Here is a 109,999-nt window from a genome sequence, read left to right as displayed (position 1 = left end):
TCGGTCGCGCTCCGTGCGCTCGACCGGGACGTCGAGGTCAATGCGTTCACGTACTCCCCGGCCACACCCACCGGTGGGGTGACCGGTCCGATCGTTGCGGCACCGTCGGACGAGTCGCCGGGCTGTGAAGCGTCCGACTACGACGGACTGCCGGTCACCGGCGCGGTCGTCCTGGTTCCGCGCGGTGTCTGCTCGTTCGCGCAGAAGGGGCAGATCGCGGCCGAGCGCGGTGCTGTCGCCGTCGTCGTCTCGAACAACGAGGACGGCCCGCTCGACGCCGGCACCCTGGGGTCGAAGGAGGACGCGCGCATCCCGTCGGTCGGTGTGAGCCGCGAGGACGGCGAGGCTCTGGCCGCGGCCCCCGGCCCTGCGGTGATCACCGTCGCGGCGGAAACCGAGACCACGAAGAGTCGCAACATCGTCGCGCAGACGACGACGGGGTCCACCGACGACGTCGTCATGGCGGGTGCACACCTGGATTCGGTGCCCGAGGGGCCGGGGATCAACGACAACGGCACCGGGACCGCGGCGGTTCTCGAGACGGCGTTGCAGATGGGCGGGGCGCCCGACGTCACCAACGCCGTGCGCTTCGGGTTCTGGGGCGCGGAGGAGTTGGGCCTCGTCGGGTCCACGAAGTACGTCGAGTCCCTGTCGGACGAGGACAGGAACGCGATCGCGCTCTACCTGAACTTCGACATGGTCGGGTCGAACAATGCCGGTTACCTCGTATACGACGGCGACGACTCCGACAAGACCGGGGAGCCTGCCGGCCCCGACGGATCCGACGCCATCGAGCGGGTCTTCGAGGAGACCTTGGCACCGGAAGATGCCGACGGAACCGACTTCGACGGCCGCTCGGACTACGGGCCGTTCATCGAGGTGGGCATCCCGTCGGGTGGTGTGTTCAGCGGTGCGGACGAGAACAAGACGGCGGAGCAGGCGCAGAAGTGGGGCGGGGAGGCCGATGCCCAGTTCGACCCGAACTATCACACCGCGCAGGACACGTTGGAGAACGTCGACCGCGACGCTCTGGAGATCAATGCGAAGGCCGTGGCGTACGGAATCGGCACCTACGCCGAGTCCGTGACCGGCGCGAACGGGGTTCCGGTGGGTGCGGATCGGGTCGCCGCCCGCCAACCCGAGTGACATTTACTGTCACCCCGAGTAACGACAAGATAAGGTTGCCGGGTGAATCGTGATGTCGGTGCCGCCCTCCGCAAGGTAGCCGACACCGCCCGCACCGTGAACAGAACTCCGCGTGTGGTGGAGATGGTCAGGCGTGTCCGCGGCGCTCTCCCCGGCGATCCGTCGTTCGGCGATCCGCTGTCGACGGCGGGGCCGGGAGCCGCACGCATGGTCGCGAGAGTGACCGATCGGCTGCAGAGCGACACCCCCGGCGCCTCCAAGGAGATGTCGCTCGGCGCACTCCAGGTGTGGCAGGCGCTGCTCGAGCGCACCGGCCGCGGCCGCGGCGAACGCGAGGTGACCATCGTCTTCACCGATCTGGTCGGCTTCTCCACCTGGTCGCTGGGCGCCGGCGACGCGACGACGTTGGTGCTGCTCAAGCAGGTCGCGCGGGCGGTCGAGCGGCCGATGCTGGACCGCGGTGGGCACATCGTCAAACGGCTCGGCGACGGTCTGATGGCCGTGTTCCCCAGTGCGGACAACGCCGTGCGAGCCGTGTTCGAGGCGCAGGCGGCGCTCGCGCGGGTCGACGTGAACGGTTACACCCCGCGGATGCGCGTCGGGATACACACGGGCTGTCCTCGCGCCGTCGGGTCCGACTGGCTGGGAGTCGACGTCACGGTCGCCGCGCGCGTCATGCAGACGGGCGCCGACGGCAACGTCATGATCTCGAATACCGCGATGGATCTGGTGTCGCCGCAGGTGCTCGACGCGGCGCAGTTGTCGGTGAAGCCCTATCGGCGCGGGTTGTTCTCGCCGAAGCTGACCGGGGTGCCGGAGGATCTACGCATCGTGAGACTGGTGCAGACGCCAGAGCGGTGACACCGGTCCGTGGCCGCCGCCGAGGTCGTAGGCCGCCTCCAGGGACTTCGTGACCCACTCCTTGGCGAAGGCGAACGCGTCGGGAACCGACCATCCGTGTGCCAACGCGCACGCCAGTGCGGCCGCCAGGGTGTCGCCGCCGCCGTGATCGTTTCCCGTGTCGATGCGGGGATTGGTGAACTCGAGCATCCGATCACCGTCGTAGAGCAGATCCGTGCTGTCCGACGACGACCGGAGGTGACCGCCCTTCACCACGGCCCACTGTGCTCCGAGTGCGTGCAGCGCCTCGGCTGCGGACCGTGCGGTCCGCTCGTCGACGACCTCGATGCCGGTGAGGAGCCGCACTTCGTCGAGGTTGGGCGTGACCACGGTGGCCAGAGGAATGAGCTTGCTGCGCAACGCATCCAGCGCGTCAGCGTGCAGCAGGGAGTCGCCGTGCATGGACGCCGACACCGGGTCGACCACCAGGGGTACCGCGCCGCCCCGGCCGATGCCGACCTCCCGGCACACATCCGTCACCGCGTCGATGATCCGCGTCGAGGCGAGCATGCCCGTCTTTGCCGCGCCGATCCCGATGTCGGACACCACCGTTCGGACCTGGGCGGCGACGACCTCGGGCGGGATCTCGTGAAAACCGCTGACACCGACCGTGTTCTGCACCGTGACGGCCGCGACGGCCACGCATGCGTGCAGTCCGCACAGGGCGATCGTGCGGGAATCGGCCTGGATTCCGGCGCCGCCACCGGAGTCGGTTCCGGCGATCGTGAGCACGCGGAGCGGAGTGGAGCCGGACGGTGCGAGCGGGAGCAATGTCACACGCGGAACTGTACTCGAGCCCGTTCGCAGTGACTTCGCCACATATTTGCCTGCTCCACCGGCGAAGAACGCCGACCTGTGGAATAGTGGCCTACGTCACACACCCACGTGACGCGCACGCTCGCGGCAACGAGGCTGCACGTGTATCGCCCCGTTCCACGTGTTCGCACAGAACCATGGTCGCCAGGAGAATGAATGATGCTGTCGGATGCGCCCGTCACCGATGTCACGGACAACCCCCATCAGAACCGTTTCGAGCTCAGGCTCAACGGCGACCTCGTCGGCATCGTGGGATATTTCCCGGTCGACTCCGTGGGGCGCGGGGCGCGCCGTCAACCGGTGGTCAGCTTCATGCACGCGGTGATCACCGAGGACTTCGGTCATCGAGGACTTGCGGCCATCATGGTGCGCAACTCGCTCGACGCCGCCCGCAGCTACGGCTGGAAGGTCAAGCCGGTGTGCACCTACGTCCAGCGGTTCGTCGCCGAGAATCCCGAATATCGGGACATGGTGACCTCCGACTGATCTCGACACGGTGTCGATACGGTCGCGATCACGTATCAGCTACCACTCCAGTCCCATGAGTCACAGAATCAGTGATGAACTGTTGTCATGCACAACAGTCTCGTGTCCGACGATCCGGGCCGCTCGCGGTTCGAACTGACGGTGGACGACGAACTCGTGGGCATCCTGGCCTACGAGGTCGCACCCGGAACCACCACCGTCGTGCTGCAGCACACGGTCGTCAGAGAAGAGTTCGGTGACCACGGCTGGGCTGCAGTGCTGGTCCGTGGTGCGCTCGACATCTTGCGCATCGGCAATCTGACGGTGTGGCCCGTCTGTACCTATGTCCGACGGTTCATCGGTGCCAACATCGAGTATCTCGACCTGGTCGCCGATCAGGATCCGGCGTCGCTCAGCTCCACGACGACCGGTGCGTGATCGCTCGCACCCTTCCCCTTGCGTTCCTGGCGGTCGATCGACGCATCCGTGACCAGGGCCGCGAGTGCGGGCGATCCCAGCACGAAGTCGATCCGCAGGCCTTCCTTGCGCGGGAATCGTAGCTGCGTGTAGTCCCAGTACGTGTACACCCCGGGACCCGGCGTGAACGGGCGGACCACGTCGGCGAACCCCGCGTCGACCACCGCCTGGAACGCTGCACGTTCGTCCGGTGAGGTGTGAGTGCGCCCCTCGAACAGCGCGGGGTCCCACACGTCGTCGTCGGTGGGCGCGACGTTCCAATCCCCGACCAGCGCGATGCGGGCATCGGGGTCGGCGGCCAGCCACGACCGGGCGTCGTCACGCAAGGTGGCGAGCCAGTCCAGCTTGTAGCGGTAGTGCGGATCGTCGAGCGACCGACCGTTGGGAACGTAGAGGCTCCACATCCGCACGCCCCCGCATGTCGCACCGATCGCACGTGCTTCGTCGGCCGGCGAAACCTCCGGGTCCTTGCTGAAGCCGGGCTGATTCTCGAAGCCGACCTGCACATCGTCCAAGCCCACACGGGAGGCGATGGCGACACCGTTCCACTGACTCGTCCCGACATGGGCGACCTGGTACCCGATGTCGGTGAAGCGCTGGTAGGGGAACTGCTCGTCCTTGCACTTCGTCTCCTGGATCGCCAGGACGTCGACATCCGAACGCCCCAGCCAGTCGACGATGCGATCTGCTCGGGATCGGACGGAGTTCACGTTCCACGTAGCGATGCGCACGGTGAGCGAGACTAACTCGAGGACGGACCCGGCTCCGCGTAGCGGTAGCGATGGTGCTCACCGAAGCCGAGACCGTCGTAGAGCCGCAGAGCAGCCGCGTTCGATTCCTCCACCTGGACGTACCCGTGGGTCGCGCCGTTCTCCGCACCCCACGCGCACGCCTCGGCGCAGATCCGCTGCGCCCATCCCTGCCGGCGTCGGTCGGGGTGCGTCGTCACGGCGGTGATGCCCGCCCAGCGCCTGCCGTCGGGAGCCGACGTGACGGCGACGCGGGCAGTCGCAGCATCGTCGAGCCGCAGGAACGCGGCGACCCCGTCGACCACCGAGGTCAGCAGCGGGACGCCGGCCGGAGCGTCGTAACGCGGGTGATGGGCGAGCCAGCGATCATCGGGTGTCGTCGTCGCGACGGCGTCCCTCGGGGCACGCGCGTCCGTCAGAGGGCGGGTCAGCACCACGGCTGCGTCCGTGAGCGTCCACCCGGACGGTGGCCGGAAGACTCTGTCCGGCAACGACAGTCGAGGAGTCAGGCCCCGATCTCGATACCACCGCTCGATGTCGGGAAGGGAGGCCTCGGACGCGTCGGGACGCACCGGGACGGCGGAGTTCCCACGGAGAGTGAGGCCGTCGGCCGCGCGCAGCAACCATCCGTCGAGCCAGTCCTGCTCGACGCCGGGCCACGCATGGGCGGCGGCACTCTCGAGATTCCGGATCTCCGAATTCCGGATGGGACGGGCAGCGAGTGCCTTGACGACGACGACGCGATCGCGCGGGATCGTCACCGCCTCGCCCGACTCCGGCTGCACGACCAGGCTCTCGCCCGCGGCGTCGAGTCGGCCGATGACGTCGGTGAGCGGCGGCGTCGAGCCCTCCGGCAGCCGGTAGCGCACCACTACCCGGGTGCCCGGTGCCGGATCGGCCACGTCAGTCGTCGTCGTCGTGACCGAACGGATCGGCCACGGTTCCCGGAATCCAGCTCAGCCCGGGGACGCCCCACCCCTGCTTCTTGATGGCCTTCTTGGCCGCGCGAGCATTGCGGCCGACGAGGACGTCGACGTACAGGAAGCCGTCGAGGTGGCCCACCTCGTGCTGCAACATCCGGGCGAAGAAACCGTGGCCCTCGATGTCGACGGGTTCGCCCTTGGCGTCGGTGCCCGTGACCCGGGCCCACTCGGCGCGGCCGGTCGGATGCTGCTCGCCGGGAACGGACAGGCAGCCCTCGTCGTCGTCGTCCGGGTCCGGCATCGTCTCGGGGATCGCGGACGTCTCGAGGACCGGGTTGATCACCTCGCCGCGGCGACGCGTCACCGTGCCGTCCTCTGCGTGATCGGGGCAGTCGTAGATGAACAGTCGCAGCGACTCTCCGACCTGGTTGGCAGCCAGGCCGACACCCTTGGCCGCTTCGAGCGTGTCGTACATGTCGGCGATCAACGTCTCGAGTTCCGCGGGCGACGCCGTGACGGGCTGGGTCGGGGTGTGCAGCACCGGGTCGCCGACGATGCGGATGGGGAGAATTGCCATGGTCGGTAAGGATACTGCCCACTCCCGGGCACACTTTCGTCCACTGTCGTCGGTGTCGACGCGCCGGAAGTGTCGGCGCGTCCGGGGCGTCCGTCCGTGGTTAGATTGGCGACGAACGACACGGATGTGATTCACCGCCGTGCGCGGACCTTTCGGGGTCCGGGGGAACGCGCGCGAGAACACGGCGTAGCCCGAGTATCACGCCTGCCCGCAGTACACGGCAGGTCGGGCGACACAGACGACAGGAGCGAGATGGACAGCGCTGCAGCGCGAAGTCACGGACGATCCGGCACAGGAGCCGAGGGTTCCGGAACCGACGATCCGAGTGACGGACTCTCCCGTCGGGAACACGACATTCTGTCCTTCGAGCGCCAGTGGTGGAAGTACGCCGGCGCCAAGGAAGAAGCGATCAAGGAACTGTTCGACATGTCGGCTACGCGCTACTACCAGGTGCTCAATGCACTGGTGGACAAGCCCGAGGCGCTCGCCGCGGACCCCATGTTGGTCAAGCGCCTGCGACGACTGCGGGCGAGCCGTCAGAAGGCACGTGCCGCCAGGCGCCTCGGATTCGAGATCTGACTCCGGTCGATAGGCTCGACAGCGTGAGTAACCAGACCCCGGGCAGTCCGGATCCCGACAGTCGGACACCGGAGAACTCAGGTCCGCCGCTGCGGGCGCTCGCGATGGTTCTGCTGTCCCTCGCGATCGTGTTCCTGGGGCTCGGTGCGTTCTCGCTGACCGACTCCGGTGACGAGACGGCTCCCGCGGAGGCCGCCGCGACCAGCGCCACCACCAGTTCCGCGGTCGCCGCGCCAGCAGCGACCCCTGCACCGGCGACCACCACGGCGACGCCCACCACCAGTGCCGCAGCCGCGTCCGACAGCGTCCGCGTTCTCAACAACAGCAACGTCAGCGGACTCGCGGCGGAGACCGCGCAGACACTCGAATCGGCCGGCTTCACCGTCGGGGAGACCGGCAACTACAGCAGCGGAACCATCTCGGCGTCGACGGTCTACTACGACAGTGCGGTGTCCGGACAGCAGGCCGAGGCCGAGCGGATCGGGACGGTTCTGGGTTACGAGGTGCAGCCGCGCTTCGAGGGCATCGAATCCTCCGCGCCCGGCATCATCGTCATCGTCACGCAGTAGCTCCCCGACCGACGGACCTGCCGACACCGTTGACTAGAGTCGATTCCACACACGTCCCACCTGTCAAGGAGACCTCCACCATGGCCAGCTCGAAGCGCAGCCGAGTCGCCCGTCGCCACCTCGTGGTGGCTCCTCTCGCCGCCGTCGCCGTGTTCGGCCTGGTGGCCTGCAGCAACGGCGAGGAGGCCAGCGACGTCGCCGGCACCACCCCGCCCGTGTTCACCAGCTCCGCCGCCCCGGAGGGCATGGAAAGCCACGGCGGCGAGTCGCACAGCGAAGAGGGCAGTGCGTCGGGCGCGAGCGCCGAGGGCGGCGAGGTCGCCATGACGGGCGATCTGCGCGACCCCGAGGGTGCCACCGTCGGAACGGTGTCCTTCTCCGAGGTCGACGGCCACCTGTCCGTCACCGTCGAGGCAGAGGGCCTGACCCCCGGCTTCCACGGCCTCCACATGCATCAGAACCCGGTGTGCGAGCCGAACTCGGTGGCACCCACCGGCGGCGAGCCCGGCAACTTCCTGTCCGCGGGCGGCCACCTCCAGGTGAACGGCAACACCGGACACCCGGCCAGCGGCGACCTGACGTCGCTGCAGGTCCGTGAGGACGGCACCGCCGACCTCACCACCACCACGGACTCGGTCACCCTGGACGACCTGAGCGGCGGCGTCGCCGTCATCGTGCACGCCGGCGCCGACAACTTCGCCAATATCCCCAACCGCTACACGCTCCCCGACGGTGCCGCAGTGCCCGACGCCACCACGCTCAGCACCGGTGACGCAGGCGGCCGCGTTGCCTGCGCCGTCGTCGAGTCCGAGTAGAGCAGGACCGTCGCTCTGACATCGCCCCGCGACACCCGGGTTCCGTTCGCCGGGTCGGAGCGTCCGACCATCGGCGTCGAGTGGGAGATCGCGCTCGTCGACAGGACGACACGCGACCTCTCCAACACCGCTTCCGAAGTCATGGAGGGGGTGGTCGAGCTCGCCGGTGGTGCGACACCGAGGGTGACCAAGGAACTGCTGCGCAACACCGTCGAACTGGTCACCGACATCTGCGACACCGTCGGCGAAGCGATGGACGATCTGGGCGAATCGCTCGATCTCGTTCGGCGAGCGGCAGATCCGTTGGGCGTCGACCTGTTCTGTGCCGGCACGCACCCGTTCGCGGAGTGGTCGTCGCAGCAACTCACCGCCGCGCCTCACTACGACGAGCTCATCGAGCGCACCCAGTGGTGGGGGCGTCAGATGCTGATCTGGGGAGTGCACGTCCACGTCGGACTGCGCTCTGCCGACCGTGTCTTCCCGATCCTCAACTCGATCCTCTTGCAGTACCCGCACCTGTTGGCTCTGTCGGCGTCGTCGCCCATGTGGGCGGGCTCCGATACCGGGTATGCCAGCAACCGCGCCTTGATGTTCCAGCAGCTGCCGACGGCCGGACTGCCGTTCCAGTTCGAGGAATGGTCGCAGTTCGAGGGTTTCGTGCACGACCAGATGAAGACCGGCGTCATCTCTCAGCTCGGGGGCATGCACTGGGACATCCGGCCGGTACCTCGGCTGGGGACCATCGAGATCCGCGTGTGCGACGGCGTGTCCACCAAACGCGAACTCGGCGCTCTGGTCGCGCTCATCCACTGCCTGGTCGTCTACCTCGACGAGCGCCTCGACGCCGGCGAGACGCTGCACACCATCCCGCCCTGGCACGTGCAGGAGAACAAGTGGCGCGCAGCGCGATACGGCCTCGACGCCGAGATCGTGCTCGACGCGGACAGCAACGAGCGGTTGATGACCGAGGACCTGAACGACCTGCTCGAGAAGCTCACCCCGATCGCCGTGCGACTCGGATGCTCCGACGAGCTGGCGAGCGTCGCGGACATCCCGCGCAAGGGAGCGTCGTATCAACGCCAGCGTGAGGTGGCCCGGACGTCGGGCGGCGACCTGGTGGCCGTCGTCGACTCTCTGATCGCCGAACTGGCCTGACGTTCAGTCGTTGCGCTCGTCCTCGCGGAGGTCGTCGATCATGAACAGGTCGTCGCGGCTGCTCTGCTCCCGGTAGGCGACCTGGCCGACGGTGTGCGCGATGATCGGCGCGGTGAGCACGGTGAAGACGCCCACCAGGAAGATCATCCAGATGTCGACGTTCCCTCGCAGGCTGATGAACGCCCCGATGAGGATCAGGATCAGCCCCACCACTTGAGGTTTCGTGGCAGCGTGCATGCGAGAAAGAGTGTCGGGGAAGCGCACGACACCGATGGCTGCTGTCAGCGCGAGGACCGATCCGAGGATTATGAACGTGCCGCTGACGATGTCCAGAACGAGTCTCACGAGTTCTCCCGCCGATCGCGTGAGCCGCTTTCACGCGGCGGATGGGGAGTGCGGGCTGCGGCCGCCGCGGCGGCGCGACGTGTCTCGGGGGTGTCGGCGACGCGGAACCGGGCGACGCTGACCGACCCGACGAATCCCACGACCGACAGCGCGACGATCGACGGCACCAGGGTGGTGTCGCGGCTGTACACCGCCCACACCATCACCCCGCACACCGTCAGCGCGATGAGCGTATCCACCGCGACGAGGCGGTCCAGCGAATTGGGGCCCGCCAGGAGGCGATACGCGGTGATGACCGCGGCAGCCAGCAGCATGATGCCGGACGCCACGAGTACGACGGTCATGATCGTTCGTCCTTGTCGTCGGGGCTCGAGGTCGTGCCGTGTTCCGAGTAGTCCGTCGAGATGTCCTCGACGGTCTCGGCCACCGAATCGACGTCGGTGTCGGCCGTGGAGGTGGTCTCGACAGCGGGGTGCCATTCCGGGTCGCGCTCGAAGGCGGAGATGAACGCGGTCTCGTAGGCCCGCACGATGGTGCGGAACTGGTCCACGGCATCGGGTTTCGCGACGTCCAGCACGTGGATGTAGAGGACGCGGTCCTCGCGGTCGATGTCGAGGACCATCGTGCCGGGCACCATGTTGAGCGCGTCCACCATGAACGTCAGCACCAGATCCGACTTGATCTGCACCGGATACCGCAGAACGGCGTTGACCGGAGGCGGACCGGGTCGAACCGCAGCCCACGCGACCTGCACGCTGGAGACCGCGGCGTAATAGACCAGGACCCCGATCAGCTTGACCATGGACAACGGGTGCACGCGGCCCTCGACGGGAACACGAGGCAGGGCCAGAACGGTCATGACGAAGATGCCGACCGCGATGCCGCCCAGGATGTTCGCGGGAGAGACGTTGCCCCACAGCAACACCCACACACCGGTGAGCCAGGCCAGCAACGCTGCCTTGAGCGCGATGTCGCGACTCATCATGGTCATCGCTCGCCCTCCCGGCCGTCCGCGTACGTGACCGGATCGTCCACGGTGCCGAGCACCGCGGAGATGTAGACGTTCCGATCCCGCAGATCGTCCGCCGCTCGATCACTGATGCCGATGAACGGTCCGGCGAACACCGTGAGGGACAGGCCGACCGCGACCAGGCCCACCGTCGGGATCAGCATGCCGATCGGCATCCTGCCCGGATCCGTCCGACTGCCGAAGTCCACGTCGTTCGCGTTGTCCAACAGCGCGTTCGGGGAGTCGTCGGACATGTCGCCGTCGGGCGCGTCGGCGCGTGCACGCCAGAACGCCTTGGTCCACACACGTGCCACGACGTAGAGCGTCAGCAGGCTGGTGACGGTTCCGCCGGCCACGAGGATCCACGCCAGTGACGTCGCCTTCTCCGCGCCGGCTTGAAGCAGGGCGACCTTGCCGATGAAGCCCGAGAACGGGGGGATACCGCCCAGGTTCAACGCCGGGACGAGGAAGAGGATCGCCAGCAGCGGACTGGCCGCCGCGAGTCCGCCGAGCCGCCGGAGCGACGACGAGCCGGCCTGACGCTCGATGAGTCCGACGACGAGGAACAGCGTGGTCTGCACCAAGATGTGGTGCGCGACGTAGTAGACCGACCCCGACAGTCCCGCCTTCGTCGACAACGCGACGCCGAAGATCATGTAGCCGATGTGCGAGACCAGCGTGAACGACAGCAGTCGTTTGATCTCGCTCTGCGCTATGGCACCGAAGATGCCGATCACCATGGTCAGCAGACCGGCGACCAGCAGCACGTTGTCCATCGCGCCGTCCGGGAACAGCAACGTGTGCGTCCGGATGATGGCGTAGACGCCGACCTTGGTGAGCAACCCGGCGAAGACCGCGGTGACGGGGGCCGGAGCCGTCGGATAGGAGTCGGGAAGCCATGCGGACAGCGGGAACACCGCGGCCTTGATGCCGAAGGCGATGAGCAGGATCGAGAAGATGGCCAATCGCGTGCCGTGCGGGATGTCGTCGAACCGCAGCGCGAGCTGAGCGAAGTTCAACGTTCCTGTCGCGGCGTACGTCGCGGCGATGCCCGCCAGGAAGATCATCGACGACACGACCGACACCATGACGTACGAGACGCCCGCGCGGACGCGCTCGGCGCTGGCACCGAGCGTCAACAACACGAACGATGCGACGAGCAGGACCTCGAACCCGACGTAGAGATTGAAGAGATCACCCGCGAGGAACGCGTTGCAGACACCGGCGGTCAGGGCGAGGTACGTCGGCAGGAAGATCGACACGGGCTGGTTGGCGTCGCCGTCGCGAATGCCCTGCCCGACGGCGTAGACGATGACCGCGAGTAGAACGATGGTCGAGACCACGAGCATCAGGGCCGACAGCCGGTCCACGACGAGGGTGATGCCCATCGGGGCTTCCCAGCCGCCGACCTGCAGTGCGGTGGTGCCGTCGCGATCGGCGAGGTAGAGCAGGACGCAGGAGATCGCGGTGACCGCGACGAGCGCGATGATCGTGACCGCCCGCTGAGCCCGAGGCTTGCGGCCCAGGACGAGGCACAGCGCCGCAGCGAGCAGTGGAATCAGGACGGGGAGCGGCGTCAGCGTCCCGATGATGTCGGGTGACAGTGTCATCGGCTGGTACCGCCGGTCTCCACGTCGTCGCGATCACGGAACTTGCCTTCGTGCAGGTCCTCGTAGCACTCGAGGTCCTCGCGGTTGGCCAGCTTGTCCAGGGGAATGGGATTTCCGTCCTTGTCGAAGGCGTCGCCGGCCTCGCCGGGTTCACCCGTGATCGGGTCGTCGGACTTGTCGCGGTCCGGTGCGTCCGCGAGGCTGCGACGGGTAAGGACCTTGGTGTCCTCCGGGTCGTTCTCGACGACGTCGGCGACGTTGATGGTGTACGAGCGGTAGGCCAGTGCCAGGACGAACGCCGCGATACCCATGGTGATGACGATCGCGGTGAGGATCAGGGCCTGCGCCAACGGATCGGCGTCGCCCTCGGCGACCTCCGAGACTCGGCCGACCACCGGCGGATTACCGGAACCGCCGCCCGAGGTGAGGATCAGCAGGTTCAGACCGTTGCCCATCAGCAGCACGCCGAGAAGCATGCGGATGATGCTGCGTTCGATCAGCAGGTAGACGCCCGCCGCGATGAGCGCGGCGACGAGGACGAGCATTCCGATGTTCGCGGTCACTGGCGACTCATTTCGATCTGTGCGTCCAGGCGAGCCCCGAGGCTGCGCAGGACGTCGAGGACGAGTCCGACGACGATGAGGTAGACGCCGAGGTCGAAGAACAGGGCGGTCACCATCTTGATGTCACCCAGGATGGGCAGCGTCAGCTCGAAGGTCGCCGACGAGAGCACCGGTGCACCCAGGAACAGGGACGCCGCGGCAGTGCCTCCGGCGAACAGCAGTCCGATGCCGAGAATCTTGCCGGCGTCGAACGGCAGCGTCTCGCCGAGTTCGTACCGACCACCGGCGAGGTACCGCAGGACGAGAGCCAGACCGGCGGTGAGCCCACCCGCGAAACCACCGCCGGGCGCGTTGTGTCCGGCGAAGAAGAAGTAGATGGACAGCATCATCACGGTCGGGAAGACGAGTCGGGTGGTGATCTCGAGGACCAGCACTCGATGCCTCGGGTCGATCAGATCGCTGCCGCTCAGCCACGTGATTTCCGACGCCACCTGCTGGCCGTCCATCGACGACGGGGCGTCGGACACGCGGGGGGCGCTGCCGAACCGGCGATTGCGGAACACCAGGCTGGCGACGCCGGTGGCGGCCACGAGCAGGACCGAGATCTCCCCGAGGGTGTCCCATGCGCGGATGTCGACGAGGATCACGTTGACGACATTGCTGCCGTTGCCCAGGTTGTAGGCGGCGTCCGGGAGCAGGTCCGCGATCGGCCGGGTGCTGCGCCCGTTCATCGCGTACGCGCCCACCACGGTGACGGTGATGCCGACGACGACGGCCAGCGCGGCGCGCAACTTCTTGCGTCCGAAGCTGCGGCCCTCGTCGATCTCGGCCGGCAGCTTGCGCAGCACCAGGACGAAGACGACCAGCGTCAGCGTCTCGACGAGAAATTGCGTGAGGGCCAGGTCGGGGGCGCCGTGGATGGCGAACAGCACCCCGCAGCCGTACCCGGTCACACCGACGAGCAGGACGGCCGCGAGGCGGTTCCGCATCACGACCGCACCGATCGCGGCGGCCACCATGATGGCGCCCACGATGAGTTGGATCGGGGAGTCCGCCAGCCGTCCCTGCACGCCGTCGCGGGTGTAGACCACGAGCGAGATCAGCGGGAACAGAGCGAGCGTCACCAGGATCGTGGCCTGCGTGCCGGGCAGCGAACCGCGCTGAGTGGTTCCGGTGAGGCGCAGCGACAGCAGATCCATCAGGTAGAGGACCCGGTCGTACACGCGGTCGGCATTGAGCGGAACCGCCGGGACCGTCCGCGCGATGGTCTTGTGCACCCGGTAGAGAAGGACGCCGGCGGCGATGACGACAGCGGTCAGGATCAGCGGGAGGTTGACGCCGTGCCACAGCGCCAGGTGGTAGTCCTTCGCGCCGTACGTCGGGAGAGTCTTGCTGTACGGGGCGATCAGCGTGTCCACAACAGGTGCTGCCAGTCCCGCTACGGCGCCCAGAACTGCGAGCAACACCGGCGGGAATAGGAAGAACGCTCCCGGGGCGTGCATTCCGGCGACAGCAGCACTGGGGCCTCGGAGCTTCTTCCGTCCGAACGCACCCCACACGAACCGCAGGCTGTAGGCCACGGTCAGGATCGACCCCACCACCATCGCGGCGAGGACGAGTGCCGAGGCGAGCGGGCCCATCGCATCGGAGTCCAGAGTCGACTCGAACGCGGTTTCCTTGCCGATGAATCCGAGGAACGGCGGGAGGCCCGCCATGCTGGCGGCAGCGACGACGGCCGTTGCGGCCAACACCGGGGCACGGTCGCCGAGGTGGGCGAGCTTACGGACGTCGCGGGTGCCGGTGGAGTGGTCGATGATGCCCACGACCATGAACAACGCGGCCTTGAAGAAGCCGTGTGCCAACACCATGGCGAGGCCCGCCAGCATCGCCGTGCGGGACCCGATGCCGACGATGGCGACGAGGAAGCCGAGCTGGCTGACCGTGCCGAACGCGAGGATCAATTTCAGGTCGTACGCGCGGAGCGCGCGGTAGCCGCCGATGATCATCGACCCCAATCCGAGGACGAGGATGGTGACCCGCCACGGTCCTGCGTCGGCGAAGCCCGGGGCGAGCCGGGCAACGAGGTAGATGCCGGCCTTGACCATCGCGGCGGCGTGCAGATAGCCACTGACGGGTGTGGGTGCGGCCATGGCGCCGGGGAGCCAGAAGTGCAACGGAACGATGGCCGACTTGCTCAATGCGCCGACCAGGACCAGGACCAGCGCCGTGCCGGCGAGCCACCCGCGAGGTGCGGCCTCGACGACGTCGGACAGGTTGTAGCTGCCCACCATCTCGCCCAGCACGATGATGCCGACGAGCATTGCGAGTCCACCCGCCGTGGTGACCAGCAGGGCCTGCGTCGCGGCGCGGCGACTCGAGGCGCGCTCGGCGTAATGGCCGACCAGAAGGAACGACAACACCGTCGTCAATTCCCAGAAGATGTAGAGCATCAGCATGTTGTCGCTGGTCACCAGACCGAACATCACGCCGGCGAACGCCACGAGCTCTGCGGCGAAGATGCCGAGGCGGGGCTCGTCGTCCTCGAAGTAGCGCGCGCAGTACAGCAGAATGAGGGCGCCGATACCGAGCACCAGAGTCGACATGACCGCGGCCAGCGAGTCGAATCGCAGGTCGATGTTCATCGACAGGCCGGGAACCCATTCGATCGACAACCGCTGCTCGGTGTTCCAGTTCGCGGCCACCCATCCCAGTGACGCGGCGGGCACCACGGCGAGGGGGAGGAAGGCATGACGACCCCAGAACCGGACGAGAACGGGCGCGACAAGCGCTGCTACCGCGTGGGCAACGAGGATGAAAAGCAAGTGGCACTCCGTCGGGGACGTCGGGGCGGCGGGGTGTCAGGACGTGAATCCTTCGGAGTCCATACTACGGGGGACGTGAACCGCAGTCGCGATCGTCATACCCGCCCCCGGTACGGGTATCGTCTGCTCGCTATGAACGGACCTCTCCGCACCGCTGCTCTGGCTCTCGTCCGTGACGGTCGGATGCTTCAGGCCAGATCGCACGGCAAGCGTGCGTTCTACATGGCCGGCGGCAAGATCGACCCCGGTGAGACGCCGATCGACGCGCTGCACCGCGAGGTCCGCGAAGAGCTCGGAGTCGACGTCGTCGGTTTTACGGTCGAACTTCTCGGGGTGTTCGAGTGCCCCGCCTTCGGAGACGCGCAGGGCCGGGAACTGCACATGAGTTGCTTCACCGCGGACCTGACCGGCGAGCCCGCCGCGACCAGCGAGATCGCCGAACTCCGCTGGTTCACCGTTGCGGAATACGCCGCGATGCCCGACGTGGCGCCGGGTTCGATGCTGGTCTTCCGCCACCTGCAGGCCCGGGGGCTCGTGAACTGAGCGTCACGCCGTGCCCGGCTCGGGTGAGTCCGGGCGGCGGGAGAGCCACACGATGCGCAGTGTGCACAGCACCCCGACCGCGAGCGCGAGGTAGGCCGAGGTGAGATCGGTGGTGCCCTTCGCGGCATCGGCTATTGCATCGAGGTTGCCGTAGCCGAGAATCGACAGGCTCCCTGTCTCTGCCTCCTCCGGCAGCTGCGATGCATCCATCGGAACCAAGGCCGCCAGGTCGGAGAAATCCACGGTCGGCACCGGCACTGCCGCCGCTAGCAGGATTGCAAGCCCCGGTAGCGACACTGCCAACGGTCGTACCGACGCATGCGGATCCGCCGTGACCGCGGTCAGTGCGATCGGGACCAGCGCGGCGACCACTCCGAGTGCGACGGCGGTGACCGCGTCGACATGGACGGCCGCTGCAATCATCGGGGCGGCGGTCAGGAGAGCTGCCGCTACCCACGAGGTGATCCGCCCGACGGGCAACCGCAAGGCGATCGCTGCCCCGACGACGAGGCCGACGACTCCGGCGGCGGTGAGAACTCGCGGGTCGATCGTCGTGCGCGCTCCGGCGTTCCACATCGCGATTGAGGACGCGGTGATCAGCACACCGATGATCACGGTTCGGGCGTCGGCTGCTTCCCATCGCGCGGCCACGCGGTCGATGACGAGCAGGGCGACGACCAGCACGGTGATCGCCTTCCACAGCTGGTACTCGGAGGTCCCGACGAACTCGACGCAGAGTCGGCACACGAGCGCGACGATGCCGGCGTAGACGACGAGTCGGGTGAGTTCGCTGCGGGACGGATCGGCACTGTCGTCGACACCCGGGCGGTACAGCGCGGCGGCCGCGACACAGAGCACGAATGCCGCGCCGAGCAGCCACCAGGCGGCTTCGCCGAACACACTGGAACTGTCGAGCCGGGACGCGACGAAGGAGTCGGACGTCGCGATCGTTCCGACCGAGGCCAGCAGCGTGCCGCCGAACAGTCCCGTCGCGAGCGCGACCCACCCCGCCCTGGAACGACGCGTCGCATGGAGCACCAGTCCGACCAGCAGTCCGGCCGCGCAGGACTTGAGGATGTGCAGTGCGGTGAAGACGGAGAGACTCGCGGCCTCGGGGAGCGCGACCTTGGTGAACGCGAGGACGACCAGCATGACGGCGGCGAGCACCCACGGCGTGATGCGAGCGGACAGACGCATCGCCGCGGCGAGCGCGACGGTGACCACGACCAGTAGTTGACCGACCGTGGTGGCGGTGGATTGAGTCGAGGACCATCCGATGAGGTCGTCGACCGTCGCGGCGAACGGCCACCTGTCGCTGCGGGGACCCGACCATGCGATCCCGGCGACAGCACCGGCCAGCGCGGAGGCGAGGAGTGCACTCGCAGTTCTCATGCGCGGCGCCGTCGGACGAGTTCGGCGCCCACGGCGCACAGAGCTAGGGAGATCATCGCCACCAGTGTCCCTGCCGTCGGGTCGGCGACGGTGATCGAGTCCGGCTGCAGGGTCAGCGGGGTGTACGCGGTCCACCCGAAATCTGCGGTGATCGGGGAGGACGGCATGTCGGAGAGCGCGAGCGGGACCAGCAGTCCCGCAGCTACCACGGTCGGCGCCGGGTGGTCGTCCGTGGCACTCGAGCATCCTCCGACGACCGCACCGGCAGTTGCAGCGACGGCGACGACAGCACCCCAGCTTCCCGTCCCGCCGAGGTGAACAGCGACGACAGCGGCAGCAGCGCACAGGATCGCGACGGGAACTCCGATCCCGGGGCGTGCCAGGACACCGGCGACGGCTCCGAGAGACGCCGACACCACGACCACCGCGGCGAGCCGGGGATCGAGAGCCTCGATACCGCGCGAGGCGGTGAGGAACGTGAGCGCCGCCGTCCGGAGCAGTAACCACAGCACGGTCCCCGCCAAGATCAGTGCACCCGCGGACGGCACCGCCACCGCCGCGGCGACCATCAACGCCGTGACCAGCACTGTCGACAGGATCCAGGAACTGGACGTGGCGACCGGGCCGGTGATCCCGGCGGCGCCGACAGCCGCTGACAGATTGCTGACGAACACGGGGACCAGTGCGGTGAGGGAGATGGCGAGCGCCACCGATGTCGACAGAGTCGAGGACGCGGACCGCTCCCGATGTTCCGCCAGAGCCACCGCGACGACGGCGACGGCCAGTGCGCCCAGCACAGCGCCGGCCGACGCGGTCGGGGGCATGGCGGACAGATAGTCGGCATAGCGTCGAGGGACGACCGAGGCGACGCTGCGTGCGAGGACGAATCCCACGACCACGCTCGTGCCGAGTACCGCGATCAGCGCACGACGCGGTGCGGCCAGCGTTGCCAGCGCGCCGAGCAGCAGTCCTGATCCGAGGCCGCCGACCAGCGATATCGGTGCGTCGTTCGGTCCGAGAACGGCGACGGCCAGGGCTCCGACACCGACAGCAGCGACCAGCGTCGCTGGAACCCTCCCGGCCCGACGGGACAGGAACAGCGCGGCGAGCACGGCGGCGGGGACCGCGGCGGGTGCCGAGTCGGTGCCGAGCAGGACATCGGGAGCGCACACCGCGTACACGGCGCCGAGACCGCCGACGACCAGAGCGACCGTCGTGGACACGGTCCGAAGGCGACCCATGCGAGGAAACCTAGCGGTCTCTGTCCGGGAACGGGAATCGACCGAGGCGGTCGGCGGTTGCCCCGGACATGACACTCGCAACGAAGGCCACGACACTCCTCGAACTGCACGTCCCCGGAAACCCGGTGATCCTGCCGACCGTCTGGGATGCCTGGTCCGCGAACCTCGCGGTGAGCGCCGGTTTCACTGCCCTGACCGTCGGCTCGCATCCGGTCTCCGACTCGATCGGCAAGCCCGACAACGAGGGCATCACCTTCGACGAACTTCTCACCCGCATCCGTCAGATCACCGCCGCGGTCGACGTGCCGATCTCCGTCGACATCGAGTCCGGCTACGGCGAGGACCCCAAGCGGCTTATCGAGGGCCTGATCGACGCCGGCGCCGTGGGCCTGAACATCGAGGACACCGTGCACAGCGAGGGTGGCCGTCTGCGTGAGGCGCAGGAACACGCCGACTTCGTCGGTGCACTGCGCGCGGCGTCGGACGCCACCGACGTCCACGTGGTCATCAATGCCCGCACCGACCTCTTCGTCAAGCAGATCGGTGACGAGAACGACCGTGTCGACCGTGCGATCGCTCGACTGAAGCTCGCCGCTGCAGCCGGTGCCGACGTGCTCTACCCGGTCGGCTTCCACTCGGACGATGATCAGAAGCGACTCACCGCGGAACTTCCGTTGCCGGTCAACGCTATCGGTCACCCCGTGAACAATTCGAAGTCCGCGCTCGCACAGCTGGGTGTCGGTCGTGTCAGTTTCGGCCCGATCTTCCAGATGGTCCTCGCCGAGCGTGCGAAGGACGTTCTCGCCGACTGGGCGTGACCTACTCGCGGGTGCTGTAGGCCTCGAGAGCAGCCACCTGCGCAGGATCCAGGGACGGTCTGACGGCGTCGCGCGCTGCCGCGACGTCGTCGGCCGTCACCACGGCCGTGTCGACGTCGCGCCGCATCGCCGTCAGTGCCGCTTCCCGCAGCAGCGCAGCACAATCCGCGGCCGAGTAGCCCTCGAGGTCCACCGCGAGAGCATCCAGGTCGACGTCGTCGGCCAACGGGACGGACTTGCCGGCCGTGGACAGGATGGCGCGTCGAGCCTCGGCGTCCGGCGGCGGTACGAACACCAACTTCTCCAGACGACCGGGTCGCAGGAGCGCGGGATCGATGAGCTCGGGCCGATTGGTGGCGCCCAGCACGACGACGTCCTGCAGCGGCTCCACACCGTCCATCTCGGTCAGCAGCGCCGCGACCACTCTGTCGCCGACGCCGGAGTCACCGGTCTGGCCGCGGCGCGGCGCCAGCGCGTCCACCTCGTCGAGGAAGATCAGGGACGGCGCGGAATCGCGTGCACGGCGGAACAACTCGCGCACAGCCTTCTCCGACGATCCGACCCACTTGTCCATCAGCTCGGCGCCCTTGACGGCGTGCACGCTGAGTTGACCCGAGCTGGCGAGCGCGCGTACGACGAAGGTCTTGCCGCATCCCGGTGGTCCGTAGAGCAACACCCCGCGAGGCGGATCGACGCCGAGTCGAGCGAACGAGTCGGGGTGCCGCAGCGGCCACAGCACGGCCTCCGTCAGTGCCCGCTTGGTCTCGACCATGTCCCCGACGTCGTCGAGCGTCACACTGCCGACCGCGAGTTCCTCGGTACCCGAACGTGACAGCGGACGGATGACCGCCAGCGCAGCGACCAGATCCTCCTGTGTGAGCACGGGCTCGGACGAGTCCCGGTGTGCGCGTAGAGCCGCACCGACCGCGGCCTCGCGGCAGAGCGACGCCAGGTCGGCCGCCACGAAACCCGGTGTGCGCAGCGCGATATCGTGTGCCGCGATCTTGCGGGTGGGTACGTCACGCAGCAGCATCTCGATCAGAGCGGTGCGTCCTGACGTTCCCGGAAGGGGAAGGGCGATCTCACGGTCGCACAGGTCCGGTGCGCGGAGGCGCGCGTCGACGGCATCGGGTCGAGACGTGGTGCACAGCAGGGCGGTTCCGGCGGTGCGTACGACGCGCCGCAGACGGTCGAGGATCAGCGTCGACACGGGATCGGCCGGTCGACCTTCGGCGGCGACAGGAAGCAGAGCGTCAACGTTGGTCACGAGAAGCACGGCGCCGTCGGCACTCCCGGCCAGACGGTCGGCCGCGTCCGACACGGCCGCCAGGCGCTCCTCTGCGGCGAGGGAACCGACCGACGGCCCGTCGATCTCGATGACGCGACGTGTCGACGCCACCGCGCGGACGAAAGTGGACTTCCCGACTCCGCCGGGCCCGGTCACCAGCACACCCAGCTGTGCCGAAGCGCCGAGAGACTGCAGGAGTTCCGGTCGGTCCAGTGCCAGTTCGAGCCACTCCGTGACCTTCGACGCCTGCTCCTGCACGCCGACAAGATCCTGGACGTCGACGACATCGTGCTCCGGAGCTGGCGCGGCCGGTGCGGGAACAGTTCGGGGGGCCGACCCGCGGGTGACGGAGGTGTTCGGCTGAATGCTCACCGCGCCCGCGGGGTCGGTCGAGGTGACCGTCAGCAGCTCGGTCGTCCACGCGACGCCGACCGTCTGCGACAGGGTCTTCGACACCGACGACGTGGACGTCCCGGGTCCGAGATCTCGCGGAAGAAGGGACACCGCGTCACCGGCGACGACGACCTTGCCCAGCAGTGCGCGTCGCAACGTGGCGTCGTCGAGCGCGGCAGTGCCGGCCGATCCCGTGACGGTGACCACCGAGGCACCCTGGACCGCGACAGGTGCGACGACCACCGAGGCGTTCTCGGTCAGTCCGGCGTTGGACAGCGTGACATCGTCGAGTAGTGCAGTGCCGGTGGGTGTTCCGGGCGGAGCCTGGGCGACGACGGTGGCCGTGCGGCGCGACCCGATCAGTTCTATCGCGTCCCACTCACGCAGGCCCAGCGCGGTGAGCACCTCCGCGTGGACGCGCACGACACCGCGTCGGGCATCGGCTGCGGACGTCGTGAGGCGGACGGTCAGGGAGAGATCGGGGGAGCTCACCGGACGAGCCTATCGACCGCACACCGTTACGCTGCGCTCATGTCACGCGCAGCCGTCGTCTTCCACGAACGCGACCACGATCTGGGAGTACGCAACGTCGGGTCGCTGGGCCCGGCCCTTCGGGAGCGAGGGTTCGAGACCACGACGTTCTCCTTCGAAGGAGACAGCCGCGACGCGCAGCGCCCGCCCGCGGAGGCGTTCGACGTCGTCGTCCTCATGGGGTCACCCGACGCCGCGTACGACGACTCGTTGCCTTGGCTGGCAGAGGAGGTCGAGTTCATCGACAGCGCGGTGGCGCATCGAGTTCCGGTCCTCGGTGTGTGTTTCGGCGGTCAGCTGCTCGCGCGGGTGCTCGGTGGGACGGTCACGCGCGCCGAGCAGTCGGAGCACGGGTTCGTCGACGTCGAATCCGACGATCGTGATCTGATTCCGTCCGGACCGTGGATGCAGTTCCACGACGACACGTTCTCCGTCCCGCCGAACGGTCTGTCGGTCGCTCGGACTGCCGCAGCACAGCAGGCGTTCGTCCACGGTCCGCACCTCGGCCTGCAGTTCCATCCCGAGATCACCGCCGACGTCTTCGAGTCGTGGGTGCAGGGATGGGACGCGCGCGGCGTCCGGGCCGAGGTGGAAGCGTCTGTCGACGTCGACGTCGACGCGATTCGCGCCGAAGTCACCGCACGCGAGGAGTCGTCACGGCAGGCCTGCGGCAGGCTGGTCGATGCGTTCCTCGACCGGGCCGCAGGGTTCCGCTAGCTCTCGTCCCTGGTTGGACCGCGCTGCTCGGGGGAGCGCAGCCGCAGCCGCGCCGACGACACACCCGCACGTGACGTGGTGCGTCGGCGCGCGATGCCGGTTCGTGTCGGGCGGCCACGGCGTGCCGCACGGCGGACGGCTCGACGCTCCGCGGGCTTGGCCTCCCATGTCTCGGGCCGTGCGGCCACCCATCGCCGCGAGCGGATCGAGAACGGGATGTGCGCGAGGTACAGGGCGATGAGGACGATGAGCAGCACGAACGGGAACGTGATCAGCGCGGCGCCGGCGAGACCGACCAGCACCAGCAGGATCGCGGCCATGCGCGGGGGAACCGAGACGGACTTCATCGCGAACGTCGGAATGCGGCTCACGGCGAGCAGCGCCGAGAAGACCGTCCACGTGGCGACGACGTAGTACGACGACCACCATCCGTCGCCGAACTGCTGTTCCACCGCCAGCGGCAGCAGCACGACGAGGGCGCCCGCCGGAGCGGGAACACCGACGAAGTACTCGCCGGCGAAGGCGGGCCGGGAATCGTCGTCGATCAGGGTGTTGAACCGGGCGAGTCGCAACACCATGCTGACCGCGTAGATCAGAGCGACGACCCATCCGCCACTGCTGCCCTCGAGCAGCGTCAGATACAGAACCAGTGCCGGGGCGACGCCGAACGAGATGGCGTCGGCAAGGGAGTCGAGCTCGGCGCCCATGCGGCTGGTGGCGTCGAGCATGCGGGCGATGCGACCGTCGAGAGCGTCGAACACCGCGGCCGCGCCGATCATGGCCAGAGTCAGACCGAGCCGGCCGTCCAGTGCGAATTTCACGGCGGACAGCCCGGCGCACATGGCCAGTACGGTCACCGCACTGGGAAGAAGCCGGACTGCGCCCTGTCTGCCACCGACGTCGTCGGTGTTCTCGCGGGCTGCGTTCACGGAAGCTCGGCCAGGACCGTCTCGGCTCCGATGGCGCGCTGGCCCACCAGGACCGTGGTCGTCGACCCCTCCGGGAAGTACGTGTCGACGCGCGAACCGAACCGGATGAGGCCGTACGTGTCGCCGATGGTGAGCGAGTCACCGACCGAGGTGTTGTTCACGATGCGTCGGGCCAGCAGGCCCGCGATCTGCACGACGGCCAGATCGTGTCCGCCGGTGGTGCGCAGGTGCATACTCGTGCGCTCGTTGACCTCGCTGGCGTCGGCCAGGTCGGCGGAGAGGAATTGACCGTTCTTGTGCACGACGGCCTCGACGGTGCCGGAGACGGGAACCCGCTGCACGTGGACGTCGAGAACCGACAGGAAGATGCTGACGCGGGGACGCGGAGCTGTCCCGAGGTTCAGTTCCGGTGGGGGAACGGCAGTGTCGACCAGGGCGACCTCACCGTCCGCGGGCGAGACCACGATGCCGGCGCGGTTCGGCGGAACGCGCGGGGGATGCCGGAAGAATCCCGCCATGGCACCGGCCGTGAGCAGCGACGCGGTGCGCACGCTGCGGTGACGGCGGCCGAGGGCGGCGAGCGCGAGAGGCACCGCGACGAACGGGGTTCCTGCCGGATGCAGCGGCGGAACACTCCTGCGAATCAGGTCGACGAGGTGTCCTGCTCCGGTCGGTTCGGGTGTACCAGCTGGGACAGGTCGGCGGGCCACAGGCTCCTCTAACGTCGGGTGGGGCGAGTAGGTACGCGCCCCGAAGGTGGTGACCGTACGGGTCGGGGCCCCTCACAGATTACGTGAGGGGCCCCGACTCGAGCGATGTGGTTGCTGTCAGACGCGTGAACCGCGACCTGTGACCGCCTTGACGATGAACAGCAGGATGCAGGCGCCGATGAGGCACGTGACGAAGCTGAAGATGATGCCGCCGCCCTGCACGTCGACACCGAAGGCGCGGAGGAGGAATCCACCGAGCAGGCCGCCGATGATGCCGACGACGATGTTCAGGATGATGCCCTGCTGGGCGTCCGTCTTCATGATCTTGCTGCCGATCCATCCGGCGAGTCCGCCGATGATGATCCAACCGATGATGCCCAGACCCAACATGATGGAACCTCTTTCGATTTAGCATGCTGCCCGAGGACCGGGCACGACTACTGACTGTGTCTACCCCGCGCTCACACTCAGCAAACGTTAAGACTTCACAGCAGCATCACGGTTCCGTGTCGGATCGATGTCGGCGGGTCTAACGAGGGGTGACCAGGAGAACCTGGTCGGTGTCGCCGTTGTCGGTGGTCACCAGGAGGGTCCCGTCGGGTTGCGCGGAGACCGTCCGGATCCGACCCTGCTCGCTGAGTGCCGGAATCGTGGTCTGCGAGATCACCGTGGATCCGTCGTCGCTGATGTCGAGCAGGAGAACTTCCTGACCCTTCTGCACTCCGACGGCGAGCATGCCGTTCCAGGCGCCCCAGGCATCTCCGTCGAGGAAGCTTGCCGACGCGGTCGCGATAGTGCTCGGACCCGAACTCCACACCGCATCGAGGGCGCCGGGGACGCGCTCGGGGTCCGTCATGGCGACCGATTCGTCGTATCCGGCGCTCCGGTCCGGGCGGTACCCGTAGTTCCCGCCGGCCACGAGGAGGTTCACCTCGTCGTCCCGTGAGGTGCCCTGCTCGACGGAGAAGATCTGGTCGGAACCCGGGCGTGCCGCCAATCCCTGAACGTTGCGGTGTCCGAGTGTGTAGACGGGGCTCGCCGGATCGGGGTTGCCGGGCGCGGGCGCCCCGGTCGCCGCGTCGATGTGCAGCACCTTGCCGCCGAGCGACGTCGGGTCCTGCGGCACGGTTCCCTGCGCGGAGTCGCCGGTGCCGACGAACAGCGTTCCGTCCGGCTGTGCCAGGACTCGGCACCCGCCGTGGCGACCGGAGGTGACGGGGAAGCCCGAGATGACGGTGCGTGTCCGGGTCAGCGACGACCAGTCGTCCGACACGGTCCACGCGACGACTCCGATGGTCGGCGAATCTCCGTCGATCCCCTGGCACGAGTAGAGAGTGCGGTCCTGCGTGAAGTCGGGAGACAGGGCGAGTCCCATCAGTCCCGTCTCGCTGCCGACGAACAGGTCGCCGAGATCCGCGGACACCGGCGTCGGTTCGCCGCCGGGCCGGATGGCCGTGAATCGCCCGGCTCGCTCGTCGAAGAGGACGGTCCCGTCGGGCGCTCGGACGACGTCCCACGGGTGGTCGAGACCGGACGCCACCGTGGTGACGTCGACGGTCGGCACGGCATCGGAGTCACCGGCCTCCGGAGCGGGCGCCTGCGAGGACGACGTGGTTGCCGACGGTGTACCCGCGGCCGGTGACGCGTCGGCCCCTTCGGCGGAGGAGCATGCAGTCGCGGTGAGGGCGGCGGAGAGGGCGAGGCCGGCGAGGACGAGTCGGGTCATACCTTCACGGTACGAGCGACCTCGGCGGCGGCCTTGATCTTCGTCAGTGTCTCGGTCATTCCCCGCAGCAGTTCCTTCTCGAAGTTCGCGGACCCACCGAGAGCCAGACGCACGGCGATGTTCGACACCGTGGACGTTCCGCCCGGCGCCTCCCTGCGTTCCGTCACGCGCGTTCCGGTCTCGGTCGGTTCGAGGAAGTACGACCAGACGGTGTGGTTCTCGGTGATGCGGAACGCCAGGAGGCGCTCCGGTTCGAGCCGGACGACCGTGGACGACGTCGGCCACGCGAGCAGTCCGCGACGATTCAGGTTCAGCGTCCGGGTGCCGACGCGAAGTGGTCCGAACACCTTCATCACGGCGCACTGCGGGCTCCACTCGCCCATGCGCTTCAGGTCCGACACCACTGCCCAGACCGCGCTGGGGGGAGCGTCGATATCGATCGTGGCGGACAGCGGTGTGGCCATGGAGGTTCTCCCGGTCGTGTGTGGTGGCGAGGTGCGCTCAGGGTAGTAGGACGTCCACCACGTGCACTGCGACATCGTCCGTGGTGAGTGTCGTCCCCAGAGTCGAATTCACCGCGTCGGCGGTCAGACGGGTGAGCGCGAGTGCCAACTCGGACACGTCCTCGCCGTAGGGCACGGCCACGTCCAGGGACGCTCCGGTGCACCGGCGGCCCTCGACGTCGAGGTCGATCGCCCGCATCGTGCACGGCAGGTCGGCGACCGCGCGGGACACGGCCAGCAACACCAGGTGGTCCGCGATCCGCAACGAATCGTCCGCAGCACCGTCGGGGAACACGGCGTCGAGTGCTCGCGTGCGGCGAGCCGTCTTGCGGAGGGCGGCAAGAATCGCGGTGCTCGCCTCGACCCACGAGGGAACGTCCTCGTCGCGAAGCTCCTGTGCCGCTCGGGTCAGGACGGGATCTGCCGGATCGTCGATCTCGTCTAACGCCATGCCGCCATCCTCTCGCTCAACGTTCTTCGTGCTCGGGTGACCTGGCCACGCACCGCCGACGGCGACATGGACAGAACCTCCCCGATCTCGACGTGGGACATTCCCTCCACTTCCCGGAGTAACCAGCACGAGCGCTGCACCTGCGGCAGGGTGGCGAGCGCCCGGCGCAACTCGGCCAGGAAACCGGTCTCGGTCGCCCGCACCTCGGGATCGTCGGACGCGTCGCTGACGGCGTCGTCGAACAACCATTCCTCGGCCGGGCGGGGAACTCGGCGCCGGGTGGCGTCGATCGCCTTGTGTGCGGTGATGCTGAACAGCCAGGTGCGGAGTGCGGAGTCCGACCGGTAGTTACCGAGGTTCTTCCACGCTGCGACGAACGCGTCCTGCACTACTTCCTCTGCAAGTCCTTCGTCGCGGAGCATGTTCCGGGCGTATCGGAACATTGCCGGGCCGTGAGCCGCGACGATCGCCTCGAACGCGACGCGGTCACCGATGACCGCGGCATCGACCAGCGCAGCGTCATTGTCCACGCGACGCATTCGATGCCCGAGGGTTGGAATGACTGTGCTGTGGCATACATCACAATAGCGCGCGTTTTCCGAGGCTCGCCCCGACCAACTCCTGTCGACAACGACATCGACTTCTCGATGACGCGCCACATCCGGCGCTCACTCGAATCCTTCGAAAGGACGACAGAAGATGACGACCGCCACCGGTTCCACCACCTCCACCGCGAACGGCACCCTGGACAAGACCGCCGACTCCTCCGGCGCGCTGGTCGCCTCGGACGGCCGCACCACCATCGCGGACGTCGTGGTCTCCAAGATCGCCGGCATCGCCACCCGCGAGGTCCAGGGCGTGCACGACGTGGGCGGCGGCGCCACCCGCGCCATCGGCGCACTGCGTGAGCGCATCCCGGGCGCCCGCGTCAACCACTCGCAGGGCGTGTCCGTGGAGGTCGGCGAGAGCCAGGCAGCCGTGGACATCGACATCGTGGCCGACTACGGAGTGTCGATCGCCGATCTCGCGACGGGCATCCGTCGCAACGTCATCGACGCGGTCGAGCGGATGACCGGACTGCAGGTGACCGAGGTCAACATCACGGTCCACGACGTCTACCTGTTCGAAGAGGAAGACACTCACGACGACGCAGCACCCGCGCGCGTTCGATGAGCCCCACGGCCCCGTCCGGTAGCGACCGCGCCGATCTCGTCGCGGACGCGGTGACGGCTGTGGCCGGTGTCGCGGCGCTACACGGCGGAATGTTCGGCGAGATCGGCACGTACCTCCCGGGGAGGCGCGTGGCGGGTGTCGCCATCCGTGACGACGCGACCGAGATCCACATCGCCGTGACTCCCGACGCTGTCGTTCGGGACACCGCGGACGCGGTGCGACGGGCCGTTCGCGCGGTCGTCGACGCCCCGGTTCACGTGGTCGTCGAGGACGTCGCAGCGCCGGAGAACGAGGCGGAGTCGAACGATCCCCCCGCGGGTACTCTGCGCCCGTGACCGACGAGCAGCTGCCGCACGCCGACCGCGCCTACCGCGAGGCCCGGCGTGCGGCAGCTCGTGCTCACCACCCCGACGCGGGCGGCGATGCGCAGGCGCTCATCGATGCGCTCCGCGCCGTCGACGCTCGTTACGCCCGGTCGTCGAGTGTCGGGTCGACCCGTGCCACGTCCTCCCCGATCGTCGGACTGTCTCGCAGAAGCCTCGTGACGAGGCGTCTGAAGGCAGTGCGCTCGATGCTCCCGAGTCGACGCACCTACATCGACCTGCCCCGCACCGACATCTCGTAAGTCACCCCACTCTCGATCGGAGCACCATGACTTCCTCCACCATCGGTCTTCTCGCCGGTCTGCTGCTGGCCGTTGCGGCCGCCGCCGGCGGTTTCACCGGATTCCTCGTCGCACTCGTCCTGGGCGCCATCGGGTTCGCCGTCGGCGCCTATCGCGACGGAAACTTCGACCCCGAAGCACTTCTCCGAGGTCGCGGCCGTGGCTGAGTCGTCCGACGTCCCCGCGCCGGCCGACGTTCCCGAGACCGTCGAGCTCGCCGACCCCGGCAGCCGGGGCACACTGACGGTGCTCGACCGTGCGGTCGAGCGCATCGCCGATGCGTCGCTGACGCGAACCAGCGGTGTGCTCACCGCCGGAGGTAGTTTCGGTCGCCGCCCGTCACGGGTGAAGGTGACCAAGCAGGACGACCACGTCCGGGCCGCCGTCGACGTGACCTCGCGGTGGCCGCTGTCCGCAGCGACCGTCGCCACCGACCTGCGTCGCGACATCGTCCGCGGCATGTCCGAGTCGGGCTTGACCACGGATTCCGTCGATGTCCACGTGGGTGATTTCGGCGAAACCGGGCCCGCATTCGCGGCCGGCGACGCGATCACGGTTCCGGCGCCGCGTCCCCTCGCGACCCCGGCAGCGACCCCGCTCGCGATCCTCCTCTCTCTTCTGCTGCTGGCGGGAGCTGCCGTCCTGATCCGCGACGGTCTGGTCGGGCTGTCGGTGCTGACCGGAAGCGCGTGGACCGCCGATGCGCTCGACGCGATCGACGGCCTCACCGTGCAGTCCTGGATGTTCCCGGTCGGCATCGCCCTCGCGGTGATCGGTGCGCTCCTGGTGCTCGCAGCGCTCAAGTGGCGCGCACGCCGGTACCGCCCCAGCGGCATCGCGGACGACGTGTGGGTGCACAAGTCGGACGTCGCGTCGCTCACCGAGAAGGACGCCGCACCCACCCCGACCACGGACAGCGAGGACGCACGATGAAGCGCTCGACCGTGGTCCTCGACAGGCTCGGGGTCCTGATCATCGGCCTCGCCGTCGCCGCTCTCGGAGTCGCCGCGGTGCTGTGGAAGCAGGACCGCCTCGGCATCGAGTCGATCGACGCGTCGTCGGTCGTCGACCTGCAGGATCAGCAGTGGTGGCCGTGGGCGCTCCTGGGCGCCGGTGTCCTGGTGGCCTTGTTGGTACTGCTGTCACTGGTGCGTCGGCTTCCGTCGTCGAGCGGCCGTGACCTCGCGCTCCCCGTGACGGACGACCCCGAGGGCACCGTGACGGTCGATCTGCGCGCCGTCACCAAGAAGGCGGCCGAGGCCGCGAGGGCCGTCGACGGCGTGAAGTCCGCACGATCGAGGTTCCGCCGTGAGCGCATCAGCGGTCGGCGGGTTCCGGTCATCACCGTGATCGCGCGAGCGGAGAAGGGTGCGGCGACGGCCACGGTGGCCCGTGACCTGGGTGACGTCCGCTCCGCAGTGGCATCGGTGGTCGGTGACGACGCCGTCGGCGTGCGGGTGCTCCTGTCCGGTTCGTGACAGACGACTCTTCGTGACAGACGACTAGAGGCTCAGTGCGGTGACCACCACGGCGAGCGCACCCGGAACGATCTGGACCAGGGCGCCGCGGAGAAGTCGACGGTCGGTGGCCAGCAGAACACTGCCCGCTCCGACCATCGACCCGGCCGCCAGGAAGATCAACGCCGCGCCGACGTGGCGGTCACCGGTCACCAGGACGAGGGCACCCACGGCGGCACCCACCGCGAGGAACAGGTTGTAGAAGCCCTGGTTGAAGGCCCATCGCTCGACGACCTTCGCTTCGGCGTCGTCACGGACACCGAAGACGGTGCGTCCACGCGAGCGGAACACGACCGACTCGAGCACGAAGATGTAGGCGTGGAGCAGGGCGGCGATTCCCGCGAGGACGGCGGCGGCGGCGATCATGCGGGTCAGTATGCGCTGTCGGTGCCGACGCGTGTCATGTCCGCGTCACTGTGTTCTGTCACCGACATTCGCGAGGTCCACTGCGAACGCCGTCCGACGCGTACGCTTCGGGCCACGACCAGGGCTGTACATCGTTTGTGACTTCCCAGTCGTTACACAGGATCGATCCGGCGTCGTGTCGACGCCCCTCGTGTCGGGGAGATACACATGCACGACGTCGTGACCAGCCACGCGGTCAACATCGGCCACACCGATCTGATCAGCGCCGTGTTCTGTGACGAGTTCGAGATCGGCGTCGATCACGATGCTCTCGAGCTCATCGGAGCCGGCGACATCACCCGCTGGATCTCGGACCTCCGTTCCACCGGCCTGTTCCTGCCGGGAGAGATCGCGGCCATCGAGTGTCGGTGGGCCACGGATCCCGCAGGACTCGTCGCCGCACTGCTCGGTGAGGTCGACGAGGTCGCACAGCGTCGGACGGCACACCTCGTCGCGCTGGACGACGACGTCGTCGTCCACGCTGCGGTCGGCTGAGTCGGCCGACGCGGTCAGCGATTCTTGGGCGGGCGGTTCGACTCCGCGCGTCGAGCAGCGTCCTTCTCCTTGACGCGGATCGCTTCACGCTGGACCTCGGCGAAGTTCTCGCGTTCCTTGGTCAACCACGCCGGCTCCGCTGCGATCAGGTCGTCGATCTGCGCCTGAGTCATCGAGTCGGACACATCGTGCCGTGACAACGCCGTGTTGGTGACGCCGAGTTTGCGTGCCACGACATCGCGCGGGAACGGCCCGGCGGTCCACAGCTGTGTCAGCCACTCCGGCGGATCTGCCCGCAGTGCGTCGAGGTCGCCGCGCGAGATGGGCTGCGCACGGAAGTCCTCGGGCGCGGCAGGGAGGTAGATGCCGAGCTTGGCGGCTGCCGTCAATGGCTTCATCGTCTGGGCATTCGCATCCTGGCTCACCGCGACATCCTAGCGTCCGCGGTGTGCGACTAGTCTGTGCAGGTGAACGATCCGACGGTCCTGCGCTGGTACATCACGGTCGCCGAGATCCTGGCCTTCGGTCGCGCCGCGAAGGCGCTGAACATCTCCCGGCAACGCCTGAGCGCCGCCGTTCTCGACCTGCAGGACGCCGTCGGCGAACCTCTCTTCGTTCCCGGTGACGGGCCCACCGAACTCACCGATGCGGGGCGCACTCTGTTGGAGCACGCGCGCGAAGTCGTCGCCGAGGACGACCGGGCGCGAGCCGAGGCCGCCGCAGCCGCTCCCACGCTGCCCACGCTCACGGTCGGGTTCGTTCCCGGAGTGACCGTCACCAAGTGGACTCGTATCTGGGCGGAGCGCTTTCCCCGGACGATCCTCGAGACGGTGGTCGTCGAGGAATCCGAGCAGATCACCGCGGTGCGCGAGGGTCGCGTCGACATGTGCTTCGTCCGCGACCCGGGTGACCGGGATGGCCTGCACTGCGTGCCGCTGTATTCGGAGGTGGCAGTGGTCGTGGTCCCCAAGGACCACCCCGCGACGGCCTACGAGTCGGTGACGACCGAAGACTTGAGCGGTGAGACCCTGCAGGAGCTGACGGATCGGTCGGAGCCCACGCTGGACGTCACCCTGGAGATGGTGGCGGCAGGTGTCGGTCCGGTGATCCTCCCGCACTCGCTCGCCCGTCTGCACAGCCGCAAGGATCTCCTCTACCGGCCGGTCAGCGACGCCGACCCCACCGCGATCATGCTGGCCTGGCCGATGGCCGGAGCTCGCGACGAGCCGACCGATTCGCTCGACCTGGCCCAGGAATTCCTCGGCGTCGTGCGCGGGCGAGCGGCACACAGCTCGCGGTCCGAGGTCGAGCGGTCGACCCCTGCCAAGAAGAAGGCGGCACCCGCGAAACGGACTCCGGCGAAGCGGACTCAGGCACCGCGTCGACGACGCTGACATACTTTCTGCAGCGGTGCGTTCGTCCGGAAACGTCTCGTCAGTCCCGAAAGGTGTGATCGTGCCCGATCAGGTTGCCCGAACGTCGGATTCACGGAGCAAGCCGGCAATTCTCACGGTGGACGACGATCCGGGTGTCTCCCGCGCGGTAGCCCGTGACCTCCGCCGCAAGTACGGCGAGAACTACCGCATCATCCGGGCGGAGTCCGGTGAATCGGCGCTCGAGGCATTGCGGGAGATCGCACTGCGCGGTGACCAGGTCGCCGTGCTGCTCGCGGACTATCGGATGCCGTCGATGAGCGGTCTCGAGTTCCTCGAACAGGCCATGGACGTGTTCCCCTTCGCGCGTCGCGTGCTGCTGACCGCCTACGCGGACACGGATGCCGCCATCGAGGCGATCAACGTCGTCGACCTCGACTACTACCTCCTCAAGCCGTGGGATCCGCCGGAGGAGAAGCTGTACCCGGTGGTCGACACCTTGCTCGAGTCGTGGCACGCCGCCGACATCCGGCCGATATTCGAAACCAAGGTCGTCGCAGGTCGCTGGGCGTCCCGTTCGTCCGAGATGCGAGAGTTCCTGGCTCGCAACCGACTTCCGTACCGGTGGTTCCTGGCGGACGAGCCCGAGGGTGCTCGACTCCTCGCCGCCGCCGGACACGACGACCGCACGCTTCCCGTGGTCGTGTGCGCCGACGGATCGTGCCTGGTAGACCCCACCGACACCGAGTTGGCCGACTACTTCGGACTGGGAACGACGCCGACGGAAGAGTTCTACGACCTCGTCGTCGTCGGTGGTGGACCCGCCGGACTCGGCGCCGCGGTCTACGGCGCCTCGGAGGGATTGAAGACGGTTCTGGTCGAGCGCACTGCGACGGGCGGGCAGGCGGGCCAGAGCTCACGCATCGAGAACTACCTGGGCTTTCCCGACGGTGTCTCCGGGGCGCAGTTGGCCGAACGTGCGCGTCGGCAGGCGGAGAAGTTCGGCGCCGAGCTGATCACCACGCGTGAGGTCGCCGGCCTCGAAGTGGACGGGCCGGCGCGCCTCGTCCGATTGACCGACGGCACCACCATCGCCGCCCACTCGATCATCCTGGCCACGGGAGTCTCGTACCGCCGGCACCCGGCGGCGGGTGTCGACGACTTCGCGGGTCGCGGCGTGTTCTACGGGTCCGCGGTGACCGAAGCGGTCGGGTGCACGGGACAGGACGTCTACATCGTCGGCGGTGCCAACTCGGCAGGGCAGGCCGCGATGTATCTGTCGAAGTGGGCGAAGTCCGTCACCATCGTCGTGCGCGCGGAGTCGCTGGAGGCGTCGATGTCGTACTACCTGGTGCAGCAGATCGAGAAGAACCCCGTCATCTCGGTCCGCTCCTGCACCGAGGTGACCGCCGCGGACGGGGACGGACACCTGGAACGGATCACGTTGCGCGACAGGGTCTCCGGCGCCGAGGAGACCGTCGACACCGGCTACCTCTTCCTCTTCATCGGGGCGGCGCCGCGGACCGAGTGGCTCGACGGTGTCGTGGTGCGCGACCGCCACGGCTTCGTCGTCTCGGGTCAGGACCTCACGGTCGACGGCACTCGACCGCCGGGGTGGTCGGTCGACCGCGCACCGCACCATCTCGAGACCAGCGTGCCCGGAATCTTCGCGGCCGGTGACGTCCGTGCGGATTCCGCCAAACGCGTCGCGTCGGCCGTCGGTGAAGGTGCGATGGCCGTCATGCTCGTCCACCGTTACCTCGCGCAACCCTGAACCTCGCGCACCCTGTGAGAGAGCTGGAAATCATGACCGAACTCGACTGCAGCACCGACGAACTGAAGACGCTCTTCCTCTTCGAGGCTCTCGACGAGCACCAGCTCGCGCAGCTGTGCGAGAACGGGCACGTGGAGATGATCGAGGCCGGTCCCGTGTTCGCCGAGGGTGACGACGCCACGTGCTTCTACGTCCTCCTGGACGGGGAACTGGTGCTGACCAAGATGTCGGGTGGCGAGAAGATCGAGGTCAACCGCACGTCGTCGCGCGGCGTCTACGCGGGCGCGTGGCAGGCGTACCTCGGGGACCGCGCTCCGCAGAAGTACATGTCGGGGATGGACGTGACGCGTCCGTCCCGGTTCTTCGTGCTCGACTCCGAGCGGTTCGGGGACCTGATGCGCGAGTGGTTCCCGATGGCCGTGCACATGCTCGAGGGACTCTTCTTCGGGCAGCAGAACAGCAAACAGGTCATCGACCAGCGGGAACGGCTGTTGGCTCTGGGGTCGTTGTCGGCCGGCCTGACGCACGAGCTGAACAACCCTGCTGCGGCGGCGGTCCGCGCGACGGCGGCACTGCGAGATCGGGTGTCGCACATGCGGCGCAAACTCGGGGTCATCGCCTCGGGTGTCTACGACACCGACTCGCTGACGGGCTTGATCCGTCTGCAGGACGAGGCCGCCGAGCTGGTCGGCAAGGCACCGGATCTGAGTCCGATGGAGGCCTCCGATCGCGAGGACGTGCTCGGTGAGTGGTTCGACGAGCACGGGATCACCGACGGCTGGGATCTGGCTCCCACCTTCGTCCAGGCAGGTATCGACTCGAACTGGCTCGAACGCGTCGCCGCGGACACCGGCAAGGACCTTCTCGAGAGCACGATCCGGTGGCTCAACTACACCATCGAGACCGAGCTGCTCATGAACGAGATCTCCGACTCGACGACGCGGGTGTCGACGCTGGTGAATGCGGCGAAGCAGTATTCGCAGATGGACCGTGCACCCTTCCAGCGCGCGGACCTGCGCGTCCTGCTCAAGAGCACGCTGGTGATGCTCGGACGCAAGATCGGCGACGACATCCGCGTCGTCAAGGATTTCGATCCCGCGCTGCCTCCGGTGGCGGCGTACGCGGCCGAACTGAACCAGGTATGGACCAACCTGATCGACAACGCCGTCCAGGCGATGGGCGGCCGCGGAACGCTCACGCTGAGAACCGCGCGGGAAGGCGAGACGGCCCTCGTCGAAATTTGCGACACGGGCCCCGGGGTGCCCGAGGAGATCCGCTCACGCATCTTCGAACCGTTCTTCACCACCAAACCGGTGGGCGAGGGCACCGGCCTGGGGCTCGACATCTCCTGGCGGATCGTGGTGAAGAAGCACGGCGGCGACCTACGGTTGCTGTCGGAACCGGGGGACACCCGGTTCCAGGTCAGGATTCCGATCGACGGGCCGACCGGCGCGCCGATGCCGACAGCGGAAGAGGAGATCTGATGACTGCAGGAATCGACCCGACGGCGGCGCCGAGCGGACCCGGATGCGCGGACTGCGAGGCCACCGGAGGGTGGTGGGTGCATCTGCGCCGGTGCGCACAGTGCGGTCACGTCGGATGCTGTGACTCGTCACCGTCGCAGCATGCGAGCGCCCACGCCGCCGGCTCCGGACACCCCATCGTGCAGTCGTACGAACCCGGCGAGACCTGGTTCTGGGACTACGTGACGGAGGAAGGTTTCGACGGACCCGAACTGGCTGCGCCGCAGCATCATCCGCTGGACCAGACCGTTCCCGGTCCTGCGTCGCGGGTGCCGTGGGACTGGCAGAACCGCGTCCGCTGACGCGCTGTCGAATCGTTACCTCGTTACTCACCGGTAGGTCATTCGGCGCGGTAAGGTCTGCGGTGCATTGCACGATGCATTCTCTCGCACAGCCTCAGGAGCCGTCCGTGTCGTTTCACTCCACCCAGTCCTTCTTCTCCTCCATCACACGTTCGGATCGAAGTCGCTCTCGTGCAACGCGATTCAGCGCAGCCGTCGCCGTCGGCGCCACCGTCGCCGCCGGCGCGATCCTCGGCACCGGTGTCGCCACGGCCGCCCCGGTCTCCTGCGTCTCGCCGCCGTCGGCCAACGACATCCAGGTGAACGGGACGGCCAGCTGCGGAGCGAAGGCCACCGGCGCCGGTGTCGCCACCTCGTCCGCGGCCGACAGCGGCACCGCGGTCAGCGTCGCCGACGGTGGCCGGTCCACCTCGAACGCGACAGGCTTCGGCACGGCGCTCAGTGCCGTTCTGGGAGCGGGCACCTCGTACTCGTACTCGATCGGCGGCGGTATCTCGCAGTCGTTCGCCACCGACGGCGGCACCTCCATCGCCATCGCCGGCTACGGCGGCGGCGCCACCGCGAGCACGGTCACCGGGGTGGACTGCGCCGGACTGAACTCCTTCGCTCTCGACCTCTCCACCGGACGGTCCTGCATCGCCGGTTCGTAGCCGAGTGAACGACACCGTCCTCGCCGTCGTCTGCGCGCTCGGCGCAGCGCTCTGCATCGCGGTGGGGACGGTGGTGCGTCAACGGTCGGCCTCGGCGGTTCCCGACGACGCCGTCGGGAGGCTGGGACCGATCACCGCGCTGGTGCGCGAACCACTGTGGTGGTTCGGCACCGTCGTGGGCATCGGGGGATACGCCCTCCAGGCCGCGGCACTCGGTCTCGGCTCTCTGCTGTTGGTGCAACCACTGCTGGTGACGTCGCTCCTGTTCGCTCTTCCTCTCGGCGCACGCTTCTCGGGGCGTGCCGTCGGGGCGAAGGACTGGGCGTGGGCATCGATTCTGACCGCCGCGATCGCGGTGCTCGTCGTGGTCGGCGACCCCCGGCCCGGCGTCGAACGCGCCGAGACGCGCCACTGGATCATCGTGCTGTGCATCGGGCTTCCGTTCGTCGCCGCCTGCGTGGTCGCATCCAGAACGGGGTCACGCTCGCGGCGGGCGCTGTTGCTCGGCCTCGCGGGCGGCGCGCTGTTCGGAGTCGCCGCCGTGCTGACCAAGGCCGTCGTCCATCTCGCCGGGCGAGGCATCGTTCCGCTGATGACGTCGGTCGAGCTCTACGCGCTGATCGGCGTGGCCGTCGTCGCCATCTCCCTGCAGCAGTCGGCATTCCAGGTCGGCGCATTGCAGGCATCGCTGCCGGCCACCACGGTGATGGAACCGATGGTCGCATCGCTGCTGGGCTTCGTCGTCCTCGGCGAATACCTCGACGCGGACCCCGAGGTGACGGCGCTCCTGGTCGCAGCACTGGTCCTGGTGCTGGTGGCGGCCGTCGCGCTCGCCCGGTCGGCGGGAGCGTCCGAGGACGTCGATTCCGCCCATCCTGCCCCGAACCCGGAGCGCCACTAGGCTCGTCGCATGAGTCCGATCGGTGGGGTGCTGTTCGACATCGACGGTGTACTCATGTCCAGCTGGCAGCCCATCTCCGGCGCGGCGGAGACCGTGAAGATCCTGCGGGACCACGACGTCGCGTGCGCCTTCCTGACCAACACGACGTCGAAGACGCGCGAGCAGATCGCCGACGCTCTCGGCGGCTCCGGGATCGAGGTCCACGCCGACGAGATCGTCACCGCCGCAACCCTGACGGCGGACCACCTGCGCACCACGTACCCGGGTGCTCGCTGCGTGCTCCTCAACAGCGGGGTCATCGCCGACGACCTGCCTGGAGTGGAATGGGTCGACACCGATCCCGACGTCGTCGTGCTCGGCGGTGCGGGCGAACAGTTCACGCACGACGCCCTGAGCCGCGTCTACGACTGGATGTGCCAGGGCGTGCCCGTCGTCGCGATGCATCGCAGTCTGATGTGGACCAACGAGAAGGGCCTGCGCATCGACACGGGAATGTATCTGACGGGAATGGAGTCGGCGTCGGGGCGCAAGGCCACCGCCGTCGGCAAGCCTGCACCGCTCGGATTCCAGACCTCGGCCGAGCGGATGGGTGTCGACCCGGATCTGGTCGTCATGGTGGGCGACGATCTGGACAACGACGTTCTCGCGGCCCAGGTCGTGGGAATGCGCGGAGTTCTGGTGCGCACGGGCAAGTTCCGTCAGGAGCGACTCGACCGGCACGCCCGCGACCAGTACGCGATGCAGCCCGCCTTTGTCGTCGACTCGGTCGCGGACCTGCCGGCCGTGCTGGACATCGGGGCGTCGTGATCTTGCCCCCGGGGTCCGAGTTCGCGGGTCACCGCATCGAGAGGATCCTGGGGCGCGGCGGCATGAGCGAGGTGTACCTCGTGCACCGGGAGGGCTCCACCGAGCTCGAGACTCTGAAGATCCTGGACGCTGCGGCATCGCAGTCCGAGGTTATCCGGCGCAAGTTCGTCGCCGAGGCGGAACTCGGCGTGCGACTGCGTCATCGGAACATCGTCGCGGTGCACGCCCACGGCGACTGCGACGGCCGACTGTGGATGTCGATGCACTATGTCGACGGATACAGCGCCGCACGGCTGGTGGCGCGCGGCCAGATACCGATGGATGTGCTGCGGGCCGCCCGCATCGTCGACGAGGTGTCGCACGCGCTCGATCATGCGCACGGCGTCGGCGTCGTGCATCGGGACGTCAAGCCCGCGAACATCCTCATCTCGACGGTGGTCGATCCGGGCGAACTCGAACAGGTCCTGTTGTCGGACTGGGGTATCGCGCGCATGGTCGACGAGAGGATGCCGCTGGTGTCCGACGACGGAACCGTCCTCGCGTCCATCGGGTACGCGGCGCCGGAGCTTCTCCGCGGCGAGACGCTAACGGCGCGGACCGACATCTACGCCCTGGGTGCGACGCTCGTCGAACTGTTGACGGGACGCACACCCTTCCCGCTGCCCACACAGTTCGCCGTCATGAATGCGCACCTCACCCGCACACCACCGGACATCAGTACCCGTCGCGCCGATCTTCCGAGGGCAGTCGACGCTGTCGTCCACCGTGCGATGGCCAAGGACCCGGCCGACCGTTTCGGCTCGTGCCACGACATGAGTGTGGCGGTGGCCCGTGCCCTCGAGGGATACGTGCCACCGCCACCGCCGCTACGGCCCTGGTATCGGCGTCGATAGTTACTCGGGTGCTTCGGGATCCACCGGACGGTTCGCGACGACGGGGTACTTGCCCGTGTATCCCATGCGCTCCTCCGCGACGGCCAGCACCCTCTTGCGCACCAGGAACCATCCGCCGATCAGCAGCGGCACGATGACCACGAGCGTGGCGACGGTCCACGTGCCGATGGGCGCGTCGAGTGCCATCAGCACCAGCACCGCGGCGAGGAACACCAGCGTCGCGTAGCTCGTGTACGGGGCTCCGAAGAGTCGGAACGACGGCCGGTCGAGAATGCCCTTCTTGCTCCAGCGGTAGAGCTGCAGTTGGCACAGCACGATCGTCGCCCACGAGGCGATGATGCCGAGCGCCGACATGTTCAGCACGATCTCGAACGCCTCGCCCGGCTTGAACGCGTTCAGCGCGACGCCGAAGAGTGTCAGAGCCCCGGTGAGGAGGATGCCGCCGAACGGAACGCCGTTCTTGCTCATCTTGGCCGTGAAGGACGGTGCGCTGCCGTTCATGGCCATCGACCGCAGGATCCGGCCCGTGGAGTACAGGCCGGCGTTGAGGCTGGACAGCGCCGCGGTGACCACGACGATGTTCATGATGGTGCCGGCACCCTCGATGCCGATGCGGGAGAAGAAAGTGACGAAGGGGCTCTCGCCCGACTTGTACGTCGTGTACGGCAGCAGCAATGCCAACAGGACGAGCGAACCCACATAGAACAGTGCGATGCGGACGATGACGGAGTTGATCGCTCGCGGCATCACCTTCGCCGGGTTCTCCGTCTCGCCGGCGGCGGTACCTACCAGCTCGACGGCGGCGTACGCGAAGACGACACCCGAGGTCACGATCACCAGCGGCCAGGCGCCGGTGGGGAACAGCCCGCCACTACTGGAGATGACGCCGAACCCGGTGGATTGTCCGTCGACCTCGAAGCGGCCCGCGAGGAACACGGTGCCGACGACGAGGAAGGTGACCAGTGCGGCCACCTTGATCATCGCGGCCCAGAACTCCATCTCGCCGAACCACTTCACCGAGACCAGGTTGACCGCGAGCACGATGGCCAGGGCGATCAGCGCGATGGTCCACTGAGGAATGCCCTTGAACGCTCCCCAGTAGTGCATGTAGGTGGCGACGGCGGTGACGTCCACGATCGCCGTCATGGCCCAGTTCAGGAAGTACATCCAGCCCGCGGCGAAGGCTGCTTTCTCTCCGTAGAACTCCCGGGCGTAGGAGACGAAGGATCCGGAGGACGGGCGGTGCAGGACCAGCTCGCCGAGTGCCCGGAGGATGAAGAAGACGAAGACGCCGCAGACGGCGTAGACGATGAAGAGGCCGGGGCCTGCGGATTCGAGTCGGCCGCCCGCTCCGAGGAACAGGCCGGTGCCGATGGCGCCGCCGATCGCGATCATCTGCAGCTGGCGCGGTTTCAGACCCTTGTCGTAGCCCTCCTCCTCGTGGGCCATCGCGGAATTGTCATAGGTGGTGTCGACTGCATCGGACACGGTGATGTCCTTTCGTCCGCGCGGGTAGGCGTGTTCGGTTTGTCCGATTCGGTTCTGCCACCGAGGAACTCGGCGCTCGTGCGATCTTTCTCCTCCGGTGTTCCGTCGTCGTTCCCGCGCGTGAACACCGTGTGAATCCCTGCTCCTTGCACTCGACCACCCCGAGTGCTAGAAATCTGTTTGGCACTCGCGTACTGTGAGTGCCAGGTCGACGAGGTGAGATCGGGAATCATCGACACCCCTGATCGTCCGTCGCGGGCACCGACTCGGCCGGATGTGGAAATGGAGCGACCCACCCGTGGTCGCTCGCGTGTCACCCCCAATCCGGAGGATCACTTCGCAATGGCCAAGATCATCGCGTTCGACGAAGAGGCACGCCGTGGCCTCGAGCGAGGCCTCAATGCCCTCGCCGACGCAGTCAAGGTGACGTTGGGCCCCAAGGGTCGCAACGTCGTACTCGAAAAGAAGTGGGGCGCCCCCACGATCACCAACGACGGTGTTTCCATCGCCAAGGAGATCGAGCTGGACGACCCCTACGAGAAGATCGGCGCAGAGCTGGTCAAAGAGGTTGCCAAGAAGACCGACGACGTTGCCGGTGACGGAACCACCACCGCGACCGTCCTCGCTCAGGCACTCGTCCGCGAAGGCCTGCGCAACGTCGCAGCCGGTGCGAACCCGCTCGGCCTCAAGCGCGGCATCGAAGCAGCGGTCGCCGCTGTCACCGAGTCCCTGCTCGCGTCCGCCAAGGAGATCGACACCAAGGAGCAGATCGCTGCTACCGCTGGTATCTCCGCAGGCGACGCGTCCATCGGCGAGCTCATCGCCGAGGCCATGGACAAGGTCGGCAAGGAAGGCGTCATCACGGTCGAGGAGTCCAACACCTTCGGCCTGCAGCTCGAGCTCACCGAAGGCATGCGCTTCGACAAGGGCTACATCTCCGGCTACTTCGTCACCGATGCAGAGCGCCAGGAGGCCGTCCTCGAAGACGCGTACATCCTGCTCGTGAGCTCCAAGGTGTCGACGGTCAAGGATCTGCTTCCCCTGCTGGAGAAGGTCATCCAGTCCGGCAAGCCGTTGCTGATCATCGCCGAGGACGTCGAGGGCGAAGCTCTCTCCACCCTCGTGGTCAACAAGATCCGTGGCACCTTCAAGTCCGTCGCCGTCAAGGCACCGGGCTTCGGTGACCGCCGCAAGGCACAGCTCGCCGACATCGCCATCCTCACCGGTGGAGAGGTCATCAGCGAAGAGGTCGGCCTCTCCCTGGAGACCGCCGGACTCGAGCTGCTCGGCACCGCACGCAAGGTCGTCATCACCAAGGACGAGACCACCATCATCGAAGGTGCCGGCGACGCCGACGCCATCGCCGGTCGTGTCTCGCAGATCCGCGCCGAGATCGAGAACTCCGACTCGGACTACGACCGCGAGAAGCTGCAGGAGCGCCTGGCCAAGCTGGCCGGTGGCGTTGCAGTCATCAAGGCCGGAGCTGCGACCGAGGTCGAGCTCAAGGAGCGCAAGCACCGCATCGAAGATGCCGTGCGCAACGCCAAGGCTGCTGTCGAAGAGGGCATCGTCGCCGGTGGTGGCGTGGCTCTGCTGCAGTCCGCTCCCGCACTCGAGAACCTCAACCTCACGGGTGACGAGGCAACCGGCGTGAACATCGTTCGCGTCGCCCTCGAAGCACCGCTGAAGCAGATCGCGTTCAACGCCGGCCTCGAGCCCGGCGTCGTCGCGGAGAAGGTCCGCAACCTCCCGCTGGGACACGGCCTCAACGCCGCGACCAACGAGTACGAGGACCTGCTCGCTGCCGGCATCAACGACCCGGTCAAGGTCACCCGCTCGGCACTGCAGAACGCAGCGTCGATCGCGGCTCTGTTCCTCACCACCGAGGCCGTCGTCGCCGACAAGCCCGAGAAGGCCGGAGCGCCTGCAGGCGATCCGACCGGTGGCATGGGCGGCATGGACTTCTGAGTCCAGCTCTGTCGTAGAAGCCCGGCCCACCTTCTGGTGGGCCGGGCTTTTCCGTGTTCGGATGTAGGCCATGAGAATGCTGTTCATCCACGGTGCCGGCGGCGAGGACGACGATCTGCCGCTGGCCGAGGGGCTCGGCTCCCTGCTCGGTGCGGCCGTCGACATGCCGCGCATCCCGGACGACGACATGTCCGTCGATGCGTGGGCGGCGTACGTGCGCCGCGGGCTCGATGCCGGACCCGACATCGTCGTCGCCCACTCCTTCGGCGCCACCGTCCTGCTGCACGTGCTCGCCTCGGTCCCGTTTCCCGCCGCCACGCTGCTGGCAATGCCCGACTGGACTACGTCCGGCTGGGACGTTCCTCAGTACGAATACTCCGCGCCGCTCGGGGTGTCTCTGTCGCTGCACCACTGCCGCGACGACGAGGTGGTCCCCTTCTCACACCTCGCCCTCGCCTCCGCGGCGCTCCCCGATGCTCGGGTGGTCGAGCACGAGCACGGTGGGCACCAGTTCGAGGGGGTGCTCGGGGAGGTGGCGGCCTCGGTGCACAGTGCCTGAGTGTCCACAACTCGACCCCATCGACGGGATCCCGTCGATGGGGTCGACTTCGGGTACCTCAGGCACGGGCTTTGCGTCGGCGTCGCACCACGGTGATGATCTGCTCCACCACCTCGTCGGTCTGTGCCTTCACGGTGGCTGCGGAATAGCGCAGCACCAGCCAACCTCCCAAGACCAGGTCGTTCTGGCGGACTCGGTCCCTGGTGAACGTATGCGGGTCGATGTGGAACTCGCGACCGTCGATCTCGACGATCACTCGTCCGCGTCGGTCGACCAGATCCCCGTAGTAGGGGCCCACCTCACCGTTGATCTCCAAGGGGAAGTTCCGCCGAGCGAGCGCCCTCGCCACCAGGCGTTCCGGTTCGGACAGCGTGCGGGGGCAACAGCGGCGAAGCTGTTCTCGTACGGCCGGAACGCCGTGCATACCGCGGGCTGCGTCGCAGGCCAGTGCGACTGCACGCCAGCGCACACGCTGCGTGAGTGCGTGGTCGACGAAGCGTTCCAGATCCGCCTCGCTCAGAGTCGTCGCGACGTCGACGAAGCACTGCTCCTTCGTCACGAGGGGAAGCAGGTCCTGGTAGACGACTGTGGTCAGGTGGCGGCGGTGCACCGTCACCCGCGGCGGGCTCCGGTACGAGGCTGTCAGCGGCACCGTGGCATGCACCGTCAGAGGTTGGGCGTCGAGCAGTCCCCACATCCACGCAGCGGTGTCGTGGCTGAACACCGCGGCGGGTTTCCAGAGCAGGACGGCCCGGCACACGTCCTCGTAGCTCGGTGGCACCGTCGAATAGATGGCGGGCAGCACCCTGTGCAGTGAGCCCGATGCGACGCGTCGCGCGATGGCACTCCTGCCGATCCCGTTGCGCAGCAACTCGGCTCGGCTCAGAACGGTCACCCGCACAGTGTGGACGCGCTCGTCCTGGTGGCGCCAGGGGTCGACGGTCGCCCTGTGGATAACCGTGCCTCAGCGTCCACAACTCGATCGAATCGACGGGATCCCGTTGCATCACGTGAGTTGTGGACGATCAGGCACGCAATCAGCGGCCGGGTACGTAATGCCTGGGGTTGTTCCGATGGCCGAGGGGCGGCAGGTTGCGGGCGGGGGTCTCCGCGAGCGGCGAGTTCGCGGGCTGCCGACCGGCAGCGATGTCGACGCCGGCTCGGGCGCGGGGATGCATACGCCGGCGCGCCGGGACCATGCGGAAGGCGAGGTTCACCAGTGTGCCGACACGGCGAAGCCACCGCTCGTCCCTGTCGGTCCAGTTGTAGCCCAGGAGATCTCGGACCGCCGGGTCGTAGAGGCCGACAGTCATCCGGACCGCGGACTTCTCGATGCCGGGGAGCAGCAGCCCCCACAACCGCCTGGGCAGCCAGGGGAGGAAGGGTGGCCGGGGGAGGGCGGACATGTCGAGCACCGAGCGTGCGGCGGCGGTGTCCTCGAGCACCTCGCGGCACATGTGGTCCCAGTAGCGCTGGAAGTCGGGCCAGGTCTCGGGAACCGGGCGCATGCTCATGCCGTACAGGGAGTACCACTGCCGGTGTTCGACGAACAGTTGCTCACGCTCGGCCTCGGTGATGCCACCCATGAAGTAGTCGGCGGTGAGCATCGTGCCGACGAAGAACGTGGCGTGCGCCCAGTAGAAGACGTCGGGATCGAGGGCGTGGTACGGCTTCCCGTGGGCGTCGAGACCGCTGATGTCCTTGTGATAGTTACGGATTCGAGCGCCGGTGTCCGCGGCACGGTCGCCGTCGAAGACCACGCCGCCGATCGGGTACAGCGACCGCATCACGCGCTGCCATCGCTCGGACTCGAAGGTCGAGTGCTCGGTCACGGCAGCGCCGAGGGCCGGGTGCATGTTCTGCATGGAGCCGGCCCAGGGCCCCTGCAGCATGCCGCGCCAGTCCCCGAAGTATCGCCAGGTAAGTGACTCCTGCCCCAACGGCTGACTACGCATGTTGTCACCGTAGGGTCCTGGGTGGACGGTCGTCAACAGTGAGGTGTCGCAACGTGACCACGCTCGAGGCCCGACGGGAGCAGCGGCGCGCAACCCTGCTGGCGGTCGGGGTGGAACTTCTCGGCTCGGTCGGTCGGCCCGCGGTCACCGTGCGCTCGGTGTGTTCGCGCGCCTCGCTCACCGAACGCTACTTCTACGAGAACTTCACCGATCGGGACACGTTCGTGCGCACCGTCTATCGCGAGGTCGCCGAGGGTGCGCGCGAGGCACTGGTCACGGCCGTGGGTCAGGCCCGTCGCCCGGACGAGCGCGCCCGCCGCGCCGTCACGGCGTTCGTCGAGTTGATGATCGACGAACCGGCTCGTGGCCGAGTGCTTCTGACAGCGCCGTTCGTGGATCCTGCATTGAGCACGCTGGGCATGACGACGATGCCCGTCTTCGTGTCGGTGGTGGGCGAGCAGCTCGAGTCCGACGAGGTTGACCGGCAGTTGACGGCGACCGGCGTCGTGGGGGCGCTCACGGCTCTGTTCACGATGTACCTCGACGGCGGAATCGAGGTCGATCGACAGCGGTTCGTCGACCATTGCATCGATGTCGTCACCTCGGCCGGCCGCGGTGGTCGACGGGCATGATGGACCCATGGCACCAGTGATCAGCACCGTCAGGGCCGGGGTTCTCGACGTCGCCTACGAGCGCCACGGCGATCCGGCGGGGCGGACTGTCGTACTGCTGCACGGCTTCCCGTACGACCCCCGCTGCTTCGACGATGTCGCGCGCATCCTGGCGAAGCAGGGGTTCGATGTGGTCGTTCCGTATCTGCGCGGCTTCGGCCCGACACGCTTTGCCGACGCAGAGGCGATGCGGTCGGGAGAACAGGCGGCACTCGGCCACGACCTGCGTGACCTGATCGCGGCGCTGGACCTCGACCGGCCACTCGTCGCCGGGTACGACTGGGGCGGCCGGGCCGCGTGTGTCGTCGCAGCCGTCTGGCCGGAGTCGGTGTCGGGTCTTCTCAGCGTGTCCGGGTACCTGGTGCAGGACCGCGCGGCGGCTGCGACGACGCCGGCGCCACCGCATCTGGAGAAGAGGTACTGGTACCAGTACTACCTCCATTCCGAGCGAGGTCGCGCCGGTCTGGCGGCGTACCGCGCGGAGATCGCACAGACACTGTGGACCGACTGGTCGCCGACGTGGAGGTTCGGTGACTCCGAGTTCGCCGCCACGGCGCCGTCGTTCGACAACCCGGATTTCGTGGACGTAGCCGTTCATTCGTACCGCCACCGGTACGACCTGGCACCGGGTGACGCGGCGTACGCCGAGACCGAACAGCTGTTGGCGACGCAACCGCGAATCACGGTGCCCACCATCGTGATCGATCCGACGGAGGACACCGTGGCGGCGCTGTACGGAGTATCCGACCACTCGGCGCACTTCACCGATCTGATCGACGTCCGCGCCGTCGACGCCGGGCACAATCCGCCCCAGGAACTCCCGGGACAATTCGCCGACGCCGTCCGGACGCTGGCGGAGAACTAGTCGACTGCGAGCTCTCCCAGCTCGTTCCAGTCCGTACCGTCCACTTCCTGGCTGATGATCTTCGGGGTCTCCTGCAGGTACGGCGGGAGGTCCTTCTGCGCCTGCTTGAAATGGTCCGACTGGACGTGGGCCGCGCCGGCATCGGGATCGCGGAATGCCTCGACCAGGACGTACTCGGTGGGGTCGTCGAGCGTGCGCGACCAGAAGTACCAGAGGCATCCCTCTTCCGCCTGACACGCCTCGGTGAAGGCGCGCGAGATCTGCGGCCAGTCGTCGGCGTGCTCGGGCTTTACTCTGAACTTGGCGGTGATGAAGATCAACGGGGCTCCTTCGAACGAGCGGACAGGTCGACTCCCTGTGTACCCCCTCGGCCCGCACTAGTATCGCGAGCATGGCAGCCACGTCACCGGCGATCGAGCTCGATGTCCGCGGACGCACGGTGCGGGTGTCCAACCCCGACCGCGTGTACTTCCCCGCGAGCGGCGCGACGAAGCGGGATCTGGTCGAGTACTACCTGTCCGTCGGGGACGGCATCGTGCGCGCACTTCGCGAGCGGCCGTGCATGATGCACCGCTTCCCGGACGGCCTGGCGGGGGAGAAGGTGCATCAGAAGCGCCTGCCCAAGGGTGCTCCGGACTGGATGGAGACCGTGAAGGTCACCTTCCCGCGCTACAACCGCACCGCGGACGAACTCTGCGTCACGGAACTGGCGCACGTGATCTGGGCCGTGCAGATGTCGACGGTGGAGTTCCATCCATGGAACAGTCGCCGCGCCGACGTGGAGAGTCCGGACGAGTGGCGGATCGATCTGGATCCGATGCCCGACTGCTCGTTCGACCGTGTCCGACGTGTCGCGTGTGTGGTTCACGAGGTGCTGGACGAACTGGGCGCTGTCGGATGGCCGAAGACGTCGGGTGGCAACGGGTTACACGTCTATGTCCGTATCGCCCCGGATCACGGGTTCAAGGATGTGCGCAGGGCTGCACTGGCGTTCGCCCGCGAGGTCGAGAGGCGCGCACCCGAGGACGTGACTACGACGTGGTGGCGTAAGGATCGCGATCCTTCGAAGCTGTTCGTCGACTACAACCAGAACGCGCGGGATCACACCATCGCCAGCGCGTATTCGGTGCGCGGGAATCAGGATGCGACCGTGTCGACTCCGATCACGTGGGACGAGATCGCGGACGTCGAGCCCGGTGACCTGACGATGTACACGGTGCCCGCGCGGTATGCCGACCTGGGCGATCTGCACGCCGGAATGGACGATGCGGCGTACTCGATCGAGCCGCTGATCGAATGGGCCGAGCGGGACGAGCGGGAAGGACTGTCCGAGCCCGAGGAACAGGCGTGATCCTTCCCTGACGCCTGTGGGATGTCACTGCTGTTCACGCCATCGTCAGTGTAGACCAAACGAATGATTCGGGGTCATAAACCGGCACTGGGTCGGTTTGTGTGGCAGAATACGTGCAAATCGTACAAAGCAGCGCGGCCGGTCGGACTCGCTCGTCGAGCGTGAGAACCGAGCGTGCTGCCTGTCGTTAGGACTGCACATGCTCTGCCGCCTCTGCGGATCCACCGACCTCGAGAGCGTCCTCGACCTGGGGGCCACTCCTCCCTGCGAGTCGTTCCTCACTGCCGCGCAACTGGACGACCCCGAGCCCACGTATCCGCTCCATCTGCGGATCTGCCGGGAATGCCTGTTGCTGCAGATTCCGGCGCTGGTGACACCGGCCGAGACGTTCACCGAATACGCGTACTACTCGTCGTTCTCGAGCAGCTGGGTCGAACACGCCCGGACCTTCGTGACGGGGGCTGTCGATCGGCTCGCCCTGTCGGAGAGCTCGTTCGTCGTGGAGGTCGCCAGCAACGACGGATACCTTCTGCAGCACGTCGTGGACGCCGGCATCCGATGCCTCGGCATCGAGCCCAGCGCGAATGTCGGTGCAGCGGCGCGTGATACCGGCGTACCCACCGAGACGGCGTTTCTCGACCCCGACACCGCGGCGCGAGTGCGTGCCGCGCACGGTCCGGCCGATCTGGTCGTCGCGAACAATGTCTACGCGCACATCCCGGACGTCGCCGGCTTCACCGAGGGTCTGCGGGCCCTGGTCTCGGACCGGGGCATGGTCAGCATCGAGGTGCATCACGCACTCCACCTGGTGGCCGACGCCCAGTTCGACACGGTCTACCACGAGCACTTCCAGTACTGGACGGTTCTGACCGCGACGAGGGCGCTGGCCGAGGGCGACCTGACCGTCGTCGACGTCGAGGAACTCCCCACTCACGGTGGCTCCATCCGACTCTGGGCGACACCGTCGTCGAACGCGGGGCCGCCCAGCGAGCGGATGCTCGACATTCTCGCTGCCGAGCGCCGTGCCGGCCTGCACCACGTCGACGGGTACCGCGGGCTGGAGAACGCGGCGCGCGCCGTGCGCGCCACTCTGCTCGAGTTCCTCCTCGAATGCCGTCGGCGCGGTGAACGAGTGGTCGGGTACGGCGCGCCGGGCAAGGGCAACACCCTGCTCAACTACTGCGGCATCCGGACGGACCTCGTGGAGTACACCGTCGACCGGAACCCCTACAAGCACGGTCGATACACCCCGGGGACCCGCATCCCCGTGCACCATCCCGATCGCATCGCGGCGGACGAGCCGGACGTGGTGCTGGTCCTGCCCTGGAACCTCGAGCGCGAGCTCACCGAGCAACTGGGCTACGTCGCCGACTGGGGTGGGCGCGTCGTGTTCCCGCTCCCCGTTCTCCACACCGCGGACTACTCGCGGTCCGACACATCGGAGGCTCTGTCATGAAGGTCGTTCTCTTCTGCGGCGGTTACGGCATGCGCATGCGCAACGACCGCAACGACGAGATCCCGAAGCCGTTGCAGATGGTCGGACCCCGCCCGCTGCTCTGGCACATCATGAAGTACTACGCCCACTACGGGCACAAGGACTTCATCCTGTGTCTCGGCTACGGCGCAGCCGCGATCAAACAGTTCTTCCTGGACTATCACGAGGAACAGTCCAACGACTTCGTCATGCGCGACGGCAAGGTGGAATTGCTGAGCACCGACATGAGCGACTGGTCGATCACGTTCGTGGACACCGGAGTCGAGTCGCCCATCGGCGAACGTCTGCGTCGTGTCCGCGACCATCTCGGCGGCGATCGGTACTTCCTGGCCAACTACTCCGACGTGCTCACGGATGCGCCGCTGGACACCATGATCGAGCGCTACCACGAGTCGGGCGCCGTCGCGTCGATGCTGGTGGTGCCGCCGCAGTCGAGCTTCCACTGCGTCGACGTGTCCGAGACCGGCGAGATCAAGGACATCGTTCCGGTCAGCCGTTTCCCGATCTGGGAGAACGGCGGCTACTTCGTCCTCAGCCAGGAAGTCTTCGACCACATTCCCGAGGGCGGCGATCTGGTCGGCGATGCCTGCATGGCGCTGGCAGGTCGCGGCGAACTGTTCGGGTACCGGCACCAGGGATTCTGGAAGCCTGCCGACACCTTCAAGGAACGCGCGGAACTGGACAACGACTACGGCCGCGGCATCCGCCCGTGGGCGGTATGGGAGGGCGCACAGGACCGGCCCGCATTGTCGAGCGTCGTCGCATGATCGGCCTGTCCCCCGGTCGTGTCCGCTCGGTGGCCGTCCTCGGGGCGCACCCCGACGACATCGCCATCGGTGCCGGAGGGACGCTCCTCGACCTCACCCGCTCGGGCGAGACCGAAGTTCACGCTCTCGTACTGACGGGCGGGGGCACCGATCGTGAGGCCGAGGAGCGAAAAGCACTGTCGGACTTCTGTTCCGAAGGTCCGCTCTCGCTCACCGTGCTCGACATTCCCGACGGTCGCACCCCGGATCACTGGAGCGCCGTCAAGGAGGGCCTCGAGAAGTTCCGCCGCACCTGCGAACCCGACATCGTCCTCGCGCCGCAGCGCCGCGATGCGCACCAGGATCACCGACTGCTGGCGGAGTCGGTCCCGACCGTGTTCCGCGATCATCTGATTCTGGGCTACGAGATCATCAAATGGGAGTCCGATCTCCCGACTCCCAGCTTCTTCCATCCGCTCGGTGACGAGATCGCCGTGCGCAAAGCGGAATTGCTGGCAGTCCACTACCCGTCCCAGCATCACCACGACTGGTACGACACCGAGACGTTCCTCGGCCTCGCCCGGGTACGAGGGGTGCAGTGCCGCAACCGATATGCGGAGGCATTCGTCGTGGAGAAGATGCTGCTGCGGACGGAGCATCCACCGTCGGAACGTCCGACGGCGCACCGGAAAGGCTTGTGAAGACCATGCGTGTACTCGTCACCGGACACCAGGGATACCTCGGCACCGTCATGGTCCCGGTCCTTCAGGACCGAGGTCACACGGTGGTGGGTCTGGACTCCGGCCTCTTCGCGGACTGTGTTCTCGGCGAGGCACCGACCGATCCGACGACCCTGGCGACGGACCTGCGCGACGTCGTGGCCGATGATCTCGAAGGATTCGACGCGGTCGTCCATCTCGCGGCGCTGTCGAACGACCCGCTGGGAACGTTGGCTCCGGAGATCACGCACGACATCAATCACCATGCGTCCGTGCGCCTCGCGCGTGCCGCGAAGGACGCCGGCGTGTCCCGGTTCCTGTATGCGTCGACGTGTTCGGTCTACGGCGCGGCGGGTCAGGACGCGGTGACCGAGGATGCCGTCCTCCGGCCTCTGACTCCGTATGCCGTGAGCAAGGTCCGCGTGGAGGCCGACGTCGCCGCGATGGCGGACGAGGCGTTCGCCCCCGTGTTCCTGCGTAACGCCACGGCCTTCGGATACTCACCGCGGCTACGTGCGGACATCGTGGTCAACGACCTCACGGCGTCGGCGTTCCTCACCGGACGCATCGTCGTCAAGTCGGACGGCACCCCGTGGCGGCCCCTGGTCCACGCTCTGGACATCGCGCAGGCGTTCGCCGCGGCCCTCGATGCTCCGGCCGACCGGATCCGGAACCGCGCGTTGAACATCGGCACCGAGGACAACAATGTCACGGTGCGCGACATCGCCGACACGGTCGCGGAGGTCACCGGCGCCGAGGTGGTGGTCACCGGGGAGTACGGGTCGGACCCACGCTCGTACCGCGTCGACTTCTCGGCCGCACGGGAGGTGTTGCCGGCGTTCGTTCCTCGATGGACTGTCCGAGCCGGCGCAGAGGAACTGTACGACGCCTATACCCGTCACGGTCTGACCGGGGAGGCGCTCGCGGAGCGCTTCACTCGGCTCGCCCGCGTCACAGAGCTCCAACGGACCGGTGCCGTCGACGGCAATCTCCGCAGGATCCGCGTCGGGGCCGGCAGTGCGTGAGTCGTCAGCCGCCGGCGACGAGATCGCGCCAGGATCCCGCGGACGCGTCACGCTCGCTCACCGTGGTCGGTGTTGCGCGCCACGCGATCGCCAGATCCGGGTCGTCCCATCGGACACCGACGTCCTCTCCGGGCTGGTGCGGACGGTCGATGCGGTAGCATACGTCGGCACTCTCGCCGAGCGTCAGGAATCCGTGCAGGAGCCCCGGAGGCACGAACAGGTGCGCACAGTCCACGTCGTCCAGCACGACGTCCATCCACCGACCCCGGGTAGGCGAGTCCGGTCGGGCATCGACGAGGACGTCCTGTACGGCTCCGCGCGCGCATCGGACAAGCTTGGCCTCACCGCGTCCACCGCGACCGTGCATGCCGCGCAGAACACCTGCAGCAGAACGCGATTGCGAATCCTGACGAAAGTCACCGGCTCGCGTCGCGAGCGTCGTGTGCTCGTCGATCGCCGCGTCGAAGATCTCCGTGTCGAAGGTCCTCGTGAAGAAGCCGCGGTCGTCTCGATGCGGCGTGGGCAGGAACAGCAGGACATCTCGCAGAGGTGTGGTCTCGACGCGCATGGCACCAGTGTCGCCGATCTCCGGCCGTGCCGTGCGACGACGCGGAGAATTGCATGAATCCCTGCAGGGCCTGCTCGTCCGTCGACGTCACCACCGTGCTGGATCTCGGCCGTGTGCCTGCCGCCGACACGTTCCCGTCGGTGGGATCGCCGCCCGGGAACGACGAGCGGCACTCTCTCGCCATGGGTCTGTGCACGGCATGTGGTCTCGCGCAGCTCCTGCACGACGACACGCGTGCGGACGAGCCGCGCGGAGTCGAGCCGGAAGCGTTGAAACGAGCCGCTTCTCACGCGATGGATCAGATCGTGCAGCGCGGGTGGTTGCCCGACGGCGCGGTGGTGCGCGAATACGGCAGTCCCCACGGCGGTTCGTGGATTCCCGACGTGGTCGGCAGGGGTATCTCCGATGCCGCGCCGGCACACGTCGGATCCGGGCCTGCGGATCTGGTCGTCGACGGGTTCGGCCTGATGCACGAGCCGGACCAGGCGGCGGCATTGATCGAGCGACGGGAGCTGCTCGGCGATCGCGGGGTGCTCGTCCTGCAGATCCACTCGTTCGCCACCATCGTGCGAGAACGCCAGTGGAATGCGCTGCGGCACGGTCACTTCGCCTACTGGTCGTTCACTGCGCTCGAATCCGCTCTGCAGTCGGCAGGCCTGACGTCGCTCGGGTGCTGGGAGTCCGATCTGTACGGCGGCACGTTGTTGGTGTCCGCACGTCGCGCGGGCGGGAACGGACCGGACGCACCGGCGGCCGACCTCGAGGCAGCACGATGCGTGCGCGAGAGCGAGGCGGCGGCAGGCATCACGGACCCTGCGCTCGTGTCCGCGCTGGGGTCCGCGATGAGCGCCGATGTAGCCGCTCTGCGTGCGGTGCTCGCCGACTCGGTCCTGACAGGAACGGCTATCGCCGCCTACGGCGCGGCGTCGCGCGCCGTCGCGCTGTTCGTGTTGGCGGGGGTCGACGCCTCGATGATCGGCGCCGTGGTGGATGCATCACCTGCCAAGTGGGGCAGGCGAATGCCGGGCACCGACGTTCCCATCGTGGGGCCGGACTGGATGTACGCCCATCGGCCCGATCGCGTGCTGGTGACCGTCCCGGATCTCGTGCCCGAGGTGGCCGCGGCGCATCCGGATCTGCACATCGTCGATCTGATCTCGGTCACGGAAGGAAGCCGCACATGACGATCCCTCTCTCGGTGTGTATTCCGGCCTACGAAGCCGCACGCACGCTCGAGACCACCATGAGCTCGGTCCTGGACCAGGACGAGGACATGGAGGTGCTGGTACTCGACAACGCCAGCACGGACGGCACGGGCGATATCGCGCGATCGTTCCGGGACGACCGTGTCACGGTCGTGTCCAACGATCGGGTGCTCGCGATCGGTGACAACTGGAATGCCGCGGTGCGCGCCTCGTCCGGGCGACTGGTGAAGGTCGTCTGCGCCGACGACGTGCTGCGTCCGGGCGCCTTGGCCGGGCAGCGCGCCGTGTTGGACGATGCGGACGTCGCCGTGGTGTCCTCGAAGTTCGAGGTCATCGACGAGCAGGGTGAGGTGAAGGAAACGGGCCTCGGCCTCCCCGGTCTCCTCGGTCGTCGCGGGGGACAGGAGTTGGCGGGCGTCATCGTCCGCCGTGGCCCTGCCGAATTCGGTCCGACCGCGGCCACGACATTCCGACGCGACCTCTTCGACCGCGTCGGGGGGTTCCGTGGAGACCTGGTGTTCCCGATGGACGTCGACCTCTTCGCGCGGATGGGCGCGCACGGAGACTTCCACGGGGTGCCCACCATCGACGCCGCGTGGCGTGATTCGTCGTTCAACCTCTGCAGCCGGACCTCCAGTTACAGCAAGCTCAGCGAGTCCGTGCGGATGCACCACCGCCTGGCCCGCGAGATTCCGGCGCTGGTGTCCACGTCGGACGTTCTGGTGGGAGACGGTCGCATACTGGGTGCGGTCCTCACGCGGCTGCGCTCGCGTGCGGGCAGCGTCGTCGACCGAGTCCTGCGGCGCTGATGGTGCGACTTCTCCGTGATGTCCTGCTCGTGGGTTTCGGTACCTACGGGCAGTTCCTCGTCACGCTCGTCACCCTCCCGCTGACCGCCCGACTGCTCGGCACGGAAGGCGTAGGTCTGGTCGCCGTGGGAATGTCGGCCTACTTCCTGGGATCCGTACTCGTGGATCTCGGTGCGACGCAGTACTTCGCGGCACGGGTCGACGATGCCGACATCACGCGGGTGCGCGGCGCCTACGCCGTCGTGCGAGGGTTGCTGTTCTCCGTACTGGTCGCGGCATTGCTGATCGGGTCGGTGGTGGGCGCGGACGGGGCGGCTCGGGCCTTCCTGGTCGGCGCGGTAGCCGGCGGCATCTGGTCTCTGTCCGAGGACTGGCTCCTGATCGGTCGTGGACGCTTCGGGGCGTCGACCGCGTACCAGGCCGCGGGGCGTATCGCCTACCTCGTCGCCCTGGTGACCCTTCTTCCGCATTTCCCGTCCCCGGAGGTCGCCCTGGCGTGTCTCGGGGGGTCGTCGATCATCACCGTCGTCGCCACGTGGATGGACGCGGACCGGCACTTCGGTCCGATCGTTCCCACCCTGCGGCTCGGGGACACCGTGAGAACTGCGGCGCCCGTCCTCGCGTCGCGGCTCCTGCTGACGGGATACGGGCAGGGCGGTGCGGCTGCGTATTCGACGGTGCTCGACGCCGCGTCGCTCGGGCTCTTCTCGGCGGCCGACCGGCTCGTGCGGGCGGGCCAATCGGTACTCGATCCGATCGGGTTCGCGCTGCTCCCCAGGATGGCGCGCATCCGGGACGGTCAGGCCTTCCGTGCGCGGACGGTGCAGGGCGCACTCGGATGCCTCGCCCTGGCCGTCGTCGCCGCAGCGGGACTGACGCTGTCGGCGCCGGTGGTGATCCGCATCGTCTACGGCACCGAGTTCGACGATGCGACAGCACTGTTGCGCATCCTGGCGTGGATCCTGCCCGCCACGACGCTCACGTCGTACATCACCACCGCGGTGCTGCCCGCGCAGGGACGGACGTCGACCGTGCTCAGCGGCGCGATCATCGGCGTCACCCTCGCCGTGTCGGCGCTGCTGGTCACCTCCGTCACCGGATCGGTCGTGACGATGGTCGTGGGTGTCCTGGTGTCCGAGTGGGCAGTGGCGCTCTGGTTCGTCGTCACCACACTGCGCAGTGCTCCGCGACAGGACACGGTGCCCTTCCGCGCCGACCATCGAGAGGCCACCCGATGACACACGAGAGATCTTCGGAACTCCAGGCCCGCCTGCACCGACTGGTGCCCGGCGGAAGCCATACCTACGCACGTGGTCCCGATCAGTATCCGGAACACCTCACGCCGATTCTCACGCACGGCGTGGGCGCCCGTGTGTGGGACGTCGACGACAACGAGTACGTCGAGTACGGGAGCGGCCTGCGCTCGGTGACTCTGGGGCACGGCTACCGTCCGGTGGTCGATGCCGTGGCGTCAGCGGTCGCCCGAGGAACGAACTTCTCGCGGCCGACCGAGCTCGAGGTGCTCGCGGCGGAGGACTTCCTCCGCACGGTCCCCACCGCAGAGATGGTGAAGTTCGCGAAGAACGGCTCCGACGCCACGACCGCCGCGGTGCGATTGGCGCGCGCGGCGACCGGGCGCACCGACATCGCCGTGTGCGCGCAGCCGTTCTTCTCGGTCGACGACTGGTTCATCGGAACGACGGAGATGAACGCGGGCATTCCCGACAGCCCGGTACATCGGTTCCCGTACAACGACGCGTCGGCCCTGGGCCGTGTGCTGGCCGGACACGACATCGCGTGCGTGGTCATGGAAGCCGCCGGCGCGCTTGCGGAGCCGGCCCCGGGATATCTCGAAGATGTTCGTGCACTCTGTGATCGGTACGGAACCATCCTGGTGTTCGACGAGATGATCACCGGGTTCCGCTGGTCGTCCGCCGGTGCTCAGGGTGTGTACGGGGTGACCCCCGATCTGTCGTGCTGGGGCAAGGCGATGGGCAACGGAATCCCGGTGTCCGCCCTCGCGGGCACGCGTGACCTGATGGAATTGGGCGGCCTGCGGACGGATTCCGATCGCGTCTTCCTGCTGTCGACGACACACGGACCCGAGACCACCGGACTCGCCGCGTTCCGTGCCGTGGTGCGGGCCTACGAGGAGGAGGACCCGGTCGCCGCCATGGAGCGCGCCGGCACGCGCTTGCGCGACGCGGTGACCGAGGTTGCGGCCGATGCCGGTGTCGAGCAGTATCTTCGGGTGCTGGGGCGGCCCAGCTGCCTGGTGTTCGCCACGGCGGATGCGCACGGTGCTCCCTCGCAGGAGTACCGGACTCTGTTCCTTCAGGAACTGCTGACGCGGGGTGTTCTCGGCCAGTCCTTCGTCGTGTCCGCGGCACATACCGATGCCGATGTCGATCACACGGTGGACGCGGTGCGTGCCGCCGTCCTGGTCTATCGCAAGGCCATCGAGGCGGGTACTACGGAGGGGCTGCTCCGGGGTCGGCCGGTCGCACCCGCGGTGCGTCGCCGTGCGGCTCCGCGTCGACTGCCGGATCTCACGGTGCGCTAATGATCTCCCGTGCCGCTCGCCGACCGGACCGCACGGCTCCGTCGAGGTAGCCCGGCCAGCGGTCCGCCAGATCCGTTCCCGCCCAGTGCACTCGGCCGGTGGTCAGGTCGGCGGGCTCGAAGATTCCGCCGTACGGGGGGATGGCGGTGGGTGCGCCGCCCAGCCACGGTTGCTCCGACCAGGTGATGTCGTCGACCAGGCGTGGGGACGCCGCATGCGCGCCGAACAGGCGGACCAGCTCTACGACGACGACCTCACGACGGTCACTGCGGGAGAACAGGTCCGACGCCGCTCGCCCACCGCTGAAGGCGACGAGGACACCGGGGGAGTCCGCGCCGGGGTTACCGTCGACGACCATCTGCACGGGTCCGTCGACGTCGAGGACGGTTCCAGTGAGACCGTCCTCGCGCCACCACGGTCTGTCGTAGACGACGATGGTCTTCGCGTACTCGCCCATGCGTGAGTTCCGCATCCGGTCACCGGCACCGGCAGGGAGTGCGCCGTCGATGTCCGCAGCACGCGGCAGAGGTACCGCGATCACCACGGCGGCCGCTCGTAGAGTTCCGTCCTCGGTGACGACGTCGACTCCCGATCCATCGGCGCGGACGGCGGTGACCGGTCGCCGTAGACGAGGCTCCGACGAGAGTTGCTGCGCCACAGCGGCGACGAGGGCCCCGGCGCCGTCCACGAAGTACCGCTCCTGCGCACCGTCACGTACTTCCGCGATCGCGCGCAGGCTGCCGGCCGCCCGCAGGTACTCGAGCGCGGCGCGGGCCGGGACCTCGTCGGGGTCGGCTCCGAAAATCAGGCGATAGAAGCAGGTGAGGATGTCGCGCCCGTACGCGGACCGGAACAACCGATCGCCGATCACGTTCGACATGTCGTGCTCGCCGGGACGCCAGGCGTCGAGTACGGGGAGCGGGGTACTGCGGCTGCGTCGCACTGCCACGTCCAGTCCGGCGATTCCGAGTCCCACCGGCAGCCACTCCCGTGCCGGTATCGGTGGCACCTGCCCGTGATATCGGAGGACGCGTCCAGCGGCAGCGAAGAGTTCGTCGGCACCACGTCGACGACGCGGTTCGGGTGCTGTGGCGACGCCGAGCTCGTCGGCCAGGTCCAGGACAGCCGTCTGATCCCCGCCGACCCAGTGAGCGCCGTAGTCGACGTGGTGCCCGTCGACATCTCGGGTGAGCACCTTCCCGCCGATGCGATCGGCAGCGTCGAGCACCGTGACGGACCGACCCGCTCGCTCCAGCTCCAGTGCAGCGACAAGCCCGCTGAGTCCCGCCCCGACAACGATCACGTCCCCCGACATGGGGCCCACCCTACGGGCGGGCCCCATGTCGGGCCGACCTAATCAAGAACGGCCTCCGGCCTGCCTGCTCACATCGTGCGGGTCAGGCGCTCCGCCAACAGCTTTGCGAACGACGCCGGATCCTCGAGTTCGCCGCCCTCGGCGAGCAATGCGGTGCCGTAGAGGAGCTTCGCGGTCTCGGCGAGAGCCATGTCGTCCTTGTGCTCGGCATGGGCCGTCTCCAGAGCCGTGACCAGGGCATGATCCGGATTGAGTTCCAGGATGCGCTTGGTCTTCGGCACGGGCTGACCGGACGCCCGGTACATCTTCTCGAGCTGGGGGCTCAGCGAGAAGTCGTCACCGACGATGCACGCGGGTGATGTGGTCAGGCGTGACGACAGGCGGACCTCCTTGACGTCGTCGGACAGCGTCTCGGCCATCCAGGTGGTGAGGTCGGCGAACCGAGCCTTCTGCGCGTCCTTCTCCTCGGATTCGGCCTCGTCGTCGCCCAGGTCCACGGCGCCCTTGGCGATGGAGCGGAACGGCTTCCCGTCGAACTCGGGGACGGAACCCGTCCACATCTCGTCGACGGCGTCGGTGAGAATCAGCACCTCGAGACCCTTGGCGGTGAACGCCTCCATGTGCGGGGAGTTCTCCACCTGCTGACGCGACTCGCCGGTCATGTAGTAGATCGCGTCCTGACCGTCCTTCATGCGAGAGACGTACTCCGCCAACGTGGTCGGCTTCTCGTCGCTCTGCGTCGTCGCGAAGGACGACAGCCCGAGGATGGTCTCCTGGTTGTCGTGGTCGGACAGCAGCCCTTCCTTGAGGGCACGGCCGAATTCACCCCAGAACGTGCTGTACTTCTCCGGTTCGTTCGCCTGCAGGTCCTTGACGGTGCTCAGCACCTTCTTGGTCAGGCGGCGACGGATCGCGCGGATCTGCCGGTCCTGCTGCAGGATTTCACGAGAGACGTTGAGCGACAGATCGGCTGCGTCGACGACACCCTTGACGAAGCGCAGGTACTCGGGCACGAGTTCCTCGCAGTCGTCCATGATGAAGACGCGCTTGACGTACAGCTGGATACCGATCTTCGATTCGCGCATGAACAGATCGAACGGCGCGCGCGACGGAATGAACAGCAGCGCTTGGTATTCGAAGGTGCCCTCGGCCTTCATGGGGATGACCTCGAGCGGCTCGTCCCATGCATGGCTGACGTGGCGGTAGAACTCGGTGTACTCCTCCTCGGAGACGTCGTCCTTCGACCGCGTCCAGAGCGCCTTCATCGAATTGACGGTCTCGTCCTCGAGCACCGTGGTGGCGTCGTCGCCCTCGCCGGTGGTCTTCTCGACCTGCATACGGATGGGCCATGCGATGAAGTCGGAGTAGCGCTTGACCAGCTCTCGGATCTTGTGTTCCGAGGTGTAGTCGTACAGGTGGTCCTCGTCGTCGGCCGGCTTGAGGTGCAGCGTCACGGCACTGCCCTGGGGCGCGTCGGGAACCTCCTCGATCGTGTACGTGCCCTCGCCGCTGGACTCCCAGCGCGTGGCGGTCTCCTCACCGGCGCGGCGGGTGACGAGGGTGACCTTGTCGGCCACCATGAAGGTGGAGTAGAAGCCGATACCGAACTGGCCGATCAGTTCTTCCGATGCCGCGGCGTCCTTGGCTTCCTTGAGCTTCGCTCGGACCTCGGCCGTTCCGGACTTGGCCAGCGTGCCGATCAGATCGACGACCTCGTCGCGGGACATGCCGATGCCGTTGTCGCGCACCGTGAGGGTGCGGTTCTCCTTGTCGATCTCGAGGTCGATGTGGAGATCGGTGGTATCGGCGCCGAGATCCTTGTTCTGGAACGACTCGAGGCGCAGCTTGTCCAATGCGTCGGACGAGTTGGACACCAACTCGCGGAGGAACGAGTCCTTGTTGGAGTAGACCGAGTGGATCATCAGATCCAACAGCTGCCGGGTCTCGGCCTGGAACTGCATTTCTTCGACGTGCGCGGTCACGTGACTCCCCTGATCGAAACAAGTGCCTGGTGGACCCTCGTATTTTACGGCAACCGTGCATGCGGTTCCGCACGCCTCTTCCCCCGTAACAATCCACGCGGTACGGTTCGCGAAGGCCGGGACTCTCTCATCGGAAGGTGCATGTCATGGTGCGAATCGGAGTGCGACGAACGATCGGTGGGGTGCTCGCCGCCGGAGCGGTCACGGCGGGATCGGTGCTGGCAGGGGCGGGTGCCGCATCGGCTGCGCCGACGTACATCGGGCCGCTGTACTACGAGAACGCCCCGAGCGGAATATTCGTGCCGACGCCGTGTCAGATCGCCGCGGCAGCGGAAAGGGAAGCCGGCGCGACGATCCTCGTGGACTGTGTGCGGTCGTTCGGGCCGCAGAGCGGGTTTTCGCTCACTCCCTACCAACTTCGGGTCGGCATCGCTCCCCTCGACGGCAGTTAGCCGACTCGTGTCCTGATCGTGACCTGAGCGAAGGTAACTGTCGTCGTAAAGAGACCGATAGGTATGTCAGAGGGGGCGGCGACGGGCCGGCTCCGGACAGGAGTCGACATGCCACTCTCGACGAGCACACGGGCCGCCATCGCGGCCGCCATGATCGCCGGCGCCGCGGTGCTGGGAGCCTGTTCCGCTCCGGACGAGACGAGGTCCGCGACGGCGGTTCCGGCGCCCGCACCGACATCGGTCGTGTCGCCGACCGCAACGCCGGTCACGGTCCCGACCGAAGCGCCCTCGGACGCCGCCTCGGATCAGCCCGGCACCGAGGAACAGTCGCCGTCCACCGTGTCGTCGGCACAGTCGGGAGAGTCGGCAGACCCACTCCCGCGTCCGGGGTCGCAGGAGGTGTCGGTGGACCCCGAACTGTTCCGCGACAGCGGCGGGGCCGGTGAGGGGTACTACTTCCGGACACCGTCGGGAAATGTCTCGTGCGGACTCTTCCCGAACGGTACGTCGGTGGGATTCCTGGGATGCCAGGCCGTGTCCAGTGTCGCTCCCGATGAGGGCGAAGTCTGCTCGAACGGTCCGACCAGCAAGTACGCCGTCCGTGTGGAGAGCACCGGGCCGATCCACTACTGCTCGAATCAGGGCTATTTCACCGGTTCGGAGAACATCCGCACCCTGCAGTACGGCGAGGTGATCAACACGGGACAGAGCTTCTGCGTCTCCCGCGAAGACGGGGTCGCCTGCGCCCGTGTCGGCTCGAACGCCTTCTTCCTCTCACGAGAGAAGAACATCACCCTGCGATGACGTCGGTCATCGCTCGTCGATCGTGGTGCGGATCAGAGTGGTCGACGGCGTCCTCGGTGTGGACCCGAACCCGAAACGCACCGGTGGATCGACGTCGCTCAACGGGCCCAGGTCGTCGCCCTTCCACGACGCGGTCGTGGCGGTGATGTGGTGCTGCCCGCGGGCCCCGTAGTACTCGCGACGCCCGCCGCCCGCGGTGCCCTTGGTCCGTACGCCGCGTAGGGCGATGCGGGCGATCGGGTCGCTGATCGTGCAGAACCAGGGTGAGGTGACCACGGCGGTCGGTGCGACGGACAGCAGTCGACCAAGCAGTGTCGGGCTGCCGATCCGGAACGACACCTCGAGATCGCCGGCCGACACGCTGACGCTGTCACCTCGGCGGTGATACGAGACGTCCGTGATTGTCGTCGTGTCGAACCGGTAGGTCGCGGTGACGAACTCGCGGACCGCGTCGGACGGGGCGAGGAGCAGACGCTCGCCGTCGGCGAACTCGACCATGACGTCGGTGAACTCGCCCAGCGGCGACGACGTCCAGTGGCCGACGACGATCCTGGTGCCGGTGGAGGTGCCGAGTCCGGAGATGTCGCCGTCGAAAACCGATCGAGTCACCGGCCCGACAGTAGCGTCGACGCGGCTCTGTGAGGCGATCGAGGTTCGGGCGAGCCCCCGACTGGGCATCATGGGGGTATGGCTGACACAGCAACATCCGAATCCGGCGGGGCGCCGACCATCTTCGTACTCTTCGGGGCGACCGGAGACCTGGCCAAGCGCATGGTGCTCCCTGCGTTCTACGAACTGGCGCAGGAGGGATTGTTGCCCGACGAATGGGCGTTGGTGGGCAACGGTCGCGGGAGCAAGACCGACGACGAGTTCCGCGAGCACATCCGCGCGGCTCTCGACGAGTTCGGCCCGTCGGAAGGCGTCAACACCGTGGACGAGAAGGTGTGGTCCTCGTTCGCCTCTCGGGTCAGATTCGCCGGCAACGGTTTCACCGCCGACGACCCGGGGGACATGCTGACCGTCCTCGGGGACGTCAAGGACGAGCTCGGTGGCGATCCGCAGTTGGTGCACTACATCGCCCTGCCGCCGTCGACGTTCATCGACTACACGAAGGCACTCGGCGCGCACGATCTGACCGAGGGCGCACGAGTGGTGTACGAGAAGCCCTTCGGCACGTCGCAGGAGAACTTCGAGAAGCTCGACGAAGCGGTGCACAAATTCGTCGACGAGAAGCAGGTCTACCGGATCGACCACTTCCTCGGGAAGGAGAACACTCAGAACCTGCACATCCTGCGATTCGCGAACGGGATGATCGAGGGCATCTGGAACCGCGAACACGTGGAGCAGGTGCAGATCGACGTTCCCGAGACTCTCGACATCGACGACCGTGCCGAGTTCTACGACGCGACGGGTGCGGTCCTGGACATGCTGGTGACGCACCTGTTCCAGGTGGCGGCCGAGGTGGCCATGGAGCCTCCGCTGAGTCTCGGAGCCGACGACCTGCAGACTGCTCGGGAATCGGTGATCGCGGCATTCCGCCCGCTGGACACCTCCGAGGTCGTGTTGGGCCAGTACCGCGGATACACCGATGTCGAGGGAATCGACGACTCGTCGACGACCGACACGTTCGTCGCCGCGCGGATGTGGGTGGACACCGACCGGTGGCGCGACGTTCCGTTCGTCCTGCGGACGGGCAAGATGCTCGGCACCAGCACTCAGCGTGTGTCGCTGGTTTTCCGTCGACCGGAAGGCCCGGTCAAACACCTTCCTGCCGACGGCGCAGTGCTGACGTTCGATCTGAAGGGTGACGGCCGAGTCGACATCGCCATGACCGTGAAGGAGCCCGGTCCGGGCGAGGACCTCGGGATCGGGCGCATGTCCCTCGACCTGTCGACGGTGTCCGACACGGAACCGTTGTCGCCGTACTCCCGCCTCATCCTGGACGTGCTGGAAGGTGACCGATCGCTGTTCACCCGTCCCGACGGTCTGGCGCACGTGTGGGATGTCGCGGCACCGTTGCTGTCCGATCCCCCCGCCGTCATCTCGTACGAACCGGGATCCATGGGCCCCGAGGAGGCCGACGAGTTGGCCTCGCCGTGCGGGTGGTTGGTCACCGCGGACAAGTAGGCTGCGGGCCTCCCACCGCGATGGTCATGCTCTGGGTACGAGCATGACCATCGCGAGGTAGAGCAGGACGACGGTGCCGAAGGAGACGAGGGCGCCCACCACGGTGAGGGCCCGAACGAGGCTCGGGTCCCACCCGGTGTAGTCCGCGACACCACCGCACACGCCGGCGATCCACTTGTCGTCCCTGCTACGGAGTAGCTGTGTAGTGGGTTCTGCGGGTACATGATTCGTTGTCATGACTCGACTGTGCGCCATACGAGGGCGCCGTACCATCGGGGATCACCCCCAGAAGCACCCTGATGTTCGCCGCACCGGCTGTTCATCTTCGCAACACCGTCCCGTTCCCGACGGCTCGTACCGTGCTCTGTCGTGACCGCTCTCGATGACGAACTGATGTCCCGGATGGTCGACCTCGCCGACACCTCGGCGTTCTCCGTGCGTGACGACGATGACGACGACCCCGTGCTGATCACCCCGCACGGCGATCCCGTGGACACCTGGCGTCAGGCGTACCCGTATTCCGAGAGGCTGTCCCGGCCGGAATACGAAGGGACCAAGCGTCTCCTGCAGATCGAGTTGCTCAAACTGCAGATGTGGATCAAGGAGACCGGTGGCCGCCACGTCATCGTCTTCGAGGGTCGGGACGCTGCCGGCAAGGGTGGCACCATCAAGCGGTTCATGGAGCACCTCAATCCTCGCGGTGCTCGTGTCGTCGCACTCGAGAAGCCGTCACCGCGCGAATCGACGGAGTGGTACTTCCAGCGCTACGTCACTCATCTGCCGGCCGCTGGTGAGCTGGTTCTGTTCGACCGTTCCTGGTACAACCGCGCCGGGGTGGAGCGCGTGATGGGGTTCTGCAGCGACGAGCAGTACGGGCGGTTCCTCGCTCAGGCACCGCTGTTCGAGCAGATGCTGGTCGACGACGGAGTGCAGCTGACCAAGTTCTGGTTCTCGGTGTCGCAGCTCGAGCAACGCACCCGGTTCGCCATCCGGCAGGTGGACCCGGTCCGCCAATGGAAGCTCTCTCCGATGGACCTGGCGTCGCTGGACAAGTGGGATGCGTACACCAGGGCCAAGGAAGACATGATCCGCTTCACCCACACCGATCACGCGCCGTGGACCACGGTCAAGAGTAACGACAAGAAGCGTGCCCGCCTCGAGGCCATGCGGTTCGTCCTGGACAAGTTCGACTACGCCAACAAGGACCACGAGGTGGTCGGTCGTCCCGACCCGTCGATCGTCGGACTCGCGGAGCCCGACACCGACTAGGAGTCACCGCCTCCGATGGTGCGCCACAGAAATGTATACGCCAGAGCGGATTTGAACGCTGCCTGGGCATTGTCGGCAGCCCCGCCGTGGCCACCCTCGATATTCTCGTAGTAGGACACGTCGTAGCCGTACTCCTCGAGCAGCGCGTCCATTTTCCTGGCGTGACCGGGATGCACACGGTCGTCCCTGGTGGACGTCGTGATGAGGATCGGGGGATAGGCGCCGCCGTGCATCGCCGGCGGTGACACGTTCTGATACGGACTGTAGTCGGAGATGAAGGCCCATTCCTCGGGGTCGTCCGGGTCGCCGTACTCCGCCATCCACGACGCCCCGGCGAGCAGTCGGTGATACCGCTTCATGTCCAGCAGGGGAACCTGGCACACGATGGCGCCGAACAGTTCCGGGTACTTCGTCAGCATGATGCCCATGAGGAGACCGCCGTTGCTGCCGCCCTGAGCGCCGAGCCGGTCGGGTGTAGTGATGCCGCGTTCCACCAGATCCTGTGCGACAGCGGCGAAGTCCTCGTGCACCTTGTGTCGACCCGACTTCAGGACCTGCGTGTGCCACGACGGTCCGTACTCGCCGCCGCCGCGGATGTTGGCGACGACGTAGGTGCCCCCTCGGGACAACCACGCCGCTCCCACGACGCCGCTGTAGGCGGGGGTCAGGGACACCTCGAAACCGCCATAGCCGTAGAGCAGAGTCGGACCGGCAGGTGCCGGCTCGCCTCCGGTTCCGGCGCCCCGGACGACGAAGTACGGCACCCGGGTGCCGTCGAGGGATGTCGCGAAGTACTGCTCCACAACGAGATCCGTCGTGTCGAAGAACGCGGGCGCCGACTTGAGCGCGACAGGTTCGCGACCCACCGTCCCCACCAGAAGGGTGGACGGTGTCAGATAGCCGCTGGCGTCGAGGAAGTATTCATCCCCGCCGAACTCCGGGTCGGTGCCGATGATCGTGATGTCCACGGCGTCGGGAAGGCCGCTCAGGCGGTCGGACGTGACGGTGTCGCCGAGCGTGACCACACGCACACTCGAACGGACGTCCTCGAGCACCACCAACAGCAGGTAGTTCTCCGTCCAGGCGTACTGGTGCAGAGATGTCCGGGCGTCAGGTGCGAAGACGACCGTGAGATCGCGCGTCCCCGAGAGGAATTCGTCGAGCTTCGCGGCCAGCAGCGACCCGGCGGCGTACTCGGTTCCGTCGACGACCCACGGCGTCGTCAAGCGGACGGTGAGCCATTCCTCGTGGACGGAGACGGACGCGTCGGTGGGGACGTCGATGACGGTGGTCGATCCGTCGTCGTTCAGGATCGACGTGACCGCATTGAAGAAGTCGGTGGCCCGCTGAACCAGGCTGCGCTCGTAACCCCGCGTCGAGTCGTGCGAGGCGGACACGGCGACGTCGGTCTGTTCACCCTCGAACACCACGGGCGCCTCGTCGAGCGGCGTTCCGCGCTGCCACCGGTGGGCGCGACGCGGATAGCCGGAGTCGGTCAGCGAGCCGGGTCCGAGGTCGGTGCCGACGAAGACGGTGTCGGCGTCGATCCAGTCGATGTCGGTCTTGGCTTCCGGTACATGGAAGCCGCCGCTCTCCGGGGCCACGAAGGACCGCGTCGACAGAGAGAATTCGCGGACGACGGACGCATCGGCGCCGCCGCGGGACAGCGAGACCAGTGCACGGTCGAACGACGGCCGGAGTACCTGTGCGCTCTTCCAGACCCAGTTCTCGTCCTCCGCACTCGCGAGTGCATCCAGATCGACCAGGACGTCCCACTCGGGGTCGTCCAGGCGGTACTGCTCGATCGTGGTGCGGCGCCACAGCCCGCGGGGGTGCGCCGCGTCCTTCCAGAAGTTGTAGAGGAAGTCGCCGCGCTTGCGGGCGTACGGGATGCGCGAATCGGTATCGAGGATGTCGCGGATGCGACTCTCGAGCGCACGGAACTCCTCGTCCGAGGCGAACTCTGCCATCGTGCTCTCGTTGCGGGCGCGCACTCGCGTCAGCGCAGCATCGGCGGTCACATCTTCGAGCCATTCGTACGTGTCGGTCACCCACGCCATTCTGCCGCTGCCCTCGTGGGTCTGTCGTCGCAGGCTACGGGCGCGAAGGCGTATTGGTGAGACCGAAACAAGATAAAGGTATGTTTATGGGGTAGTATCACGCCGTAAGGAATGAAACGAGTCGGTATTCGGTCGGGGTGACCATCAGTAGGGAGTGGATGATGACCATGTCGATCCAGAGTGACGGCGTCGGCGCGGTACCGACGCGCTCTGCAGTGTCGCGGGAGACTCGTGGCAACGGCCGAGAGCGCGACTACTCCGGAGTCCGTGTGCTCTACCTCGGGCAACGATCGGCCGACGTGTCGGCGGCGGTGAGCGCGGCCGTGCCGGGTGCGGAGCTGACCTTCGTGGATGCAGAACCACTCCACGGCCTGTCCGTCGACGGTGAGGCCGTCGTCGTCATGGACGGATCGCACGATCCCTCGGACGTACCCGCGCTTCTCGACGCCGCCGGTCGCCGGAGCGTCGGCATGGTGGTCGGGTCGCGGAGTGTGTCCGGCGGTCGCGACGGATCGTCGCTCGCGCGCAGAGTGGGGACCCGAGTTGCCAACCTGATGATCCGACACGTCGTCGACCTGCCCGTGCACGACGTCACGTCGAGCTTCCGGGTGTACTCGGGCGATGCCTGGCGGTCCATCGGTGGCGTCTCCGTTCTTCGTGACGGTGTGCTGCCGGCTCTCATCGCCTCGGCCCATGCCGTTCATCATCAGCGCTGGGTCATCGCGGAGGTGCCGGTGAGTACGCTCCCGTCCTCCGCGCGGACCTTGTCCGACGTCGCGTCCGCGGCCGGCACCGTCGCGACTCTGGCGCGTCGCCGCCGGGCCTGACCTACCTCCGACCCGAGGCCTACTGTTGTCCGAGTGACGGACACCTGGGAACAGCACACGTGTCTGCCGCTGTACGCCGACACGGACATCACCGAGCTCGCGCGCTACGAGCCCGGCACCTACCTGTCGGTCAACGTCGGCTACTCACCGCACGACAAGGCTCTGGCGACCGAACTGGCCACCTCGTGGACCGCCAGAGCAGTCGCCGACGGGAGATTCCTCCCCGTGCGCAGTGTCGCGGACATCGACGAGGCTCGTCGGAAGGGCCTGCGGGCGCTCGCATTCGATCTGGAGGACTCCGCACCGATCGACGGGGACCTGGACAATGTCCGGTACTTCGTCGAGCTGGGGGTGCGCTCGATGCTTCCCACGTACAACCACGCCAACGCAGCAGGCTGCGGGTGTCTCGACGCGACGGATACCGGTCTGACCGCGTACGGCCGCGACATGGTGCGTGTGATGAACGCGGCGGGCATGGCGGCCGACGGTTCGCACTGCTCGCGGAGGACGGGACTGGACATCGCGTCCGTCACCGATCGGCCGATGATCTACAGCCACTCCAACTTCGCGGCCCTGTGGACGCACCCGCGCAACATCACGGACGAGCAGGCGCGTGCCTGCGCGGGCACCGGCGGAGTGGTCGGTATCAACGGTGTCGGCATCTTTCTCGGGGTCAACGATCCGGACGACCGAGCGGCGCGCGTGCGCGCCATGGCGGATCACGTCGAGTACGGAGTCGACCTGATCGGCGTCGAGCACATCGGGGTGGGGTCGGACTACTCGTTCGACCACGAGGACTTCAACACCGAGCTGGCACTGCATCCCGAGGCGTTCTCCGAGGAGTACACGAAATACGGTGCCTTGCAGTGGGTTCCGCCCGAGGATCTGCACACTCTCTCGGCGGTCCTGATCGACCGCGGGTGGGACGACGCTGCGGTGGGAGCCGTCATGGGCGGCAATTTCCGCCGCGTCGCCGACGCGGTCTGGACGTGATCTTCTCCGATCAGGCTGGAGTGAGGCGGAAGATCGGGAAGCGTCGACCCTCGGCAGTCTCGATGTAGTCGAGGAAGCCGGGGGACGCGGCGGTGAACTTCGCCCACTGGGTCTCCCACTCGTCGTCGCCCACCTCGGTCACGTCGACGGTGACGATCCGCACGGCGCCGTCGCCGGGCACTTCGACGTCGATCCGGGGATTCGACCGCAGGTTGTGCACCCACGCCGGGTCCTTCACCGCGCCGGCCGCCGATCCCACGATGAGCCAGGTGCCACTCTCGGCGATGGCGAACAGCGGGTTCAGTCGCACCTCGCCGCTGCGCGCACCGATCGAGTGCAGCACCACGAGGTTGTCGCCGAATCCGGCTGTGCGGACGTGGCCGGCGTTGTCCCGGAATTCGGAGATGACCTGCTCGTTGAAGTCGCTCATCCGACCATCATCACCGGCGGGAGTCGGAATGAGAAGAGTCGACGAGGGGAATAACGACCGACTCGCCCCCCTTGCACCTGTGGAGAGTGCGCGTTGCTTGGTCCGCTCGTGGACCGGGTAGTCCGCTCGCAACTTCACCAGAACTCGACGACGAGGAGATATCCCCCATGACACAGGTTCCTTCGATTTCCCTCAACGACGGCCGTTCCATCCCGCAGCTCGGTTTCGGTGTGTTCCAGATCGAGCCGGAGAAGACCGCGGACGCTGTCCGTACCGCGATCGAGGTCGGCTACCGCCATCTCGACACCGCGCAGATGTACGGCAACGAGAAGGAGACCGGGCAGGGAGTCAAGGACTCCGGCCTGAGCCGCGACGACATCTGGATCACCAGCAAGCTCAACAACGGCTTCCACCGCCCCGACGACGCTCGTCGCTCGTTCGACGAGACGCTCGAGAAGCTGGGCACCGACTACATCGACCTGTTCCTGATCCACTGGCCGCTGCCGACGCAGTACGACGGTGACTACGTCTCCACCTGGAAGGTTCTCGAAGAGTTCAAGAAGGACGGTCGCGCGCGCAGCATCGGCGTCTCCAACTTCCAGGTTCCGCACCTCGAGAAGCTCGCTCAGGAGACCGACACCGTCCCGTCGGTCAATCAGATCGAGGTGCACCCGTACTTCTCCAACTACCTCGTGCGGGCCTACGGCGCCGAGAACGGCATCGCCACCGAGGCATGGTCGCCGATCGCCCAGGGCAAGGTCCTCGGAGACCCGGAGCTCGAGCGCATCGCGCAGGACGTCGGCAAGACCACCGCGCAGGTCACCCTGCGTTGGCACATCCAGCGCGGCGACATCATCTTCCCGAAGTCGGTCACGCGGGAACGCGTCGAAGCGAACTTCGACATCTTCGACTTCGAACTCGACGACCGTCAGATCGCGGACATCTCGGCGCTGGACAAGGGCGAGGACGGCCGCACCGGCCCGAACCCCGACACCTTCGACATGATCCCCGACTGACTGGAGCCGCTGAAATAAAGACACGAAAGGTCCGGTTACCCTGCGTGAAGGCCGGAGGCCGGCCGGCTACCGGTGGGTAACCGGACCTTTCGGCATGTGGCGGGTCCGACGGGACTAAGGTGGACAACCGTGACCTCACACTATGACGTCGTTGTACTCGGAGCCGGACCCGGTGGGTACGTCGCAGCCATCCGCGCGGCGCAACTGGGCCTGAAAACCGCCATCATCGAGCAGAAGTACTGGGGCGGTGTCTGCCTCAACGTGGGCTGCATCCCGTCCAAGGCTCTGCTGCGCAACGCCGAACTGGCGCACCTGTTCACCAAGGAAGCCAAGCAGTTCGGCATCTCCGGTGACGTGTCGTTCGACTTCGGCGCTGCCTACGATCGCAGCCGCAAGGTCGCGGACGGTCGCGTCAAGGGCATCCACTTCCTGATGAAGAAGAACAAGATCGACCAGCTCGACGGCAAGGGGTCGTTCACCGACGCCAACACCATCGAGGTGGAGCTGACGAAGGGTGGCAGCGAGACCGTCACCTTCGACAACGCGATCATCTCCACCGGCAGCACCACCAAGCTGCTGCCGGGCACGTCGCTGAGCGAGAACGTCGTGACGTACGAAGAGCAGATCATGACGAAGGAGCTCCCGGGCTCCATCCTCATCGTCGGCGCGGGCGCCATCGGCATGGAGTTCGGCTACGTGCTCAAGAACTACGGTGTCGACGTCACCATCGTCGAGTTCCTCGATCGCGCGCTCCCCAACGAGGACGAGGACGTCTCCAAGGAGATCGCCAAGCAGTACAAGAAGCTCGGCGTGAAGATCATGACGGGCGCCGCGGTGCAGAGCATCGACGACGACGGCAGCAAGGTCACCGTCGCGATCAAGAACAACAAGAGCGGCGAGACCGAGACGGTCACCGTCGACAAGGTGATGCAGTCCGTCGGCTTCGCTCCTCGCGTCGACGGCTTCGGGCTCGACAAGACGGGCGTCGAGGTCACCGACCGCGGCGCCATCGCGATCGACTCGGTCATGCGCACCAACGTCCCGCACATCTACGCGATCGGCGACGTCACCGCGAAGCTGCAGCTCGCGCACGTCGCGGAGGCTCAGGGAGTCGTGGCCGCGGAGACCATCGGTGGAGCCGAGACGCTTCCCATCGACGACTACCGCTTCATGCCGCGCGCGACGTTCTGCCAGCCGCAGGTCGCCAGCTTCGGTCTGACCGAGAAGCAGGCCAAGGATGCCGGCCACGACATCAAGGTCGCCACGTTCCCCATGACGGCGAACGGCAAGGCGCACGGACTCGGTGACCCCACCGGCTTCGTCAAGCTCATCGCCGACACGAAGCACGGCGAGCTGCTCGGCGGGCACCTCATCGGACCTGACGTCTCGGAGCTCCTCCCGGAGCTGACGCTCGCGCAGAAGTGGGACCTGACAGCTACCGAGCTCGCGCGGAACGTGCACACGCACCCGACGCTCAGCGAGGCTCTGCAGGAGGCCATCCACGGCCTCGCGGGCCACATGATCAATTTCTGATCGTCCGACGAGAAACACCCCGGTCGCTCCTGGCGGCCGGGGTGTTCGTCTATCGAGTGGGACCCTAGTAGTCGCGCTCGATGCGGAGCGTTCCGATGGTCGACGCCAGGCCGTCGTACTGGGTGACCAGCAGCACGAACTCGACGAGTTGCTTGTCGTCGAACACGCGGGCCAGCGCCGCCCAGGAATCGTCCGAGATCGTCTTCGTGGACACCATCTCGTCGGCCGCGGCCAGGAACACGCGTTGGCGCGCGTCGAGACCGGCAGCGTCGGGACCGGCGAAGATGCGCTCGCGCAACTCGTCGTCGACGCCGGCGCGCTTCCCCAACCGGATGTGGTGGTCCAGTTCGTATCCGCACTCACGCAGGTGCGCGACCCGCAGGATGATCGTCTCGGTGTCCTTGCGGGAGATGCGTCCACCGGGCATCAACTTCGAGCTGTAGAACAGCCAGCCCCGGAACAGGCCACCGGTCCGTCCCATCGTGGTGAAGAGGTGGCCTTCCTCGACCCCTCCCAGCTTTGCGACGATGCGGCAGACGACCCAATTGACCGGGCCCAGTTCGCGGATGGTCCGGCCGGGTGCGATGCGGGGAGAAGTCACGATGCCTGACGCTAGTCGACGCGGGTGTCGGTCGCCGCGCTTCCTCTGATGAGGTACGGAGACACCGAGCTGCGATGCTCGTCGATGTCGAGTTCCTTGCCCAGGGGAGGGAAGGCGCGTTGCGGACAGTTCGCGCGCTCGCACACCCGGCATCCGGCGCCGATCGGGGTGGCGACGTTCGGGCCGTCCAGCTCGAGACCGTCGGCGTAGACCAGCCGATGTCCGTGCCGCACTTCGCATCCCAATCCGATCGCGAACGTCTTGCCCGGCTCTCCGTAGCGCGCCGCTCGCCGTTCGACGGTGCGGGCGATCCACAGGTAACGCCGCCCGTCGGGCATCTCGGCGATCTGCGTCATGATCTTGCCGGGGTACGCGAATGTCTCGTACACGTTCCACAGCGGGCAGGTGCCTCCGCTGGAGGAGAAGTGGAATCCTGTGGCGGACTGACGTTTCGACATGTTGCCCGCCCGATCGACGCGCACGAACGAGAACGGCACACCGCGTAGCGACGGCCGTTGGAGCGTCGACAGGCGGTGGCAGATGGTCTCGTAGCTCACCGAGTAGTAGGCCGACAAACGCTCGATGTCGTACCGGAAGTCCTCGGCCACCTCGTGGAACCTGGTGTACGGCAGGACGGTGGCCGCCGCGAAGTAGTTGGCGAATCCCAGGCGGGCCAACGCGCGGGATTCGTCACCGGTGAAGCCGCCCTCGGCGACCATGCTGCGGATCAGGTCGCCGTTCTCCAGGTACGCCAGTTCCGCGGCGAAACGGAACACCTTCTGCCCGGCGGACAGATGCGGTGAGATCTCCAGGACCCGAGTCTTCGCGTCGAAACGGTGGAGGACGTTCTCGCCGAGGTCGATGCGTTCGATCACCTGGACGTCGTAGAGGTTGCGCAGTCGTTTGGCCACTTCGGCGGCGACGTCCGCGCGGTGGAAGCGGAGGCGGTTGGTCAGGTCCTCGGCGGCCCGGTCGAGATCGTCGAGGTAGTTCTGCCGTTGGTAGAAGTAGTCCCGGACTTCCTCGTGCGGCTTGGAGATCGCCGCGCTTCCGCTGCCGTCGGAGAACCGGTCCTCGGTCGCGGCCGCCAACTGAGCCGTCGTGTTGCGGTAGCGCCGATGCATGTTGACCATGGCGCGGGCCAGCGCGGGGTGCGAGGCGACCATGTCGGCGAGCTCGTCGACGTCGGCGTCGACCCCGATGTCCTGATCGAGTGTCACCTCGCGCAGCTCGGCGACGAGGCGGGTGTCGTCCTGGGTGGAGAAGAACGTGGTGTCGACGCCGAACACGGCGGTGATGCGGGTCAACACTGCAGAGGACAGCGGCCGGACGTCGTGCTCGATCTGGTTGAGGTAACTCGCGGAGATGTCGAGCTGTCGTGCGAGCGCCGCCTGGCTCAGTCCTCGCTCGACTCGCAGCTGGCGGAGCCTGCTGCCGACGTAGGTCCGTGCCATGGTCCCAGTCTAGGAGCGCCGTCCGCCATTACCGCGTCTTGACCATATCGTTGCAGGTAGGACGGGTTTTCGGTCTGGTCTGTCACATGCGGGCGCCCTGGGGAAGACGGGCGCACACTAGGCGTTGCAGGGGGCGGATACGCAGTACACGTGAGAGACGAATGTGAGGAGAAGCGACATGGCCGACTCGGTACGACAGGAAATTGCCCGCGACGCGGTGGTTCTGGTGGCAGGAACCGTTCTGGTGTTGTCGACGCTCTGGCTCCCCGTGCCCCACCGCAGCGAGGTGACCGGTGCCATCCTCGTGCTGGGACTGCTGTCGGCGTTCTCGGCGCTGTGGGCCATGGGCAGCGCATCGCGCTCGAGTCACTGGGCCCACGTCGTGCTGGGCGTCGTGCTGGCGACGTCACCCGTCGTGCTGGCATTCCCCGCCGGCGCCAGTGCGGCCGACTACTACGCGCTCGTCGGCGGCGTCGTGATCGCGGCGATGGGTGTTCTGGGAGTGCTGACCGAGCGTCGTCGGGTCGCCGTGACGGTGTGATGCGCGAGAAAACAGTACGAACGTACGGTGACGGTGGTCACAGGCCGGCATGGATGATGCCGACGGAGGGCGATTCGACAAGCGCTCTCGTCGGCGGCCGCCATTGCGTGCATTTCGTTCCCCAACTGCGGTTATCAGGTTACTGACGGGTACGGAGACGCCGCGGACCCCCCGGCGATCTTCGCAAGATTCGCAGAACGCGCGTACTGCTTAGCGGAGATTTACAGTCTCAGCAGGTAGACACCACTTTTTCTCTGTGCCATCGTGTGTTTGTACATCCGATATGCCTGGCAAGCCTGCGAAGCACGAGCAAGCTGCCGACGCAGACGCAACAGAGACGGAGCTTTTCGATGTCGACCACCGGCACCCCGAAGACCACGGAAGAGATCCAGAAGGATTGGGACACCAATCCCCGCTGGAAGGGCGTCACTCGTAACTTCACGGCACAGCAGGTTTCCGACCTGCAGGGCACTGTCGTCGAGGAAGCCACCCTCGCTCGTCGCGGCTCGGAGATCCTCTGGGATCTCGTCAACAACGAGGACTACATCAACTCGCTCGGTGCCCTCACCGGCAACCAGGCCGTGCAGCAGATCCGCGCCGGCCTCCAGGCGATCTACCTCTCCGGATGGCAGGTCGCCGGTGACGCGAACCTGTCCGGCCACACCTACCCGGACCAGAGCCTCTACCCGGCCAACTCGGTTCCGTCGGTCGTGCGCCGCATCAACAACGCACTGCTGCGCGCCGACGAGATCGCCAAGATCGAGGGCGACACCTCGGTCAAGAACTGGCTCGCTCCCGTCGTCGCCGACGCCGAGGCGGGCTTCGGTGGCGCCCTGAACGCCTACGAGCTGCAGAAGGCCATGATCGTGGCCGGCGCCGCCGGTGTGCACTGGGAAGACCAGCTCGCGTCGGAGAAGAAGTGCGGCCACCTCGGTGGCAAGGTGCTCATCCCCACCCAGCAGCACATCCGCACCCTGACCTCCGCGCGTCTCGCGTCCGATGTCGCCGACGTCCCGTCGGTCATCATCGCCCGCACCGACGCCGAGGCCGCCACGCTGATCACCTCCGACGTGGACGAGCGCGACCGTGAGTTCCTCGACGGAACCCGCACCGCCGAGGGCTTCTTCGGTGTCAAGAACGGCATCGAGCCCTGCATCGCCCGCGCCAAGGCCTACGCGCCGTACGCCGACCTCATCTGGATGGAGACCGGCGTGCCGGATCTCGAGGTCGCCAAGAAGTTCTCCGAGTCGGTCCGCAGCGAGTTCCCCGACCAGCTGCTCGCCTACAACTGCTCGCCCTCCTTCAACTGGAAGGCGCACCTGGACGACGCGACCATCGCGAAGTTCCAGAAGGAGCTCGGCGCGATGGGCTTCAAGTTCCAGTTCATCACCCTCGCCGGCTTCCACTCGCTCAACTACGGCATGTTCGACCTGGCGCACGGCTACGCCCGCGAGGGCATGACCGCGTTCGTCGACCTGCAGGAGCGCGAGTTCAAGGCAGCCGAGGAGCGCGGCTTCACCGCGATCAAGCACCAGCGTGAGGTCGGCGCCGGCTACTTCGACCGCATCGCCACCACCGTCGACCCCAACACGTCGACCGCAGCCCTGAAGGGCTCGACCGAAGAGGGCCAGTTTCATTAACCCCCACTCGGCGCTTTCTGCGCACTAGTCAGGCGGCTCGCAGCTTTCGTTGCGGGCCGCCTGTCTCGTATCTGCGGGCTTCGCCCGTGCCCGAGCAGAGTTACCCCCGTCTCACCCTTTCGCGTTGTCGCGCAGGGAGTCCCATTTCGAAGGAGTTTTCGTGGCCGTGGACAAGATCGAGCGCGTCGGGATCGTCGGCGCCGGACAGATGGGCGCCGGTATCGCCGAGGTGTGCGCCCGCGCTCACGTCGACGTGCTGGTGTACGAGAAGACCAGCGAACTCGCTGCTGCCGGCAAGGCCCGGATCACGAAGTCGCTCGACCGCGGCGTGAGCAGCGGCAAGATCACCGAACGTGAGCGCGACCAGGCCGCTGCCCGGTTGTCCTTCACGGCAGACCTCGCCGACTTCGCCGACCGCGAGATCGTCGTCGAGGCCGTACTCGAGGACGAGGCGATCAAGACGGCACTGTTCGTCGAACTGGACAAAGTGGTCACCGACCCCGAGGCTGTGCTCGCGTCCAACACGTCGTCCATCCCGATCATGAGGCTCGGCGTCGCGACGACGCGGCCCGAACGCGTCATCGGCATGCACTTCTTCAACCCGGTGCCGGTACTTCCGCTGGTCGAGCTCATCTCCTCGCTCAAGACGTCGGACGCCGTCGTGCAACGCGCGGAACGATTCGCCGCGGACGTGCTGGGCAAGCAGGTGGTCCGCGCCGCGGACAGGTCCGGCTTCGTCGTCAACGCGCTGCTCGTGCCGTACCTGCTGTCGGCGATCCGCATGGTCGAGTCGGGTTTCGCCACCACCGAGGACATCGACAAGGCGACCGTGCTGGGACTCGCGCACCCGATGGGTCCGCTGGCACTGTCCGACCTCATCGGGCTCGACACGGTGGCGTCCATCGCCGACTCGATGTACGCCGAGTACAAGGAGCCGCTGTTCGCTCCGCCGCCGTTGCTGCTGCGCATGATCGAAGCGGGGCTGCTGGGCAAGAAGACGAGCGCCGGTTTCTACGAGTACGTGAACGGACGAATCGCCAAATAGCGCCTGTTCGCTCGACGGCCCGGACCGGTGGAACAACTCCACGCGATCCGGGCCGTCGTTGTCAGGGGTCACTGAACTGCCGAGAAACCGACCGAAATCCCGTTCCGACGCGTTAGTTTTCACCGCGGCGCTCATCTGCGCCGCTGTGGACACGAGACGGACAGGGGACGTGACATCGCACTCGGTACGCCCTTCATCTCCCGGTTCACGACGGGAACGCGGACTCTCGGCCGCTTCGCCGATCTGACCGTCGCCACCTTCGGCTTCCTCGTCCGTGACCTGATCGGACTGCGTTTCGTCTGGCGCGAATTCCTCGACCAGGCATGGTTCATGGTCACGGTGACGGTTCTTCCCGCGATCCTGGTGTCCGTTCCGTTCGGCGTCATCGTCTCCGTCCAGGTCGGCAGCCTGACGTCGCAGATCGGCGCCACATCCATCGCCGGGGCCGCAGGCGGGCTCGGCGTCATCCGACAGGGCGCACCTATCGTGACCGCGCTGTTGCTCGGTGGCGCAGCAGGTTCCGCCATCGCGGCCGATCTCGGCGCACGCACGGTGCGCGAGGAGATCGACGCGATGCGCGTCATGGGTATCGACCCGGTCCGCCGGTTGGCGGCCCCCAGGCTCGCCGCGATGCTCCTCGTCGCACCGCTTCTCTGCTCGCTCGTCATCTTCATGGGTCTGGTCTCCGGATACGTGGTCAACGTCGGGTTCCAGGGCGGGACACCGGGCAGCTACCTGTCCTCGTTCGCGTCGTTCGCCTCCACCACCGACCTCGTCGTGGCGCTGGCCAAGGCCGAGATCTTCGGCATCATCGTCGTCCTGGTCGCCTGCCAACGCGGATTCGAAGCCACGTCCGGACCGCGCGGAGTGGCCAATGCCGTCAACGCATCCGTCGTCGTCGGAGTGCTGTCGGCGTTCATCGTCAACGTGCTCGCCACACAGCTGGTGTCGATGTTCCTTCCACAGCGGCTGGGGTGACCGGATGACCGTCTCGCGCTATTCCCCGCCCGGCACCGCCCCGTTCATCCGCGGTGGCAAGCGCATAGCCCGCGTGCCGATGGGCATGGTCGAGCACCTGGGCCACCAGCTCACCTTCGTGTGGCAGGTGCTCGTCGCGATCCCGCACACACTGCGCTCCTACCGCCGCCAGACGATGATCGTCCTCACCGACATCACCTGGGGCAGCGGCAATCTCGTCGTGGGCGGCGGCACCGTCTCGGTGCTGGTCATCCTCGGCGTCGCAGTCGGTTCGTCCATCGGTATCGAGGGTTACAACGCACTGAACCTCGTGGGTATGGGTCCGCTGACGGGATTCATCTCCGCGTACGCCAGCACCCGCGAGCTCGCCCCGATGATCGCCGCCATCGGATTCGCCAGTCAGGCCGGATGCCGCATGACCGCCGAGATCGGCGCGATGCGCATCTCCGAGGAGATCGACGCACTCGAGGTCGTCGGGATCCGGTCGATTCCCTTCGTCGTCACCACGCGCGTCATCGCCGGCGTCCTGACGATCATTCCGCTGTACCTGCTGACGCTGATCCTGAGCTACATCTCCTGCGCGATCATCGTCGCGGCGTTCGGAGACCAGTCGTCGGGAACCTACGACCACTACTTCTCGGCGTTTCTGCAACCGTCCGATCTGCTGTACTCGCTGCTCAAGGCCACCATCTTCGTCGGCGCCGTCATCATGATCCACGGCTACCAGGGCTATTACGCCACCGGTGGACCCGAGGGCGTCGGCCGTGCGTCCGGCCGGGCGATCCGCGCGTCACTCATCGTCATCGTCGTCCTCGACATGATCCTCACCGTGGTCATCTGGGGCGTCGACGTCGGCATCAGGATCTCGGGGTAGGGGCGCGGCATGGCAGTTTTCGACGACCTCTCCCGCCGGTCCGCGGGCCCGAGCGCACTGCGCGTCCGCGGGCTCGTCGTCGCCGTCGTTCTCGTCGTCCTCGGAGTCGTCCTGACGAAGTACGCGACAGGCGATTTCGAGTCGCGGTTCGACCTCACCATCGACAGCACCGCGGTCGGTGACGGGCTCGCCGTCGGATCGGACATCAAGTACCGCGGACTTCCCGTCGGCCGCGTCGACGACATCGAGCCGCTCGGGTTCGGCTCCCAGCGGGTGCATGCGCACATCGAACCCGTCGTGGCCTCGGTCCTGACCGACGACGTCACCGCGCGCTTCTCGTCCGCGACGGTGTTCGGGGCCACCGTCATCGAGCTGTACTCGGAAGGTGCAGGCGCACCCTTGCGAGAGGACACCGTTCTCTCACTCGGCGACGACACCGAAACCGCGACGGTGACAGGCGTGTTCCGCAGACTCGCGAGCCTCACCGACGTTCTGGACGCGGACAACACCAACCGAGTCCTGGACCTGATGTCTCGGGTGTCCAGCGAGTTCGGGGACAGTTTGAAACCCTTCTTCGACACGGCGCAGATGATGGCCGAGACCCAGCGCGCACCCCTCGGCTGGAAACTGCAGCGAGGCGCCGTGCTCGCCGACGGCCTGGGAGCGTCCATCGGCCCCGTGACCGACGTCGTCGACAAAGTGGTGACCAGCAGCGAGTACTTCGAGACACCGGAGAACAGGGACCGAGCCGTGAAAGCGATGCAGGGTCTCGGCACCGGTCTGTCCATCCCCCTGGGAGATCTGTTGCGGGACAACAACCCTTATCTGAAGCCCCTTCTCGACACGGTGCTCGACATCCTCCTGCCCGTCGCTCTCTCGGCAGGCACGCTCGCACCCTCCTACCAGCGAGTGCCCGACGCAATCGCGGGGGTGGAGGACGCCTTCCCGACCGTGGACGGCCGGACACAGCTCCAACTGCAGGTGATCGTCACGAACATGCCGACCCTGGCGGGGCCCGTCGAGGCGTTCGCGAACAGCGTCGGAGGTGGACTGTGAGTCGCGGGGCATCGACCGTGGGCACACCGGTGGGAACGCTGCTCAAGCTCGGCGCGTTCGCCGTCGTGGCGATCCTGTGTCTCGTGCTGATCGGCGGCGCACTCCGCAGCGGAGTCAGCGGGGACCGTTCGACGTTCGACGCTCGGTTCGACGACGTCTCCGGCCTGTACGAGGGCGACGACGTGCGCCTGTCGGGCGTGCTGGTGGGGACCGTCACCGGAATCGAGCTCGACGGGACACGCGCCAGGGTGACGTTCGACGTCGACGCGGATCGACCGGTGCGGACGACGACCAAAGCTGCTGTGCGATACCAGAACCTGCTGGGTCAGCGGTACCTCGAGCTGATCCGCACGGACGACTCCGGGTCGGACCTCGAGTCCGGGGCGTCCATGGCCGACGACATGACGGTGCCGTCGTTCGATATCACCACACTGTTCGACGGGTTCCAGCCGATCTTCGAGACCGTCGACACCGAGCAGGTGAACCGCTTCGCCCAGAACGTCCTCGACCTCGTGCAGGGCGACGGCTCCGGTCTCGGTCCGGTCCTGCGGGATCTCGACGGCTTGACCAGCTACGCGCAGCAGCGCGAAGACCTCATCGTGATGCTCATCCGCAACCTGGGAGCGATCTCCGGCGTCGTGGCCGAGCGGTCGGAACAGCTCGGGCGACTGTTCGCGGAACTGGACCGCGTCGTGTCCACGTTCGGTGATCGAGCCGACACCTTGCTCGACGCCGTGGACGACATCAACAACGGCCAGGGTCCCTTCATCTCGATCGGCGAGCAATTGCGCGACACGTACGACTCCGAATACGGCCCGGTGGACGCGGCATTCCACCGCGTCGTTCCCGGCGCCCAGCAATTGGTGGATCTGCTCGCGATGGTGCCGAGCCTGCTGCGCGGCGTGGACACGACGGTGCAGAACGCTCCCGAGGGCCAGGTCTCGTCCTGTTCCGCCGGAGACGCCGACATTCCCGGTATCGGGTCCGTCGTTCTCGGCACCCAGCGACTGGTGGTGTGTCGATGAGTTCCGTGCGTGCCGGAAGCCAGACCGTCTGGGGAATCGTGGGGGCGCTAGCACTGGTCGTCGCCGTGGTCGCTGCGGTCGTCGTCTACGTTCTTCCGCTCGGAAACCGGACGTACACAGCAGCATTCGAGACGACCGGCGGAGCACACGCCGGCGACGACGTCCGGATCGCGGGAATCTCGGTGGGATCGGTGACGGGGATGCAACTCGCCGGCGATCACGTCGACATGACCTTCGAGGTCCGGGAGGACATCGCGCTCGGTGACGCGACATCCCTCGGGGTGCGGTTGCTGACGCCGATCGGTGGCCACTACTTCGCTCTGGTGCCCGGCGGCACCGGAGAACTGCCCGACAACCGTGTCCCGATCGAGCACACCAAGGTGCCGTTCACGCTGTCGGACACGGTCGAGGCCGCGACGCCCATCCTGCGTGACCTGGACGGAAAGTCTCTTCGGCAGACGATCGCCGAGATCGACCGCTCCGTGCAGGCGCAGCCCGATTCCATCCGGAACATCACCACGTCCTTGACCTCCATGACCGGAGCCATCGCCGACCGGCAGGACGACCTGGACCGCAGCCTGGACGTGGCCGACGAGTACATCGGAGAGCTCGCGACGGATCGCGAGATCCTCCTGGGCCTGCTGAAGCAGATCGGCATCATCACCTCCAAGCTCGGCGCCAAGCGGGCCGACGTGGCCGCGGCCGCCGACAAGCTCTACCGGCTGTTCGATCTGCTGCACCGACCGATCGTCGCGCTCGACGAAGGTATCGGTCCGACCATCGACGAGATCGAGAACCTCGTGGCGACGCTGAAGGCACGCACCGGATCCATCGACGAGGCGATCTCCGCAGGCCGCGAGTTCTCCGACTCCATGGCAGGCCTGCTCGACACCGGTGCCGGACCCGTCATCGACCGGAGCGCCGGTGTCGTCACCGGCACCACCCTGTGCGTCCCGATACCCGGAAAGGTGTGCTGACATGGCGATGCGCAGCAAAGTGGTGGTCGCCGCCGTCGTAGCAGTCGTTCTGGTGGGCGCGGGAACGGCTGCGTCGTCGGCCGCGCAACTGGTGGGAACGCCGCAGTCGGACGTGTGCGCCGACATGACCGACTCGGTCGGTCTGTACGAGGGCAACGACGTCACGCTCCTCGGAATCCCCGTCGGAGAAGTGACCAGCATCGAGCCGCGCGGCGATCATGTCCGAGTCACCATGTCGGTGGACGAGTCGCTCGCGCTGCCCGCCGACGTGGGCGCCGTGACGATGTCGGACTCCATCGTCACCGATCGTCGGCTCGAACTGACCACTCCCTACCGGGACGGCGCACAACTCGATCGCGGTGCGTGCATTCCGCTGGAACGCACACGGACTCCGATCGGTATCAGCGACACCCTCGAGGCCGTGAACAAGCTCGGTGCCGAGCTGCTGGGCACCACGTCCACGACCGACCCCGACAATCCCCGTCCTCCCGACGAGGAGATCCTGGGCGACACGCTGCGATCGCTCGACACGGCGCTGGACGGCAGCGGCGACCAACTCGGAACGGCGCTGTCGCAGGTGTCGTCCCTGGTGGGCAACCCCGCGAACAAGGACACCCAGGTGCGGCGCATGGTGGACAGCGTCGACACGTTGACCACGACGCTGGTCGATCGTTGGCCGGACATCACGCTGCTCATCGAGAACCTGAAGCAGGGACTCGGCGCCGCCGGCGACTTCTCCGAGCGCTTCGCCCAGGCCATCGACCTGACCGTGGAGTTCCTCCCCATTCTGGAGAAGACCCTGCCGAAGTTCGCCCCCACTCTGTACCGTGTGCTCGATGTCGTGGTGCCGATCGTGGCGATCATCGTCAGCAGGGTCGGCGACATCGCGAGCATCCTGTCGCGGGTCCCCAAGCAGACCGAGCAGCTCGCATCCCTGCAGGACCCGGGCACCGGTGCCGCACGACTGACGTTCGCGCCGCCGCAGTTCGAGGTCGCGACGGGCAGTGGGTCCACGGTGAACATGGATCTCGTTCCCCTCGTCCTCGGAGCGGCGGCCACCCGATGAAGCGCATCGTCGCGGTGGTGACCGCGGTGGCAGCGACCGTGACGATCTCCGGGTGCGGCGCGTCCATCGCGGACCTTCCGGTGCCCGGCAGCTACGTGCCCGGTCCCACCTATCGGGTGGACATCGAGTTCTCGAGTGTGTTGAACCTGCCCGCGCGCGCGAAGGTCGTGTTGGACGGAGTCGACGTCGGGTTGCTCGAGTCGGTGACGCTCACCGGGTCGACGGCCGTGGCAGCGGTGAACATCGACCGGACCGTCGAGTTGCCCGCGACGACGCGCGCGGAACTCCGGCAGGGCACCATCCTCGGAGAGATCTACGTCGCGCTCGAGCGGCCCGCCGACGGGTCGGATACGTCGGGCGCGGTTCTGCGGGACGGCGATGTCGTTCCACTGGAACGGACGTCGCCGGCGGACAACGTCGAGGACGTGTTGCGAGGACTGTCCGAGGTCGTCGCCGGCGGACACATCGTCGACTTCGAACGCTCGATCGAGCGATTCAACAGGGCGATCCCGCCGGACCCGGCCACCGTCGACCTCATCAACGGCAAGGCGCGCGAGGCGCTGAGCGATCTCGCGACACACTCGGCCGAGCTGGACCGCATTCTCGGCGGCGCCGAGGCCGTCACCGGATCCTTCGCGGCGAAGACGGACACCCTCGACACCATTCTGACGAGTGGACCCGAACGGGTCGGCGGTCTGGCGGATGCGCTGCTGGTGGTGGTCGACGCGCTGATCGACCTGGGCTACATGTCGCGCAACATCGGAGACGTGATCAACCCGGTGGCCGGTGATCTGCACGATGTCATCGCCACCTTGCAACCCATGATCCGCACGCTCGCGACCGCCGACCTGACCGCCCCGATGCTGGCGTCCCGGATGGATGCACTGTTGCGGGACAAACTCGTTCCGTTCTTCACGTCGTCCCCGAACGTCCGCATCACCTCCGTGTCGGGTGACGCGGACCCTGTCGATCGGGCAGACCAGATGATCACGGTTCTTCGATCGATCGGATTCGTACGATGAAGTCGTCCATCCTGTCGGCCACGGCACTGGTGGCGGTCGCCGTGGTGGGCGTCGGGTACCTGTCGCTGAACGTCCTCGACATCGACCCGAGGCGCGACTACTCGGAGATCACGGTGCCGCTGATCACGTCCGGCGGTCTCATCGACACCTCGCAGGTGACGCTCCGAGGCTTCGCCGTCGGACGTGTCGAACGTATCGACGTCCTGGGTGATCACCTGCGCGCCGTCGTCAGAGTCGATGCTGCACAGCGTATTCCCGTCGACACGGAAGTCCGCGTCTCGAACCTGTCCGCCGCCGGCGAGCAGTTCCTCGACTTCCGGCCGCACACGGACTCCGGCCCGTACCTGGCCGACGGCGATGTCGTCGATCCCGCCGACGTGTCGGTCGCCCCCAGCGTCAGCGACACCCTGGCCGTCGCCGAAGCGCTCACCCGGGAGATCGACACCGACGCGATAGCCGGCATCGTCGACACCGTCGATACCGCCACCCGCGGGCGCGAGTCCGACATCGACAACGTCGTCGAGGTCCTGAGACTGCTGTCTCTCACCCTCGGCGACAAGAAGGACGAGATCCGGCGGCTCTACCGCAACCTGCAGGTGCTCGGCGAGAACGCCTACGCGGACGCACTCGGACCGCGGCTCGCGGACGCCGTGCCCGAACTGGAGGCATCGGGAGCAGGTCTCGAGCACCTCATCGGTTCGTACCAGAGCTACTCCTACGTCGGAGAGACCGTGTGGGACGGCGAACTCGCGCGGTTGGTCCCCAAGATCGACGAGTACCTGAGCCAACTGTCTCCCGATCTGGGGTTCATCGCCACCGTGCTGCGTCCGGTCACAGCCCCGATACGTCCCGTGCGGGTCGACGCCGGCGCGCTGGTGACGATGCTCGAGCAGGTGTTCCCCCGCGGTGGGCCTGCGCGTGTTGCCGTGACGGTCGCCGGAAACTGACTGCAGAGAAGAGTGAAAGGGTCACCATGACAACCGAAGTCGATCAGACACCCACCGAGAGCGACGCGTCGCCGACACCCGAGCCGGCGTCCGCACCTGCCCCGTCGTCCTCGTCGTCGAGAACGCGCCTCGTCGCGATCGTCGTCGCCGTCCTGGCGACCGTGGCCGCCGTCGCCCTGGGTGTGCAGTGGCACTCGGTGTCCTCGACCCTCGCTGCGGAGCGTGCCGCGGCCCTCGACCGGACCACCGCCGAGAACACGGCGCGTGCGTACACGGAGCGGTCGCTGACCTACGACCACACCGACATCGACAGTTTCTTCGCCGGGGTCGAAGACGGTACGACCGATGCTCTGAAGGAACGGTTCGCCGGGGTTCGCGACGTGTTGACGCAGATCATGACGGAGTCTCAGGTCGTGGCGTCGGGAACGGTCGACGCCGCGACGGTGACCGCACAGGACGGTGACTCGTACACGGTGTCGGTGTTCGCGACCCAGCAGACCCAGAACCTGCAGCAACCCGAACCCGGATCGGTGCCCACCCTGCTCACCGTGACGGTCGAGCACACCGGCGATCAGTGGCTGGTCGCGGACTACGGAGCAGATCTGGGCGGTCAGTAGGGTCAGGCGGGCCGTCGGCCCGCGACGAACTGCGCCGCGCCGTGCACGCGGTGGACGATATCGACGAAGCCGTGCCGTTCCAGCACGGTGGTGAACGCATCGCGGTCGAACATCTCGAGTCCCACGGTGCCCGCGGCCACCGCTCCGAGGGCACTCACGGGACTCGGACCCCGCCGGACAGTCGCCATGAGCGCGAGCCGTCCGCCCGGCCGCAGCACCCGGATCATCTCGTCGAGCACCCGGAACGGTTCCGGAACCAGATACAGCGCCGCGTAGCAGCACACGGCGTCGATCGAGCTGTCGTCGAACGGCAGCGACCGCGCGTCACCGAGCAGGTACGCGATGTGGTCGGTGTCCCCGGTGTCGGCGGCTGCTCGCGCGATCATCGGATCGGAGGCGTCGGCGCCGATCACCAGGGCGTCGTCGACGCCCGAGCGCCGCAGGACGTCGGCGATCGACCGGGTGAAGTTGCCGGGTCCGCACGCCAGGTCGAGCACGACCGACACCTCGCCGGACGTCAGCCCCAGGTCCTTCACCGCGTAGTCCAGTTCCTTCTCGACGGTCGGCCCTGCGGGTCCGCCCATCCAGACCCGGAACAGTGGCCGCCACGCGCGCTCGTAGATCGTCGCCAGCGGTGAGAAGTTCATCAGTCGTCCCGCTGCCGACGTCGGCGTGTCCGGTGTCGTGCGGACGCCCCGCACGTCCAGGACTCCGGGCAGGGGTGTGGACGCGTCGACACCTTCCCGGAGGAGGGTTCGGGTGCGCACTACGGCGGTGGTGTCGACCATCACTCCACGCTAGTCGCGTGAGAGGGGACCCACGATGCGCAGACTGCCCGAACCCGCGCGGCAGTGCCGGATCCGACTCGACCGGCCCGGCGCCCGGTCCACGAACACCGCTCCGTCCGGCCGACGCTAGTGTGACCACAGCGATCCGACCGGGTCGGCTCACGCACGGGGAGGACGAGGACGAGATGGCTTCAGCACAGGTACCCACGATCGCCGGAATCGCTTTGGCAGCAACAGGAGCCGCGCACTTCGTGGCTCCCGACGCCTTCAGGGCGATCACCGAGCCGATCTTCCCGAAGGACACCCGGACGTGGACCTACCGCAACGGTGCGTCCGAACTCGCCATCGGTACGGCCATCGCTGTGCCGGCGACCCGCAAGGTCGGACTCGTCGCTCTGGCGGGGTACCTGGGTTTCCTCGGATACCGCGCGGTCCTTGCGCGCTGACGGTCGGTAGCGCCTGCATCGGGAGCGGTCCGAATCGGACAGTGGTTTACGAGTCAACGATGCACGGGTAGACATGTGTACATGTCTTCCGCAACCGCTTATGCCGCAACCGCCCCCGATGCACCGCTCGAGAAGACCACGATCGAGCGCCGTGAACTCGGACCGAACGACATCCTGATCGACGTCAAGTTCGCCGGCATCTGCCACTCCGACATCCACACCGCCCGTAACGAGTGGGGTGGCACCACGTACCCCGTCGTCCCCGGACACGAGATCGCCGGCATCGTCGCCGAGGTCGGCACCGACGTCACGACCCGCAAGGTGGGCGACCGCGTCGGCGTCGGCTGCTTCGTCGACTCCTGCGGCACCTGTGAGGCCTGCAAGGACGGCGACGAGCAGTACTGCACCAAGGGCGTCGTCCAGACGTACAACTCGAAGACCTACGAGGGCGAGTTCACCAACGGTGGCTACTCCACGCAGATCGTCGTCACCGAGAACTTCGTCCTGGGCATCCCCGAGGGTGTCGAGCTCGACGTCGCGGCGCCGCTGCTGTGCGCCGGCATCACGCTGTACTCGCCGCTCAAGCACTGGGGCGCCGGTCCCGACAAGAAGGTCGCCATCATCGGCATGGGCGGACTGGGCCACGTCGGCGTCAAGATCGCTCACGCGATGGGCGCGCACGTCACCGTGCTCAGCCAGACGCTGAGCAAGGAAGAAGACGGCAAGCGCCTCGGCGCCGACGAGTACTACGCCACCAAGGACACCACCGCGCTGAAGGACCTGCGTGGAAAGTTCGACCTTATCCTCAACACCGTGTCCGCGAACCTGCCGATGGGCGACTACCTCGGCCTGCTCGCCCGCAACGGCACGCTCGTCGAGCTGGGTGTTCCCGAGAAGCCCCTCGAGGTCCCGGCATTCAACCTGCTGGCCAACCGTCGTTCGTTCGCCGGATCGATGGTCGGCGGAATCGCCGAGACCCAGGAGATGCTCGACTTCTGCGCCGAGAACCACATCGGTGCCGAGATCGAGGTCATCGCGGCCGACAAGATCAACGAGGCCTACGACCGCGTCGTCAAGTCGGACGTGCGCTACCGCTTCGTGATCGACGCCTCGACCTTCTGATCGTTCAGTCGATCCCCGGCGGCGTCTCGAGTTCCTCGAGGCGCCGCTTTTCGTGGTCGACGTCGAAGTTCGGCGGCGGCCAGGTCAGATCCAGCGATTCGAGTGCCCCGGTCAACAGTTCGGTGACCGCGAGGCGGCTGTACCACTTGTGATCCGACGGCACGACGTACCAGGGCGCCCACTCGGTGTCCGTCCGATCGAGCATGGCCTGGTAGGCCTCCTGATAGGACAGCCACTGCTCGCGTGCCTCGATGTCGCTCGGGTCGTACTTCCAGTACTTGTCCGGACGCCGTAACCGACGTGCCAGCCGCCGGCCCTGCTCGGCGTAGGACAGAGCCATCGCCACCTTGATCACCCGGGTGCCGCTGTCGACGACCCGTCGCTCGAACTCGTTGATCTCGTCGTAGCGCGTGCGCCACACACTCGGGGGCACCAGGTTCTTCACCCGGACGATCAGCACGTCCTCGTAGTGCGAGCGATCGAAGACGCCGATCTGGCCCGGACGGGGAAGCTTCTTCTCCACGCGCCACAGGAAGGGGTGCTCGAGTTCTTCATTGGTGGGTGACCCGAAGGTCGCATGATCGACACCCTGAGGCTCCACCATACCCAGCACGTTGCGCACCATGCCGCCCTTGCCCGAGGTGTCCATCCCCTGCAGGACCAGCAGCACCGATTCCGTGCGCCCACTCTTGCCGCCGGCGTACAGGCGCTCCTGCAGTTCGGAGAGGACGTCGCCGCGCGCGGACATCAACGACTTCCCGGCCGACTTGTCACCGTCGAAACCCGGCGTCGACGCCGCGTCCACATCGGCCCAGGACGTGGACGCGGCGGCGAGACTGCTCGGGAGATACGAGGTGAAACCGGGGGAGGGTGGGCGGCTCATGGCGCGAGCCTAGGCCGACTGTTGCAACTCTTCTCGCAGTTGCGCCAACGTGCGGGCGAGGAGTCGGGACACGTGCATCTGCGAGATGCCCATCTTCTGCGCGATCTGCGTCTGCGTCATGTTGCCGAAGAACCGCAGCAGCAACACGTTCCGCTCACGTTCGGGCAGCTTCTCGAGAAGGGGGCGCAGTGCCTCGTGATTCTCGACGTTCTCCATTTCCTTGTCGTAGTCACCGAGAGTGTCCGCCAGGGACAGCCCCTCGGAATCGCTCCCGCTGGAAGCGCTGTCGACCGACAGGGTCTGGTAGGCGTTGCCCGCGGTGAGTCCCATGGCGACCTCTTCGCGGTCGAGATCGAGGTACTCGGCGAGCTCCGACACCGTCGGAGAACGACCCTGGGTCTGCGACAGATCGGCGATCGCACGCGAGAGCTGCAGATGCAGTTCCTTCATGCGGCGGGGTACGCGGACGGCCCAGCCGGCATCGCGGAAGTGGCGTCGCACCTCGCCCATGATGGTGGGCACGGCGAAGGAGACGAAGTCCGATCCGCGCTCGACGTCGAAGCGGTCTACTGCGTTGACCAACCCGACACGGGCCACCTGTACGAGATCGTCGTGGGCTTCGCCGCGGCCGTCGAAACGACGGGCGATGTGCTCGGCCAAGGGAAGGCAGCGCGTCACCAACTCGTCGCGCAACGTGCGCCGCAGCGGGTCGCCCTCCTCCAACGTGAGGATGCGCGTGAAGCGCTCGGCGACATCGGCGTACTCGTCGGCCGAGCGCCGTGGACGGGTCTTGCGTTCGGGAGGGGTCACTCGTCCCAACCACGCTTGCTCTTGGTGAACTCGATGGTCGTGGAGACGACTCCGTCCGCGTCCTCGGACTGGGAGGTGGACACCGAATCGGTCAGAGCGTTGAGGACGTGCCAGCCGAAGCCGGCCGCATCCAGGTCCGCGCCCGACTCGGTCGTCGTGGTCACCGAGACATGCATCGCGTCGTCGGTGGTGAGGAAGGTGCACAGCAGGCGCGCGCCCGGCGTCGCCCGCACGATGAGTCGGCTGCACGACTCGTCGATGGCCAGGCGGATGTCCGCGATGCTGTCGAGATCGAAGTCGTCCTGTGCCGCGAGGGTGGCTGCGACGGCACGCGTCACCGACAGTTGCGCGGCGTCGGCGTGCACACCGAGCTCTATGGTGGCGTCATCCCCTGCAGCGTTCGGTTCCGTCGTGATGGCCCGTGTCATGGAGTCTCCCACTTCTTTCTCGTAGATCGGGGCGAACCCCGGGCGTATCGGACAAATGTGTATACCCACTGTTCCAGGCGGTGAAACTGCATGTTCAGGGTGGTGCGGTGCCGAGGTCGGAGCGGTGGATCCGCGCGAAGTGGTTGGCATCGCCGCCCGGGTGGCGTAGGTTCATAGGAGGTTGAGTCAGCAGCCGACGCACGAAGCACCGTCGATGGTAGCCAGCACTCCCGTTTCTCTCACCTCGTATGTGACAGAGCCACTTTTCACTTTCGGAGCACCATTGCTCTGCTTCTCCAGCTCGATCGGCATTTGGAGAATCATGACTGTTTCTACGTTCAATGCAGCGACCACCACCACTTTCGGCGACGACGTCGTCATGCTCGGCGGGATCATCTCCGTCGAGAGGACCGACACCGGCGTCACCTACCGCGTCACGGGCAGCGTGGACCTGTCCAACGCGTCCACCTTCTCCGAGGTCGTCACCCGCGGCGAGGAAGACGGACAAACCGTCGTCCTCGACCTGTCGGGAGTCGACTTCTTCGGCACCGCAGCGCTTTCCGTGGTCGCGGCGCTCGACGCCGAGCACGGGGAGAACCTCACGCTCGTCGTCGGCGACGCCGTCACCCGCGTCATGGGCGCAGCTCGCTGGCAGCCCACCGCACGCGTCACCCGATAAACTCGGGGGGTTCTGTGTCACGCAGGATCGCCTTCCCACCTGCCCCTGTCGCCGTTCGCCGGTGACAGGGGCAGTGTCATGTCCGAAGCAGCTTCCTGCCCGTCTCACCCTCGACCGGCCTCCGGCCTGCCCGTCTCACCCTCGACCGGCCTCCGGCCTGCCCGTAGGCTCTGCTGGCATGGAACCCGTTGCGGCACTGCGCGAGGTCGCATTCTGGCTCGAACGCTCGCGGGCCGAAACTCGTCGCGTGAAGGCGTACCGCACGGCCGCCGACGTCCTGGCAGCGCTGGACCCCGACCGGCTGGCCGAACTCGCCCGCACGGACGGGTGGACGACGTTGCGGGGTATCGGACCCAAGACGTCCGCCGTCGCCGCCGCGGCGGCAGCGGGCGAGGTGCCCGAGTATCTCGTCGGACTGCGCGCCGACGCCCGGCCGATCGGCCCCGAGGGCTCCGAGTTGACCGAGCTGTTGCGCGGCGATCTGCACACCCACTCCAACTGGTCCGACGGCGGCAGTCCGCTCGAGGAGATGGCGTACACGGCACGGGCGCTCGGACGCGAATACTGGGTACTGACAGACCATTCGCCGCGTCTCACCGTCGCGAACGGGCTGACTGCCGAACGGCTCCGAGCACAGTTGGCAGTGCTGGAGAACCTTCGCCTCGAGATGGCGGCGGACGACGACGATCACGAGATGCGCATCCTGTCCGGCATCGAGGTCGACATCCTGGACGACGGCAGCCTGGACCAGGATCCGGAACTGCTCGACGAACTCGACATCGTCGTGGCCAGCATCCACTCGCATCTGCGCGCCGACAGCGCCACCATGACCGCGCGCATGGTCGCGGCGGTGTCCCATCCGTCCGTCGACGTCCTCGGTCATTGCACCGGCAGGCTCGTCGAGGGCGGGCGGGGGACGCGTCCGGAGTCGACCTTCGATGCCCGCGCGGTGTTCGAGGCGTGCCGGGACCACGGAACGGCAGTGGAGATCAATTCCCGACCCGAACGACAGGACCCGCCCGAACGCCTGATGGAGCTGGCGCTGGAACTGGGGTGTCTGTTCTCCATCGACACCGATGCCCACGCTCCGGGGCAACTGGACTGGCTGGGCTACGGCAGTGCGCGCGCGGCGGCGGTCGGCATTCCTGCGGACCGCATCATCACGACGTGGCCGGTGGAACGACTTCTGGAGTGGACGGCATCGGGCACCCGGGACGAAAAGGTCGTAAAGAACAGGCAGAGTGCGCGAGAGATGTAACAATCACGGGCGGGCGATCCCGAGAAAAATGTCGGAACGGTCGGTTTACGAGCACGGGGGGACGCGGTGACGGCAGGCCGGACCCCTGACGACCGAATCCGTGATGACCCGACCTCGGACGCCCCCGTGACACGCGAGACGATCACGGCCGTGATCGCGGCGGTGTCCGCGTCGTCGGCCGACGGAGTCGTGATCTCCGACCGCTGCGGCGCCATCGACCACATCAATACCGTTGCGCGCAAGCTCCTCGGCTTTCCGGCGACGGGAACACCCGATGCGAGCAACCCCGATTCAGCCGTGGGATTCGCCGCCCTGTCGACGATCCTCGACGAGTTGGGCACGCGGGACGACACGCGTCCACTCGGCGAGGTCGCCCCGGCGTGGACCGGTCGAGTCCACCTCGGAGACCGGCAGAGCGGGCGGACCGTAACAGTCCGGGCATGGGACCTCGGTGCTGGCGACGGCTCCGATCTGGTGGTGATGAGCCTCGTCGACGGGGTGGAGCGTGACGAACGGGAGCACGAACTCGTCGATGCCCTCACTGCGGTGCGTCTGCGCGCACGCGAACAGCGGATCATCGCGGGTCTGAACCGTGCGGCGTTGACGGGGAAGTTCGACGACCTCGCGGCCGCGGCCGCCGCGTCGATCCCGGATCTGTTCGGCGTCCCGCATGCCCTGATCCTCCGGGACCACGGCGGGGGGACGCTCGTCGTCACGGCGTCGACCGTCCCGGTGGACGAACCCAGCCGCACGTTGTCCGCCGGCACGGACAGCCTGGCCGGATACGCCTTCGACCGTCAGGACGTCGTGGTGTGCGGCGACGTCCGCGACGAGGTCAGATTCGACGTCTCGGTCCTGGAGAAGTACGGCATGCGCAGCGGGATGGCTGCGCCCATCCGAGGTGCCGACGGACTCTGGGGCGTCATCGTCGTCTACAGCGAACACCCCCACACCCCGACCAGCGATGCACTGTCCTGCCTGGTCACCGTCGCCGACGTGCTGGCGTCCGCGGTCCGTCGGTCCGACCTCGAACGGGAGCTGCGGTACCGGAGCCTGCACGATCCGTTGACCCAGCTCGCCAATCGCACGCTGGCGTACCAGCGCATCGACGAGGCGCTGGACAGCTCACGTGCCGACGGCAGTCTCACCGCGGTGGTCCTGGTGGACCTGCACGACTTCCGCACGATCAACGACAGCTTCGGACACGGCGCCGGCGATGCGGTGCTCGCCGCGGTCGCACCGATGTTGACCCGCACGGTGCGACCCGGTGACACCGTCGCCAGGTTCGGTGGCGACGAGTTCCTGCTGGTGTGTCCGGGTCTGCGCAGTTCGTTCGACGCGATCGGCATCGCGCAGAGCGTCCTCGCGATGTTCCGCCGGCCATTGACGATCGGCAACCGCATGACGACGGTGACGGCGTGCATGGGGATCGCGGTCGGATCCGGCGAACAGCCGGCCGCCGAGATGGTCCGACAGGCCGATGTCGCGATGGGCGGAGCGAAGAAGGACGGGCCCGGCAGTTACGAGCTGTACGACAAGGTTCAGGGCGGTGAGGCGTTGCGACGGCTGACCATCGCCACCGAGCTGCGAACGGCCATCGAGCACGACGAGCTGTCGGTGGCGTACCAACCGGTGTTCGACATCCGGTCGGGCCGGATGACCGGCGTCGAGGCACTGGCCCGCTGGACCACGTCGAGTCTGGGTGAGGTCGGTCCCGCCGAATTCGTTCCCGCGGCGGAACGGGCCGGCCTGATCGGACCGATGGGTGCGTGGGTGTTGCGACGGGCGTGTGCGGAGGCGGCGCAGTGGCAGTCCGGTGACCCCGTCGAGCTCCGGGTGAACGTGAGCCCGTTGCAGTTGCGACACAAAGCTTTCGCGTCGACATTGAGTCGGACGTTGGAGCAGACCGGCTTGGCGCCGTCACTGCTCGGGATCGAGATCACGGAGACCCTGTGGCTCGAGGACACGGCCGCCGTCACCGACAACTTGAACGAACTGCACGCCATGGGCATCAAGATTCTGCTCGACGACTTCGGTGTCGGCCACAGTTCGCTGGACTATCTGATGCGCTTCCCCCTGCTGGACAGCATCAAGATCGACCGGTCCTTCGTCGCTGATCTACCGCTCGCCCAGTCCGAGGCCGTGATCGGTGCGGTCGTGTCCGTCGCCGATGCCTTCGATCTGGACGTCGTGGGAGAAGGGGTCGAGACCACCGCGCAACTCGAGAGCCTCATCCGGTGCGGATGCGGGTACGCCCAGGGCTACCTGTTGGCCCGCCCGCTACCGCCCGCCGAGGTGAGCGCGTTGGTGGCGTCCGGGCGTGGGATGGATGTCCACTCCGGACCGGGTAGCTGATCGACGCTTCGAGACGTACATGTTCTCGTCGGCCACGGACCACGACGCCTCGATGCTCCCGGCCTCGGTGAGTGTGGACCAGCCCACCGACATGGGCACGTGGGCCCGCGCAGCGGACGACGACAGGTCGTCGAGCATGGTCTCCACGTCGGACGAGGGACGGTCGAAGACGAGGATGCCGAACTCGTCGCCCCCGAGACGTGCGACGACGTCGGCATCGTGCGCCCACTCGCGGAGCAGATCGGCGGCGCGCCGGATCACGCGATCGCCCGCGGCGTGACCGTGCAGGTCGTTGACCTGCTTCATGCCGTCGAGATCGACGACGATCACGGCCCCCGGGTCCGCGAACGTCTTCCAGCGCACACCCTCCGGTTCGAGCACACGGTTCCAACCGCGGCGATTCACCAGACCGGTGAGCGGATCCGTCTCGGCGTCATGTCGCGCGAGTTCCGCGGACCGCTCGGCGTTCGCGCGAGCATGGTCGGTCTCGTAGACGGTGGTGAGTAGACCGGACAGGAGTTCGAGCAGTGCCGGCATCGCGGCGGGAAGGTCCTCGGAATGCGGACGGGATCCGTATCCGCACATCGTCCCGAACAGGCTTCCGTCGGCGCGGCGGATAGGCACCCCGATGTAGGACCGCACCGGGTCGTGGCCCGGTACCCCGATCGGAGGAAGACCCGACTGTTCGATGTCTGCGACGACCGAAGGTATCTCGCCGTCGATCATCTTCCGACACAGCGACGGCCCCCACCCGACGACGAGGCCGGTGTCGATTCCCAGGGCGTTCTCGTTGGCTCGCAGATAGATCTGGTTGTCGTCGACGACACGGGTCACGGCCCATGCCGTGGCCGGAACGACGCTGTCCAGATACGTGACGACGGCCGCGCTCGCAGCATCGAACGTCGCAAGAGCGGACAGCGCGGTCGGTGCGGGGATCGTTTCGGTCACGGTCAGTCCTGTGGCGGGTGTTTCTCGACCGCGGCGCCCCGGTGTTGCCGCGTGCCCGGTGAGTCCGGGCCGGTGGTTTCCTGCCCGCCGAGTCTATCCCCAGCGCAGGAGGTCCTCCGCCGATTCCGCGGCTGAACCGTCGTGCACTTACCCTCGATGTCATGGCACCGACGTATGCAACCGCCGACAGGGTCGATCTGGACACTCTGCACCGCTTCGTCGCGGAACGACATCACGCGACACTGGTCACCATCAAGAAGTCGGGAGGGCTCCAGATCTCCCCCGTCACGTGTGGCCTCGACGCGCAGGGGCGCATCGTCGTCTCGACGTACCCGCACCGGGCCAAGACGGTCAATATCCGGCGGTCGTCAGCGGTGACGCTGTGTATCCACTCGGACGACTGGAACGGCCCGTACGTGCAGATCGACGGAACCGCCGAGGTCATCGACCTTCCCGACTCGGTGGAACCACTGGTCGACTACTACCGCGCGATCGCCGGTGAGCACCCCGACTGGGACGAGTACCGCGAGGCCATGGTGCGTCAGGGCAAGTCCATCATCAGGGTATCCATCGACACGTGGGGTCCCATCGCCACCGGCGGCTTTCCGCCGCCGGTCGACGAGACCCCCGAGCAGGAGACCGACGCGTAGTCAGCTCTTCGCGGACACCACCGCGTCGACGACGGCCGCGCAGAAGGCCGGCAGATCGTCGGGATTGCGGCTGGACACCAGATTGCCGTCGACGACCACTTCCTCGTCGACGACCGTCGCGCCGGCGTTCTTCAGGTCCGTCCGCACGCTCGGGTAGGACGTCAACGTCCGACCACGGACGACGTCCGCCTCGACCAGGGTCCACGGGCCGTGGCAGATCACGCCGACCGGCTTGCCCGATGTGACGAAGGTGCGGACGAACGACACCGCATCCGTGTCGAGTCGCAACCGGTCCGGATTGGTGGTTCCACCGGGCAGCACCAGCGCATCGAAGTCGTCCACGGACGCCTCGGAGACCAGTCCGTCGACGGCGAACGTGTCGGCGGCCTCGGTGTCGTTCTCGTATGCCTGGACCTCTCCGTGCGTCAGCGACAGCAGGACGGTGGCGGCTCCCGCGTTCTCGAGCGCTTCTCGCGGCGCCGTCAGCTCGACCTGCTCGACGCCGTCCGTCGCGAGAAACGCGACGGTCAGTCCCGCGGCAGGGGTGGATTCGGTCGCCTGTGTGTCGGTCATGGAACAACCTCCCTCGTCGGCGGCAGTCGCCGAATGCGACACCGCCGACCGTGACCTACCCGGCCGCCGACGGTAGGAAACGGATGGCGCCTCCTCGGGTTGGGATGCGCCGGACGCGGGTATGTGGCAGGCGACCGGGTGCTCACCGAGCCCGGGTCGGCACCGCTGAGTGCACCGAGAGGTGGCGCCGGAGAGGGGAACACCATGAGTACACCGACCGCGAATTCTGCTCCCGGGATCATCGAGGACGCAGTCGATGCACCCGTGGCCACGTGCCTCTTCGAGCACACCACCGCCGGTATCGCTCTGATGGTGGCGCTGTGCGCGGGGATGGCCGCCTTCGTCTCGGCCGCCGTGAACTCCGTCGCCCTGGGCGCGCTGGTCGGATTCCTGATGATCGGCCTCGCCGGCATGGCCGTCGTACTGATACCGGTCGATCGCCGGTAATCTTTCTGTTCTCGAGAACTGCACCCAAGAGGAGGGATGATTGATGCCCGATTTCACGAGCCCCGAGCTTCCCGTCGAGGACGCAGTGGAGCAGGACCGCGACGTCGTTCCCGGAGACGACTCACCGACCCCGGCCTCCGCGGCCTCCTACGATGCGTCGGACGCCGACGTGCTCGAGCAGAACCGCGACGTTCCCCTCGACGACGAGTACGACCGCTGACCGACTACTTCTCGTCGACCTTCTTGTCATCTACCAGGGGATGGTCGACGGAGTTGAAGCGCGCGGGTGATCCACCGGCCTCCGCGACGCCGTGGATGCCGCCCCAGACCATCATCGTCAGGTAGTCGATGAGGTCCTCGGCGGACATCGAGCGGTTCGAGATCCACCAGTGCGTGGCCAACTGCACGCCGCCGACGATGCCGTAGGACCACGGGAGCGAGCCGCCGGAGTCCATCTGCATGCGGCGCAGGCGCTCCCCCAGAACGGTCGCGAGGAGTTCCGCGATCATGCGCTCGGACTCGGCCACGACGTCGCGGTTGGGTCCCGAGCTGTTCGACATCGCGTACAGGTAGACCTCGGGGTCCTCCGCCACGGTCTCGACGTAGGCGGCGACCACCCTGCGTGTCAGGTTGAACTCGTCGAGCTCGACGCTGATGGCCTCGTAGATGCGCGGGGCCAACGTGGTCTCCACGTAGCGCTCGAGCGTCGCGTTGGCGAGGTCGTTCTTGTCGTTGAAGTAGCGGTAGAGGACCGTCTTCGAGATGCCGATCTCGGTGGCGATCTCGTCCATACCGATATTGCGTCCGCGCAGTCGGATCGCGGCGAGCGTCCCGTCGACCAGTTCTTCACGGCGCGCGATCTTGTGCTCGCGCCAGCGCCGCTTGCGGCCGTCGGGCTTGTCGGTCCGGGACTCGGACTGTTTCTTCGGTCCGGACTTCGCGGCGGGGGAGGGTGTGGTGGGTTCGGAGGCGTCACCCGGTTCGGCGCTGTCCCCGTCCGTCTTGCTCGCTGCCGATCTGCTCGCCACGCGCGTGTTCTCCGTCCCGATGTCCGAGTGCGTTCGTGGCGCACTCGTGTGCCGCGACGCACGTCACGCCGCATGTTCGACAGTAGTGCCCGCCACCGGGTGCGCGTCGTCCGGGCGCGGCCCGGCGGGAGCGTGCCGGGGCCGAACCCGGCACAATGGACTCGGTGCAGCTCATGACATTCGACGAGGACGTCAAACGACGCGACCTTCGCAAGATGAAGACCCTCGCCACCGGCTTCCTGGTGTTCGCCACCATCGTGTACCTGTTCTGCCGGTGGCAGGAGTCCCGAGGGGCCGGGGAATGGGTGGGCTACGTGCGCGCCGCCTCGGAAGCGGGCATGGTCGGCGCGCTCGCCGACTGGTTCGCCGTCACGGCGTTGTTCAGACATCCACTGGGACTGAAGATTCCGCATACCGCCATCATCAAGCGCAAGAAGGACCAGCTGGGCGAGAGCCTCGGGTCCTTCGTGGGTCAGAACTTCCTGGCCGTCGACGTCGTGTCCCAGAAGGTCGAATCCGCCAGGATCCCGCTACGGCTCGGAACCTGGTTGGCCGAACCCGCACACGCCGATCGCGTCGCGGAGGAGACGGCCACCATCCTGCGGGGCGTGCTCGACGTGCTCGACGACGAGGACATCCAGCAGGTCATCGACAACACGATCGTCAAGAGACTGGGTGATCCCCAGTGGGGTCCGCCCATCGGCAAGGTTCTGACGTCGCTGCTCGAGGACAATCGTCAGAAGCCGCTGATCGACCTGTTGGCCGAGCGCGCGCACGAGTGGGCGCAGGGCAGCCTCGAGACGATCGATCGCATCGTCACCCGCGACTCGCCGTCCTGGTCGCCGAAGTTCGTCGATGTCCTTCTCGGCGAACGCATCCACCGCGAGCTCGTCGAGTTCACGTGGAAGGTGCGGTCCAATCCGCAACACGAGTTGCGGCTCGCGGCGGACAAGTTCCTCGTCGATTTCGCGCACGATCTGCAGAACGATCCCGAGACCATCGCCAAGGCCGAGTCGATCAAGTCCGAGATCATGGGCCGCGACGAGGTCACCGGTCTCGCCGCGGCGTCGTGGAAGGTGGCCAAACGCCTCATCGTCGACTCCGTCGACGATCCGAACAGCACCCTGCGCGCCAAGATCAGCGAGAACGTCCAGAAGTTCGGCGCCCGACTGCGTGACGACGACGCGATGCGCGGTAAGGCGGACGGCTGGTTGATGGCCGGCGTTCGCTACGTCGTGGAGAACTACACCGACGAGATCACCACGGTGATCACCGACACGGTGGCTCGCTGGGACGCCGACGAGGCCAGCAACAAGATCGAGCTCCAGGTGGGTCGGGATCTGCAGTTCATCCGGATCAACGGCACCGTCGTCGGGTCGCTCGCCGGCCTGACGATCTACGCCGTATCGCAGCTGCTGTTCGGCTGACTCTCGGTGTGATGCAAGGGTGCTAGCAGAGTGCTTGCTATTGCTAGCACCCTTCGTTACCCTGGAATGCGAGGCACACACTTCACCAGTGGAGGAGTTCACGAATGGCATCCCAGGAGAAGGAAGGCGACGACACCACAGTGGTGTCGGTGGCCGGAGATCTCGCCGCTCGGGTCGTCAGTACGGCGACTCAGGACATCGGGAGTTTCATTCGCGCACAGCGAGAATCCGCGCAGGTGTCCCTGCGACAGCTCGCTCTCTCCGCCGGAGTTTCCAATCCCTACCTCAGCCAGATCGAGCGGGGACTGCGTAAACCGTCGGCGGAAGTCCTCAGCCAGATCGCCAAGGGTCTTCGCGTGTCCTCGGAGGTCCTGTACGTGCGAGCCGGCCTGCTCGAGGAGCGGCCGCACAGTCCTATCGCCGATGCGGTGCTCGGTGACGACTCCATCACGGAGCGTCAGAAGCAGGTGCTCCTCGAGATCTTCTACTCGTTCCGCCGCGAGAACGAGACCGGCACCGAACCGCTCCGCCGCAGCACCACACCAGAAACGACATCAGGAGAAACCACATGACCGACCCGAAGTTCGACACCGTCAAGACCCCGCTGTTCGCCGCCGTCGGCGCCGGAGATGCCGTGGTCCAGGCCGTGGCAGACGTGGTGGCCCAGGTGCGCAACCGCGCCGAGAGCACGCAGGCCGACGTCAACGACCGCGTCGACACCGCCCGTGCACGTCTCGCGGACCTGCAGGAAGACGTCACCGAGAGCGTCGAGACGCTGCGTGGCCGACTGAACGCACTGCCCCAGGAACTGCCCGAGGAGATCGCCGACTTGCGTGAGCGTTTCACCCCGGAAGAGCTGCGCAAGGTCGCCGAGGCGTACCTCAAGGTCGCATCGGACCTCTACACCGCACTCGCCGAGCGCGGCGAGGAGACCGTCGAGCGCATCCGCAAGAACCCGACCGTCGAAGAGGGCCTCGAGCGCGCCAACGCGGCCGCCAACGACGCCGTCGACCTGACCGAGCAGACCCTCGGCACCGTCGCCTCGCAGACGCGCGCCGTCGGTGAGCGGGCCGCTGCACTGGCAGGCCGCGCGTCCACCCGTGTCCAGGAAGGTGCCGACGAGGCCACCGACGCCATCAAGGACGGCGCGGACGAGGCAGTCGACAACGTCGACGAGGCAGCCGACGAGCTGAGCGAGAAGATCGACGAGCTGGGCCAGAAGGCCAAGGATGCGGGACAGAAGGCATCCGACAAGGCGTCCGGCGCTGCCGGTGCCGTCGAGGGCAAGACGCGCAACAACGCGGACTCGCCCATCAAGAAGGCGCCCGCCAAGAAGGCTGCACCGGCCAAGGCTTCGGCTCCCACGCCGGCGCCCGCCAAGAAGGCCACCCCGGCCAAGAAGGCTCCGGCCAAGAAGACCACCAGCTAGTAGAACCCGGCAAATCCGACCCCCACGCGAGACCAGCGTGGGGGCCGGTGTCGTTTAGGATGACCGCTATGCCCATGGCGTACAGCGCGACCAGCGCGATCATGAACATCCTGCAGCTCATCGCCCTGGTGGGTGTCGCCTTCGCGCTGTTCCACGCCATCCGCCAGCGTCCCGATGCGTTCACTGCCGCGGACAAGCTGAACAAGCCGGGGTGGGTGGCCATCCTCGCGATCGCCCTGCTGGTACTGCTGGTGTTCCCGGTGGTCGGGTTCGTCGGCATCATCGCCGTGGTCGCCATCGGCGTGTACCTCGTCGACGTGCGGCCGAAGGTCGACGACATCCAGCGCGGACCTCGCTGGTAGTCGCTACCCCTGGCCTGTCACGGTCAGCCACAGCAGCGCCCCGTTGAGGGCGACGATCAGCGCTGTCGTCACGACGGCGAGGACGACCGTCGTGCGGGAGTTGATGCGAGTGCCCATGACGGCCGAACTCGAGGTCATGCGCACCAGCGGTATCAGCGCGAACGGGATGCACAGGCTCAGGACGACCTGACTGAGCACCAGCGCCAGCGTCGGATCCACCCCGATGCCCAGCACCACGAGTGCCGGAATCAACGTCACTACTCGCCGGGCCTGGATCGGAATGCGCTTGTGCAGCAGGCCTTTCATGATCTCGGCACCCGCGGCGCACCCCACCGACGTCGAGGCCAGGCCCGACGCCAGCAGGCCCACGGCGAAGACCGCGGCCACGCCGGGGCCCAGATTGTTCTCGATGGCGGCATGGGCGCCGTCGATGGTGTCCGTTCCCTCCTCGCCGCGGAAGGCCGAGGCCGCGAGGAGCAGCATGCCGATGTTGACGCTGCCCGCGATGATCAGGGCGAAGGTGACGTCCCACTTGGTCGCCCGCAGCAGTCGATCGAGCCGGCCGGAATCCTTCTCGACGCCGTGACGGTCCCGCGCCAACGCCGAGTGCAGGTAGATCGCGTGCGGCATGACGGTCGCGCCGAGCATGCTGGCGGCCAGCAGGACCGATCCCGAACCGTCGAAGCCCGGAACGAGGCCGCCCGCGACGCCTCCCGCATCGACGTCGGTGAAGAACAGGCCGGTGAGGAAGCCGATGGTGATGATCGCCAGCATGCCCATGACGACGAACTCGAACGTGCGTTGCCCGCGGCGCGACTGGACGGCCAGCACGGCCATGGACACGACGCCGGTGATGAGTCCACCGACGAACAGCGGAACGCCGAACAGCAGGTTGAGTGCGATGGCGCCGCCGATGACCTCGGCGAGGTCCGTCGCGATCGCCACGGCCTCGGCCTGCACCCAGAACGCCCGCCGGGGCCAGGGGCGCATGCGGGCGCCGAGCATTTCCGGCAGCGATTTGCCCGAGACGAGGCCGAGCTTGGCCGACAGGTACTGGATGAGTACGGCCATGGCGTTGGCGGCGACCAGGACCCAGACGAGCAGGTAGCCGTAGCGCGCACCCGCGGTGAGATTGGCGGCGACGTTACCCGGGTCGACGTAGGCGATCGCGGCGACGAACGCCGGGCCAAGCAGGGTGAACAGCCGCACGGGTGTGAGGCTGCCCGAGGGGGGTAGACGGGTGCCGACGCGCTCTGCCATTCCGTGAGTGTAGGTCACCCGTTCCGTTTTTGTTCGCTGGACCGTACGGAGAAGTTAGGCCACCCGTATCCACCCCTTGCTCATTCTGGTTCGTCGACCCATTCGAGCAGGTCACCGGGTTGGCATCCCAGCACCCGGCACATGGTCTCGAGCGTGCTGAACCGGACCGCTTTCGCTCGCCCGTTCTTCAGCACCGCCACGTTCGCCGGCGTCAGTCCGACGCGGTCGGCGAAGTCGCCGACGCTCATCTTCCGCTTGGCCAGCTCGACGTCGATGCGCACGACGATCGGCATCAGATGACCGCGTCCATGTCGGTACGCAGCGCCGTCGCCTGGCGCAACAGCGCGCGCATCACCACCATGAGAAGTGCTGCGACGCCGATGATCATGCAGAACAGGAACAGCAGGAGCGGCAGGCCGGGATCGTCCGCACGGAATCCGACGACGAGGAAGACCACGGCGAGAACGGCGCCCGCCGCGGCGATCGAGCGGACGATCGCGTCGACCCAGACGAACGACGCATCGGTGAAGATGCGGTCGCGTCGCACCAGCGTCAGCAGCTTCCATGTCGAGACGACGACGACCTGGATGCACACCACCCAGAAGATCGACACCGCCGTCAGGGGCCACCGTAGGTAGGCCGCGTCCGGATTCTCGCGGGCCATGTGGGCGAACTGTCCGGGCAGCGACATGACCTGCAGGAGCACGAGGAGCGCGAAGAGGCAGGCGAGTGCGGCCTTGGATGCCGCGATGACGCGGCCTTCGGTGATCATGGATCGAGTATCGCCGATTATCTATCGATAATCAATAGATGAGTGAGGGTGTCGTCGCTGCAGCCGAGGTCGACGCCTATCGTCTGAGGGTGCCTGTGACGGAGTACCGCATCGACGACCTGGCCCGGGAAGCCGGCGTGAGCGTCCGCAATGTGCGCGTCTATCAGGACCGCGGGTTGCTGCCTCCGCCCCGCAAGGTCGGGCGCACCGGCTGGTACGACGAATCGCACCTCGCGCGGTTGCAGATGATCTCTCGGATGCTCGACCGGGGCTACACCTTCGTCACCATCAGCGAACTCCTGACCGCGGCGCAGTACGGACTGCGTGTGGAGGATGTGCTGGGCACCGAGGACCCGGACGGCGCCGCCACCGTCGACAGATCGGTCTATCTGTCCCGCAGCGACATCGACGCCATGTTCGACGGTCGCATCACGGACGTCGAACTCGGACGCGCCCAGAAGTTGGACGTGTTCACGGCGGAGGGCGACGGTTTCCGCGTCGCGAATCCGGCGCTCGTCCGCGCCGCGAAGGTGCTGTTCGACGCCGGACTGGCGTTGACGGACATCCTCGACCGCACCGAACGTGTGCACTCGGATCTGACCAGCGTGTCGAAGCAGTTCGTCCGTCTGGTCGTCGACCGCTTCGTTCCGGGCGGCGCCGATCCGTTCCTGCTCGAGCCGAGCGAACTCTCCGCGATGGCCGACCTCATCACCACCCTTCGTCCTCTGGCGGCCCAGGCCGTGCAAGCTCTGTTCACCGAAGCCATGGATGCCGAGATCGTGCACGCCATGGAGACCGCGCTCGACGGCGCGACACCGTCGGACTCGCCCGGGTCCGACGACGACACCCGAGGAGACGCATGACCGATCGACGCACGTTGTTGGCCACCGCCGTCGCCGGCGCCGCGGTAGCCGGTGTGGCGGGAGCCGTGGTGTCCCGCCGCCGAAGCGCACCGCCGTCCACCCGACTGGGCGATGCGGACGTGCTTCTGCGTCGACCCGATCTGGAACCGCGGGTGCGCACCGTCGTCGCCGAGGACGGCGCACGACTGCACGTCCGTGAGTACGGGGACCCCGACGCCGATCCCATCGTGCTGAGCCACGGATGGACCTGCTCCGCCGATTACTGGACGCCGCAGATCAACGACCTGGCCGGCACCTACCGGGTGGTCGTGTACGACCAGCGGGGTCACGGGGCGAGCGACGTCGGTACGCGGCCGCTCGGTCCGGACGTCCTGGGAGACGACCTCGCCGCAGTGCTCGACGCGACGGTGAGCACCGACCGACCGGCAGTCCTGGCCGGACACAGCATGGGCGGCATGTCCGTGATGGCCTGGGCGGGAGAGTATCCCGAGCAGGTGCGTCGCTACGTGAAAGCGATTCTGCTGGCCAACACCGCGACCGACAGTCTGGTCCGTGAGACGACGGTGATCCCGCTCCCGCCCGGTGTGGCGCAGGTGCCCGCACGGGTCGCGTCGTCCGTCATGGGATCGGTCCTGCCCATTCCGTCCAGCCCGCTGTCCGCGCGCGCCCTGAAGTACGTGACCATGGGTTCGGCGTCGACGCGCGCACAGGTGGCGTTCTGCGAGCGCATCGTCCGGGACTGTGCACCTCGGACCCGCGGGATGTGGGGTTCGGCGTTGTCCACCCTCGACATCCGCGACGCCTTGCACAACATCGACGTGCCGACGTCCGTCATCGTGGGAACCGTCGACAGATTGACCCCGCCGGTGCACGCCCGAAGCCTCGCCGAGCAGCTGTCCCGCGCCGGCGTGCTGAATGGCGACACGTCCGGGCGCCTGATCGAACTGCCCGGTGTGGGTCACATGAGTTCGGTCGAGGCCATCGCCGATTTCGACGCCGAACTCGTTCGACTGGCGGAACTCCCGGCCTGACCGGAGCCCGACTCAGCTGAAGACGACGGTCTTGCGGCCGTGGACGAGGACGCGGTCCTCGAGGTGCCACCGCAGTCCGCGCGCGAGAACCATCTTCTCGATGTCGCGGCCCTGACGAACCATGTCCGCCACCGCATCCGAGTGGTCGATGCGGATGACGTCCTGCTCGATGATGGGTCCGGCGTCGAGTTCGGCCGTCACCAGGTGGCAGGTGGCACCGATCAGCTTGACGCCGCGTGCGAACGCCTGGTGATACGGGCGGGCGCCGACGAACGACGGCAGGAAGCTGTGGTGGATGTTGATCGCGCGGCCGGACCAGTGCTCGCACAACGACTCCGGGAGTACCTGCATGAAGCGGGCCAGCACCACCGCGTCGGGTGAGTAGCCGTCCACGAGGTCGCGCAGAGTGTCGAAGGACGGTCCACGCTCCGCCGGATCCTTGGGGAACGGGACGTGGTGGAACTGCACACCGTGTGCGCGCGTGACGGATTCGAGGTCGGGGTGGTTGCCGATCACGGCGTCGATGGTCGCGGGCAGCTCGCCGCCGGCGGCGCGACCCAGCAGGTCGTGCAGGCAGTGCCCCTCCTTGCTCACCAACAGCACGACGCGCTTGCGCTCACCCGAGTCGCTCAGCGACCACTCGGTCTCGGGGCCGATCTCGTCTGCCACGGAGGCGAAACGCGCCCGGAGCTCGTCCACCCCGATGTCGATCGACGACGCCGCGACTGCCTGGCGTGTGAAGAACCAGCCGCTGTCCGCATCGGCGTGGTATGCGGCCTCGACGATCGACCCACCGAGATCGGCGAGGAAGGTCGAGATCCGCGCGACGATACCCGTGCGATCGGGACATCCGAGAGTGAGAACGAAGCGGCGATATTCGGACGGCATGGAACCCATTCTCTCACCCGTGACAGGCTGGACGTCATGACTACCCTCACCCGCGGTGACGTCGCCCGCATGGTCGATCACACGCTGCTCAAGCCCGAAGCGACGCTCGCCGACGTGCGGGCGCTCATCGACGAGGCGAAGGATCTGGGAGTGCTCGCGGTGTGCGTCTCACCGTCGATGCTTCCGGTGCGCGACACCGGCGACCTGGTCGTCGCCGCGGTGGCGGGTTTCCCGTCCGGAAAGCATCATTCGCTGATCAAGGGATCCGAAGCGCGCCTGGCCGTCCAGCACGGGGCCACCGAGATCGACATGGTCATCGATGTCGGCGCGGCGACCGCGGGCGACTTCAATGCCGTGCTGTCCGACATCATCACCGTCCGGGAAGCGATGGGGGACAACGCCGTTCTCAAGGTGATCATCGAGTCCGCCGCCCTGCTGGCGTCCGCGCAGGGAGAACGCGCCGTGACGGAGTGCTGCTACGCGGCCGAGCGCGGTGGCGCGAACTTCGTCAAGACCTCCACCGGTTTCCACCCCGCCGGCGGTGCGTCGGTCGAGGCGATCGCTCTGATGGCGTCGGCCGTGGGTGGGCGGCTCGGCATCAAGGCATCGGGCGGCATCCGCGACGCGGACACCGCCCGAGCGCTGATCGAGGCCGGTGCGACACGGCTGGGACTGTCGGGAACCCGCGCGGTGCTGGACGGGTTCCCGGCCTGATCAGCAGCTGATCTGCTGCGAGGAGTCCTGCGCGACGGGGATCGTGTACTGACCGCCGCTGAGCGTCATGTGGATGCCCGTGTCGGTGACCTCGAGCGCGTCGGGAGTCATTCCCAGCGGGTAGGCCTGCAGGCTGTCCGTGAGGATCTTGACGACGCTGTCCGCCAGGTCCGTCGGGATGCCGATGCCGAGGATCGACGCGTCGACCGTCTCCACGACGATGGCGTCGCCCTGGACGACAGGCTTCACCGTCAACTGGGCGAGCCCGCCGACGATGCCGAAGTTCAGCGTGCCCGCCCCCGGGTCGCTGGTGACACCGGAGACGATGCCGCCGACGCCCTGGGCCTGGAGGGTCGCGAGGATGCCCTCGGTGGACCAGGTGACGTCCGCCGAGCTGCTGCCGATCTGCCCGGACGAGGTGTCGCTGCCCGTGAGGTCGACGTCGTCGATGGTGGCCTGGACCTGCATGTCCTGCGCCGGCCCGAACTTCGTGTCGTCGCTGGAGATGTCGACGGACGAGAACTTCTTCGTGGCCAGCGAGAACAGCACGGGCTGCAGTCCGAGCCCGACGTCGATCTGCGAGCCGAGCTCGCTCTCGAACTGCGTGGTGAGGCAGTTCTCGACGCGGTTGCGGGCGTACAGCTCGCCGCCGACGAGCGCGACGATCAGCACGACGACCACGGAGATCGCGATGAGGGGCACTCGGGAGCGCCGCCGGGGTGCAGTGGATTGGCTCATGAGGGACATTGTTCAGCAGGTGTCTGAGGCATCTCTGTGAACGAGGCATCCGGGTGACGAGCCTCCGCGAAAAGACTGTGACAGATGACACATCCGAGTAGTCTCACGTCATGGCCGGTGACGATGTCGTGGAGCGCTTGGACGGACTCGTCACCGAGCAGGACGGGTTCTTCACCTCGGCCCAGGCGATGGATGCCGGGTACACGCCCACCGACATCGGAGCGCACGTCGACGACGGCTCGTGGACTCGCGTGGAGACGGACCTGCTGCGTCTGACCGAGTGGCCGCACCACGACCTCGAGGAGTACTCGAAGTGGTGCGCGTGGCTCGGACCGACCGCCGTCGTCTCGCACCAGAGTGCTGCGGAACTGCACGGGCTCGGGTCGCTCCACCCTCAGTTCGTCCACATCCGGGTCAGCGGAACGGCCCGCGCGCACGATCGACGCCTCGCCGTCCACCGTGGCCGGCTCGTCGGCGCCGACATCGAGTTCACGGGCACCTTCCGCCTGACGACGCCCACCCGCACCGTGCTCGATCTCGCGGCCGGAGGAATCTCGCAGTTCACGCTCGACGAGGTGGTCGGTGACGGGCTGATGCTCGGTCGCCTGACGGTGGACGAGTTGTTCGAGCAGGCGGTCGAGTGCGGGGACCGTGTGGCCGAGCGCGTGGAGATGGCCCTGCGCTGAGATGATGGGCCCGGTGACGCGGACCCTCCTGATCGACAACTACGACTCCTTCACCTACAACCTCGCGCAGTACATCGAGGAGGTGTCGTCGGTTCCGCCGATCGTCGTGATGGGTGATGCCGAGTACGACTCGGTTCCGTGGTCCGATGTGGACGCGGTGGTGGTCTCGCCGGGCCCCGGTCGTCCGAGCCGCGACGCGGACTTCAGCCTGGGTCGCGAGGCGATCCTCCGGAGCGGCCTGCCCGTGCTCGGCGTGTGCCTGGGGCATCAGGGCATCGCCGAATGTTTCTCCGGCACAGTCGACCTGGCGCCGACACCGATGCACGGTCGTCTGTCCGATGTGATCCACGACGGAACGGATCTGTTCGCCGGGCTGCCGTCGCCGCTCCGAGTCGTCCGCTATCACTCGTTGGCCGTCACGCGGGTGCCCGACGTTCTCGAGGTGACCGCACGCAGCGACGACGGAGTCGTCATGGCCATGCGTCACCGCACCTTGCCGATCAGGGGCGTTCAGTTCCACCCCGAGTCGATCGGCACGGAGGGTGGGCTGCAGCTGATCGCGAACTTCCTGAGACTGGTACCGCCGTCGACACGGGTGGCGCCCGCACCCGACCCGCCGTCCATCCGGCCCGCACGGTACGAGGCACACGTCCGGCGGATCGACAGCCTCCCCGACCCGGCCGAGGTGTCCCGACTCCTGGGTGGTGCGACGTCGTTCTGGTTGGACTCGAGCGCCGACATCACGGGGGGCGTCCGCTTCTCGTTCCTCGGCCCGGGTGACGGCCCGCTCGCCGAGCACCTGGGGTACGACGTCGCGACGTCGACGGTCACGGTGCGCGGTGCACAGGGTGAGAGCGTGACCGTGGTGCCGAGCTTCCTCGAGTACCTGGACGAGCAGCTGGGTCTGCGGACCCTGTCCCGCGTACCGGAGGTGCCGTTCGAGTTCACGCTCGGCTACGTCGGGTACCTCGGCTACGAGCTGGCAGCGGAGACGTCCGGAGGCGCCGTCCATGCGGCGCGGACGCCGGACGTGCAGATGATCTTCGCGGACCGACTCGTCGCTCTCGATCACCGTGAACGCTGCACGTATCTGCTGACGCTCTCGGAGGTCGGGGGCAGTTCCGCCGCCGCGCTGGCGTGGCTGGAGTCGACGGGGTCCGCCCTCGCAGCGATGACACCGTGGGAACCGGTCGTTGCTGCACGCCCCGCGTTCGGTCCTCCGCCGGCCGATATACGCCCGCGTCACGACGACGACGCCTACCGTAGGGCCGTCGCGGCCTGCCTGGATCTGATCACGCAGGGGGAGAGTTACGAGATCTGCCTGACCAACGAATTCACCGTGCCGTACACGGGCGATCCAGCGGACCTCTACACCGCGTTACGACGCGTCAGCCCCGCTCCCTACGCGGCGTTCCTGTCCTTCCCCGGCGTCGCGGTGCTCAGCGCGTCACCGGAGCGGTTCCTGCGAATCACCGCGTCGGGAGACGTGGAGTCCAAGCCCATCAAGGGCACTCGCGCCCGCGGACGTACCCCGGAC

122 protein-coding genes and 1 pseudogene (2 of these 123 only partly in view) are annotated in these 109,999 nt (G+C 67.3%); 76 read left to right on the top strand and 47 right to left on the bottom strand.

Features of this window, described 5'->3' with window-relative positions; genetic code table 11:
• Together AC0IX4_RS07315 and AC0IX4_RS07310 are read left to right on the top strand one after the other, a co-directional pair.
• On the top strand, positions 1-1,146 hold the 3' portion of the coding sequence (locus AC0IX4_RS07315) for a M28 family peptidase (RefSeq protein ID WP_471828537.1). Its footprint begins 327 nt before the window's first position; only the last 1,146 of its 1,473 coding nucleotides appear in the window; the start codon falls outside the window, past its left edge; it ends in the stop codon at positions 1,144-1,146.
• 123 nt (positions 1,147-1,269) lie between these two features.
• Positions 1,270-2,007: an adenylate/guanylate cyclase domain-containing protein gene (locus AC0IX4_RS07310; RefSeq protein ID WP_471828806.1), complete on the top strand. Its 738-nt coding sequence runs from the start codon at positions 1,270-1,272 to the stop codon at positions 2,005-2,007.
• Here AC0IX4_RS07310 and thiD read toward each other — a convergent pair.
• Entirely contained in the window at positions 1,969-2,823 is an 855-nt protein-coding gene (thiD, locus tag AC0IX4_RS07305) for a bifunctional hydroxymethylpyrimidine kinase/phosphomethylpyrimidine kinase (RefSeq protein ID WP_471828536.1), read from the bottom strand. The genes AC0IX4_RS07310 and thiD overlap by 39 nt on opposite strands.
• A 198-nt stretch (positions 2,824-3,021) precedes the next feature.
• On the opposite strand from thiD, the gene AC0IX4_RS07300 reads away from it, so the two are divergent.
• Together AC0IX4_RS07300 and AC0IX4_RS07295 are read left to right on the top strand one after the other, a co-directional pair.
• Entirely contained in the window at positions 3,022-3,348 is a 327-nt protein-coding gene (locus AC0IX4_RS07300) for a GNAT family N-acetyltransferase (RefSeq protein ID WP_042576334.1), read from the top strand.
• Positions 3,349-3,435: 87 nt separating this feature from the next.
• Positions 3,436-3,765, top strand: coding sequence for a GNAT family N-acetyltransferase (locus AC0IX4_RS07295; protein WP_471828535.1), 330 nt, complete (start codon positions 3,436-3,438; stop codon positions 3,763-3,765).
• Here AC0IX4_RS07295 and AC0IX4_RS07290 read toward each other — a convergent pair.
• Genes AC0IX4_RS07290 through AC0IX4_RS07280 form a run of 3 tightly spaced genes read right to left on the bottom strand, consistent with a single transcriptional unit; the run spans position 3,723 to position 6,053 of the window.
• Complete coding sequence (locus AC0IX4_RS07290) at positions 3,723-4,535, bottom strand: exodeoxyribonuclease III (protein WP_471828534.1); 813 nt, start codon at positions 4,533-4,535, stop codon at positions 3,723-3,725. The genes AC0IX4_RS07295 and AC0IX4_RS07290 overlap by 43 nt on opposite strands.
• An 11-nt stretch (positions 4,536-4,546) precedes the next feature.
• A complete protein-coding gene (locus tag AC0IX4_RS07285) occupies positions 4,547-5,455 on the bottom strand; it encodes an N-acetylglutamate synthase, CG3035 family (protein ID WP_471828533.1) in 909 nt (302 codons plus the stop codon).
• Between the two features lies 1 nt (position 5,456).
• Complete coding sequence (locus AC0IX4_RS07280; RefSeq protein WP_042576105.1) at positions 5,457-6,053, bottom strand: peptide deformylase; 597 nt, start codon at positions 6,051-6,053, stop codon at positions 5,457-5,459.
• A 252-nt stretch (positions 6,054-6,305) separates the two neighbouring features.
• Between AC0IX4_RS07280 and AC0IX4_RS07275 the strand changes: the two genes are divergently transcribed.
• The 4 genes from AC0IX4_RS07275 (at position 6,306) to AC0IX4_RS07260 (ending at position 9,171) form a co-directional block, all read left to right on the top strand.
• Entirely contained in the window at positions 6,306-6,632 is a 327-nt protein-coding gene (locus AC0IX4_RS07275) for a DUF3263 domain-containing protein (protein ID WP_042576104.1), read from the top strand.
• 104 nt (positions 6,633-6,736) lie between these two features.
• Positions 6,737-7,201: a LytR C-terminal domain-containing protein gene (locus AC0IX4_RS07270; RefSeq protein ID WP_042576333.1), complete on the top strand. Its 465-nt coding sequence runs from the start codon at positions 6,737-6,739 to the stop codon at positions 7,199-7,201.
• Positions 7,202-7,281: 80 nt separating this feature from the next.
• Positions 7,282-8,016 carry a superoxide dismutase[Cu-Zn] gene (gene sodC, locus AC0IX4_RS07265; protein WP_042576103.1) on the top strand — a complete coding sequence of 245 codons (735 nt, stop codon included), beginning with the start codon at positions 7,282-7,284 and terminating at the stop codon, positions 8,014-8,016.
• Positions 8,017-8,031: 15 nt separating this feature from the next.
• On the top strand, positions 8,032-9,171 hold the full coding sequence (locus AC0IX4_RS07260; RefSeq protein ID WP_471828805.1) for a glutamate--cysteine ligase: 1,140 nt from the start codon (positions 8,032-8,034) through the stop codon (positions 9,169-9,171).
• A gap of 3 nt (positions 9,172-9,174) precedes the next feature.
• On the opposite strand, the gene mnhG is transcribed toward AC0IX4_RS07260, so the two are convergent.
• From mnhG to AC0IX4_RS07230, 6 genes and pseudogenes are all read right to left on the bottom strand, one after another.
• Entirely contained in the window at positions 9,175-9,516 is a 342-nt protein-coding gene (gene mnhG, locus AC0IX4_RS07255) for a monovalent cation/H(+) antiporter subunit G (protein WP_042576101.1), read from the bottom strand.
• A 92-nt stretch (positions 9,517-9,608) separates the two neighbouring features.
• Positions 9,609-9,860: pseudogene (locus AC0IX4_RS07250) on the bottom strand (monovalent cation/H+ antiporter complex subunit F); the annotation flags it as partial.
• Entirely contained in the window at positions 9,857-10,507 is a 651-nt protein-coding gene (locus AC0IX4_RS07245; RefSeq protein WP_231568775.1) for a Na+/H+ antiporter subunit E, read from the bottom strand. The pseudogene AC0IX4_RS07250 and the gene AC0IX4_RS07245, both read right to left, overlap by 4 nt.
• The gene (locus tag AC0IX4_RS07240; protein ID WP_471828532.1) at positions 10,504-12,135 is read right to left on the bottom strand and encodes a Na+/H+ antiporter subunit D; all 1,632 of its coding nucleotides are present in this window, start codon (positions 12,133-12,135) and stop codon (positions 10,504-10,506) included. Before AC0IX4_RS07240 ends, AC0IX4_RS07245 begins: the two co-directional genes overlap by 4 nt.
• Positions 12,132-12,698, bottom strand: coding sequence for a Na(+)/H(+) antiporter subunit C (locus tag AC0IX4_RS07235; RefSeq protein WP_042576099.1), 567 nt, complete (start codon positions 12,696-12,698; stop codon positions 12,132-12,134). The genes AC0IX4_RS07240 and AC0IX4_RS07235 overlap by 4 nt, the downstream gene beginning before the upstream one ends.
• Positions 12,695-15,520: a Na+/H+ antiporter subunit A gene (locus tag AC0IX4_RS07230; RefSeq protein ID WP_042576098.1), complete on the bottom strand. Its 2,826-nt coding sequence runs from the start codon at positions 15,518-15,520 to the stop codon at positions 12,695-12,697. Before AC0IX4_RS07230 ends, AC0IX4_RS07235 begins: the two co-directional genes overlap by 4 nt.
• Before the next feature lie 132 nt (positions 15,521-15,652).
• Here AC0IX4_RS07230 and AC0IX4_RS07225 point away from each other — a divergent pair, with 132 nt between their 5' ends.
• Positions 15,653-16,063 (top strand): NUDIX hydrolase, encoded by a 411-nt coding sequence (locus AC0IX4_RS07225; RefSeq protein ID WP_471828531.1) that lies wholly within the window; start codon positions 15,653-15,655, stop codon positions 16,061-16,063.
• A 3-nt stretch (positions 16,064-16,066) separates the two neighbouring features.
• On the opposite strand, the gene AC0IX4_RS07220 is transcribed toward AC0IX4_RS07225, so the two are convergent.
• Both AC0IX4_RS07220 and AC0IX4_RS07215 read right to left on the bottom strand, forming a co-directional pair.
• Positions 16,067-17,455, bottom strand: coding sequence for a hypothetical protein (locus AC0IX4_RS07220; RefSeq protein WP_471828530.1), 1,389 nt, complete (start codon positions 17,453-17,455; stop codon positions 16,067-16,069).
• Positions 17,452-18,696 (bottom strand): hypothetical protein, encoded by a 1,245-nt coding sequence (locus tag AC0IX4_RS07215; RefSeq protein WP_471828529.1) that lies wholly within the window; start codon positions 18,694-18,696, stop codon positions 17,452-17,454. The genes AC0IX4_RS07220 and AC0IX4_RS07215 overlap by 4 nt, the downstream gene beginning before the upstream one ends.
• A 68-nt stretch (positions 18,697-18,764) precedes the next feature.
• On the opposite strand from AC0IX4_RS07215, the gene AC0IX4_RS07210 reads away from it, so the two are divergent.
• A complete protein-coding gene (locus AC0IX4_RS07210) occupies positions 18,765-19,514 on the top strand; it encodes an isocitrate lyase/PEP mutase family protein (protein WP_056073981.1) in 750 nt (249 codons plus the stop codon).
• A 1-nt stretch (position 19,515) separates the two neighbouring features.
• Here the strand turns inward: AC0IX4_RS07210 and AC0IX4_RS07205 are convergent, their stop codons facing one another.
• The gene (locus AC0IX4_RS07205; RefSeq protein WP_471828528.1) at positions 19,516-21,687 is read right to left on the bottom strand and encodes an AAA family ATPase; all 2,172 of its coding nucleotides are present in this window, start codon (positions 21,685-21,687) and stop codon (positions 19,516-19,518) included.
• 39 nt (positions 21,688-21,726) lie between these two features.
• Between AC0IX4_RS07205 and AC0IX4_RS07200 the strand changes: the two genes are divergently transcribed.
• Positions 21,727-22,443 carry a type 1 glutamine amidotransferase gene (locus AC0IX4_RS07200; protein WP_471828527.1) on the top strand — a complete coding sequence of 239 codons (717 nt, stop codon included), beginning with the start codon at positions 21,727-21,729 and terminating at the stop codon, positions 22,441-22,443.
• On the opposite strand, the gene AC0IX4_RS07195 is transcribed toward AC0IX4_RS07200, so the two are convergent.
• The 7 genes from AC0IX4_RS07195 to AC0IX4_RS07165 all read right to left on the bottom strand — a co-directional run bounded on the left by AC0IX4_RS07195 (position 22,440) and on the right by AC0IX4_RS07165 (position 27,301).
• Positions 22,440-23,285, bottom strand: coding sequence for a CDP-alcohol phosphatidyltransferase family protein (locus tag AC0IX4_RS07195; protein WP_471828804.1), 846 nt, complete (start codon positions 23,283-23,285; stop codon positions 22,440-22,442). The two genes, AC0IX4_RS07200 and AC0IX4_RS07195, sit on opposite strands and share 4 nt — an antisense overlap.
• 83 nt (positions 23,286-23,368) lie before the next feature.
• Positions 23,369-24,082 (bottom strand): phosphatidylserine decarboxylase, encoded by a 714-nt coding sequence (locus tag AC0IX4_RS07190; RefSeq protein ID WP_042576090.1) that lies wholly within the window; start codon positions 24,080-24,082, stop codon positions 23,369-23,371.
• A gap of 117 nt (positions 24,083-24,199) precedes the next feature.
• Positions 24,200-24,472 (bottom strand): GlsB/YeaQ/YmgE family stress response membrane protein, encoded by a 273-nt coding sequence (locus AC0IX4_RS07185; protein ID WP_027506256.1) that lies wholly within the window; start codon positions 24,470-24,472, stop codon positions 24,200-24,202.
• Between the two features lie 139 nt (positions 24,473-24,611).
• On the bottom strand, positions 24,612-25,808 hold the full coding sequence (locus tag AC0IX4_RS07180) for a PQQ-dependent sugar dehydrogenase (protein ID WP_471828526.1): 1,197 nt from the start codon (positions 25,806-25,808) through the stop codon (positions 24,612-24,614).
• The gene (locus AC0IX4_RS07175; protein ID WP_471828525.1) at positions 25,805-26,272 is read right to left on the bottom strand and encodes an SRPBCC family protein; all 468 of its coding nucleotides are present in this window, start codon (positions 26,270-26,272) and stop codon (positions 25,805-25,807) included. Before AC0IX4_RS07175 ends, AC0IX4_RS07180 begins: the two co-directional genes overlap by 4 nt.
• Positions 26,273-26,309: 37 nt before the next feature.
• Positions 26,310-26,762 (bottom strand): hypothetical protein, encoded by a 453-nt coding sequence (locus AC0IX4_RS07170; protein WP_471828524.1) that lies wholly within the window; start codon positions 26,760-26,762, stop codon positions 26,310-26,312.
• Complete coding sequence (locus AC0IX4_RS07165; RefSeq protein ID WP_056073973.1) at positions 26,753-27,301, bottom strand: RNA polymerase sigma factor; 549 nt, start codon at positions 27,299-27,301, stop codon at positions 26,753-26,755. Before AC0IX4_RS07165 ends, AC0IX4_RS07170 begins: the two co-directional genes overlap by 10 nt.
• Before the next feature lie 160 nt (positions 27,302-27,461).
• Between AC0IX4_RS07165 and AC0IX4_RS07160 the strand changes: the two genes are divergently transcribed.
• Genes AC0IX4_RS07160 through AC0IX4_RS07135 form a run of 6 tightly spaced genes read left to right on the top strand, consistent with a single transcriptional unit; the run spans position 27,462 to position 30,077 of the window.
• Positions 27,462-27,935: an Asp23/Gls24 family envelope stress response protein gene (locus AC0IX4_RS07160; RefSeq protein WP_042574981.1), complete on the top strand. Its 474-nt coding sequence runs from the start codon at positions 27,462-27,464 to the stop codon at positions 27,933-27,935.
• On the top strand, positions 27,932-28,270 hold the full coding sequence (locus AC0IX4_RS07155) for a hypothetical protein (RefSeq protein ID WP_056073971.1): 339 nt from the start codon (positions 27,932-27,934) through the stop codon (positions 28,268-28,270). The genes AC0IX4_RS07160 and AC0IX4_RS07155 overlap by 4 nt, the downstream gene beginning before the upstream one ends.
• Positions 28,267-28,560: a hypothetical protein gene (locus tag AC0IX4_RS07150; protein ID WP_471828523.1), complete on the top strand. Its 294-nt coding sequence runs from the start codon at positions 28,267-28,269 to the stop codon at positions 28,558-28,560. The genes AC0IX4_RS07155 and AC0IX4_RS07150 overlap by 4 nt, the downstream gene beginning before the upstream one ends.
• A gap of 26 nt (positions 28,561-28,586) precedes the next feature.
• Positions 28,587-28,766: a DUF2273 domain-containing protein gene (locus AC0IX4_RS07145; protein WP_027506261.1), complete on the top strand. Its 180-nt coding sequence runs from the start codon at positions 28,587-28,589 to the stop codon at positions 28,764-28,766.
• On the top strand, positions 28,759-29,532 hold the full coding sequence (locus AC0IX4_RS07140; protein WP_471828522.1) for an Asp23/Gls24 family envelope stress response protein: 774 nt from the start codon (positions 28,759-28,761) through the stop codon (positions 29,530-29,532). The genes AC0IX4_RS07145 and AC0IX4_RS07140 overlap by 8 nt, the downstream gene beginning before the upstream one ends.
• Complete coding sequence (locus AC0IX4_RS07135; protein ID WP_471828521.1) at positions 29,529-30,077, top strand: hypothetical protein; 549 nt, start codon at positions 29,529-29,531, stop codon at positions 30,075-30,077. Before AC0IX4_RS07140 ends, AC0IX4_RS07135 begins: the two co-directional genes overlap by 4 nt.
• Before the next feature lie 24 nt (positions 30,078-30,101).
• Here AC0IX4_RS07135 and AC0IX4_RS07130 read toward each other — a convergent pair whose 3' ends face one another.
• Entirely contained in the window at positions 30,102-30,482 is a 381-nt protein-coding gene (locus AC0IX4_RS07130) for a DUF1304 domain-containing protein (protein WP_471828520.1), read from the bottom strand.
• Between the two features lie 207 nt (positions 30,483-30,689).
• On the opposite strand from AC0IX4_RS07130, the gene AC0IX4_RS07125 reads away from it, so the two are divergent.
• A complete protein-coding gene (locus tag AC0IX4_RS07125) occupies positions 30,690-31,016 on the top strand; it encodes a hypothetical protein (RefSeq protein ID WP_471828519.1) in 327 nt (108 codons plus the stop codon).
• A 14-nt stretch (positions 31,017-31,030) separates the two neighbouring features.
• On the opposite strand, the gene AC0IX4_RS07120 is transcribed toward AC0IX4_RS07125, so the two are convergent.
• Complete coding sequence (locus tag AC0IX4_RS07120) at positions 31,031-31,441, bottom strand: DUF5997 family protein (protein WP_042574975.1); 411 nt, start codon at positions 31,439-31,441, stop codon at positions 31,031-31,033.
• Between the two features lie 42 nt (positions 31,442-31,483).
• Between AC0IX4_RS07120 and AC0IX4_RS07115 the strand changes: the two genes are divergently transcribed.
• The 8 genes from AC0IX4_RS07115 to AC0IX4_RS07080 all read left to right on the top strand — a co-directional run bounded on the left by AC0IX4_RS07115 (position 31,484) and on the right by AC0IX4_RS07080 (position 39,239).
• Positions 31,484-32,410 (top strand): LysR substrate-binding domain-containing protein, encoded by a 927-nt coding sequence (locus AC0IX4_RS07115; protein WP_471828518.1) that lies wholly within the window; start codon positions 31,484-31,486, stop codon positions 32,408-32,410.
• A gap of 55 nt (positions 32,411-32,465) precedes the next feature.
• Positions 32,466-34,163: an NAD(P)/FAD-dependent oxidoreductase gene (locus AC0IX4_RS07110; RefSeq protein WP_442971149.1), complete on the top strand. Its 1,698-nt coding sequence runs from the start codon at positions 32,466-32,468 to the stop codon at positions 34,161-34,163.
• Between the two features lie 32 nt (positions 34,164-34,195).
• The gene (locus AC0IX4_RS07105) at positions 34,196-35,647 is read left to right on the top strand and encodes an ATP-binding protein (RefSeq protein WP_042574974.1); all 1,452 of its coding nucleotides are present in this window, start codon (positions 34,196-34,198) and stop codon (positions 35,645-35,647) included.
• The gene (locus AC0IX4_RS07100; protein WP_042574973.1) at positions 35,647-35,988 is read left to right on the top strand and encodes a UBP-type zinc finger domain-containing protein; all 342 of its coding nucleotides are present in this window, start codon (positions 35,647-35,649) and stop codon (positions 35,986-35,988) included. Before AC0IX4_RS07105 ends, AC0IX4_RS07100 begins: the two co-directional genes overlap by 1 nt.
• 107 nt (positions 35,989-36,095) lie before the next feature.
• On the top strand, positions 36,096-36,638 hold the full coding sequence (locus AC0IX4_RS07095; protein ID WP_231568699.1) for a DUF6764 family protein: 543 nt from the start codon (positions 36,096-36,098) through the stop codon (positions 36,636-36,638).
• Positions 36,639-36,642: 4 nt separating this feature from the next.
• Entirely contained in the window at positions 36,643-37,539 is an 897-nt protein-coding gene (locus AC0IX4_RS07090) for a DMT family transporter (protein WP_056073964.1), read from the top strand.
• 9 nt (positions 37,540-37,548) lie between these two features.
• The gene (locus tag AC0IX4_RS07085) at positions 37,549-38,346 is read left to right on the top strand and encodes an HAD-IIA family hydrolase (protein ID WP_042574971.1); all 798 of its coding nucleotides are present in this window, start codon (positions 37,549-37,551) and stop codon (positions 38,344-38,346) included.
• Entirely contained in the window at positions 38,343-39,239 is an 897-nt protein-coding gene (locus AC0IX4_RS07080; RefSeq protein WP_042574970.1) for a serine/threonine-protein kinase, read from the top strand. Before AC0IX4_RS07085 ends, AC0IX4_RS07080 begins: the two co-directional genes overlap by 4 nt.
• Here AC0IX4_RS07080 and AC0IX4_RS07075 read toward each other — a convergent pair whose 3' ends face one another.
• The gene (locus AC0IX4_RS07075; RefSeq protein WP_471828803.1) at positions 39,240-40,688 is read right to left on the bottom strand and encodes an amino acid permease; all 1,449 of its coding nucleotides are present in this window, start codon (positions 40,686-40,688) and stop codon (positions 39,240-39,242) included.
• 381 nt (positions 40,689-41,069) lie between these two features.
• On the opposite strand from AC0IX4_RS07075, the gene groL reads away from it, so the two are divergent.
• A complete protein-coding gene (gene groL, locus AC0IX4_RS07070; protein WP_042575006.1) occupies positions 41,070-42,695 on the top strand; it encodes a chaperonin GroEL in 1,626 nt (541 codons plus the stop codon).
• 70 nt (positions 42,696-42,765) lie between these two features.
• Positions 42,766-43,254, top strand: coding sequence for an alpha/beta fold hydrolase (locus tag AC0IX4_RS07065; RefSeq protein ID WP_471828517.1), 489 nt, complete (start codon positions 42,766-42,768; stop codon positions 43,252-43,254).
• 58 nt (positions 43,255-43,312) lie between these two features.
• Here AC0IX4_RS07065 and AC0IX4_RS07060 read toward each other — a convergent pair whose 3' ends face one another.
• Together AC0IX4_RS07060 and AC0IX4_RS07055 are read right to left on the bottom strand one after the other, a co-directional pair.
• The gene (locus tag AC0IX4_RS07060; RefSeq protein WP_471828516.1) at positions 43,313-44,149 is read right to left on the bottom strand and encodes a DUF559 domain-containing protein; all 837 of its coding nucleotides are present in this window, start codon (positions 44,147-44,149) and stop codon (positions 43,313-43,315) included.
• Between the two features lie 142 nt (positions 44,150-44,291).
• Complete coding sequence (locus tag AC0IX4_RS07055) at positions 44,292-45,209, bottom strand: oxygenase MpaB family protein (protein ID WP_471828515.1); 918 nt, start codon at positions 45,207-45,209, stop codon at positions 44,292-44,294.
• Positions 45,210-45,262: 53 nt separating this feature from the next.
• Between AC0IX4_RS07055 and AC0IX4_RS07050 the strand changes: the two genes are divergently transcribed.
• A complete protein-coding gene (locus tag AC0IX4_RS07050; RefSeq protein WP_197074770.1) occupies positions 45,263-45,841 on the top strand; it encodes a TetR/AcrR family transcriptional regulator in 579 nt (192 codons plus the stop codon).
• 7 nt (positions 45,842-45,848) lie between these two features.
• Positions 45,849-46,745, top strand: a complete 897-nt coding sequence (locus AC0IX4_RS07045) for an alpha/beta fold hydrolase (RefSeq protein ID WP_197074769.1) — start codon at positions 45,849-45,851, stop codon at positions 46,743-46,745.
• Here the strand turns inward: AC0IX4_RS07045 and AC0IX4_RS07040 are convergent.
• Complete coding sequence (locus AC0IX4_RS07040) at positions 46,742-47,065, bottom strand: putative quinol monooxygenase (protein WP_042574964.1); 324 nt, start codon at positions 47,063-47,065, stop codon at positions 46,742-46,744. The two genes, AC0IX4_RS07045 and AC0IX4_RS07040, sit on opposite strands and share 4 nt — an antisense overlap.
• 71 nt (positions 47,066-47,136) lie before the next feature.
• Here AC0IX4_RS07040 and ligD point away from each other — a divergent pair, with 71 nt between their 5' ends.
• The 5 genes from ligD (at position 47,137) to AC0IX4_RS07015 (ending at position 52,081) form a co-directional block, all read left to right on the top strand.
• A complete protein-coding gene (ligD, locus tag AC0IX4_RS07035) occupies positions 47,137-48,096 on the top strand; it encodes a non-homologous end-joining DNA ligase (protein ID WP_471828514.1) in 960 nt (319 codons plus the stop codon).
• A gap of 199 nt (positions 48,097-48,295) precedes the next feature.
• Entirely contained in the window at positions 48,296-49,552 is a 1,257-nt protein-coding gene (locus tag AC0IX4_RS07030; protein WP_471828513.1) for a methyltransferase domain-containing protein, read from the top strand.
• Positions 49,549-50,358 (top strand): glycosyltransferase family protein, encoded by an 810-nt coding sequence (locus AC0IX4_RS07025; RefSeq protein WP_056073955.1) that lies wholly within the window; start codon positions 49,549-49,551, stop codon positions 50,356-50,358. The genes AC0IX4_RS07030 and AC0IX4_RS07025 overlap by 4 nt, the downstream gene beginning before the upstream one ends.
• The gene (locus AC0IX4_RS07020) at positions 50,355-51,038 is read left to right on the top strand and encodes a PIG-L deacetylase family protein (RefSeq protein WP_471828512.1); all 684 of its coding nucleotides are present in this window, start codon (positions 50,355-50,357) and stop codon (positions 51,036-51,038) included. Before AC0IX4_RS07025 ends, AC0IX4_RS07020 begins: the two co-directional genes overlap by 4 nt.
• 5 nt (positions 51,039-51,043) lie before the next feature.
• Entirely contained in the window at positions 51,044-52,081 is a 1,038-nt protein-coding gene (locus tag AC0IX4_RS07015) for an NAD-dependent epimerase/dehydratase family protein (RefSeq protein WP_471828802.1), read from the top strand.
• Between the two features lie 4 nt (positions 52,082-52,085).
• On the opposite strand, the gene AC0IX4_RS07010 is transcribed toward AC0IX4_RS07015, so the two are convergent.
• Positions 52,086-52,649: a dTDP-4-dehydrorhamnose 3,5-epimerase family protein gene (locus AC0IX4_RS07010; protein ID WP_056073953.1), complete on the bottom strand. Its 564-nt coding sequence runs from the start codon at positions 52,647-52,649 to the stop codon at positions 52,086-52,088.
• 53 nt (positions 52,650-52,702) lie between these two features.
• Here AC0IX4_RS07010 and AC0IX4_RS07005 point away from each other — a divergent pair, with 53 nt between their 5' ends.
• From AC0IX4_RS07005 to AC0IX4_RS06990, 4 genes are read left to right on the top strand one after another with little or no spacing between them, the layout of a single operon-like run.
• Positions 52,703-53,833, top strand: a complete 1,131-nt coding sequence (locus AC0IX4_RS07005; protein WP_471828511.1) for a class I SAM-dependent methyltransferase — start codon at positions 52,703-52,705, stop codon at positions 53,831-53,833.
• Entirely contained in the window at positions 53,830-54,663 is an 834-nt protein-coding gene (locus tag AC0IX4_RS07000; protein WP_471828510.1) for a glycosyltransferase, read from the top strand. The genes AC0IX4_RS07005 and AC0IX4_RS07000 overlap by 4 nt, the downstream gene beginning before the upstream one ends.
• Entirely contained in the window at positions 54,663-55,901 is a 1,239-nt protein-coding gene (locus tag AC0IX4_RS06995) for a lipopolysaccharide biosynthesis protein (RefSeq protein ID WP_471828509.1), read from the top strand. The genes AC0IX4_RS07000 and AC0IX4_RS06995 overlap by 1 nt, the downstream gene beginning before the upstream one ends.
• Positions 55,898-57,226 (top strand): glutamate-1-semialdehyde 2,1-aminomutase, encoded by a 1,329-nt coding sequence (locus AC0IX4_RS06990; protein WP_471828508.1) that lies wholly within the window; start codon positions 55,898-55,900, stop codon positions 57,224-57,226. The genes AC0IX4_RS06995 and AC0IX4_RS06990 overlap by 4 nt, the downstream gene beginning before the upstream one ends.
• Here AC0IX4_RS06990 and AC0IX4_RS06985 read toward each other — a convergent pair.
• Positions 57,213-58,541 (bottom strand): flavin monoamine oxidase family protein, encoded by a 1,329-nt coding sequence (locus AC0IX4_RS06985; protein WP_471828507.1) that lies wholly within the window; start codon positions 58,539-58,541, stop codon positions 57,213-57,215. The two genes, AC0IX4_RS06990 and AC0IX4_RS06985, sit on opposite strands and share 14 nt — an antisense overlap.
• A 68-nt stretch (positions 58,542-58,609) precedes the next feature.
• Positions 58,610-60,502 (bottom strand): molecular chaperone HtpG, encoded by a 1,893-nt coding sequence (gene htpG / locus AC0IX4_RS06980; protein WP_442970513.1) that lies wholly within the window; start codon positions 60,500-60,502, stop codon positions 58,610-58,612.
• A 167-nt stretch (positions 60,503-60,669) separates the two neighbouring features.
• On the opposite strand from htpG, the gene AC0IX4_RS06975 reads away from it, so the two are divergent.
• Together AC0IX4_RS06975 and AC0IX4_RS06970 are read left to right on the top strand one after the other, a co-directional pair.
• Positions 60,670-60,975, top strand: a complete 306-nt coding sequence (locus AC0IX4_RS06975) for a hypothetical protein (protein WP_471828506.1) — start codon at positions 60,670-60,672, stop codon at positions 60,973-60,975.
• 108 nt (positions 60,976-61,083) lie between these two features.
• Positions 61,084-61,779 (top strand): hypothetical protein, encoded by a 696-nt coding sequence (locus AC0IX4_RS06970; RefSeq protein ID WP_471828504.1) that lies wholly within the window; start codon positions 61,084-61,086, stop codon positions 61,777-61,779.
• A 6-nt stretch (positions 61,780-61,785) separates the two neighbouring features.
• On the opposite strand, the gene AC0IX4_RS06965 is transcribed toward AC0IX4_RS06970, so the two are convergent.
• The gene (locus tag AC0IX4_RS06965) at positions 61,786-62,388 is read right to left on the bottom strand and encodes a hypothetical protein (RefSeq protein WP_471828503.1); all 603 of its coding nucleotides are present in this window, start codon (positions 62,386-62,388) and stop codon (positions 61,786-61,788) included.
• A 78-nt stretch (positions 62,389-62,466) separates the two neighbouring features.
• Here AC0IX4_RS06965 and AC0IX4_RS06960 point away from each other — a divergent pair, with 78 nt between their 5' ends.
• Entirely contained in the window at positions 62,467-63,906 is a 1,440-nt protein-coding gene (locus AC0IX4_RS06960) for a glucose-6-phosphate dehydrogenase (protein WP_471828502.1), read from the top strand.
• A gap of 24 nt (positions 63,907-63,930) precedes the next feature.
• On the opposite strand, the gene AC0IX4_RS06955 is transcribed toward AC0IX4_RS06960, so the two are convergent.
• Entirely contained in the window at positions 63,931-64,143 is a 213-nt protein-coding gene (locus AC0IX4_RS06955; protein WP_042574957.1) for a PspC domain-containing protein, read from the bottom strand.
• A gap of 156 nt (positions 64,144-64,299) precedes the next feature.
• Here AC0IX4_RS06955 and ppk2 point away from each other — a divergent pair, with 156 nt between their 5' ends.
• The gene (gene ppk2, locus AC0IX4_RS06950; RefSeq protein ID WP_471828801.1) at positions 64,300-65,175 is read left to right on the top strand and encodes a polyphosphate kinase 2; all 876 of its coding nucleotides are present in this window, start codon (positions 64,300-64,302) and stop codon (positions 65,173-65,175) included.
• Here the strand turns inward: ppk2 and AC0IX4_RS06945 are convergent.
• The gene (locus AC0IX4_RS06945) at positions 65,172-67,235 is read right to left on the bottom strand and encodes a prolyl oligopeptidase family serine peptidase (protein ID WP_471828501.1); all 2,064 of its coding nucleotides are present in this window, start codon (positions 67,233-67,235) and stop codon (positions 65,172-65,174) included. The two genes, ppk2 and AC0IX4_RS06945, sit on opposite strands and share 4 nt — an antisense overlap.
• Positions 67,236-67,396: 161 nt before the next feature.
• Here AC0IX4_RS06945 and AC0IX4_RS06940 point away from each other — a divergent pair, with 161 nt between their 5' ends.
• Positions 67,397-68,062 (top strand): glycosyltransferase family protein, encoded by a 666-nt coding sequence (locus tag AC0IX4_RS06940; protein WP_471828500.1) that lies wholly within the window; start codon positions 67,397-67,399, stop codon positions 68,060-68,062.
• Between the two features lie 33 nt (positions 68,063-68,095).
• Positions 68,096-69,055 carry a dipeptidase gene (locus tag AC0IX4_RS06935; protein ID WP_471828499.1) on the top strand — a complete coding sequence of 320 codons (960 nt, stop codon included), beginning with the start codon at positions 68,096-68,098 and terminating at the stop codon, positions 69,053-69,055.
• A gap of 10 nt (positions 69,056-69,065) precedes the next feature.
• On the opposite strand, the gene AC0IX4_RS06930 is transcribed toward AC0IX4_RS06935, so the two are convergent.
• On the bottom strand, positions 69,066-69,485 hold the full coding sequence (locus AC0IX4_RS06930; RefSeq protein WP_471828498.1) for a nitroreductase/quinone reductase family protein: 420 nt from the start codon (positions 69,483-69,485) through the stop codon (positions 69,066-69,068).
• Between the two features lie 167 nt (positions 69,486-69,652).
• Here AC0IX4_RS06930 and AC0IX4_RS06925 point away from each other — a divergent pair, with 167 nt between their 5' ends.
• Both AC0IX4_RS06925 and lpdA read left to right on the top strand, forming a co-directional pair.
• Complete coding sequence (locus tag AC0IX4_RS06925) at positions 69,653-70,501, top strand: aldo/keto reductase (RefSeq protein WP_471828497.1); 849 nt, start codon at positions 69,653-69,655, stop codon at positions 70,499-70,501.
• Between the two features lie 129 nt (positions 70,502-70,630).
• The gene (gene lpdA, locus AC0IX4_RS06920) at positions 70,631-72,034 is read left to right on the top strand and encodes a dihydrolipoyl dehydrogenase (protein ID WP_042574953.1); all 1,404 of its coding nucleotides are present in this window, start codon (positions 70,631-70,633) and stop codon (positions 72,032-72,034) included.
• 64 nt (positions 72,035-72,098) lie between these two features.
• Here the strand turns inward: lpdA and AC0IX4_RS06915 are convergent, their stop codons facing one another.
• Entirely contained in the window at positions 72,099-72,635 is a 537-nt protein-coding gene (locus AC0IX4_RS06915) for a carboxymuconolactone decarboxylase family protein (RefSeq protein ID WP_042574952.1), read from the bottom strand.
• 11 nt (positions 72,636-72,646) lie between these two features.
• Complete coding sequence (ramB, locus tag AC0IX4_RS06910; protein WP_042574951.1) at positions 72,647-74,089, bottom strand: acetate metabolism transcriptional regulator RamB; 1,443 nt, start codon at positions 74,087-74,089, stop codon at positions 72,647-72,649.
• 178 nt (positions 74,090-74,267) lie between these two features.
• Here ramB and AC0IX4_RS06905 point away from each other — a divergent pair, with 178 nt between their 5' ends.
• The 12 genes from AC0IX4_RS06905 (at position 74,268) to AC0IX4_RS06850 (ending at position 85,877) form a co-directional block, all read left to right on the top strand.
• A complete protein-coding gene (locus AC0IX4_RS06905) occupies positions 74,268-74,630 on the top strand; it encodes an SPW repeat domain-containing protein (protein WP_471828495.1) in 363 nt (120 codons plus the stop codon).
• 350 nt (positions 74,631-74,980) lie between these two features.
• Entirely contained in the window at positions 74,981-76,270 is a 1,290-nt protein-coding gene (gene aceA / locus AC0IX4_RS06900) for an isocitrate lyase (protein ID WP_042574949.1), read from the top strand.
• A gap of 160 nt (positions 76,271-76,430) precedes the next feature.
• Positions 76,431-77,315 (top strand): 3-hydroxybutyryl-CoA dehydrogenase, encoded by an 885-nt coding sequence (locus AC0IX4_RS06895; protein ID WP_471828494.1) that lies wholly within the window; start codon positions 76,431-76,433, stop codon positions 77,313-77,315.
• Positions 77,316-77,489: 174 nt separating this feature from the next.
• Positions 77,490-78,293 (top strand): MlaE family ABC transporter permease, encoded by an 804-nt coding sequence (locus AC0IX4_RS06890; RefSeq protein ID WP_042574947.1) that lies wholly within the window; start codon positions 77,490-77,492, stop codon positions 78,291-78,293.
• Between the two features lie 4 nt (positions 78,294-78,297).
• Entirely contained in the window at positions 78,298-79,167 is an 870-nt protein-coding gene (locus AC0IX4_RS06885; protein WP_042574946.1) for an MlaE family ABC transporter permease, read from the top strand.
• A 9-nt stretch (positions 79,168-79,176) separates the two neighbouring features.
• Positions 79,177-80,223 carry an MlaD family protein gene (locus AC0IX4_RS06880; protein ID WP_056073938.1) on the top strand — a complete coding sequence of 349 codons (1,047 nt, stop codon included), beginning with the start codon at positions 79,177-79,179 and terminating at the stop codon, positions 80,221-80,223.
• The gene (locus tag AC0IX4_RS06875; protein WP_231568696.1) at positions 80,220-81,248 is read left to right on the top strand and encodes an MlaD family protein; all 1,029 of its coding nucleotides are present in this window, start codon (positions 80,220-80,222) and stop codon (positions 81,246-81,248) included. Before AC0IX4_RS06880 ends, AC0IX4_RS06875 begins: the two co-directional genes overlap by 4 nt.
• The gene (locus tag AC0IX4_RS06870) at positions 81,245-82,225 is read left to right on the top strand and encodes an MlaD family protein (RefSeq protein ID WP_042575001.1); all 981 of its coding nucleotides are present in this window, start codon (positions 81,245-81,247) and stop codon (positions 82,223-82,225) included. The genes AC0IX4_RS06875 and AC0IX4_RS06870 overlap by 4 nt, the downstream gene beginning before the upstream one ends.
• A gap of 1 nt (position 82,226) precedes the next feature.
• Positions 82,227-83,291, top strand: coding sequence for an MCE family protein (locus AC0IX4_RS06865; protein ID WP_042574943.1), 1,065 nt, complete (start codon positions 82,227-82,229; stop codon positions 83,289-83,291).
• Positions 83,288-84,313, top strand: a complete 1,026-nt coding sequence (locus AC0IX4_RS06860) for an MlaD family protein (protein WP_042574942.1) — start codon at positions 83,288-83,290, stop codon at positions 84,311-84,313. The genes AC0IX4_RS06865 and AC0IX4_RS06860 overlap by 4 nt, the downstream gene beginning before the upstream one ends.
• Entirely contained in the window at positions 84,310-85,260 is a 951-nt protein-coding gene (locus AC0IX4_RS06855) for an MlaD family protein (RefSeq protein WP_056073936.1), read from the top strand. The genes AC0IX4_RS06860 and AC0IX4_RS06855 overlap by 4 nt, the downstream gene beginning before the upstream one ends.
• Before the next feature lie 26 nt (positions 85,261-85,286).
• A complete protein-coding gene (locus AC0IX4_RS06850; protein ID WP_056073935.1) occupies positions 85,287-85,877 on the top strand; it encodes a hypothetical protein in 591 nt (196 codons plus the stop codon).
• Positions 85,878-85,879: 2 nt separating this feature from the next.
• Here the strand turns inward: AC0IX4_RS06850 and AC0IX4_RS06845 are convergent, their stop codons facing one another.
• A complete protein-coding gene (locus AC0IX4_RS06845; RefSeq protein ID WP_471828491.1) occupies positions 85,880-86,665 on the bottom strand; it encodes a class I SAM-dependent methyltransferase in 786 nt (261 codons plus the stop codon).
• A 185-nt stretch (positions 86,666-86,850) separates the two neighbouring features.
• On the opposite strand from AC0IX4_RS06845, the gene AC0IX4_RS06840 reads away from it, so the two are divergent.
• Together AC0IX4_RS06840 and AC0IX4_RS06835 are read left to right on the top strand one after the other, a co-directional pair.
• Positions 86,851-87,111 (top strand): membrane protein, encoded by a 261-nt coding sequence (locus tag AC0IX4_RS06840; protein ID WP_042574998.1) that lies wholly within the window; start codon positions 86,851-86,853, stop codon positions 87,109-87,111.
• A gap of 81 nt (positions 87,112-87,192) precedes the next feature.
• Positions 87,193-88,233 (top strand): NAD(P)-dependent alcohol dehydrogenase, encoded by a 1,041-nt coding sequence (locus AC0IX4_RS06835; RefSeq protein ID WP_042574997.1) that lies wholly within the window; start codon positions 87,193-87,195, stop codon positions 88,231-88,233.
• Between the two features lie 4 nt (positions 88,234-88,237).
• On the opposite strand, the gene AC0IX4_RS06830 is transcribed toward AC0IX4_RS06835, so the two are convergent.
• The 3 genes from AC0IX4_RS06830 to AC0IX4_RS06820 are packed head-to-tail and all read right to left on the bottom strand — an operon-like array spanning position 88,238 to position 90,354.
• A complete protein-coding gene (locus tag AC0IX4_RS06830) occupies positions 88,238-89,116 on the bottom strand; it encodes a PPK2 family polyphosphate kinase (protein WP_471828490.1) in 879 nt (292 codons plus the stop codon).
• 9 nt (positions 89,117-89,125) lie between these two features.
• On the bottom strand, positions 89,126-89,926 hold the full coding sequence (locus AC0IX4_RS06825) for a SigB/SigF/SigG family RNA polymerase sigma factor (protein ID WP_042574939.1): 801 nt from the start codon (positions 89,924-89,926) through the stop codon (positions 89,126-89,128).
• Positions 89,923-90,354, bottom strand: a complete 432-nt coding sequence (locus tag AC0IX4_RS06820) for an ATP-binding protein (RefSeq protein ID WP_042574996.1) — start codon at positions 90,352-90,354, stop codon at positions 89,923-89,925. Before AC0IX4_RS06820 ends, AC0IX4_RS06825 begins: the two co-directional genes overlap by 4 nt.
• A 322-nt stretch (positions 90,355-90,676) precedes the next feature.
• Between AC0IX4_RS06820 and AC0IX4_RS06815 the strand changes: the two genes are divergently transcribed.
• From AC0IX4_RS06815 to AC0IX4_RS06805, 3 genes are all read left to right on the top strand, one after another.
• A complete protein-coding gene (locus tag AC0IX4_RS06815; protein WP_042574938.1) occupies positions 90,677-91,033 on the top strand; it encodes an STAS domain-containing protein in 357 nt (118 codons plus the stop codon).
• A gap of 178 nt (positions 91,034-91,211) precedes the next feature.
• On the top strand, positions 91,212-92,291 hold the full coding sequence (locus AC0IX4_RS06810; RefSeq protein WP_471828489.1) for a PHP domain-containing protein: 1,080 nt from the start codon (positions 91,212-91,214) through the stop codon (positions 92,289-92,291).
• Between the two features lie 126 nt (positions 92,292-92,417).
• Positions 92,418-94,646, top strand: coding sequence for a putative bifunctional diguanylate cyclase/phosphodiesterase (locus AC0IX4_RS06805; RefSeq protein ID WP_471828488.1), 2,229 nt, complete (start codon positions 92,418-92,420; stop codon positions 94,644-94,646).
• On the opposite strand, the gene AC0IX4_RS06800 is transcribed toward AC0IX4_RS06805, so the two are convergent.
• Positions 94,572-95,594 (bottom strand): sensor domain-containing diguanylate cyclase, encoded by a 1,023-nt coding sequence (locus AC0IX4_RS06800; protein WP_471828487.1) that lies wholly within the window; start codon positions 95,592-95,594, stop codon positions 94,572-94,574. The genes AC0IX4_RS06805 and AC0IX4_RS06800 overlap by 75 nt on opposite strands.
• 161 nt (positions 95,595-95,755) lie before the next feature.
• Between AC0IX4_RS06800 and AC0IX4_RS06795 the strand changes: the two genes are divergently transcribed.
• Positions 95,756-96,244 carry a PPOX class F420-dependent oxidoreductase gene (locus AC0IX4_RS06795; protein ID WP_042574936.1) on the top strand — a complete coding sequence of 163 codons (489 nt, stop codon included), beginning with the start codon at positions 95,756-95,758 and terminating at the stop codon, positions 96,242-96,244.
• On the opposite strand, the gene AC0IX4_RS06790 is transcribed toward AC0IX4_RS06795, so the two are convergent.
• The gene (locus tag AC0IX4_RS06790; protein ID WP_471828486.1) at positions 96,245-96,817 is read right to left on the bottom strand and encodes a type 1 glutamine amidotransferase domain-containing protein; all 573 of its coding nucleotides are present in this window, start codon (positions 96,815-96,817) and stop codon (positions 96,245-96,247) included.
• Positions 96,818-97,021: 204 nt separating this feature from the next.
• Between AC0IX4_RS06790 and AC0IX4_RS06785 the strand changes: the two genes are divergently transcribed.
• Positions 97,022-97,264 (top strand): hypothetical protein, encoded by a 243-nt coding sequence (locus AC0IX4_RS06785; RefSeq protein ID WP_156148903.1) that lies wholly within the window; start codon positions 97,022-97,024, stop codon positions 97,262-97,264.
• Between the two features lie 43 nt (positions 97,265-97,307).
• Positions 97,308-97,484: a hypothetical protein gene (locus AC0IX4_RS06780; RefSeq protein ID WP_471828484.1), complete on the top strand. Its 177-nt coding sequence runs from the start codon at positions 97,308-97,310 to the stop codon at positions 97,482-97,484.
• A 4-nt stretch (positions 97,485-97,488) separates the two neighbouring features.
• On the opposite strand, the gene AC0IX4_RS06775 is transcribed toward AC0IX4_RS06780, so the two are convergent.
• The gene (locus AC0IX4_RS06775; protein ID WP_471828483.1) at positions 97,489-98,292 is read right to left on the bottom strand and encodes a TetR/AcrR family transcriptional regulator; all 804 of its coding nucleotides are present in this window, start codon (positions 98,290-98,292) and stop codon (positions 97,489-97,491) included.
• A gap of 155 nt (positions 98,293-98,447) precedes the next feature.
• Here AC0IX4_RS06775 and AC0IX4_RS06770 point away from each other — a divergent pair, with 155 nt between their 5' ends.
• The 4 genes from AC0IX4_RS06770 (at position 98,448) to AC0IX4_RS06755 (ending at position 101,510) form a co-directional block, all read left to right on the top strand.
• Positions 98,448-99,719 (top strand): DUF445 domain-containing protein, encoded by a 1,272-nt coding sequence (locus AC0IX4_RS06770; RefSeq protein WP_042574933.1) that lies wholly within the window; start codon positions 98,448-98,450, stop codon positions 99,717-99,719.
• Positions 99,720-99,823: 104 nt separating this feature from the next.
• Complete coding sequence (locus tag AC0IX4_RS06765) at positions 99,824-100,291, top strand: helix-turn-helix domain-containing protein (RefSeq protein ID WP_042574932.1); 468 nt, start codon at positions 99,824-99,826, stop codon at positions 100,289-100,291.
• Entirely contained in the window at positions 100,288-101,148 is an 861-nt protein-coding gene (locus AC0IX4_RS06760; RefSeq protein ID WP_056073928.1) for a heparin-binding hemagglutinin, read from the top strand. Before AC0IX4_RS06765 ends, AC0IX4_RS06760 begins: the two co-directional genes overlap by 4 nt.
• A 68-nt stretch (positions 101,149-101,216) precedes the next feature.
• On the top strand, positions 101,217-101,510 hold the full coding sequence (locus AC0IX4_RS06755) for a DUF2516 family protein (RefSeq protein WP_082043085.1): 294 nt from the start codon (positions 101,217-101,219) through the stop codon (positions 101,508-101,510).
• A 3-nt stretch (positions 101,511-101,513) separates the two neighbouring features.
• Here AC0IX4_RS06755 and AC0IX4_RS06750 read toward each other — a convergent pair whose 3' ends face one another.
• From AC0IX4_RS06750 to AC0IX4_RS06740, 3 genes are all read right to left on the bottom strand, one after another.
• Positions 101,514-102,770, bottom strand: coding sequence for an Nramp family divalent metal transporter (locus tag AC0IX4_RS06750; RefSeq protein WP_471828482.1), 1,257 nt, complete (start codon positions 102,768-102,770; stop codon positions 101,514-101,516).
• Between the two features lie 80 nt (positions 102,771-102,850).
• Complete coding sequence (locus tag AC0IX4_RS06745; RefSeq protein WP_042574929.1) at positions 102,851-103,063, bottom strand: helix-turn-helix domain-containing protein; 213 nt, start codon at positions 103,061-103,063, stop codon at positions 102,851-102,853.
• On the bottom strand, positions 103,063-103,542 hold the full coding sequence (locus AC0IX4_RS06740) for a DUF2975 domain-containing protein (RefSeq protein WP_471828481.1): 480 nt from the start codon (positions 103,540-103,542) through the stop codon (positions 103,063-103,065). Before AC0IX4_RS06740 ends, AC0IX4_RS06745 begins: the two co-directional genes overlap by 1 nt.
• A 38-nt stretch (positions 103,543-103,580) precedes the next feature.
• Here AC0IX4_RS06740 and AC0IX4_RS06735 point away from each other — a divergent pair, with 38 nt between their 5' ends.
• Together AC0IX4_RS06735 and AC0IX4_RS06730 are read left to right on the top strand one after the other, a co-directional pair.
• Entirely contained in the window at positions 103,581-104,405 is an 825-nt protein-coding gene (locus AC0IX4_RS06735) for a MerR family transcriptional regulator (RefSeq protein ID WP_471828480.1), read from the top strand.
• Positions 104,402-105,436: an alpha/beta fold hydrolase gene (locus AC0IX4_RS06730; protein ID WP_471828479.1), complete on the top strand. Its 1,035-nt coding sequence runs from the start codon at positions 104,402-104,404 to the stop codon at positions 105,434-105,436. Before AC0IX4_RS06735 ends, AC0IX4_RS06730 begins: the two co-directional genes overlap by 4 nt.
• Before the next feature lie 12 nt (positions 105,437-105,448).
• On the opposite strand, the gene purU is transcribed toward AC0IX4_RS06730, so the two are convergent.
• Positions 105,449-106,333: a formyltetrahydrofolate deformylase gene (purU, locus tag AC0IX4_RS06725; RefSeq protein ID WP_471828478.1), complete on the bottom strand. Its 885-nt coding sequence runs from the start codon at positions 106,331-106,333 to the stop codon at positions 105,449-105,451.
• Between the two features lie 27 nt (positions 106,334-106,360).
• Between purU and deoC the strand changes: the two genes are divergently transcribed.
• Positions 106,361-107,038: a deoxyribose-phosphate aldolase gene (gene deoC, locus AC0IX4_RS06720; protein WP_042574924.1), complete on the top strand. Its 678-nt coding sequence runs from the start codon at positions 106,361-106,363 to the stop codon at positions 107,036-107,038.
• On the opposite strand, the gene AC0IX4_RS06715 is transcribed toward deoC, so the two are convergent.
• Complete coding sequence (locus tag AC0IX4_RS06715; RefSeq protein ID WP_056074352.1) at positions 107,039-107,776, bottom strand: LmeA family phospholipid-binding protein; 738 nt, start codon at positions 107,774-107,776, stop codon at positions 107,039-107,041.
• A 110-nt stretch (positions 107,777-107,886) separates the two neighbouring features.
• Here AC0IX4_RS06715 and AC0IX4_RS06710 point away from each other — a divergent pair, with 110 nt between their 5' ends.
• Positions 107,887-108,462, top strand: a complete 576-nt coding sequence (locus AC0IX4_RS06710) for a type IV toxin-antitoxin system AbiEi family antitoxin domain-containing protein (RefSeq protein WP_056073924.1) — start codon at positions 107,887-107,889, stop codon at positions 108,460-108,462.
• A 4-nt stretch (positions 108,463-108,466) separates the two neighbouring features.
• Positions 108,467-109,999, top strand: partial view of an aminodeoxychorismate synthase component I gene (pabB, locus tag AC0IX4_RS06705; protein ID WP_471828800.1) — the 5' portion only. The gene runs 576 nt beyond the window's last position; 1,533 of the gene's 2,109 nt are visible here — the first part of the coding sequence; it begins with the start codon at positions 108,467-108,469; the stop codon falls past the right edge of the window.

This window comes from Rhodococcus sp. AC861 (assembly GCF_979256035.1).
This window is presented reverse-complemented; position numbering and strand designations above follow the sequence as displayed.

Coding starts and splice junctions, on each gene's coding strand:
- AC0IX4_RS07310 (WP_471828806.1), top strand. CDS start 1,270: ATGGTCAGGCGTGTCCGCGGCGCTCTCCCCGGCGATCCGTCGTTCGGC.
- AC0IX4_RS07300 (WP_042576334.1), top strand. CDS start 3,022: ATGCTGTCGGATGCGCCCGTCACCGATGTCACGGACAACCCCCATCAG.
- AC0IX4_RS07295 (WP_471828535.1), top strand. CDS start 3,436: ATGCACAACAGTCTCGTGTCCGACGATCCGGGCCGCTCGCGGTTCGAA.
- AC0IX4_RS07280 (WP_042576105.1), bottom strand. CDS start 6,053: ATGGCAATTCTCCCCATCCGCATCGTCGGCGACCCGGTGCTGCACACC.
- AC0IX4_RS07275 (WP_042576104.1), top strand. CDS start 6,306: ATGGACAGCGCTGCAGCGCGAAGTCACGGACGATCCGGCACAGGAGCC.
- AC0IX4_RS07270 (WP_042576333.1), top strand. CDS start 6,737: ATGGTTCTGCTGTCCCTCGCGATCGTGTTCCTGGGGCTCGGTGCGTTC.
- sodC (WP_042576103.1), top strand. CDS start 7,282: ATGGCCAGCTCGAAGCGCAGCCGAGTCGCCCGTCGCCACCTCGTGGTG.
- AC0IX4_RS07245 (WP_231568775.1), bottom strand. CDS start 10,507: ATGACCATGATGAGTCGCGACATCGCGCTCAAGGCAGCGTTGCTGGCC.
- AC0IX4_RS07240 (WP_471828532.1), bottom strand. CDS start 12,135: ATGACACTGTCACCCGACATCATCGGGACGCTGACGCCGCTCCCCGTC.
- AC0IX4_RS07225 (WP_471828531.1), top strand. CDS start 15,653: ATGAACGGACCTCTCCGCACCGCTGCTCTGGCTCTCGTCCGTGACGGT.
- AC0IX4_RS07220 (WP_471828530.1), bottom strand. CDS start 17,455: ATGAGAACTGCGAGTGCACTCCTCGCCTCCGCGCTGGCCGGTGCTGTC.
- AC0IX4_RS07215 (WP_471828529.1), bottom strand. CDS start 18,696: ATGGGTCGCCTTCGGACCGTGTCCACGACGGTCGCTCTGGTCGTCGGC.
- AC0IX4_RS07210 (WP_056073981.1), top strand. CDS start 18,765: ATGACACTCGCAACGAAGGCCACGACACTCCTCGAACTGCACGTCCCC.
- AC0IX4_RS07200 (WP_471828527.1), top strand. CDS start 21,727: ATGTCACGCGCAGCCGTCGTCTTCCACGAACGCGACCACGATCTGGGA.
- AC0IX4_RS07195 (WP_471828804.1), bottom strand. CDS start 23,285: ATGTGCGCCGGGCTGTCCGCCGTGAAATTCGCACTGGACGGCCGGCTC.
- AC0IX4_RS07185 (WP_027506256.1), bottom strand. CDS start 24,472: ATGTTGGGTCTGGGCATCATCGGTTGGATCATCATCGGCGGACTCGCC.
- AC0IX4_RS07180 (WP_471828526.1), bottom strand. CDS start 25,808: ATGACCCGACTCGTCCTCGCCGGCCTCGCCCTCTCCGCCGCCCTCACC.
- AC0IX4_RS07175 (WP_471828525.1), bottom strand. CDS start 26,272: ATGGCCACACCGCTGTCCGCCACGATCGATATCGACGCTCCCCCCAGC.
- AC0IX4_RS07170 (WP_471828524.1), bottom strand. CDS start 26,762: ATGGCGTTAGACGAGATCGACGATCCGGCAGATCCCGTCCTGACCCGA.
- AC0IX4_RS07165 (WP_056073973.1), bottom strand. CDS start 27,301: ATGCGTCGCGTGGACAATGACGCTGCGCTGGTCGATGCCGCGGTCATC.
- AC0IX4_RS07160 (WP_042574981.1), top strand. CDS start 27,462: ATGACGACCGCCACCGGTTCCACCACCTCCACCGCGAACGGCACCCTG.
- AC0IX4_RS07155 (WP_056073971.1), top strand. CDS start 27,932: ATGAGCCCCACGGCCCCGTCCGGTAGCGACCGCGCCGATCTCGTCGCG.
- AC0IX4_RS07145 (WP_027506261.1), top strand. CDS start 28,587: ATGACTTCCTCCACCATCGGTCTTCTCGCCGGTCTGCTGCTGGCCGTT.
- AC0IX4_RS07135 (WP_471828521.1), top strand. CDS start 29,529: ATGAAGCGCTCGACCGTGGTCCTCGACAGGCTCGGGGTCCTGATCATC.
- AC0IX4_RS07130 (WP_471828520.1), bottom strand. CDS start 30,482: ATGATCGCCGCCGCCGCCGTCCTCGCGGGAATCGCCGCCCTGCTCCAC.
- AC0IX4_RS07125 (WP_471828519.1), top strand. CDS start 30,690: ATGCACGACGTCGTGACCAGCCACGCGGTCAACATCGGCCACACCGAT.
- AC0IX4_RS07105 (WP_042574974.1), top strand. CDS start 34,196: ATGACCGAACTCGACTGCAGCACCGACGAACTGAAGACGCTCTTCCTC.
- AC0IX4_RS07100 (WP_042574973.1), top strand. CDS start 35,647: ATGACTGCAGGAATCGACCCGACGGCGGCGCCGAGCGGACCCGGATGC.
- AC0IX4_RS07085 (WP_042574971.1), top strand. CDS start 37,549: ATGAGTCCGATCGGTGGGGTGCTGTTCGACATCGACGGTGTACTCATG.
- AC0IX4_RS07075 (WP_471828803.1), bottom strand. CDS start 40,688: ATGGCCCACGAGGAGGAGGGCTACGACAAGGGTCTGAAACCGCGCCAG.
- groL (WP_042575006.1), top strand. CDS start 41,070: ATGGCCAAGATCATCGCGTTCGACGAAGAGGCACGCCGTGGCCTCGAG.
- AC0IX4_RS07065 (WP_471828517.1), top strand. CDS start 42,766: ATGAGAATGCTGTTCATCCACGGTGCCGGCGGCGAGGACGACGATCTG.
- AC0IX4_RS07055 (WP_471828515.1), bottom strand. CDS start 45,209: ATGCGTAGTCAGCCGTTGGGGCAGGAGTCACTTACCTGGCGATACTTC.
- AC0IX4_RS07045 (WP_197074769.1), top strand. CDS start 45,849: ATGGCACCAGTGATCAGCACCGTCAGGGCCGGGGTTCTCGACGTCGCC.
- ligD (WP_471828514.1), top strand. CDS start 47,137: ATGGCAGCCACGTCACCGGCGATCGAGCTCGATGTCCGCGGACGCACG.
- AC0IX4_RS07030 (WP_471828513.1), top strand. CDS start 48,296: ATGCTCTGCCGCCTCTGCGGATCCACCGACCTCGAGAGCGTCCTCGAC.
- AC0IX4_RS07025 (WP_056073955.1), top strand. CDS start 49,549: ATGAAGGTCGTTCTCTTCTGCGGCGGTTACGGCATGCGCATGCGCAAC.
- AC0IX4_RS07020 (WP_471828512.1), top strand. CDS start 50,355: ATGATCGGCCTGTCCCCCGGTCGTGTCCGCTCGGTGGCCGTCCTCGGG.
- AC0IX4_RS07015 (WP_471828802.1), top strand. CDS start 51,044: ATGCGTGTACTCGTCACCGGACACCAGGGATACCTCGGCACCGTCATG.
- AC0IX4_RS07010 (WP_056073953.1), bottom strand. CDS start 52,649: ATGCGCGTCGAGACCACACCTCTGCGAGATGTCCTGCTGTTCCTGCCC.
- AC0IX4_RS07005 (WP_471828511.1), top strand. CDS start 52,703: ATGAATCCCTGCAGGGCCTGCTCGTCCGTCGACGTCACCACCGTGCTG.
- AC0IX4_RS07000 (WP_471828510.1), top strand. CDS start 53,830: ATGACGATCCCTCTCTCGGTGTGTATTCCGGCCTACGAAGCCGCACGC.
- AC0IX4_RS06995 (WP_471828509.1), top strand. CDS start 54,663: ATGGTGCGACTTCTCCGTGATGTCCTGCTCGTGGGTTTCGGTACCTAC.
- AC0IX4_RS06990 (WP_471828508.1), top strand. CDS start 55,898: ATGACACACGAGAGATCTTCGGAACTCCAGGCCCGCCTGCACCGACTG.
- AC0IX4_RS06985 (WP_471828507.1), bottom strand. CDS start 58,541: ATGTCGGGGGACGTGATCGTTGTCGGGGCGGGACTCAGCGGGCTTGTC.
- htpG (WP_442970513.1), bottom strand. CDS start 60,502: ATGCAGTTCCAGGCCGAGACCCGGCAGCTGTTGGATCTGATGATCCAC.
- AC0IX4_RS06975 (WP_471828506.1), top strand. CDS start 60,670: ATGGTGCGAATCGGAGTGCGACGAACGATCGGTGGGGTGCTCGCCGCC.
- AC0IX4_RS06970 (WP_471828504.1), top strand. CDS start 61,084: ATGCCACTCTCGACGAGCACACGGGCCGCCATCGCGGCCGCCATGATC.
- AC0IX4_RS06960 (WP_471828502.1), top strand. CDS start 62,467: ATGGCTGACACAGCAACATCCGAATCCGGCGGGGCGCCGACCATCTTC.
- AC0IX4_RS06955 (WP_042574957.1), bottom strand. CDS start 64,143: ATGACAACGAATCATGTACCCGCAGAACCCACTACACAGCTACTCCGT.
- ppk2 (WP_471828801.1), top strand. CDS start 64,300: ATGTCCCGGATGGTCGACCTCGCCGACACCTCGGCGTTCTCCGTGCGT.
- AC0IX4_RS06945 (WP_471828501.1), bottom strand. CDS start 67,235: ATGGCGTGGGTGACCGACACGTACGAATGGCTCGAAGATGTGACCGCC.
- AC0IX4_RS06940 (WP_471828500.1), top strand. CDS start 67,397: ATGACCATGTCGATCCAGAGTGACGGCGTCGGCGCGGTACCGACGCGC.
- AC0IX4_RS06930 (WP_471828498.1), bottom strand. CDS start 69,485: ATGAGCGACTTCAACGAGCAGGTCATCTCCGAATTCCGGGACAACGCC.
- AC0IX4_RS06925 (WP_471828497.1), top strand. CDS start 69,653: ATGACACAGGTTCCTTCGATTTCCCTCAACGACGGCCGTTCCATCCCG.
- ramB (WP_042574951.1), bottom strand. CDS start 74,089: ATGGCACGGACCTACGTCGGCAGCAGGCTCCGCCAGCTGCGAGTCGAG.
- AC0IX4_RS06905 (WP_471828495.1), top strand. CDS start 74,268: ATGGCCGACTCGGTACGACAGGAAATTGCCCGCGACGCGGTGGTTCTG.
- aceA (WP_042574949.1), top strand. CDS start 74,981: ATGTCGACCACCGGCACCCCGAAGACCACGGAAGAGATCCAGAAGGAT.
- AC0IX4_RS06885 (WP_042574946.1), top strand. CDS start 78,298: ATGACCGTCTCGCGCTATTCCCCGCCCGGCACCGCCCCGTTCATCCGC.
- AC0IX4_RS06880 (WP_056073938.1), top strand. CDS start 79,177: ATGGCAGTTTTCGACGACCTCTCCCGCCGGTCCGCGGGCCCGAGCGCA.
- AC0IX4_RS06870 (WP_042575001.1), top strand. CDS start 81,245: ATGAGTTCCGTGCGTGCCGGAAGCCAGACCGTCTGGGGAATCGTGGGG.
- AC0IX4_RS06865 (WP_042574943.1), top strand. CDS start 82,227: ATGGCGATGCGCAGCAAAGTGGTGGTCGCCGCCGTCGTAGCAGTCGTT.
- AC0IX4_RS06860 (WP_042574942.1), top strand. CDS start 83,288: ATGAAGCGCATCGTCGCGGTGGTGACCGCGGTGGCAGCGACCGTGACG.
- AC0IX4_RS06855 (WP_056073936.1), top strand. CDS start 84,310: ATGAAGTCGTCCATCCTGTCGGCCACGGCACTGGTGGCGGTCGCCGTG.
- AC0IX4_RS06850 (WP_056073935.1), top strand. CDS start 85,287: ATGACAACCGAAGTCGATCAGACACCCACCGAGAGCGACGCGTCGCCG.
- AC0IX4_RS06845 (WP_471828491.1), bottom strand. CDS start 86,665: ATGGTCGACACCACCGCCGTAGTGCGCACCCGAACCCTCCTCCGGGAA.
- AC0IX4_RS06840 (WP_042574998.1), top strand. CDS start 86,851: ATGGCTTCAGCACAGGTACCCACGATCGCCGGAATCGCTTTGGCAGCA.
- AC0IX4_RS06835 (WP_042574997.1), top strand. CDS start 87,193: ATGTCTTCCGCAACCGCTTATGCCGCAACCGCCCCCGATGCACCGCTC.
- AC0IX4_RS06830 (WP_471828490.1), bottom strand. CDS start 89,116: ATGAGCCGCCCACCCTCCCCCGGTTTCACCTCGTATCTCCCGAGCAGT.
- AC0IX4_RS06820 (WP_042574996.1), bottom strand. CDS start 90,354: ATGACACGGGCCATCACGACGGAACCGAACGCTGCAGGGGATGACGCC.
- AC0IX4_RS06815 (WP_042574938.1), top strand. CDS start 90,677: ATGACTGTTTCTACGTTCAATGCAGCGACCACCACCACTTTCGGCGAC.
- AC0IX4_RS06810 (WP_471828489.1), top strand. CDS start 91,212: ATGGAACCCGTTGCGGCACTGCGCGAGGTCGCATTCTGGCTCGAACGC.
- AC0IX4_RS06795 (WP_042574936.1), top strand. CDS start 95,756: ATGGCACCGACGTATGCAACCGCCGACAGGGTCGATCTGGACACTCTG.
- AC0IX4_RS06790 (WP_471828486.1), bottom strand. CDS start 96,817: ATGACCGACACACAGGCGACCGAATCCACCCCTGCCGCGGGACTGACC.
- AC0IX4_RS06785 (WP_156148903.1), top strand. CDS start 97,022: ATGAGTACACCGACCGCGAATTCTGCTCCCGGGATCATCGAGGACGCA.
- AC0IX4_RS06780 (WP_471828484.1), top strand. CDS start 97,308: ATGCCCGATTTCACGAGCCCCGAGCTTCCCGTCGAGGACGCAGTGGAG.
- AC0IX4_RS06770 (WP_042574933.1), top strand. CDS start 98,448: ATGGACTCGGTGCAGCTCATGACATTCGACGAGGACGTCAAACGACGC.
- AC0IX4_RS06765 (WP_042574932.1), top strand. CDS start 99,824: ATGGCATCCCAGGAGAAGGAAGGCGACGACACCACAGTGGTGTCGGTG.
- AC0IX4_RS06760 (WP_056073928.1), top strand. CDS start 100,288: ATGACCGACCCGAAGTTCGACACCGTCAAGACCCCGCTGTTCGCCGCC.
- AC0IX4_RS06755 (WP_082043085.1), top strand. CDS start 101,217: ATGCCCATGGCGTACAGCGCGACCAGCGCGATCATGAACATCCTGCAG.
- AC0IX4_RS06750 (WP_471828482.1), bottom strand. CDS start 102,770: ATGGCAGAGCGCGTCGGCACCCGTCTACCCCCCTCGGGCAGCCTCACA.
- AC0IX4_RS06745 (WP_042574929.1), bottom strand. CDS start 103,063: ATGCCGATCGTCGTGCGCATCGACGTCGAGCTGGCCAAGCGGAAGATG.
- AC0IX4_RS06740 (WP_471828481.1), bottom strand. CDS start 103,542: ATGATCACCGAAGGCCGCGTCATCGCGGCATCCAAGGCCGCACTCGCC.
- AC0IX4_RS06735 (WP_471828480.1), top strand. CDS start 103,581: ATGAGTGAGGGTGTCGTCGCTGCAGCCGAGGTCGACGCCTATCGTCTG.
- AC0IX4_RS06730 (WP_471828479.1), top strand. CDS start 104,402: ATGACCGATCGACGCACGTTGTTGGCCACCGCCGTCGCCGGCGCCGCG.
- purU (WP_471828478.1), bottom strand. CDS start 106,333: ATGGGTTCCATGCCGTCCGAATATCGCCGCTTCGTTCTCACTCTCGGA.
- deoC (WP_042574924.1), top strand. CDS start 106,361: ATGACTACCCTCACCCGCGGTGACGTCGCCCGCATGGTCGATCACACG.
- AC0IX4_RS06715 (WP_056074352.1), bottom strand. CDS start 107,776: ATGAGCCAATCCACTGCACCCCGGCGGCGCTCCCGAGTGCCCCTCATC.
- AC0IX4_RS06710 (WP_056073924.1), top strand. CDS start 107,887: ATGGCCGGTGACGATGTCGTGGAGCGCTTGGACGGACTCGTCACCGAG.